This window comes from Enterococcus ratti (assembly GCF_001886195.1).
GTDB lineage: Bacteria > Bacillota > Bacilli > Lactobacillales > Enterococcaceae > Enterococcus_B > Enterococcus_B ratti.
Genome location: NZ_JXLB01000005.1, coordinates 1 through 115,343 on the forward strand (window position 1 = coordinate 1; position 115,343 = coordinate 115,343).

108 protein-coding genes, 2 tRNA genes, 4 pseudogenes and 1 other annotated feature are annotated in these 115,343 nt (G+C 34.8%); of the genes and pseudogenes, 20 read left to right on the forward strand and 94 right to left on the reverse strand.

Translation table 11 applies throughout. The features are described 5' to 3' along the window. The 9 genes and pseudogenes from RV14_RS03105 to rpoN form a co-directional block, all read right to left on the reverse strand. Positions 1–197: pseudogene (locus tag RV14_RS03105) on the reverse strand (IS110 family RNA-guided transposase); the annotation flags it as partial. A 310-nt stretch (positions 198–507) separates the two neighbouring features. Then, positions 508–1,647 carry an ArgE/DapE family deacylase gene (locus RV14_RS03110; protein WP_071854968.1) on the reverse strand — a complete coding sequence of 380 codons (1,140 nt, stop codon included), beginning with the start codon at positions 1,645–1,647 and terminating at the stop codon, positions 508–510. Between the two features lie 96 nt (positions 1,648–1,743). Then, a complete protein-coding gene (locus tag RV14_RS03115; RefSeq protein WP_071854855.1) occupies positions 1,744–2,775 on the reverse strand; it encodes an alpha/beta hydrolase in 1,032 nt (343 codons plus the stop codon). A gap of 264 nt (positions 2,776–3,039) precedes the next feature. Beyond that, the gene (gene eno, locus RV14_RS03120; RefSeq protein ID WP_071854856.1) at positions 3,040–4,338 is read right to left on the reverse strand and encodes a phosphopyruvate hydratase; all 1,299 of its coding nucleotides are present in this window, start codon (positions 4,336–4,338) and stop codon (positions 3,040–3,042) included. 115 nt (positions 4,339–4,453) lie between these two features. Further along, the gene (gene tpiA, locus RV14_RS03125) at positions 4,454–5,209 is read right to left on the reverse strand and encodes a triose-phosphate isomerase (RefSeq protein WP_071854857.1); all 756 of its coding nucleotides are present in this window, start codon (positions 5,207–5,209) and stop codon (positions 4,454–4,456) included. Positions 5,210–5,335: 126 nt separating this feature from the next. Then, on the reverse strand, positions 5,336–6,526 hold the full coding sequence (locus RV14_RS03130) for a phosphoglycerate kinase (RefSeq protein ID WP_071854858.1): 1,191 nt from the start codon (positions 6,524–6,526) through the stop codon (positions 5,336–5,338). A gap of 110 nt (positions 6,527–6,636) precedes the next feature. Beyond that, positions 6,637–7,638, reverse strand: a complete 1,002-nt coding sequence (gene gap / locus RV14_RS03135; RefSeq protein ID WP_071854859.1) for a type I glyceraldehyde-3-phosphate dehydrogenase — start codon at positions 7,636–7,638, stop codon at positions 6,637–6,639. A gap of 41 nt (positions 7,639–7,679) precedes the next feature. Next, the gene (locus RV14_RS03140; RefSeq protein WP_174544627.1) at positions 7,680–8,771 is read right to left on the reverse strand and encodes a sugar-binding transcriptional regulator; all 1,092 of its coding nucleotides are present in this window, start codon (positions 8,769–8,771) and stop codon (positions 7,680–7,682) included. A 155-nt stretch (positions 8,772–8,926) separates the two neighbouring features. Next, positions 8,927–10,255 (reverse strand): RNA polymerase factor sigma-54, encoded by a 1,329-nt coding sequence (rpoN, locus tag RV14_RS03145; RefSeq protein WP_071854969.1) that lies wholly within the window; start codon positions 10,253–10,255, stop codon positions 8,927–8,929. Between the two features lie 59 nt (positions 10,256–10,314). On the opposite strand from rpoN, the gene RV14_RS03150 reads away from it, so the two are divergent. Continuing rightward, positions 10,315–10,386: transfer RNA gene (locus tag RV14_RS03150), tRNA-Arg, on the forward strand. 430 nt (positions 10,387–10,816) lie between these two features. Here the strand turns inward: RV14_RS03150 and RV14_RS03155 are convergent. The 5 genes from RV14_RS03155 to RV14_RS03175 all read right to left on the reverse strand — a co-directional run bounded on the left by RV14_RS03155 (position 10,817) and on the right by RV14_RS03175 (position 15,526). Further along, positions 10,817–11,458: an ATP-binding cassette domain-containing protein gene (locus RV14_RS03155; protein ID WP_071854861.1), complete on the reverse strand. Its 642-nt coding sequence runs from the start codon at positions 11,456–11,458 to the stop codon at positions 10,817–10,819. Between the two features lie 2 nt (positions 11,459–11,460). After that, the gene (locus tag RV14_RS03160; protein WP_071854862.1) at positions 11,461–13,581 is read right to left on the reverse strand and encodes an ABC transporter permease; all 2,121 of its coding nucleotides are present in this window, start codon (positions 13,579–13,581) and stop codon (positions 11,461–11,463) included. Positions 13,582–13,641: 60 nt separating this feature from the next. After that, complete coding sequence (locus RV14_RS03165) at positions 13,642–14,034, reverse strand: lactococcin 972 family bacteriocin (protein ID WP_071854863.1); 393 nt, start codon at positions 14,032–14,034, stop codon at positions 13,642–13,644. 373 nt (positions 14,035–14,407) lie between these two features. Further along, positions 14,408–15,013, reverse strand: coding sequence for a DNA-directed RNA polymerase subunit delta (gene rpoE, locus RV14_RS03170; protein ID WP_071854864.1), 606 nt, complete (start codon positions 15,011–15,013; stop codon positions 14,408–14,410). A 75-nt stretch (positions 15,014–15,088) separates the two neighbouring features. Continuing rightward, positions 15,089–15,526: a YwiB family protein gene (locus RV14_RS03175; protein WP_071854865.1), complete on the reverse strand. Its 438-nt coding sequence runs from the start codon at positions 15,524–15,526 to the stop codon at positions 15,089–15,091. 171 nt (positions 15,527–15,697) lie between these two features. On the opposite strand from RV14_RS03175, the gene RV14_RS03180 reads away from it, so the two are divergent. From RV14_RS03180 to yidA, 3 genes are read left to right on the forward strand one after another with little or no spacing between them, the layout of a single operon-like run. Further along, on the forward strand, positions 15,698–16,528 hold the full coding sequence (locus RV14_RS03180) for a lipoate--protein ligase family protein (RefSeq protein WP_071854866.1): 831 nt from the start codon (positions 15,698–15,700) through the stop codon (positions 16,526–16,528). Beyond that, positions 16,512–17,882: an HD domain-containing protein gene (locus RV14_RS03185; protein ID WP_071854867.1), complete on the forward strand. Its 1,371-nt coding sequence runs from the start codon at positions 16,512–16,514 to the stop codon at positions 17,880–17,882. The genes RV14_RS03180 and RV14_RS03185 overlap by 17 nt, the downstream gene beginning before the upstream one ends. A 19-nt stretch (positions 17,883–17,901) precedes the next feature. Then, positions 17,902–18,711, forward strand: a complete 810-nt coding sequence (yidA, locus tag RV14_RS03190) for a sugar-phosphatase (RefSeq protein ID WP_071854868.1) — start codon at positions 17,902–17,904, stop codon at positions 18,709–18,711. Between the two features lie 158 nt (positions 18,712–18,869). Here the strand turns inward: yidA and RV14_RS03195 are convergent, their stop codons facing one another. The 3 genes from RV14_RS03195 to RV14_RS03205 all read right to left on the reverse strand — a co-directional run bounded on the left by RV14_RS03195 (position 18,870) and on the right by RV14_RS03205 (position 22,664). Further along, positions 18,870–19,871: an alpha/beta hydrolase gene (locus RV14_RS03195; protein ID WP_071854869.1), complete on the reverse strand. Its 1,002-nt coding sequence runs from the start codon at positions 19,869–19,871 to the stop codon at positions 18,870–18,872. Then, positions 19,868–21,850, reverse strand: a complete 1,983-nt coding sequence (locus RV14_RS03200) for an alpha/beta fold hydrolase (protein ID WP_071854870.1) — start codon at positions 21,848–21,850, stop codon at positions 19,868–19,870. Before RV14_RS03200 ends, RV14_RS03195 begins: the two co-directional genes overlap by 4 nt. Before the next feature lie 364 nt (positions 21,851–22,214). Next, positions 22,215–22,664 (reverse strand): NUDIX hydrolase, encoded by a 450-nt coding sequence (locus RV14_RS03205; protein ID WP_071854871.1) that lies wholly within the window; start codon positions 22,662–22,664, stop codon positions 22,215–22,217. 132 nt (positions 22,665–22,796) lie between these two features. Here RV14_RS03205 and gloA point away from each other — a divergent pair, with 132 nt between their 5' ends. Then, positions 22,797–23,168: a lactoylglutathione lyase gene (gene gloA, locus RV14_RS03210; RefSeq protein WP_071854872.1), complete on the forward strand. Its 372-nt coding sequence runs from the start codon at positions 22,797–22,799 to the stop codon at positions 23,166–23,168. Positions 23,169–23,303: 135 nt separating this feature from the next. Here the strand turns inward: gloA and RV14_RS03215 are convergent, their stop codons facing one another. The 18 genes and pseudogenes from RV14_RS03215 to zapA form a co-directional block, all read right to left on the reverse strand. Next, positions 23,304–24,650, reverse strand: a complete 1,347-nt coding sequence (locus tag RV14_RS03215; protein WP_071854873.1) for a TrkH family potassium uptake protein — start codon at positions 24,648–24,650, stop codon at positions 23,304–23,306. Positions 24,651–24,799: 149 nt separating this feature from the next. Then, a complete protein-coding gene (locus tag RV14_RS03220) occupies positions 24,800–25,426 on the reverse strand; it encodes a V-type ATP synthase subunit D (RefSeq protein WP_071854970.1) in 627 nt (208 codons plus the stop codon). Between the two features lie 8 nt (positions 25,427–25,434). Beyond that, positions 25,435–26,811: a V-type ATP synthase subunit B gene (locus tag RV14_RS03225; protein ID WP_071854874.1), complete on the reverse strand. Its 1,377-nt coding sequence runs from the start codon at positions 26,809–26,811 to the stop codon at positions 25,435–25,437. Then, complete coding sequence (locus tag RV14_RS03230; RefSeq protein WP_071854875.1) at positions 26,804–28,585, reverse strand: V-type ATP synthase subunit A; 1,782 nt, start codon at positions 28,583–28,585, stop codon at positions 26,804–26,806. The genes RV14_RS03225 and RV14_RS03230 overlap by 8 nt, the downstream gene beginning before the upstream one ends. 20 nt (positions 28,586–28,605) lie before the next feature. Next, positions 28,606–28,917 (reverse strand): V-type ATP synthase subunit F, encoded by a 312-nt coding sequence (locus RV14_RS03235; RefSeq protein WP_071854876.1) that lies wholly within the window; start codon positions 28,915–28,917, stop codon positions 28,606–28,608. Further along, positions 28,907–29,893: a V-type ATPase subunit gene (locus RV14_RS03240; RefSeq protein ID WP_071854877.1), complete on the reverse strand. Its 987-nt coding sequence runs from the start codon at positions 29,891–29,893 to the stop codon at positions 28,907–28,909. Before RV14_RS03240 ends, RV14_RS03235 begins: the two co-directional genes overlap by 11 nt. A gap of 13 nt (positions 29,894–29,906) precedes the next feature. Beyond that, positions 29,907–30,491: a V-type ATP synthase subunit E gene (locus RV14_RS03245; RefSeq protein ID WP_071854878.1), complete on the reverse strand. Its 585-nt coding sequence runs from the start codon at positions 30,489–30,491 to the stop codon at positions 29,907–29,909. 15 nt (positions 30,492–30,506) lie between these two features. Beyond that, on the reverse strand, positions 30,507–30,977 hold the full coding sequence (locus RV14_RS03250) for a V-type ATP synthase subunit K (protein WP_071854879.1): 471 nt from the start codon (positions 30,975–30,977) through the stop codon (positions 30,507–30,509). A 27-nt stretch (positions 30,978–31,004) separates the two neighbouring features. Next, positions 31,005–32,999 (reverse strand): V-type ATP synthase subunit I, encoded by a 1,995-nt coding sequence (locus tag RV14_RS03255; RefSeq protein WP_071854880.1) that lies wholly within the window; start codon positions 32,997–32,999, stop codon positions 31,005–31,007. Further along, positions 32,986–33,348, reverse strand: coding sequence for an ATPase V (locus RV14_RS03260; RefSeq protein ID WP_071854881.1), 363 nt, complete (start codon positions 33,346–33,348; stop codon positions 32,986–32,988). The genes RV14_RS03255 and RV14_RS03260 overlap by 14 nt, the downstream gene beginning before the upstream one ends. Before the next feature lie 96 nt (positions 33,349–33,444). After that, positions 33,445–33,492, reverse strand: a sequence feature (sodium ion sensor (DUF1646 type); this cis-regulatory element may regulate processes involved in with the transportation of sodium ions). A gap of 610 nt (positions 33,493–34,102) precedes the next feature. Then, positions 34,103–36,003: pseudogene (locus RV14_RS03265) on the reverse strand (fructose-bisphosphatase class III). Between the two features lie 295 nt (positions 36,004–36,298). Continuing rightward, positions 36,299–37,561 carry an ABC transporter permease gene (locus tag RV14_RS03270; RefSeq protein WP_071854882.1) on the reverse strand — a complete coding sequence of 421 codons (1,263 nt, stop codon included), beginning with the start codon at positions 37,559–37,561 and terminating at the stop codon, positions 36,299–36,301. Next, complete coding sequence (locus RV14_RS03275) at positions 37,554–38,453, reverse strand: ABC transporter ATP-binding protein (RefSeq protein WP_071854883.1); 900 nt, start codon at positions 38,451–38,453, stop codon at positions 37,554–37,556. The genes RV14_RS03270 and RV14_RS03275 overlap by 8 nt, the downstream gene beginning before the upstream one ends. 127 nt (positions 38,454–38,580) lie before the next feature. Further along, positions 38,581–40,359: an excinuclease ABC subunit UvrC gene (gene uvrC, locus RV14_RS03280; protein ID WP_071854884.1), complete on the reverse strand. Its 1,779-nt coding sequence runs from the start codon at positions 40,357–40,359 to the stop codon at positions 38,581–38,583. Between the two features lie 275 nt (positions 40,360–40,634). Further along, complete coding sequence (gene trxA / locus RV14_RS03285) at positions 40,635–40,949, reverse strand: thioredoxin (protein WP_071854885.1); 315 nt, start codon at positions 40,947–40,949, stop codon at positions 40,635–40,637. Positions 40,950–41,034: 85 nt separating this feature from the next. Further along, a complete protein-coding gene (locus tag RV14_RS03290; protein ID WP_071854886.1) occupies positions 41,035–43,395 on the reverse strand; it encodes an endonuclease MutS2 in 2,361 nt (786 codons plus the stop codon). 128 nt (positions 43,396–43,523) lie between these two features. Beyond that, complete coding sequence (locus RV14_RS03295) at positions 43,524–44,069, reverse strand: CvpA family protein (RefSeq protein WP_071854887.1); 546 nt, start codon at positions 44,067–44,069, stop codon at positions 43,524–43,526. Positions 44,070–44,090: 21 nt separating this feature from the next. Continuing rightward, positions 44,091–44,528 carry a cell division protein ZapA gene (gene zapA / locus RV14_RS03300; RefSeq protein WP_071854888.1) on the reverse strand — a complete coding sequence of 146 codons (438 nt, stop codon included), beginning with the start codon at positions 44,526–44,528 and terminating at the stop codon, positions 44,091–44,093. 219 nt (positions 44,529–44,747) lie between these two features. Between zapA and rnhC the strand changes: the two genes are divergently transcribed. Then, the gene (gene rnhC / locus RV14_RS03305) at positions 44,748–45,659 is read left to right on the forward strand and encodes a ribonuclease HIII (RefSeq protein WP_071854889.1); all 912 of its coding nucleotides are present in this window, start codon (positions 44,748–44,750) and stop codon (positions 45,657–45,659) included. A 283-nt stretch (positions 45,660–45,942) separates the two neighbouring features. Here rnhC and RV14_RS12845 read toward each other — a convergent pair. From RV14_RS12845 to RV14_RS03355, 12 genes and pseudogenes are all read right to left on the reverse strand, one after another. After that, positions 45,943–48,254, reverse strand: a pseudogene (locus RV14_RS12845) (glycosyl hydrolase family 18 protein). A gap of 816 nt (positions 48,255–49,070) precedes the next feature. Next, positions 49,071–49,745, reverse strand: coding sequence for an ABC transporter ATP-binding protein (locus tag RV14_RS03315; RefSeq protein ID WP_071854890.1), 675 nt, complete (start codon positions 49,743–49,745; stop codon positions 49,071–49,073). An 11-nt stretch (positions 49,746–49,756) separates the two neighbouring features. Then, positions 49,757–50,827, reverse strand: a complete 1,071-nt coding sequence (locus RV14_RS03320) for an ABC transporter permease (protein ID WP_071854891.1) — start codon at positions 50,825–50,827, stop codon at positions 49,757–49,759. A 235-nt stretch (positions 50,828–51,062) separates the two neighbouring features. Further along, positions 51,063–52,169: an alpha-hydroxy-acid oxidizing protein gene (locus RV14_RS03325; protein ID WP_071854892.1), complete on the reverse strand. Its 1,107-nt coding sequence runs from the start codon at positions 52,167–52,169 to the stop codon at positions 51,063–51,065. Positions 52,170–53,381: 1,212 nt separating this feature from the next. Next, positions 53,382–54,629, reverse strand: coding sequence for an ATP-binding cassette domain-containing protein (locus RV14_RS12850; RefSeq protein WP_084650270.1), 1,248 nt, complete (start codon positions 54,627–54,629; stop codon positions 53,382–53,384). A gap of 7 nt (positions 54,630–54,636) precedes the next feature. Further along, the gene (locus tag RV14_RS11845) at positions 54,637–55,527 is read right to left on the reverse strand and encodes a cysteine peptidase family C39 domain-containing protein (RefSeq protein ID WP_084650272.1); all 891 of its coding nucleotides are present in this window, start codon (positions 55,525–55,527) and stop codon (positions 54,637–54,639) included. A gap of 19 nt (positions 55,528–55,546) precedes the next feature. Further along, positions 55,547–56,077, reverse strand: coding sequence for a hypothetical protein (locus RV14_RS03335; RefSeq protein ID WP_071854893.1), 531 nt, complete (start codon positions 56,075–56,077; stop codon positions 55,547–55,549). 109 nt (positions 56,078–56,186) lie between these two features. Beyond that, on the reverse strand, positions 56,187–56,864 hold the full coding sequence (locus RV14_RS03340; protein ID WP_071854894.1) for a cell division ATP-binding protein FtsE: 678 nt from the start codon (positions 56,862–56,864) through the stop codon (positions 56,187–56,189). 12 nt (positions 56,865–56,876) lie between these two features. Continuing rightward, positions 56,877–57,347, reverse strand: coding sequence for a hypothetical protein (locus tag RV14_RS03345; RefSeq protein WP_071854895.1), 471 nt, complete (start codon positions 57,345–57,347; stop codon positions 56,877–56,879). 86 nt (positions 57,348–57,433) lie between these two features. Beyond that, entirely contained in the window at positions 57,434–57,586 is a 153-nt protein-coding gene (locus tag RV14_RS12195; protein ID WP_167359835.1) for a hypothetical protein, read from the reverse strand. Beyond that, positions 57,570–58,046, reverse strand: a complete 477-nt coding sequence (locus RV14_RS12985) for a DUF2812 domain-containing protein (RefSeq protein WP_071854896.1) — start codon at positions 58,044–58,046, stop codon at positions 57,570–57,572. Before RV14_RS12985 ends, RV14_RS12195 begins: the two co-directional genes overlap by 17 nt. Before the next feature lie 56 nt (positions 58,047–58,102). Then, the gene (locus RV14_RS03355) at positions 58,103–58,288 is read right to left on the reverse strand and encodes a helix-turn-helix transcriptional regulator (RefSeq protein WP_071854897.1); all 186 of its coding nucleotides are present in this window, start codon (positions 58,286–58,288) and stop codon (positions 58,103–58,105) included. Between the two features lie 149 nt (positions 58,289–58,437). Between RV14_RS03355 and RV14_RS11990 the strand changes: the two genes are divergently transcribed. Then, on the forward strand, positions 58,438–58,644 hold the full coding sequence (locus tag RV14_RS11990; protein WP_143139729.1) for a hypothetical protein: 207 nt from the start codon (positions 58,438–58,440) through the stop codon (positions 58,642–58,644). 218 nt (positions 58,645–58,862) lie between these two features. On the opposite strand, the gene RV14_RS03360 is transcribed toward RV14_RS11990, so the two are convergent. The 3 genes from RV14_RS03360 to RV14_RS03370 all read right to left on the reverse strand — a co-directional run bounded on the left by RV14_RS03360 (position 58,863) and on the right by RV14_RS03370 (position 60,892). After that, positions 58,863–59,246, reverse strand: a complete 384-nt coding sequence (locus RV14_RS03360) for a hypothetical protein (protein ID WP_071854898.1) — start codon at positions 59,244–59,246, stop codon at positions 58,863–58,865. Next, positions 59,215–60,378 carry a replication initiation factor domain-containing protein gene (locus RV14_RS03365; protein WP_071854899.1) on the reverse strand — a complete coding sequence of 388 codons (1,164 nt, stop codon included), beginning with the start codon at positions 60,376–60,378 and terminating at the stop codon, positions 59,215–59,217. Before RV14_RS03365 ends, RV14_RS03360 begins: the two co-directional genes overlap by 32 nt. A gap of 253 nt (positions 60,379–60,631) precedes the next feature. Next, complete coding sequence (locus RV14_RS03370; RefSeq protein WP_071854900.1) at positions 60,632–60,892, reverse strand: DNA-binding protein; 261 nt, start codon at positions 60,890–60,892, stop codon at positions 60,632–60,634. A 177-nt stretch (positions 60,893–61,069) separates the two neighbouring features. Between RV14_RS03370 and RV14_RS03375 the strand changes: the two genes are divergently transcribed. Next, complete coding sequence (locus RV14_RS03375; protein WP_071854901.1) at positions 61,070–61,681, forward strand: helix-turn-helix domain-containing protein; 612 nt, start codon at positions 61,070–61,072, stop codon at positions 61,679–61,681. A gap of 42 nt (positions 61,682–61,723) precedes the next feature. After that, positions 61,724–62,867, forward strand: a pseudogene (locus RV14_RS12900) (tyrosine-type recombinase/integrase). A gap of 102 nt (positions 62,868–62,969) precedes the next feature. Here the strand turns inward: RV14_RS12900 and RV14_RS03385 are convergent. The 5 genes from RV14_RS03385 to RV14_RS03405 all read right to left on the reverse strand — a co-directional run bounded on the left by RV14_RS03385 (position 62,970) and on the right by RV14_RS03405 (position 65,320). After that, the gene (locus RV14_RS03385) at positions 62,970–63,278 is read right to left on the reverse strand and encodes a DUF1292 domain-containing protein (RefSeq protein ID WP_071854902.1); all 309 of its coding nucleotides are present in this window, start codon (positions 63,276–63,278) and stop codon (positions 62,970–62,972) included. Between the two features lie 23 nt (positions 63,279–63,301). After that, a complete protein-coding gene (ruvX, locus tag RV14_RS03390; RefSeq protein WP_071854903.1) occupies positions 63,302–63,733 on the reverse strand; it encodes a Holliday junction resolvase RuvX in 432 nt (143 codons plus the stop codon). Continuing rightward, positions 63,730–63,996 (reverse strand): IreB family regulatory phosphoprotein, encoded by a 267-nt coding sequence (locus RV14_RS03395; RefSeq protein WP_071854904.1) that lies wholly within the window; start codon positions 63,994–63,996, stop codon positions 63,730–63,732. Before RV14_RS03395 ends, ruvX begins: the two co-directional genes overlap by 4 nt. 264 nt (positions 63,997–64,260) lie before the next feature. Next, positions 64,261–64,977, reverse strand: coding sequence for a DNA/RNA non-specific endonuclease (locus RV14_RS03400; protein WP_071854905.1), 717 nt, complete (start codon positions 64,975–64,977; stop codon positions 64,261–64,263). Between the two features lie 272 nt (positions 64,978–65,249). After that, positions 65,250–65,320 (reverse strand) — tRNA-Gly (locus tag RV14_RS03405). 119 nt (positions 65,321–65,439) lie between these two features. On the opposite strand from RV14_RS03405, the gene RV14_RS03410 reads away from it, so the two are divergent. Together RV14_RS03410 and RV14_RS03415 are read left to right on the forward strand one after the other, a co-directional pair. Further along, complete coding sequence (locus RV14_RS03410) at positions 65,440–66,192, forward strand: threonine/serine exporter family protein (protein ID WP_071854906.1); 753 nt, start codon at positions 65,440–65,442, stop codon at positions 66,190–66,192. 15 nt (positions 66,193–66,207) lie between these two features. Beyond that, positions 66,208–66,684, forward strand: a complete 477-nt coding sequence (locus tag RV14_RS03415) for a threonine/serine exporter family protein (protein ID WP_071854907.1) — start codon at positions 66,208–66,210, stop codon at positions 66,682–66,684. 183 nt (positions 66,685–66,867) lie between these two features. Here RV14_RS03415 and RV14_RS03420 read toward each other — a convergent pair whose 3' ends face one another. Further along, positions 66,868–67,716 carry a TIGR03943 family putative permease subunit gene (locus RV14_RS03420; RefSeq protein ID WP_071854908.1) on the reverse strand — a complete coding sequence of 283 codons (849 nt, stop codon included), beginning with the start codon at positions 67,714–67,716 and terminating at the stop codon, positions 66,868–66,870. A 9-nt stretch (positions 67,717–67,725) separates the two neighbouring features. Continuing rightward, positions 67,726–68,655 (reverse strand): permease, encoded by a 930-nt coding sequence (locus tag RV14_RS03425; RefSeq protein WP_071854909.1) that lies wholly within the window; start codon positions 68,653–68,655, stop codon positions 67,726–67,728. 231 nt (positions 68,656–68,886) lie between these two features. Between RV14_RS03425 and RV14_RS03430 the strand changes: the two genes are divergently transcribed. Next, on the forward strand, positions 68,887–69,207 hold the full coding sequence (locus tag RV14_RS03430; RefSeq protein WP_071854910.1) for a thioredoxin family protein: 321 nt from the start codon (positions 68,887–68,889) through the stop codon (positions 69,205–69,207). A gap of 92 nt (positions 69,208–69,299) precedes the next feature. On the opposite strand, the gene rsmI is transcribed toward RV14_RS03430, so the two are convergent. The 9 genes from rsmI to dnaX form a co-directional block, all read right to left on the reverse strand. Continuing rightward, positions 69,300–70,166, reverse strand: coding sequence for a 16S rRNA (cytidine(1402)-2'-O)-methyltransferase (gene rsmI, locus RV14_RS03435; RefSeq protein ID WP_071854911.1), 867 nt, complete (start codon positions 70,164–70,166; stop codon positions 69,300–69,302). 103 nt (positions 70,167–70,269) lie between these two features. Continuing rightward, entirely contained in the window at positions 70,270–70,617 is a 348-nt protein-coding gene (locus RV14_RS03440; RefSeq protein ID WP_071854912.1) for a DNA replication initiation control protein YabA, read from the reverse strand. Beyond that, entirely contained in the window at positions 70,610–71,434 is an 825-nt protein-coding gene (locus RV14_RS03445) for a PSP1 domain-containing protein (protein WP_071854913.1), read from the reverse strand. Before RV14_RS03445 ends, RV14_RS03440 begins: the two co-directional genes overlap by 8 nt. Positions 71,435–71,457: 23 nt before the next feature. After that, on the reverse strand, positions 71,458–72,411 hold the full coding sequence (gene holB, locus RV14_RS03450) for a DNA polymerase III subunit delta' (RefSeq protein WP_071854914.1): 954 nt from the start codon (positions 72,409–72,411) through the stop codon (positions 71,458–71,460). A gap of 8 nt (positions 72,412–72,419) precedes the next feature. Further along, positions 72,420–72,749: a cyclic-di-AMP receptor gene (locus tag RV14_RS03455; protein WP_071854915.1), complete on the reverse strand. Its 330-nt coding sequence runs from the start codon at positions 72,747–72,749 to the stop codon at positions 72,420–72,422. A 14-nt stretch (positions 72,750–72,763) separates the two neighbouring features. After that, complete coding sequence (gene tmk / locus RV14_RS03460) at positions 72,764–73,408, reverse strand: dTMP kinase (protein ID WP_071854916.1); 645 nt, start codon at positions 73,406–73,408, stop codon at positions 72,764–72,766. 59 nt (positions 73,409–73,467) lie between these two features. Next, positions 73,468–74,064, reverse strand: a complete 597-nt coding sequence (gene recR, locus RV14_RS03465) for a recombination mediator RecR (protein ID WP_071854917.1) — start codon at positions 74,062–74,064, stop codon at positions 73,468–73,470. A 22-nt stretch (positions 74,065–74,086) separates the two neighbouring features. Continuing rightward, the gene (locus tag RV14_RS03470; protein WP_071854918.1) at positions 74,087–74,398 is read right to left on the reverse strand and encodes a YbaB/EbfC family nucleoid-associated protein; all 312 of its coding nucleotides are present in this window, start codon (positions 74,396–74,398) and stop codon (positions 74,087–74,089) included. 22 nt (positions 74,399–74,420) lie between these two features. Next, positions 74,421–76,157, reverse strand: a complete 1,737-nt coding sequence (gene dnaX, locus RV14_RS03475) for a DNA polymerase III subunit gamma/tau (protein WP_071854919.1) — start codon at positions 76,155–76,157, stop codon at positions 74,421–74,423. Between the two features lie 266 nt (positions 76,158–76,423). Here dnaX and RV14_RS03480 point away from each other — a divergent pair, with 266 nt between their 5' ends. From RV14_RS03480 to RV14_RS03490, 3 genes are read left to right on the forward strand one after another with little or no spacing between them, the layout of a single operon-like run. Then, positions 76,424–77,671: an SPFH domain-containing protein gene (locus tag RV14_RS03480; protein ID WP_071854920.1), complete on the forward strand. Its 1,248-nt coding sequence runs from the start codon at positions 76,424–76,426 to the stop codon at positions 77,669–77,671. A 22-nt stretch (positions 77,672–77,693) separates the two neighbouring features. Beyond that, positions 77,694–78,893: a TFIIB-type zinc ribbon-containing protein gene (locus tag RV14_RS03485; protein WP_071854921.1), complete on the forward strand. Its 1,200-nt coding sequence runs from the start codon at positions 77,694–77,696 to the stop codon at positions 78,891–78,893. Then, a complete protein-coding gene (locus RV14_RS03490) occupies positions 78,890–79,684 on the forward strand; it encodes a TPM domain-containing protein (RefSeq protein WP_071854922.1) in 795 nt (264 codons plus the stop codon). The genes RV14_RS03485 and RV14_RS03490 overlap by 4 nt, the downstream gene beginning before the upstream one ends. A 107-nt stretch (positions 79,685–79,791) precedes the next feature. On the opposite strand, the gene RV14_RS03495 is transcribed toward RV14_RS03490, so the two are convergent. Next, entirely contained in the window at positions 79,792–80,448 is a 657-nt protein-coding gene (locus RV14_RS03495; RefSeq protein WP_071854923.1) for a Crp/Fnr family transcriptional regulator, read from the reverse strand. Between the two features lie 191 nt (positions 80,449–80,639). On the opposite strand from RV14_RS03495, the gene RV14_RS03500 reads away from it, so the two are divergent. Both RV14_RS03500 and RV14_RS03505 read left to right on the forward strand, forming a co-directional pair. Further along, positions 80,640–80,918, forward strand: coding sequence for a hypothetical protein (locus RV14_RS03500; RefSeq protein ID WP_071854924.1), 279 nt, complete (start codon positions 80,640–80,642; stop codon positions 80,916–80,918). An 18-nt stretch (positions 80,919–80,936) separates the two neighbouring features. Then, positions 80,937–82,124: an MFS transporter gene (locus tag RV14_RS03505; RefSeq protein ID WP_071854925.1), complete on the forward strand. Its 1,188-nt coding sequence runs from the start codon at positions 80,937–80,939 to the stop codon at positions 82,122–82,124. A gap of 224 nt (positions 82,125–82,348) precedes the next feature. On the opposite strand, the gene RV14_RS03510 is transcribed toward RV14_RS03505, so the two are convergent. The 24 genes from RV14_RS03510 to RV14_RS03620 form a co-directional block, all read right to left on the reverse strand. Further along, on the reverse strand, positions 82,349–83,086 hold the full coding sequence (locus RV14_RS03510; RefSeq protein WP_281245791.1) for a DeoR/GlpR family DNA-binding transcription regulator: 738 nt from the start codon (positions 83,084–83,086) through the stop codon (positions 82,349–82,351). 264 nt (positions 83,087–83,350) lie between these two features. Further along, the gene (locus RV14_RS03515) at positions 83,351–84,211 is read right to left on the reverse strand and encodes a ketose-bisphosphate aldolase (protein WP_071854927.1); all 861 of its coding nucleotides are present in this window, start codon (positions 84,209–84,211) and stop codon (positions 83,351–83,353) included. Positions 84,212–84,223: 12 nt separating this feature from the next. Next, a complete protein-coding gene (locus RV14_RS03520; protein WP_071854928.1) occupies positions 84,224–85,609 on the reverse strand; it encodes a PTS fructose transporter subunit IIC in 1,386 nt (461 codons plus the stop codon). 47 nt (positions 85,610–85,656) lie between these two features. Continuing rightward, the gene (locus RV14_RS03525) at positions 85,657–86,133 is read right to left on the reverse strand and encodes a PTS sugar transporter subunit IIA (RefSeq protein ID WP_071854929.1); all 477 of its coding nucleotides are present in this window, start codon (positions 86,131–86,133) and stop codon (positions 85,657–85,659) included. Between the two features lie 254 nt (positions 86,134–86,387). Further along, entirely contained in the window at positions 86,388–87,026 is a 639-nt protein-coding gene (locus tag RV14_RS03530; protein WP_071854930.1) for an HAD family hydrolase, read from the reverse strand. 13 nt (positions 87,027–87,039) lie between these two features. Further along, positions 87,040–87,324 (reverse strand): PRD domain-containing protein, encoded by a 285-nt coding sequence (locus RV14_RS12990; protein WP_425429250.1) that lies wholly within the window; start codon positions 87,322–87,324, stop codon positions 87,040–87,042. After that, a complete protein-coding gene (locus RV14_RS12995) occupies positions 87,318–88,124 on the reverse strand; it encodes a PTS sugar transporter subunit IIA domain-containing protein (protein ID WP_425429251.1) in 807 nt (268 codons plus the stop codon). Before RV14_RS12995 ends, RV14_RS12990 begins: the two co-directional genes overlap by 7 nt. Positions 88,125–88,126: 2 nt before the next feature. Continuing rightward, positions 88,127–89,668 carry a sigma 54-interacting transcriptional regulator gene (locus RV14_RS13000; protein ID WP_425429252.1) on the reverse strand — a complete coding sequence of 514 codons (1,542 nt, stop codon included), beginning with the start codon at positions 89,666–89,668 and terminating at the stop codon, positions 88,127–88,129. Positions 89,669–89,951: 283 nt separating this feature from the next. Then, positions 89,952–90,917: an SIS domain-containing protein gene (locus RV14_RS03540; protein WP_071854931.1), complete on the reverse strand. Its 966-nt coding sequence runs from the start codon at positions 90,915–90,917 to the stop codon at positions 89,952–89,954. 51 nt (positions 90,918–90,968) lie between these two features. Continuing rightward, positions 90,969–91,781, reverse strand: coding sequence for a PTS system mannose/fructose/sorbose family transporter subunit IID (locus RV14_RS03545; RefSeq protein WP_071854932.1), 813 nt, complete (start codon positions 91,779–91,781; stop codon positions 90,969–90,971). Positions 91,782–91,794: 13 nt separating this feature from the next. Further along, positions 91,795–92,565, reverse strand: coding sequence for a PTS mannose/fructose/sorbose/N-acetylgalactosamine transporter subunit IIC (locus tag RV14_RS03550; RefSeq protein ID WP_071854933.1), 771 nt, complete (start codon positions 92,563–92,565; stop codon positions 91,795–91,797). A gap of 13 nt (positions 92,566–92,578) precedes the next feature. Continuing rightward, positions 92,579–93,049 carry a PTS sugar transporter subunit IIB gene (locus RV14_RS03555; RefSeq protein ID WP_071854934.1) on the reverse strand — a complete coding sequence of 157 codons (471 nt, stop codon included), beginning with the start codon at positions 93,047–93,049 and terminating at the stop codon, positions 92,579–92,581. After that, entirely contained in the window at positions 93,046–93,462 is a 417-nt protein-coding gene (locus tag RV14_RS03560) for a PTS sugar transporter subunit IIA (protein ID WP_071854935.1), read from the reverse strand. Before RV14_RS03560 ends, RV14_RS03555 begins: the two co-directional genes overlap by 4 nt. 939 nt (positions 93,463–94,401) lie before the next feature. Then, the gene (locus tag RV14_RS03570) at positions 94,402–94,665 is read right to left on the reverse strand and encodes a type B 50S ribosomal protein L31 (protein ID WP_002290330.1); all 264 of its coding nucleotides are present in this window, start codon (positions 94,663–94,665) and stop codon (positions 94,402–94,404) included. Between the two features lie 98 nt (positions 94,666–94,763). Beyond that, positions 94,764–96,059 (reverse strand): transcription termination factor Rho, encoded by a 1,296-nt coding sequence (gene rho, locus RV14_RS03575; protein WP_071854937.1) that lies wholly within the window; start codon positions 96,057–96,059, stop codon positions 94,764–94,766. Then, positions 96,056–97,321, reverse strand: coding sequence for a UDP-N-acetylglucosamine 1-carboxyvinyltransferase (locus tag RV14_RS03580; RefSeq protein ID WP_071854938.1), 1,266 nt, complete (start codon positions 97,319–97,321; stop codon positions 96,056–96,058). The genes rho and RV14_RS03580 overlap by 4 nt, the downstream gene beginning before the upstream one ends. Before the next feature lie 227 nt (positions 97,322–97,548). Then, on the reverse strand, positions 97,549–98,418 hold the full coding sequence (locus RV14_RS03585) for a class II fructose-bisphosphate aldolase (protein ID WP_071854939.1): 870 nt from the start codon (positions 98,416–98,418) through the stop codon (positions 97,549–97,551). 244 nt (positions 98,419–98,662) lie between these two features. Then, on the reverse strand, positions 98,663–100,276 hold the full coding sequence (locus RV14_RS03590; protein ID WP_071854940.1) for a CTP synthase: 1,614 nt from the start codon (positions 100,274–100,276) through the stop codon (positions 98,663–98,665). Positions 100,277–100,767: 491 nt separating this feature from the next. Next, positions 100,768–101,673, reverse strand: a complete 906-nt coding sequence (locus RV14_RS03595; protein ID WP_071854941.1) for a hypothetical protein — start codon at positions 101,671–101,673, stop codon at positions 100,768–100,770. A gap of 792 nt (positions 101,674–102,465) precedes the next feature. After that, positions 102,466–103,806 (reverse strand): type I glutamate--ammonia ligase, encoded by a 1,341-nt coding sequence (gene glnA / locus RV14_RS03600; protein WP_071854942.1) that lies wholly within the window; start codon positions 103,804–103,806, stop codon positions 102,466–102,468. A 29-nt stretch (positions 103,807–103,835) separates the two neighbouring features. Beyond that, entirely contained in the window at positions 103,836–104,228 is a 393-nt protein-coding gene (locus RV14_RS03605) for a MerR family transcriptional regulator (RefSeq protein ID WP_071854943.1), read from the reverse strand. A 163-nt stretch (positions 104,229–104,391) separates the two neighbouring features. Next, entirely contained in the window at positions 104,392–105,624 is a 1,233-nt protein-coding gene (gene hflX, locus RV14_RS03610) for a GTPase HflX (protein ID WP_071854944.1), read from the reverse strand. Further along, positions 105,614–106,540, reverse strand: coding sequence for a tRNA (adenosine(37)-N6)-dimethylallyltransferase MiaA (miaA, locus tag RV14_RS03615; RefSeq protein WP_071854945.1), 927 nt, complete (start codon positions 106,538–106,540; stop codon positions 105,614–105,616). The genes hflX and miaA overlap by 11 nt, the downstream gene beginning before the upstream one ends. 414 nt (positions 106,541–106,954) lie before the next feature. Continuing rightward, a complete protein-coding gene (locus RV14_RS03620) occupies positions 106,955–107,482 on the reverse strand; it encodes a hypothetical protein (RefSeq protein WP_071854946.1) in 528 nt (175 codons plus the stop codon). A 178-nt stretch (positions 107,483–107,660) separates the two neighbouring features. On the opposite strand from RV14_RS03620, the gene clpP reads away from it, so the two are divergent. Next, positions 107,661–108,254, forward strand: a complete 594-nt coding sequence (gene clpP / locus RV14_RS03625; RefSeq protein WP_071854947.1) for an ATP-dependent Clp endopeptidase proteolytic subunit ClpP — start codon at positions 107,661–107,663, stop codon at positions 108,252–108,254. A 132-nt stretch (positions 108,255–108,386) separates the two neighbouring features. Here clpP and RV14_RS03630 read toward each other — a convergent pair whose 3' ends face one another. The 3 genes from RV14_RS03630 to efrA form a co-directional block, all read right to left on the reverse strand. Beyond that, positions 108,387–108,863 carry a gamma carbonic anhydrase family protein gene (locus tag RV14_RS03630; RefSeq protein ID WP_071854948.1) on the reverse strand — a complete coding sequence of 159 codons (477 nt, stop codon included), beginning with the start codon at positions 108,861–108,863 and terminating at the stop codon, positions 108,387–108,389. Between the two features lie 617 nt (positions 108,864–109,480). Then, complete coding sequence (gene efrB / locus RV14_RS03635) at positions 109,481–111,247, reverse strand: multidrug efflux ABC transporter subunit EfrB (protein ID WP_071854949.1); 1,767 nt, start codon at positions 111,245–111,247, stop codon at positions 109,481–109,483. Next, positions 111,244–112,974, reverse strand: coding sequence for a multidrug efflux ABC transporter subunit EfrA (efrA, locus tag RV14_RS03640; RefSeq protein ID WP_071854950.1), 1,731 nt, complete (start codon positions 112,972–112,974; stop codon positions 111,244–111,246). The genes efrB and efrA overlap by 4 nt, the downstream gene beginning before the upstream one ends. Before the next feature lie 379 nt (positions 112,975–113,353). On the opposite strand from efrA, the gene RV14_RS03645 reads away from it, so the two are divergent. Together RV14_RS03645 and rnjA are read left to right on the forward strand one after the other, a co-directional pair. Then, entirely contained in the window at positions 113,354–113,566 is a 213-nt protein-coding gene (locus tag RV14_RS03645) for a DNA-directed RNA polymerase subunit epsilon (protein ID WP_071854951.1), read from the forward strand. A 1-nt stretch (position 113,567) separates the two neighbouring features. After that, a complete protein-coding gene (rnjA, locus tag RV14_RS03650; RefSeq protein ID WP_071854952.1) occupies positions 113,568–115,256 on the forward strand; it encodes a ribonuclease J1 in 1,689 nt (562 codons plus the stop codon). Positions 115,257–115,343 lie beyond the last annotated feature (87 nt).

Here is a 115,343-nt window from a genome sequence, read left to right on the forward strand (position 1 = left end):
AACGTTTCGATTACTTTTGAATAAACGCCAGTTGACTCAAACACAATACTTGGCGTTTCAGGCAAAGCCAAAATTTCTTGCAGTAAAGTGCTAAACCCTGATTTTGTATGAAGAATCTCTCCCTCAAAAAGGCAAAGATCATCCAAGCACTTTGTAACTTTTCCCATAGAAACATCTAACACAAGTACATAAGCCATTCTTTTCATCTTCTTTCTTTTTGTCTGAAAGGTTCTTCACTGTTTCATTTCGTCCCTAATTTCCTAAACACGAGCTTAAAGCCCCAACATACTTAAACCAGTTTTTAAAATGACAGTGAAGGAGACCGTTTTTTTGTAGGAACTCAAGATCCATGAGGCCATGGTCGATCTTCCTTTCACTTCCTAACTATAAACCTAAAAACGGAAAATAGAGGGTAAAGTCATCTGTCGATGACTTTACCCTCTAATCTTAGCATGTTTTAAGTGCCGTTTATACTAAAAATAAAATATCTCCATTTGCGCCTACCTTTTAGGCTAGATAAGACAAAATAATCGCTTGATATTTTTCTATCATATCTAAATAATTATCAATTTCTACATACTCGTCTATTTGATGAGGAAGCGTAGCAACACCCGGTCCGAATACAATAAAATCAAATTCATTTGCTGCTTTTACAAATTCAGCTGCATCTGTTGTTCCCGCTGCTCCTACTAAAGGCAGAGGACGCTTAAATTGTTCTTGAATGCAGTCGATTAAAGAAGATGCTGGATTTGCTTTCACAGGAATTTTATTGTAATCGATCGTTAATTCTAAACGGTATTCCGTCTCTTCATTTAACTCATCAATCAATTTTTGTAATAAAGCAATAACCTGATCATTAGGAAATTCTGGAATTGAACGAATATTTCCTTGAAGCTTTGCTTGACTAGGAATACTATTCACCTGATTGCCACCACTAATTACTGTAACATTATGAATTGTTTTTCCTAAAATAGGATTTTTGTACGTTTCAGCAATTTGTGTCATTCGCATATTCGCCTTTGTAATAAATTCATTTAAATGATTGATCGCATTGTATCCCTCTTGCGGCATCGAACTATGTGCTTCTTTTCCTTTTGAAACCACTGTATAATTGATTGAACCCATATGAGTATACATTAAGTTATAGTTGGTGGGTTCACCAATAATTAGCCCGTCTAAATCATTCGCATAGCCTTTTCTTGTTAACTGTTCACTACCAAGTTCACCGATTTCTTCTCCTACAGTAGCTAATAATTTAATTGTTCCATTAAATTTTTTTTCCGCTTCTTTTAATTCGATCATGGCAATAACCATCGCCGCCAATCCACTTTTCATGTCTGTAGTGCCGCGTCCATACAAACGATTTCCTTTTATTTCTGCTGAAAAAGGTTTACAAGACCACATACTTTCATCCCCTGCTGCTACTACATCCATATGACCGGATAAACCTAATACTTTTCCCTCATTTCCCTTTTTATAGCTAGCAACTAAATTATCTCGCCCATTCGCATAAGAAATAAGTTTTCCTTCAATTCCATAGCTTTCTAATAAATTCTTTAAATATACAGCTACTTCTCCTTCGTTGTCATTCACTGATTTAATTCGAACAATATCCTGTAAAATAGCAATTTTTTCTTCTTTTTTCATGACATTATTACTCCGATCCTTTTTTATCTCATCATACGCCACATCCTTTTTAATCACAACAATTTTTCTATTACCTTTCCAGTTTTTACGAATCAATCATCTTTTCATCTGTGAATGATTTTTCATCGCTTCTTTAATAAACGATAAAGTTTGTTCATAACATTTTTTTGATTCTGGCAAGGCATAATCAAATTGGTATTCATGATTGATTTCTTTTTTGCTACTTTTAAAAAATAATCCTTCTACTGGTACATTCAGTTTTTTTAACTTACTTTCTAAGGCAATTCCTTGTTCTTGAAAAGAATATACATTTCCGTCTGTAATATATGTTGGTGGAAAGTCTTTAGTGACATGGTCGACTAAACTTGCCTGAAATAAACGTGCGTCATTTTTCCAATCTTTTTGTCCTAATAAAGACCAAGCTACCGTTTTGACAAAAAATCGCATCAATCGATTATCAGTCTGCTGATTTGCCACTTGTTGCAAATCAACTGGACCACAATAAGAAATCGCCCCTTTAATGTTTTCTTTCTGTAAGAGTCGTTTCATGTTCATCGCTTTTGCATAACTTTTATTGGTTTGAATAGTCACATATTGTAAAGCAATCTGAGCTCCGGCACTATCTCCACCAAAGATAATCGTTGATAAATCCAATGAGTTTCGTTTGTCTTTTTTCAACTGTTGAACAAGTTCATTAACTTGAATCACTTGATCCGGATATTGAGAGCTTGGAGCTGGTTCATAATTCATTGCTACTACCGCTACCTGTGCATCCGCAGATAATTTTGTTGCAAATTCTTGCACGCCAATTTTATCCCCGCTTACATACCCTCCGCCATGAACCCAAATAACTACGGGGACAGCTTGCTCACTCTTTTTTGGATAATAGATATCGTAATTATTCTTCTTATATTTAGATGGATATCCAACATCTGCTATTATATTTGTTGCTTTCTTAGCTTTAAAATAATTTTTATTATCTGTAATGGTTACTGTGTCACTAAACAGATGTCCAATGACATAAGCCCCCGGTCTTGGTGAAACCTGAAATGCTAGCACGATTAATAAAATGATACTAATCATTAAAATACCTAACCATTTTAATCCTTTAAAAATTTTAACTTTCATCCATTTTCCTCATCATCTGTTTTCTTTATTTCTTGATAACATCTTAACAAGAAATAAAATTTTTGTAAAACTGATAAAATAGCAAAAAGATAAAAGCATTCTTCCCTAAATAATTTTTATTGCATAAAAAAATGCCCCTTTGATGTTATTAATTAACATCAAAGAAGCATTCTTTACATTTTTTAGAAACAGACGAGCAAAATATTTTTTCACCACATTTACCATTTTTGATGAATTGATAGCCCTACTTTTACAGTCTCTAAACTATTTATTTTTTAAATTATAGAAAGATTTCAAACCTTTATATTCAGCAACTTCACCCAATTGGTCTTCGATACGTAGTAATTGGTTGTATTTTGCAATACGGTCAGTACGGCTTAATGAACCAGTCTTGATTTGACCAGCATTTGTTGCAACAGCAATATCAGAAATAGTTGAATCTTCCGTTTCTCCAGAACGGTGTGAAACAACTGCTGTGTAACCAGCTTCTTTCGCCATTTCAATCGCTTCAAATGTTTCTGTTAACGTACCAATTTGGTTCACTTTGATAAGGATTGAGTTAGCAATTCCTTTTTCAATCCCTTCAGCTAATTTTTGAGTGTTTGTTACAAACAAATCGTCACCCACCAATTGAACCTTGTCGCCTAATACATCCGTTAATTTCTTGAACCCATCCCAGTCGTTTTCGTCTAAACCATCTTCGATTGAGATAATTGGATATTTAGAAACTAATTCTTCGTAGAATTTGATCATTTCATCAGTTGTTTTTTCGCCTTCGCCTGAATCAGCTAATACGTAAACACCTTTTTCTTTATCATAAAATTCTGAAGAAGCTGCATCCATTGCAAGAACGACATCTTTACCAGGCACATAGCCAGCTTTTTCGATTGCTTCGATGATCACTTCAAAACCTTCTTCATTTGATCCAAGGTTAGGAGCAAAACCACCTTCGTCACCAACAGAAGTAGCTAATCCGCGAGCTTTTAAAATTGAAGCTAATGCGTGGAATACTTCCGCACCCATACGTAGAGCCTCTTTAAATGTTGGAGCGCCAACAGGCATGATCATGAACTCTTGGAAGTCGATCGAGTTGTCTGCGTGTGATCCACCGTTGATGATGTTCATCATTGGAGTTGGTAATACTTTTGTGTTAAATCCGCCTAGGTAGTGGTATAACGGTACTTCTAGGTAGTCAGCAGCCGCACGAGCCACAGCAATAGATACACCTAAAATAGCGTTCGCACCTAATTTACCTTTATTAGGAGTTCCGTCTAAAGCAATCATCGCCTTATCAATAGCCATTTGATCACGTACATCATAGCCAATAATTGCTTCGGCAATAATGTTGTTTACATTGTCAACAGCTTTAGTTACACCTTTACCGCCATAGCGAGCTTTGTCACCGTCACGTAATTCAACTGCTTCATATTCACCAGTTGAAGCACCTGAAGGAACCATTCCGCGGCCAAAAGCTCCGCTTTCTGTATATACTTCTACTTCGATTGTTGGATTGCCACGTGAGTCTAGAATCTCGCGAGCGTAAACATCAGTAATAATTGACATGTCTTGTCTCTCCTTTGAGTATGTTTTTTCCTAAGGGATTTCCCTCATATACGATTTTAGTTAATTTTTTGCATTAGTGCAAACATTTCTTAGATTTTTCGTAAATTTTCACGAATTATTTTACAGCATCTAGTAATGCCAAGAATGAATCAGCTTGCAAGCTTGCGCCACCAACTAATGCTCCATCAACATTTTCTTTCGCCATATATTCCGCTATATTTTCTGGTTTTACAGAACCACCATATTGAATACGTACCGCATCAGAAACTTCTTTGCCATATAGTTTTTCAACCGTTTGACGAACCACGCCACAGATTTCATCGGCAATTTGTGCATCAGCTGATTTACCCGTACCAATCGCCCAAATTGGTTCGTAAGCAATAACCATGTTGCTTACTTGACCTTCTGTTAATCCTTGCAACCCTGCAGTGATCTGTCCTTCAATCCATTCGGCAGTTTTTCCTGCTTCGTATGTTTCTAAAGATTCTCCACAACAAAGAATTGGGATCATGCCATTTGCAAAAATAGCTTTGGCTTTTTTATTGATTTCTTCATCTGTTTCATGGAAGTATTCACGACGTTCTGAATGTCCAATAATCACATAATTCACACCTAAATCTGCTAAAGCAGCTGGTGAAGTCTCTCCAGTGAATGCACCTGAATTTTCCCAATAGCAATTTTGTGCGGCAATTTTTAATTCTGTTCCTTCGGATGAAACCAATAATTCTTGTAAGAATAAAGCAGGTGAACCAATAACAGAATCTACTTTATTCATTGAAGGAATTCTATTTTTCACAGCCTCTGCAAATTCTTTAGCTTCAGAAGCCGTTTTATTCATTTTCCAGTTACCAGCGATAATTGGTTTACGCATAATATGCACTCCTTATTCACAATGAAAGAGGAACACTAATGTTCTTCTTTCTATCCGTTTTATTTATCCATTGATCATTAACTCTGAGTATAGAAACTTCTGCGCTTACTCGTTGCAATGTATCAATTATTTGTCATTAATTGCGGCTAATCCCGGTAATTCTTTTCCTTCTAGTAATTCTAAGCTTGCACCACCGCCTGTTGAAATGTGAGTGAATTTATCTGCAAAGCCTAGTTGTTCGGCTGCTGCTGCCGAGTCACCACCACCAATGATGGTTGTTGCTCCCTCAAGGTTAGCAATTGCTTCACAAACGCCAATCGTTCCTTTAGCAAAGTTACTCATTTCAAAGACACCCATCGGACCATTCCATACAACAGTTTTTGCTCCTTGCAATGTATCGGCAAACAATTTCACTGATGCAGGACCAATGTCTAATGCCATCAAGTTGTCAGGAATATCTCCTTCCACCACTTGTGTTTCAACATCATTTGAAAACTCTGTTGCGCAAACATTATCAATTGGCAATACTAATTTTTCACCAGCTTTTTCGATCAGTTCTTTTGCTAATTCAACTTTATCAGTTTCTACTAAAGACTTACCGATCTTGATGCCTTTTGCTTCGTAGAATGTATAAGTCATTCCGCCGCCAATCAAGATTTTGTCAGCTTTAGGAATTAAGTTTTCAATGACACCGATTTTATCAGAAACTTTAGCACCACCTAAAATTGCGATCATCGGACGTTTTGGTTCTTCCACTGCTTCACCGATAAATTTGATTTCTTTTTCCATTAAAAATCCTGCCACTGTTGGAATCCCCGTGGAAGCAATCCCTACATTAGAAGCATGTGCGCGATGAGCTGTACCAAATGCGTCATTTACAAATACATCTCCCAATGAAGCCCAGTATTTTCCTAAGCCTGCGTCATTTTTACTTTCTTTTTTGCCGTCAACATCTTCAAAACGAGTGTTCTCAAAGACAACCACATCACCATCTTTCATATTGTTGATAGCTTCTTCTAATGCAACACCACGAGTTTCAGGAACAAAAGTAACTTCTTTGCCTAGCAATTCACCTAAGCGTTTTGCCACAGGTGCTAAAGATTTACCGGCTTTATCCTCTTCTGTTTTTACACGTCCTAGATGAGAAAAAAGAATGGCTTTTCCGCCTTGTTCAATCACATAGTTAATCGTTGGTAATGCCGCTTTGATACGTGTATCATCAGTAATCACTCCATCTTTTAAAGGAACGTTAAAGTCAACACGGACAAGAACTTTTTTATCTTTTAAATCAATATCTTTCACTGTTTTCTTAGCCATTTTATTGCCTCCTAAAGAAACTTATTATCAAAAAAAGCGGAAAGAAGCGCGATTGCTTCCCCGCTTTTAAGTTTACAAAGTTAGAAATTACATTTGTACGTTTGTCTATCTTATAAGTTAGCGAAGTATTCTAAAGTACGTACTAATTGTGCAGTGTAAGACATTTCGTTGTCATACCAAGCAACAGTTTTTACCAATTGTTTGTCGCCAACAGTCATTACTTTAGTTTGTGTAGCATCAAATAATGAACCATAAGTCATACCAACAATATCAGAAGACACAATATCATCTGTGTTGTATCCATAAGATTCATTTGATGCTTCTTTCATTGCTGCGTTGACTTCATCAACAGTTACTTCTTTTTCAAGAACTGTAACTAATTCAGTTAATGAGCCTGTTGGTACAGGAACACGTTGAGCCGCTCCATCTAATTTACCGTTTAATTCAGGAATAACTAAACCGATTGCTTTAGCAGCACCTGTTGAGTTAGGAACAATGTTTGCAGCAGCAGCACGCGCACGACGGAAGTCACCTTTAGGATGTGGTCCGTCTAATGTCATTTGATCACCTGTGTAAGCGTGGATAGTCGTCATTAAGCCTTCCACAACACCAAATTTGTCGTTCAATGTTTTAGCCATAGGTGCTAGACAGTTTGTTGTACATGATGCACCTGAAATAACTGTTTCTTTACCAGTTAGCGTTTCATGGTTTGTGTTATAAACGATTGTTGGCACGTCATTTCCGCCAGGAGCTGAAATAACTACACGTTTTGCACCAGCCGTTAAATGTTTTTCAGCAGCTGATTTTGAAGTGAAGAAACCAGTACATTCTAAAACGATATCTACACCTAATTCACCCCAAGGCAATTCTTCAGGATTACGGTTAGCTAAAACTTTCACTTCTTTGCCATTCACGTTGAACGAACCTTCGTGAACTTCAACTGTTCCGTTGAAACGTCCTTGTGTTGTGTCATATTTTAACAAGTGTGCTAACATTTTAGCATCTGTTAAGTCGTTGATTGCTACTACTTCAATTCCATCTACGTCTTGGATACGGCGGAATGCTAGGCGTCCGATACGTCCAAAACCATTAATACCTACTTTAACTGTCATTTAAGATTTCCTCCTTATTGAAAATCAAAAAAATATTTATTTTAAAGGGATACCCCTTTTAAAATCTCTTTTGCTGCGGCTTCATCAGTAATTAGCCACGTTTGTTTTGGTGCATTCTTCATATAAGCGCGAATAGCTTTTGCTTTGACCTTCCCTCCAGCAATTGCAAGAATAATAGGAATATTTGCTAAGCCTTTTAATTCTATGCCAATTCGAGGAACTTTATAAACGACTTCTCCATTTTCATTAAAGAAATAACCAAAAGATTCTGCTACTGCATTCGCCTGTTTCAACATGACTAATTCTTCTTCAGTCATTTTTCTTCGTGCCGCCATGTGAAGTGCACGTCCAATACTATGAATAACACAATTCGCCTGACTAATCAAGTTTAAAACCTCTTGAATCGACGGCTCATTAAGTAAAGAATTGTACGTAGCTAAACTCAATTGCTCTGGAACATACAATGCACGATGTTTTCCATTTGCTTTTGCAGCCATTCTAGCACTAATAGAATTTGCTTGAACAGTCACTGCTTCACCAATTCCTCCGCGAGCAGGTACAAACAAATTATGTCGCTGCTTGTTTTCCAAATTCGTCAACTGTTCAGCAACAACAGCCATTGTCGTCCCCCCCATTACAGCAATAATATTATTACCTTCTGGAAGTAGTAAATCCAATGCTTCAGTCAATGCTTCACCGAAAGCATCCGCTACTTTAGACTGTTCCTCACTATTTCCTGACACTACGATACAACGTTGATTCCCAAAATAATCAGCCAGTTTTTTTTCCGTCTGACGTCTTCCTAAAAACTGATCCATAAGACTTTCCAGATTCTGATAAGCCTCTTTGCCTTTTGGGGTCAAAGTCATGCCACTTTTAGAAGTATTGATTAACTCTAACTGCTTCAATAAATTTGTTTCTGTTCGTAATACGCGTTCTGTGATCCCCATGCTTTCTGACAAACAACGTCGACCGATTGGCTGCATCCAATAAATATTACGTAAAATTTTATAGCGTTTCTGTAAAACATTAATAATATCTGGTGCAACAGTTTCAATCATTTTTAATTCATCTAGCATAGCGATCTCCTTAGTTGGACAATATTTGTCCAATGTAGACTCAAAACGACCCATATACGATAAAAAAAAGAAAAATAATTTTTCCACATCTACAAAACAAATGAAAAGGAAAATTTCAACCTTACGTGTGTTAGTCTAACAGGTTTACTCATTTTTTTCAATAAAAAAGACTGGAAAAAACTTCTCATTTTTCCCAGTGCCATTTTAACTTATTTATCATAGCGTTTTCTTTTCGAGGAACTTGGAATTCCAAGCAAGTCTCGATACTTTGCAACGGTTCTTCTAGAAATAATTATTTCATCTTTTTTTAATAATTCCACTATTTTTTGATCTGAAAGAGGTTTACTTTTATCTTCTTGCTCTACCAATATCTGTATGTTCTTTTGTGCCATATCTGCCGATAATTCTGCTGCTTCTGCTCCATTTTTCTGAATCCTAGAGGTAAAGAATTTTTTAAGTTCAAAAACACCAAAATCCGTTTCTAAATATTTCCCATTGACTGCTCGACTAACTGTTGATTCGTGTACACCAATTTCTTTTGCGACTTCTTTTAAAGTTAAGGGTTTGATCGGTCTGTCTTTATTTGTAAAAAAAGCTTGCTGATGGGAAACAACGACTTGTGTAACACGTAAAATCGTGTCTCCTCGTTGTAAAATAGTTTTTTTCAACCAATCAAATTCTTGTTTTCGTTCTTTTAAGTATGCTTGTGTTTCTTTATCGGCTTTTTTTTGCATCTGATTAAAATAGTTTTCTTGAAAACGAACATCAGGCTGATTTCTTCGTTTGGATATGACACGAACGTTTCTTTCACGATCGACAATCACCTTTACATCTGGAACAATATAGGCTTCATTACTGCGTTCAAAAATGCGGCCGGGACTAGGACTCAACGTCTGGACGTAATCAAATACTCTTTGAACCTCACTTAATTCAATGGAAAAATGTTGAGCAATTTCTTTCCATTTGCGTTCAACTAGCCAATCAAAGCACTCTTCTAAAATAATGTAGGCTAGCTCTGGCGCAAAATCATCTCTTTCTATTTGCAACAATAAACATTCTTGTAAGCTTCTTGCGCCAACACCAGCCGGTTCTAGTTGTTGAATCAATGTTAAAGCATCTAAAATCTCAATCGAAGTCGCTTGTGTATTTTCTTGTGCTTGTTTCAAGTCAATCGTTAAAAATCCATTTAAATCGATATATTCCACTAAATAAAGAACTAATTTACGCAAAAAAGTATCCCGATAGTTCAAGTGAATCTGCTTGATCAAGGATTCAAATAATGAATGACTGGTATCTGGAATTTGATTTAAGTAATTTGTTTCTTCATTTTCATTTGATGTCTTGGTCTTTTGGACATCCGATTGCCACTCAGGTTCTACAACTTCTACCAAGGGATTTTCTAGTGCTTGACTTTCAACAAATGCCAGCAACTCTTCACTATTATATTGTAAAATTTGAATGGACTGTTGCAGATGTTGTGTCATGGCTAATTTTTGTGCTTGCTGTTGTTTTTGTGAAAAATTTTGTTGAAATTTCATTTTTTTGCCCATTCCCCTTGTAATTTTTTTTAAGTTTCGTTACAATTATTTCAGTGTTTGCGTCCTTAGTGTAGTGGATATCACGTAAGATTCCGGTTCTTAAGACGGGGGTTCGATTCCCTCAGGACGCGTTCATCGTTAGTTTAGCATATTTGAGCCTTTTTTGCTTAAAATTTTAGAGAATAAAGACTAGTCCTTTGTGAAAGCACTAGTTTTTTATTTATCTATGCTCTATTTAAAGTTAATCGCCAATGATTTTTCTCTTATCCTTTGACACCAACACAACATTTATACAACTTTTTTATGTTTCTTCTCAACCTTTTCATTTCACATACATTACATTTTAGTTAAATGAAAAAAGTCAATTCTATTCATCATAGGATTGACTTGTAAACTAAAATATCCTGATTTTTATTTCTTATCGTCATGACATCTTTTATGAAGACTTTTGCCAGTCAAAACCAGTCAAAAATAAGAGAGAAAACTTTTTAATGTTCTCCAGCTATTTAAAGCAACTAGCAGTCCTTGTCATTCATTTATTTCTTGTTACGAATGACAAGCTTATCTATTTATAGTGGCTAAATTTAATGTATTTTTTGTAAAGTTTATCAATTTTTTATCATGTGTAACAAAAACAATTGTCACTTGATGTTTAACATTCAATTTTCTTAAAATACTAAAAACCAATTCAGCATTTTTTTCATCAAGGTTTCCTGTAGGCTCATCTGCAAAAATATAAGTTGGTTTTTTTAAAATTAATCTTGCTAAAGCAACACGCTGCTGTTCTCCACCACTTAGTTCATAAACTTTTTTTTCCAAAATATCAACTAATCCTACTTCAGATAAACTATTTAACATGCATCTCTTTTTTTCCTTCTTATTCATCTTTTTTGTTTCCAATGCAATAAGCAAATTACTTGCAACACTTTCATCATTAATTAAACCAAAATTTTGAAAAATATAACCAATCTTCGTCTTTTGCAGTAAATGAACTTCTTTAGACTTAGGATTTTCAATTCCCTCAAAAATGATTTTTCCCCTATCAGGTTTTTCTAATAATCCTAAGAGATTTAATAAAGTCGTTTTTCCACTTCCACTTTCCCCATAAATACATAAAAAATCACCATCTTCAATCGTTAAGGATAATTGACTAAAAATTTCATTTTTACCATAGGAAATACTTACGTTTCTTACCTCTATCATTTCTACTCTCCTTTTTTTTCTATTGTGGTTTTGTGAATAGAAGTACTTAAATAATACATCGTGAACAAAGTGGTAAGTATTTCTAAAATACTCCAGCACGTAATTGCTAAAAGAATTGATTGTTTTTTATAGATAATGAATAATACTGTTACAAGAATGCCATCTAATAAGATATTTGGCATAATAATTGGAGAAAAAAGCTGGAGAAAAGAATAACCAAAAATTCTCTTAATGTGTAAGCTATATTTATATTTTTCTACAATCAATTGATAGGACGAAAAAACATTATAAATTTGAACGACGGTTAAACAAATTAATAGAAGACTTATCATATAAATAAATCGTCTTTTCGAATGTAATTCTTCTGCTCGAAAATTGTATATTGAAACGGTATTTTGTATACTTGGCAAAACATTTGTTTGAATGATCACGGGCAACAAATAATTAAATCCATCTTCTTTTATCGATTGAACAAAACAAGAATTCGTTAGCCAAGCTGCGTAAAAACTAGCATCTAAATTTCCCGTATCAACTATAGAAATTGGATCAATGATCGTAAAATCTTTTTTATCGATATTGGGATTATACGTAAAATAGTTTTGATGATTTTTCACATAGATAATATTTATCTTAGCTTTCTTTATTTTTATAGTTTCTCCTATAGGTTGTTTCAAAAAAGCAAAGTGTTCAAGATATCGCAAAGTAATTTCTTTTTCAAATTTTTTTAAAGAGCTGGGAACTAAAAGATTTAAGCAATCTGGTGAATCGATTAGTTTATCCATAGGAGATTTTCCTTGAACATCAACAATAGGATTATGAATAAAGTAATTTTTATTGATAACGATTGACTTTCCTGCTGGAGAAATCAACTGTTCAACATCACTTTTAGTATTCATTTCATAAAGAGGTTTTCCATTTGATAATTTTTCATAATTGGACGCATCTATTAAAAATAAGCCTTTTTTATCTGTCGCCTCAGTAAAAAAGTTTTTCAAATTTTTCTCGTAAGGACGATATTCCTCTAGATCATTTGTAATGAACCTTACTTGTACAGCATAGACATTTTTTGTATTCTCCCAATAAGCATTTTGATGTTGATATTGAATCAAAGCATACCGTTCGTTTAATAAAAAAGTACCTAAAACAATAATTGTTGTTGCAACAACTAATTTACAAAATAGATTAAAGGCAATTCCCCAATTGCTATAATTTTTCCCTTTTAAGTGTTTCGCATGATTCGACCGATAAATAAGTTTAATCAATAAGTAGATACTAAAAGAATAGATTATAATGAATAAAAGAGCCGTCAACAACAATAAAAAAGCAAAAGAAATGATAAAAGGAATTCCTTTATAAATTAAAAAAAAGTATGTAATTACGCTCAAGCTAGCAATCAATAAGGTAAACAAAAAAAGACGCATTATCGGAGACATAAAAGACTTTAAAATATTCTGAGTACTCCAACCAAATAGTCTTAACAGAGTAATTTTCTTATTTTGCTTAATAAAAAATTGGATCAATATTGCTAAATTAACTACAAATAATAAAAACCATACTAGGAATAATAAGTAACGATCTTGATCAAAAAGTGATTTACGAACATTTAAATCATAATTATTTGTGAAATCCGTTTTTATGGTTCCTAATTTATGAATGTCTTTAAGAAAAGTACGAATACTCTTTTGAGTATTTCCTTGGATATAATAAACACCTGAAATTCCTGTTTCAGGAATAGCTGCAAATTTTTTTAACTCTAAGTTTATTTTTGAATTTGTCCAAATGAAATCTTTTCTAGACTTTAAAGCCTCTGCGTTACTTCTGTTAGGATTTCCTAAAACAGTAAAACCATTTTTCATTGCTTGGTTTGTATATATTTTTAAGTTAGTATCACTAGAAAATATATATTTAAATAACCCAATTTGATTATTTTTTGCTGCTTTAATAAGATAATCAGCTTGTTTTTTCGGTTCTTTAACCACTGCATCAGATTCAACGAGAAGAGTAATTTTTGTTTTATCTTTATAAAGTAATTTATTTAATTCCAACTGATTAATAACTGAAAGAAAAATAAAAATGGTCAGTAGTAACTGTACTATAATCCCTATATAAACATACTTTTTCATAGCGACTCCTTTGATCCTTACTTAAATGGATAGCTTCATACTGTTATTTTTATGCTCTAATTAACGATAGTTGTAATATGCTTTATTTCCGCCCATGAGAGTCCATCCAACACTTGATTTACTCCATTGATTAGGATCTTTCCATCCCCCATCATTAAACGTCCCGTTTCCGTTTTCACACGAAGCATGTCCCTTTTTTGTATAGTGTTGATACTCTGAAATATTACGATTTCCACTCTTTCCTCTGCGCCACCAACCGCCACCTACTGCGCTTGAGTCATACCTTGGTGAAATCTCATCTTTTCTGTCTTGTGTTTCAACGACTGTAGTATAGCCATCTACATTTTCTTGTCCGCCCGAATAAAAAGAAGATTGTGCAGCATTAGCCATAGGAACAACTAATAAAACGGCCATTCCAGAAATTAACAAAGTGGTCATTATTATCTTTTTCATTTTATTTCTCCTTTTAGTATAAAGCTATCGATGTTATTATAACCATATGAAAAACACTTGTCAACAAACGAATAATATACAAAAAACTTATATATCAAAGTGTTCAAGATAATTTTTTTTTTTAGTATTTTGTTATATTAAATATAAATATAGTTATTTATAATTTTTTTATTAAAAAGAAGATGGAAAACTTTCTTTATTGTTTGCAAAAAAATAGCAGTTAATATTGACTATAATCAAAGAAAAAATTTTTTAACAATCCTTTGATAAACCCGATACACGCCTCATTCAAAATTTGAAATTCATATCCAAGTGACTTTAAAAAAACTGCAACTCTCCTTTTTAGGAGGGTTGCAGTCTCAAATAGGAAGACTTATTCTTCCGTAAATGTTTCGTCTTCGTAGTCTTCCTCATCATCGTCTATGATACTTAAATCCTCTTCAATGTTTTCTGGCAACTCTTCTTCATCATCGCTTGCATCATCTGCGCCTATTTCTTGCAAGTCAGAGTTATAAGCTGCGATTTCTTCATCTTCTTCGTCATCATCATCGAAAAGATCTTCTTCATCTTCTTCAGACAAATCAGTATCTTCCGGATCGTCATCATTATAATCAATTGCATCTTCATCATCATTGATAAAGGCATTAACTTTTTTACGTTTGCGGCGACGAGGAGTCTCTTCATCTTCTTCGTCAATCCCATGGTTTACTTCCTCATCAATTGAATCAATCGCATACCATGAACGCAAGCCCCAACGATTGTCGCCTAATGAAATAAAGCTACCATCAATATTTAAATCGGTATAAAATTGCGCGAGTGAATCACGAATTTCACTGTCTGATTTTCCAAGGTAAGTTTGAATTTGATTTGCTAGATCAGAAAAATCCATCACGTCGCCACGTTGTTCTAAGATTGCATGAGCTACTTCAATCATTGATAATTCGCTTTTGTTTGCACCTTCAAATACACTAATTTCCAATCAGGACACGTCCTTTCACAGTCTACTCTTTATCATACAAAATCACGCGTAAAAAATCAAACGTTTCTTTGTAATTTAAGCAGTAAAATCCAAAGTTAAGTAATATTCTCCTAATTTTTCAAGCCCCATAAAAAGCTCATACTCAATGATCACTTTTCCGGCCGTCGGGCGATCTTTCAAACTCACATGCAATGCTTTCGTAAATGTTGCAATTTGAAACATTCCATAAGGTGTTCGATAGGTCGTTTCTAAGCGCTCACGATACCCGAATTTAAGGCGCATTCTCATTTCCCCAGAACGGATTAGTTGAACATGACCATCTGGCATCAATTTGATCGTCACAGGAATTTTTTCTTCTGTATTTTCTTGGATTTCTTGGTATCGTATGTATAAAGTGTCCCCAATTTTAACCATCTGTCCTTTTAAGTCAAAGAAAAAGTCTTGATACTCTCCATTTTGTTGGACTTTTGTACGTAATTTAATTGAAATGGGTGTTCCTTGCGATTGTTCCATTTTACATTCTCCTTTACTTTTTATAGCTACATTGTTCCTAGTTTTCATTTATTTGTCAATTAACTCGTCTAAAAGAAGATTGATTTTTTTCGCAACTTTTTCTTTTTTTAGAGTATAATAAAATTGGTTGAAAAGAACGATAAACTGATTTTATGTAAAGGAGCAAATGCGATGAATCCAACGATCATCTTAGATCAAGAATTATACCAGCCAAATGATTTTACTCCTTTTGCTCTGACGGATATATTAACTGAGTATTCCAAAAAAAACAATCAAATTTTTTTACATTTTTGGCAATATGATCGAAATGCCATTCTTGGTATGAAAGATACTCGGGTCCCTTACTTTGAAGAAGGTATAACGGAGTTAAAAAAATTAGGCTACCAGCCAATCATTAGAAATTCTGGAGGATTAGGAATTATTTCAGATAAAGGAATCTTAAATATATCCCTTATTTTTCCACAAAAAGACTTTGAACCTTTTTCTATTGATGCAGCTTATCAAAAAATGCTAGCATTAACTCAAGCGGCACTTTCAAATACAGCAATCAAAGCTTTTGAAATTAGCCATTCTTATTGTCCCGGTACTTATGACCTTAGTATAAATGGCAAGAAATTTGCTGGGATTGCTCAACGACGAATAAAAAAAGGAATCTCTGTTATGATGTACGTCAGTGTAAATGGAAATCAACATGCAAGAGGAAAAGTAATGCGCGCATTTTACCAAGCAGCACTGCAAGAAACATTTGACACAGATGGCTATCCTGTAGTGATTCCAGATAGCATGGCTACCTTAGAAGAATTGCTTCACGTCTCCTTAACAGTAGAAGAAGTCAAACAAAAATTTAAAAATGCTTTAACTCAACTTCTCGGAGATAATTATTCACTGGATTCTTTTGCTTGGAAAAAAACGCACGTTTCTACTGAACAATGGTCTGCTCAAATCCAAAAGATGAACCAGCGAAATAGGATAAAGGAGTTTAATCATGACTGTACCTTATAAATATCAATTGTTACCTATAGAAAAAGTCTTCCGCGATCCTGTTCATAATTATGTTCATGTTCAGCATCAAGTAATTTTAGATTTAATTAATTCCAAAGAAGTGCAACGCCTTCGTCGCATCAAACAACTAGGTACTGCTTCTTTTACTTTTCATGGTGCAGAACACAGTCGATTTTCCCATTCGTTGGGCGTCTATGAAATTTCTAGGCGAATCTGTGATATCTTTTCCCGCAACTTTTCTCAAGAAAAAATTGGATTTAACGGTTGGAATGACCAAGAACGCTTAGTCACTTTATGTGCAGCATTGCTTCACGACATTGGTCACGGTCCCTATTCTCATACATTCGAGCATATTTTTCATACGAATCATGAAGAAATTACCGTAGCTATTATTACTTCTCCTGAAACAGAAGTTTACCAAATCCTTAATCGCGTAGAAGAAGGATTTCCAGAAAAAGTAGCTAGCGTAATCAAAAAAACATACCCTAATCCACAGGTCGTCCAAATGATTTCCAGCCAGATTGATGCAGATCGAATGGACTATTTATTGCGAGACGCCTACTTCACTGGTACAGAATACGGCACATTTGATTTAACACGTATTTTGCGAGTTATTCGTCCATACGAAGGTGGGATTGCTTTTTCTATGAACGGCATGCACGCAGTAGAAGACTATATTGTTAGTCGTTATCAAATGTACGTCCAAGTCTATTTTCATCCAGTTTCTCGCGGAATGGAAGTTATTTTAGAACATTTATTGCATCGTGCACATGAATTATATCAAGAAGAATCAGCTATTTTTGATGCGCATTCTCAGTTACTGTTGCCATTTCTTGAAGGAAACTTTACACTTGAAAATTATTTAAAACTAGATGATGGCGTTCTAGGAACCTATTTTACTCAATGGACGGAATTTACTGATCCGATTTTAAATGATTTAACCAAACGTTTTTTAAATCGAAAACCACTAAAATCTGCCACTTTTTCTGGTGATCCCTCTTCCTTATTGATCAAAGAAATGATGGCTCTTGTCGAAAAAGTTGGGTATAATCCTGTGTATTATACGGCCATCAATTCTAGTTATGATCTTCCTTATGATTTTTATCGTCCGGAAGAAGGACGTCATCGTACGCAGATTGAACTCTTGCGAAATGATGGATCTTTGGTAGAATTGTCAGAAGTGAGTCAACTTGTTGCGGCACTTGCTGGGCAAGAACAAGGCGATGAACGATTTTTCTTTCCAAAAGAAATGATTGACCCATCTTTACGAAGTCACTATGATCTATTTGACGAAACGTACCAAGAATTTGCAAGTCATATACGCAATGGTTCACTTAGTGAAGGAGCAAACTAAACATCAACTGGAGGAAATTATGTCTATTAAGCTAGTCGCCATCGACATTGATGGTACCTTATTAAATGAAAAAAGAGAAATTACAGCACAAGTCAAAGAAGCAATTGCCCAAGCGGTAGCTAAAAATGTCGCCATTATTTTATGTACCGGGCGACCATTACCGGGCGTGCAAGAACAATTAAATGAACTAGATTTATATCAGGAAAATGATTTCGTCATCACTTACAACGGCGCTTTAGTCCAACAAACAAAATCGGGAAAAATTATTGCCCGTCATGGATTAGCACATGAAGACTATTTAGAAATTGAAGTCATGGCTCGTCGTGTTGGCAGTCATTTACATTCGATTGATGATCAAGCCATTTATACATCCAATCGTGACATCAGCGCTTATACAATTCATGAAGCAAGTTTAGTTAAAATGCCCTTGAAATATCGTACACCTGAAGAGATGACTTCAGACATCCATTTAGTCAAAATGATGATGATTGACGAACCAGAAATTTTAGATGCTGCTATCGCTCGCTTACCACAATCCTTCCGTAAAAAGTATACAACAGTCAAAAGTGCGCCTTATTATTTTGAAATATTAAACAAAGAAGCTAGTAAAGGGGCGGCTGTCGCTAACTTGGCACGACACCTTGACATTCACCAAGAAGAAATCATGGCTATTGGAGATAATGAAAATGATCTCTCGATGATTGAATACGCTGGAATAGGTGTAGCAATGGGAAATGCCATACCTTTAATAAAAAAAGCAGCAAATGTCATTACTGCAACAAACGACGAACATGGCGTAGCAGAAGCGATAAAAAAATATGTACTATAGATAAATACCGCAAAAAATAAACGAAAAAGGAGCCTATCTTTAAAAAGAGAGGTTCCTCTTTCGGATCAATTAAATGTTACTTTTTAAAAAAGTAACTAACCAAGGTTATAGCAAATCCTAGTATGCTATCAAAGACCAAAACAACAAAGGATATTTTCTTATTCCTTCATGAAAGTAACTAATTGTTGGTAGGTGTTTTGTGCTTGCTTATTGCTAAAATCAAATTGATATTCATGATTTAACACTGCTATTTTTTGATCATAACTTACTTTAGTTACTTTTATACCTTTTTGTTCCAATGCCTTTTCTACCTGATTCATTTGCTTTGTAAAAGTATTGGTGTTCCCATCCGTTAAGAATACTTTTTGAGTCCAATTATTTGTGTTTTTTGTAAGCGCTAATTGTTTTACTTCTTCTGATTGTTCAAACTTTTTATTGTCAAAATATGCCCAACCACATTTTGCATAGAGAAAACTGGAAATATTATCACTAACTTGTGTAAAGTTTGCTGGATCCAATAAACCTGATAAGGAAATGAATTTTATTATCTGATCATTTTTTAAACTAGGCTCAACTTGAATTGCTTGTTGAATTTGGCTATTTTGACTAGCTATGATATATTCGCTAGCAATTTGTGCTCCAGCCGAGTCCCCACCAAGAGATACTTTCATCCAATCAACGGATGGTCCATATTTTTCTTTCATCCAACGAACAACTTCATTTAATTGTTTGAGTGGTGTCGGATGTTTTACTTCAGGAGCAAGTTCATAGTTTATATTTATGACTATTTGTTGCGTATCTGCGCATAATAATTTTAAATAATCTTGACAATCACGTTTGTCTCCTGCGACGTAGGCTCCCCCATGAATCCAAAACAAAATAGGTAATGGTGATTCTTGTGTTTTTGGTAAATAGATATCTATGGCATTTTGGTTATAAGCGGAGGGATATTTGTCATTTTCAATTACTTTGATCTTTTCTATTTTATCACTAAAATCGCTAGGTCTAGGATAAACTTGCTCATTTCCACTGGTATCAAATTGCCTTTTTACTAGTAAACTAACTGGTTTAGGAGTCAATTGATTCATCCCCCAGATGATTCCAATAAGTAGTAAAATCGTTAAAGGAAGCCCTATCATTACTCTTTTTAGCCATTTCATTTTAGCATCTTCCCGCCTCTTCTTCTTTGATACAACCAACCCACTAATGAAATGAGTAAGAATGCGCTACCTGCTAGTGAAATTTTTATTCCTTGTTGATCACCAGTTAAAGGAAATGCTTTTTTCTTTTGATTTGTCTTTTCCTTTTTTGAACCCTTAGAAGATGCTGAAGAGTTGTTTGTGGCTTGATTTGAATGGTCTTTATTGGTTACATTATTATTTACATTATTAACATTATTTATATTATTTTCATTCGTATTATCGGCTATAGGTTCTTCCATTATTTTTTTGTAATGATAAATGACCGTAGGCGTTACTTCATTGAAAATCCCTTGCTGTTCACCTTCTATTTTTACAAATTCATACCCCGCAAATTTCTTTTGTTCCGTTTTGTAACGATCCCCATACGCTCCTTGAAGTTGCAGTGCCTCTTGATCATTAAGCAAATTTTGATTATTTTCATCTACATATTTAACAATAACTGAACGATTAAACACCATATCCATAAACGCTGCGATGTGTTGTTGATAAGCCTGTGGATCTACTTTTTGGGCCTCGCCGTGATCAGCACCTTCGACGATTAGTAAGTCTTTGTAACCACTCGACAATTCAAATAATTCTTGTGCATTAGAAACTGTCACTACTGAATCTATGCTACCATGAATAATCAATTTGGGAATAGTCGCATTCATCATTCCTTTTACAGGAAGATTTCCTGTCGTATTTAAATTCATTTCACGATCAAAATAGTATTCTTTCAACAATCCTAAATACAGATCTTCATGTTCTTTATCTGCTACAATATTCAAAATATTCAATAATTGTGACAATAGCGGAGCGACTGTTGAACTATACGTAAAGCGTAATTGTTCATCAATGGATTTAAAACCACAATTTTCAATAATTCCTTTTACATTTGTAGGAATATTTTTAGCTAACACGGACATCATCGTTGCAGCACCCATCGAACCGCCATAAAGTAATATCTTTTGTTGAGGTCTCTCGCTGATCTCACGATTGATCCAATACAATACATCATCTGATTCATATTGACCATATGTTACAAAATCTCCACCACTTGTTCCTGTGGCTCTAGACTCAACAAATATCATATTATAACCAGCTTGATAAAAGTCATTGTATTCATCCATTACGATCCCGTTATTCCAATTCCCGCGAAAACCGCCATGAATAATAACTGTTTTATCAGAGTTCTGGTTTACATAGTAGGCATATAAGTCCATCATCTTACCATCTTGATTGTTTAAAGCAGTTCCTTTGATTTGCTGAGTATTTGGATAAAATCCTGTATTTTCTGCTGGTGTAGTGCCATCATTTTGGCTGTTTGCTAAAGACATGAGTGAACTATCTTTTGCAAATGCAATATCGTAAAGAATATATGTCGTGATTAAGTTTTGAATAGTGTCGACTCCTACGTCAAAACGTTCTTTTACATTTTTTTCCATTATCTGATTAATCACAAGCATCATCAGACCTACAGCTGGAATTGCTGAAGTCGCAAAAACATTTTTAACTTTTTTTCCAAAATAATTTAGATATAATTTACCATTGAAGTTTTCTCCTTTTCCAATCGCATTAATTTCTGCTTCCTCGTCATCTTGCGCTTGTTTCGTTACTTCTGGTGAGTCATCTACAGTGGGTGGTTCATCTTGTTCAGTAGTTTCTTGCGTTTGATTCGTCTCAGACTCATTGTTTTCCGCATTATCTTGCGTTTGATCCGTCTCAGACTCATTATTCTCCATACTATCTTGCGTTTGATCTGTCGTTGCCTCTTCTTGTTCTGCTGTCTGCGAAGAATTAATAGACTCTGTTGATGAGGTTGAAACATTGTTTGTTGCGTCATTCGTGCCTTCAGTTGAAATTTCAAAATTTGTAGAAGAGGAATTTTCTTTACTTTCTTTTGAATGTACTAGCTGTTCCCCACTCACTACTAAAGGTGTACTCGTTCCTGATACCATTAAAAAAATCAATAACCCGTGTACTATTTTTTTTACTTTTTTTTCAAGACTTTCACTCCTTTATTTATCTAAAGGTATTTTATAAAAGCGCTATCATTTTTTATACAAAAAAATAACTGTTTATATCAAAAAATAAAATAACTAGTTTTTTATTAATTAGATTTCAATAAGCCCTTTTTTGATTGTTAAATGAAAAATTAATATTTATCTTGTCTAATAAAAAAAGATGCATGTATTTTTCCTGCATCTCAAGTAAGTAAACTATTATAAAAATCTAGTTTAGTGAATTTAAAACATCTTTTCTTTGATTCAATTATTCATAAGTTGCCTCTTTTGAAGTTTCCTTCATAGTCAGTGTTCGTTGTCAGTGTTCGTTGTTTTTTTGTGCTAACCATTTTTCAATCGCCCAACGATGGCTACCACGTTTTAATTTTTGGATCGCTTCTTCCGGTGCTACCCACCAAATCTTATTTATTTTTTCAGTCGGTTCCGCTACTTTCTTCCAATTTTTAGCAACGTAAAAATAACCGGGATTGTAATAATAAGTTTGTCGATAAGTGGAATAAAAATATTCATCCGCTTCTCCTAAATAATAGTCGATAGTTGCCACAATCCCCATTTCTTCCAGTAACTCACGACTAAGTGCTTCTTTTTTTGATTCAGTTGGTTCAATCTCGCCTCCTGGCAAAAAGAAAGCTTCGTTTGGTGCTTCAATTAATGCTAACGTATCGTTTTTTACTACGATAACATAGGATGCATAGCGCGACGTATATTTAACCATTGGTATTTTTTCTCCGAAAACTGGTTTAACCATGTTTTTTGTCCACCTTAAATTTATTTCCTTTCATTTTACATGAGAGTTTTCTCATAAACAAGCACAACCCTTCTATTTTTTTTTCTTTTTTTGTTATGATAAAAAAAAGAAGAGAAAGGATGTATCTGATTTATGAAAATGGCTCATACTTGCGTTCGCGTGAAAGACCTTGAGGCTTCTTTAACATTTTATCAACAAGCATTTGGTTTTGAAGAAAGCCGCCGACGTGATTTTCCAGAAAATAAATTTACACTGGTTTATTTAACTTTACCAGAAGACGACTACGAACTAGAATTAACCTATAACTACAAACATGAATCCTATGATTTAGGTAACGGATACGGTCACATTGCCATTGCTTCAGATGATTTAGAAGCACTTCATGAAAAGCATCAAGCTGCAGGTTTTAACGTCACAGATTTAAAAGGGCTACCTGGAACTGCTCCTTCTTATTATTTTATAGTTGATCCTGACGGCTACAAAATTGAAGTCATTCGTCGCTAATCGCATAGGGTATTCTTTTTCCTGCATTTGTTACTTTTAAATTTAAGTGCAAAAGAAACAAAAGTCGCAATTAGCCGGTAACTACAAAAATAACCCAAGGAAGTCAGTACATTTGTCTCATTCCTTGGGTTGTTTTTATCCGATCATGATGCTTTCTTCTGGAAGTTTATAATTCGCTTCTTTTTTATTTCCCTTCACTAATAATGAAAAGACAACGGTCATAATTCCTACTCGACCAATATACATCAAAGAAATAATGACTATTTTTCCGATGAAAGTCAAATCAGGCGTGAGCCCCATCGTCAATCCTACCGTCCCAAAAGCAGAAAAGACCTCAAAAGCAATATATTCAATTCCTGAATTTTTAGGGATAGTTTCCGTCACTGACAAAACCATAATGGCTGCTACACATAGCGATAAAGTAACAAAGAAAAGAGTCAATGCGCGTAAAACAGCAGTTTGACGAATCGTTCGGCCAAATACCTCGGCTCGTGTTTTTCCTTTAAACATTGCGTACATCTGTATAACTAATGTTCCTAATGTCGTTGTCTTTAAGCCGCCTGCAGTTGAACCAGACGTTCCGCCAATATACATTAAAAACATGGTCAATATTAATCCAGCATGACTCATTTGTAAATAATCAACAGAACAATACCCTGCAGTTCGTGGGGTAACACTCATGAAAAAAGTATTCACTAGTTTTTCAACAAATGTTCCTTTTACTAAAGTCATTCCGTTTCTTTCCGTAAAGTAAAACAAAATACAACCACCTATCAATAAAATACCCGTGACAGATAAGGCAATCTTTGAATGCAAAGTGATTTTCCTTACACGAGGATAGCTTAAAACATCGCGCCACACAATAAAACCTAAGCCGCCTGCAATGACCAGTACTGAAATCACCAACAGCAAATAAACATTTGTTTGATAATTTAACAAACTATCTCCCAATAAATCAAAACCCGCATTGCAAAAACTAGAAACTGCATGAAAAATACTAAACCAGATTCCTTTTCCTAAACCAAATTTAGGCACAAAAACAACACTTAATGCCAATGCTCCAAGTAATTGAATGATGACGGCAAATTTTAAGATGTAGATCATTAAGTTCATCACGCCGGACATTTTTTCAAGATTTAAGGCTTCTTTTAATACGATGCGCATACTAAAGCTAACTTTTTTCTTGGCGATGGCGAAAAAAATAATCGGCACCATCATAAAACCCAACCCGCCAATTTCAATCAAAAGCATGAGCAAAAACTGACCGGCACTGTTCCAATGCTCGGCCGTATTCAATGTGGTTAAACCCGTGACGCAAACTGCCGATGTAGCTGTAAATAGTGCATCAATAAAAGACGTACTTTCACCACTTCGACTAAAAAAAGGTAATGTCAGTAAGCCGCCTCCTAAAAAAATTAAGCAAAAAAAACCAGCAGAAAGTAACTGAACTGGTGATAATCGTTTTCTTACGTTTTTTTTCATAGCAGTCCTTCCTTTATATTACATGTTTCAAAATAGCAATAGCATTATTTCAAGAAAACAAGCGTAAGAAGAAAAAAGACAAGTTTTTCTTCTTACGCTGATTTCGCTACTTAAAATACATTCAGTTGAAACAACAAATGTTTTCAGATTCATTGAGTCGCTCCCATATTTTTCACTTTAATTAGTCGCGTCACTTCTGCCCGTTCGTTTTCTTCTAACTTCATTTTAATATAATAAATCGTCTCTTCCAACTGCGGAATCGTCATGTATTCTAAGGCATTGACCCTTCTTCTTGTCTTCTCAATTTCTTCTGCCATCAATTGACAAGTTTTTTCTACTTCCGATAATTTCAAAAGCATTGGCAACAATTGCGTAAATCGATCAATTGATCGGTCTAGCTCAGCGTTAGAATGCAAATACCCATATTCTAACGGCTTCTCGCGCCCTTCATAATGAAAACTCATAATCGGAACTTTGACGCTCATAACATTTTTCTCTACAACTGTGAGCGTCACATCTTCTGCCGGCAAAGCAAACAATTCATCAATAAATGACTCTTCAATCACGGACTTAGCCCTTACAAAATCATTCATTGCTTGTTGTATTTCTTTTTCTACTGTTTGACGCAATTCATTGTTTTTTCGAATTAACAAAATAAATTGGCGCATTAACTCATCTTGCTTGTCTTTTAAAAGTTTATGCCCTCTTGCAGCTGTTGTCAACTGTTTTTTTAACCGAGTTAGCTCCATTCGTGTAGGATTCACATTTAATCGCACAAAGAAATTCACTTCCCTTCTGACAGGTACTGATCCAGCATCTCATCTTTAATCCGTTTTAATTCCGTTCTTGGCAACATCGCTAACAATTCCCATCCTAAATCAAGGGTTTCAATAATCGTCCGATTTGTATCAAAGCCTTGGTTAACATATTCATTTTCAAAACGTTCGGCAAATTTCGCATAAATCTTATCAACTTCAGACAAAGCAGATTCACCTAACACCACTGCTAATTCTTTTGCTTGTTTTCCTTGGGCATAAGCTGCAAACAATTGATTCATGGTAGCTGCATGATCTTCTCTTGTTTTTCCCGCTCCTGTTCCTTTGTCTTTCAAGCGAGACAAAGAAGGTAAAACGTCAATCGGCGGTTGAATCCCACTTTTATATAGCTCTCTCGTTAAAATAATCTGCCCTTCTGTAATATAACCCGTCAAGTCAGGAATTGGATGAGTTTTATCATCTTCTGGCATAGTTAGAATAGGAATTTGTGTCACTGACCCTTTTAACCCTCGGATGCGACCAGCTCGTTCAAACAAAGTCGCTAAATTGGTATACAAATAACCGGGATACCCACGCCGTCCGGGAACTTCACGTCGCGCCGCCGAAATTTCTCTAAGAGCTTCTGCATAATTCGTCATGTCCGTCATAATCACTAATACGTGCATGCCTTTTTCGTAAGCCAAATACTCCGCTGCAGTAAGCGCCATTCTTGGCGTAGCAATCCGTTCGATCGCTGGATCATTAGCTAAATTCATAAACATGACTGAACGATCAATCGCTCCCGTTTGTCTAAAATCTTCCATAAAAAATTCAGCTTCTTCAAAAGTGATACCAATCGCTGCAAAAACCACAGCAAAATCTTCAGACGCATCAAGTACCGTTGCTTGTCGGGCTATTTGAGCGGCTAATTCTTTATGCGGTAAACCCGAGCCAGAAAAAACAGGTAGCTTTTGACCACGAACCAACGTATTTAAATGGTCAATCGCAGAAATTCCTGTTTGAATAAATTCATCTGGATAATCTCTCGCAATAGGATTGATGACCTCTCCGTTGATATCTAAATATTTTTCTGGCAAGATTTCTGGGCCATTGTCTTTTGGTCTTCCTAAACCATCAAATACTCGACCAATCATGTCTTCTGAAACACCTAATTGCAATGGATGACCCAAAAAACGAACAGAAGAATTTTTAAGATTGATTCCACTCGTTCCTTCAAAAATTTGTACCATCGCTTTATCTTCTTGAACTTCCAAAACTTGACCGCGACGGATTTCACCATTTTGCATACGGACTTCAATCAATTCCTCATATTTTACACCAGAAACTTTTTCTACTGCCATTAAAGGTCCGACCACCTCTTCGATTGTCCGATATTCTTTAATCATGGGACATCCCTCCTTCGGAAACAATGGATTGGATAGCCTCTTTTATTTCTTGATTGATTTTAATTATTTTGCTTAGTTCATCTTCTGAAATATACTTGCTGCGGCTAATTCGTTCCCTTACAGAAACCGTACCTTCCATAATTTCATTAAAATAAGCGCCTAAAGCTAAGGCCTTTCGTGCTTCTTTTCCAAAAGTCAAAATAATTTTTAACATATTCAATTGTTTTTCTCTTGAAGTAAAAGTATCTACTTCATCAAAAGCGTTTTGCTGTAAATAATCTTCACGAATTGATTTGGCTACTTCAAGGGTCAAGCGGTCATTGTCAGAAAGAGAATCAATTCCTACAAGGCGAACAATTTCATTAAGCTGCTCTTCTTCTTGTAAAATTCGCATCCCTTCAGTCACCATGTCCGACCAATTTTGTTGTAAAACTTGATCCATATATTTTCCGACTTCTGTTGAATATAAAGAATAACTTTGCAGCCAATTAATTGACGGAAAATGCCTTTTTTGAGCTAGGATAGAATCCAGTCCCCAAAAAACTTTCACAACACGTAGTGTATTTTGCGTCACTGGTTCTGAAATATCACCGCCAGATGGTGAAACCGCACTAATTGCTGTAATACTTCCTTGACGATTATCTGAACCTAAAGCAATGACTCGACCCGATCGTTCATAATATTCTGCCAAACGTGAACCCAAATAAGCCGGGTATCCTTCATCTCCTGGCATTTCTTCTAATCGTCCACTCATTTCACGAAGCGCTTCTGCCCATCGTGAAGTCGAGTCAGCCATAATCGCCACATCATAGCCCATATCACGGAAATACTCAGCGATCGTAATGCCCGTATAAATGGAAGCTTCACGAGCAGCTACAGGCATATTGGAAGTATTGGCAATTAAAACCGTACGTTCCATTAAAGACTCCCCAGTGTTTGGATCAATCAATTCAGGAAATTCATTTACCACATCGGTCATTTCATTTCCGCGTTCACCACAACCGACGTAAACAACTATATCCACGTCTGACCACTTCGCAATTTGGTGCTGTACGACTGTTTTACCGGCACCAAAAGGTCCCGGAACTGCTGCGGCTCCTCCTTTTGTTACAGGAAAGAATGTATCAATCACTCGTTGACCGGTCATCATCGGTATATCAGGATTTAATTTTTCTTTGATGGGTCGACCTTTTCGTACCGGCCACTTTTGCAACATCGTCAATTCTTTTTGATCATGTTGCGTCTCAATGACACAAATCGTCTCGTCAATTGAAAAAGAACCGGATGTAATTTTTTGTATTTTTCCTTCAACGCCATAAGGAACCATAATCTTGTGTTTAATAATCTTTGTTTCATCCACATAGCCAATGATGTCTCCAGCAGTGACATATGTACCTTCTTCTATTAATGGCTCAAACCACCATTTTTTCTCATGGTCTAATGCAGGTAATTGAATACCTCTGCCTAAAAAGTTGCTCTTAGTCACTTCCATGAATGTATCCAACGGTCTTTGAATACCGTCAAACATTTGTGAAATAATGCCTGGTCCTAATTCAACAGATAAAGCTTCTCCAGTTGAGCGAACTGGTTCTCCAGGCCCGATTCCTGAAGTTTCCTCGTATACTTGAATGGATGCCACATCTTTACGCATCTCAATAATTTCACCAATCACTCCTAAGTCTCCCACTAAACACATGTCTTGAATACTTGCATCTGACATATTTTCTGCCGTAACGAGAGGTCCAGAGACCTTTATGATTTTTCCGACTTGCAAACGACTATCTCCTTTTCCTATTATAAAATATTTTGTCCAACTGCTTTTTCTACACTTTTTTGTATCTCTTTTAAACCAATTCCAAGTGTTCCTTGATGACTAGGAATCAAAATAATTGTAGGAATTAATTGATTTTTATAACGCGCAATAGTTTCAGGAATCTGGTTGGCACATGGTTCAGTGATGTAAATCACGCCATACTCTTTCTTTGCCATTTCATCAATCGTCTTTCTTAGTTCATCTCTTGCTGTTTTATATTGAACATCAAAGCCGAATAGCCTAAATGGCGAGACAGAATCTTTATCACCTACTACTCCAATTTTATGCGTCATAGACCTGTCTCATCCTTTCTTTTAATTGCTCAATGGAAAATTTATTTCGCTTTCCAATCACCAACAGCCGTAAATTTTTACTTTCCACTTCCTTGGCATTTAAAAAAGCTAATAGCGGCAATGGACCAAAAGCTTGCGTTTGAGCCGCTTGATAAAATGAGCTTAAATAGTCATCTTTTAATTTTTCCAAACTCACTAAATCAATCATCCCCTCATGAATCACTTGTTTTAATAAATCACTATAGACAGTAGTAAGCAAAAATTGCGTATAAGTTTCCATTGTTCCACGAACAAAGGACAATAATAATTCTTTAGGAATACTCCCTGAGCTTGAAATAACAGTAGACATGAACCCAAGGGATCGTCCTTGCAAAATGCCTCTTGCAGTAGTGGTAACATTAGTCAGATCAATAAAAGCAATAATTTCTTCTAATAGTTCAGGATAACCAAGTTGTTCACCTAATCGCCGTTGCTCAGTTAAAAAACAGCGATCGTAGATAACGTCAATCCCTTGTAAAATAGCAGATTCTTCACAGTACGCATGGACTTCTTGGATGCAACACATAATATTTTCTGGTAGTTGAGAAGAAGCTTGAGTGTGAATCGCGTCTTTTAACACATCTAATGGATAAAAACCATCATTAATATAAAACTGGTCTAAGTTTTGACCCGTCATTTCTGCTTTTGTCAACACTTTCAAATTATGAAATGTATAACGCATCGTATAAAGCCAAACAATATCTGGCTCTGGAGAACATTCTTTTAACCATTCAAATAAATTACTTCTTTCTTTTGAAATATTTTTTTCAAAATCTTTTTCAAATCCTTCGTAAATATATGATTGATAACAGGTAGATTTCAAAAGCTCCCCAAATGAATTAACCGAGTCTGCTTGTAGCATTTGCTCAAATGTGTCTTTTGACAACAATTCTAGTTCTCTTTCACGAATCAAGGGATTCAATTCATGATACTTCATCTAACGGTCCCTCCTAGTCAAATAATTTTCTAGCAATTTCAGCACTCATCGTCTCTTGAAGTTCTTTGATCAAATGACTAAATAAAAAATTATATTGGATTCCATGGCTCTCAATAATAAAACCCGCTTGGTCTTTTTCAAAATGTTCTTCAAGCACTAATTCAAAAGGAAGTCCCTTTTGCCATTCTTCCATTAAAGAAGGTGTGAAGTATGCAGCTGTTTTTTCTCCTAGAATCAAGGAAGCTTTTCCGTTTATTGTCAAAGTCTGTAGCATTTTTTTCATTAATTCCAATTGTTCCTCTTTTGGCTTATTTTCTAATTGCGTCACAGCTTCCGTGAATAACCGTTGCAAAATCGCTTGTTTTTCAGTTAATATTTGCTGCTTTACTTGCATTTTTTGTTTGCTTCGTAACTGTCGATATTTTTTTTCGACTTCTGCCAATTGTTTGACTTTTTCTTTTTGAAAGTTCTCTTCCATTTGCAACCGTTTTTCTTCAAATTGCTGATCAATTTCCTTACGCTTCGTTTCTTCAAAACGCTTTCTTTCTTGTTGCGCTTCTTCATTTATTTGAGTGATGATTTTTTCAATCGCATTCACCGTCGTTCCTCCTTATTAAGCATTTAAGACTAGTAAGAAAGAAATAACAAACCCTAAAATGGCATATGTTTCAACCATCGCAGCATAAATGATTCCTTTCGTTGCATGCTCAGGTTTTTTTGCTAAAATTTGAATACCAGCAGCAGCTACTTTTCCTTGTGCCATTCCTGAAAACAACCCAGTAAACGCAATTGGTAAAGAAGCCCCTAAGAAATTTAATCCTTGAACAACTGACATATCATTACCTAGATTAATAAAAATCAAGAATGCAATAACAAATCCATACAGTCCTTGCGTTCCCGGAAGTAATTGCAAAATTAAAGCCTGACCAAATTTTTCAGGCTGACTGGTTGTCAAAGCTGCTGCTGCTTCACCAGTCATTCCTACCCCCTTGGCAGAACCAACTCCCGAAAAAATCGTTGCGACTGCCATCGCTAATACTGCAAATACCATTCCACCATTTTCATTAATCAAATACTCCATCATCGTTCCAAATTCCTCCAATTTTTTGTTCTATTTTCTCTTATGGTTGATATTGACGTATTTTTCCACTGTTTTTAACGGCTTGAAGGTACGTCCTCCTCCAGTGTAAAATTTTCCAAAAAATTCAACATATTGCAGCCTCGCACCATGCACATAGGCACTTAAAAGTGTTAAAAACATATTTAACGCATGAAGCGCGATAATCAACAGGATTCCTAGACTAAAGCGAGCCGCAAATGGCATGAAAGCAACCAGCATATTAAATGCTGCACCAATGCTTCCGCCAGAAATACCTAGTGCCATTAATCGTGTATAACTCACTAAATCACCGATGTATCCCGTTAATCCATATAGCTGATAAGCCCCTTTTGCTAGCCCTTTTACTTTAGACGAAGACTGAAAAATCGGGATAACTAAGATGCACAACGCTGAAATAATTGCCAAAGCACTTCCTAGGTACACAAAAGCATTATTTTTTATGATCATCATTCCCAGTAAAATAAAAAGAATGCCAAGTAATATCCCTTGCCAAGCAAATCCATCACTGACTGCTTCAATATAAGCTTTTCGTTTGAGTTGTTCTTTTGCAGCAATAAATAAGCCAACTAAAATTTGAATCAAACCAAAAATAACGGATAAAATCAATATCGTATTTACATCATCTGTAGTAGACAACAGTGGAAAAGGCAAATGAACGCCAAAAACTGTTTTAGGCAATGCCAATCCAAAAAATGAACTGTAAATAAATCCCCAAATAATAGAAGGAATTGCTAAAATTTCAAAAAATTTAATAAAACGCTGGATTTCTCTTGGCATTATGATAAACTTTTGAAGCATAAAAGCTCCTAAAAACATGAGTAAACCATAACCAATATCAGCCACCATCATTCCAAAAAATACAAGATAAAAAGGGGTCATCCAAGGCGTTGGATCAACTTCTTGATATTTTGGCAAACTATACATTTCCGTTAACATCTCAAAAGGAGCCACAATTGGATGATTTTTTAATTTTGTTGGCACTTCTTCTACGATTTCTTTTTCTGTCGGTTTTTCAAAATTTAAATAAACTTCTTCGGACAACCGAACGCTTTGTAAACTTTGAATTAATTCTTGTTTTTCCTCACTCCCCACCCAGCCTTGAATAAAAATCAAATAAGGCGTGTGAATTAAATGGTCTTTAACTGCTTCACGCTCCATCCGTGCAAGAAAAATTTCTTCTGTCCATTCAAGCTCTTTGATATAACCACTACAAGTACCAATAGACGCAGACAACTGTTTTTGTTGTTTATTTATCTCTTGTAACCGTTGCTTAGTAATATTTAGTTGTTGGCGAGGTATATTCTCATATGAATAATCTTCCTTTACAAATCCATACCGGTTAGCAATTTCTTCCACACGCGAATACTCCGACTGTAAAACGACATACGCAAAATAAACGGTTGTTGGTGAAGCGTTGATTTCTTCTAGGTAAGCTCCTTTTATTTTTGCTATTTCTTTTTTGAACAATTCCGCGTTCTTTGAATTAACCGTACCAATAACTAAAGTTGTCGTTTGACTACAAAATGCTGCTGGAGAGACAGTCAGATTTTGCCAATTATTCAACCATATCTCTTCATTTTCTACCATTTGACGTTGTTCTGTTAGTTTTTCCCACTGCTTTTTTAACCGTAAGACTTCATTAATTTTTTTTGAAAAATCTTCTTCATCATACGTCTGCTCTAGCTCTTGCAACGAAAGCTCAAATCGTTTCAAATGCTTTTTTTTCTGCGTTTTTTCCCCATGATGTTCAATAAATTGAACTGCTGTACGTATATCTGCTAATTGATGAGACAAAGCAGAAACTTCTTTTTTGTTATCAACGATCAATCTTTCAGGAAAATATGTATCTACCCATTGATTGTTTTCAAGTTCTTGAAACAGATCACGAATTTCCACCGCATGAATTCCTTGAACCGCTTGTAAAAGGCGTTCTTGATTCTTTTTATCTGATAGAAGGGTCACTTTTTCCATTTTAGTGACAGCCATTTTTTTCTTTCATCCTTTCAATAATCTCATTTGTTATCTTTTTTTTATTCAATTCTTCTGTTTCTTGCTGTTTTAAATATGTTTTTTCGATTTCAAAAACTTTTTGACGAAATTGATCCAAAATTAGTTCAAGCTTTTGTTGTTCTTCAACGGTTATCTCCTCTTCTGTTTTTCTTTTTTCTTTAATTAGTTTCACTAATCGCTCTTGATAGGCTTTATTTAATAACACTATTTCATCATTTTTTAATTTTTCATATTGTGAAAGTTCTTCCTTTATTTTTTCTTTTTTTTGATGATTACTTTCTTCTGTTTCTTTTATTTTTGTTAAAATCCGTGCCATTTCTGTCATCACCATTCCCCCCTTTCGATTAAAAAAGAGTACACGCTCTCGTTTCATTGAAAGAATGTACCCTTTTACTAAACTGAATTAGGCCTTTCAAAAGTGTTCTTCTCACCCCTTGAAGAACGCAATCCTTGAAGCATAAGCCCAACCATTTTTTATTTGCTATTTGTAACTATTGTATCAAAATAGAAAAAAAATACAAGAAAAATTCGCATTTTGCTTTCGAAAATTTGTTTTTTTTAACATAGTATTCAAGAAAAATAAAATTTCTTCATATTATATATGATAAAAAATAGGTTAAAAGATTTTTTTATTTTTATCTGAATGAATATTCTAAAATAAAAAAACAAATTAGAATGTTGCTTAATAGAATTACAGAAAAACAATCGATCAAACAAACTGCTTTTTGATATTTATCTAGCTATCTACTTATCAATACTTGTTCTTTAGAAAAGACTTACATTCATTCATATTAGATTGTTAAGCGCTATCATAAATTTAGAAAATAACTACGTATACGGCATACTAAGCAAGTCTGTCCTACTAAATAATTAAGTACTGAAAGAACAAGCTCATTATTTAAATAACAGATATTGGATATTTTAATTACAAGAATAAAAAATGAATATTCTTAATAGACTCTAACATTTCATTCATTTGGTTAATCCTTTTAGCCTATTCTCCTTTAATTTTTGTTTCGACAATATTTGTCGACAGCTACCTTATTTTTTTCTTTTTTCCTGTTAAAATTTATGTTATTTTATTGATGACGATAATAAGCTAACCATTGTTTCAACTGTCGAATTTGTTGTTGTAATTTTATTCCTTTAGCTGTATCGCGATTTAAATTTCTCGGCAGCTGTCGGTTAATCACTTTTTTTACTTCTGCCTGATCGCTTTGTTGTTTAAACTGCTGCTCAATTCCTAAAAACGGGTAATGCGTAACAATTTGAAACCCAAAAGAATTATATAATAAAGAATAGCCCACAATTCCAGTTGTTTGCTGATAAGTTTTGGATAAGCCACCATCAATAACAAAAACAGTTCCATTGCTTTGATTGGTGATTCTCCTTTCTTTACCTTCACCGGTGTATGTCCATTGATAACAACTAAACCTTTTTCTTCTACACCAAATGCTTTAAGAACTTTTTTACTGAACCATTCTTCATTTTTTAATCGATAATATGGATTACTTTTTTCAACATGCAACACTTGTTCAGACAAAAAATAACGTTCAAACGTGGTTATCTTATTTTTTCCAAATAAAGGTGAAACAGGAACAATCCAAGCATACCAAATCAAATCCGTTGCCAAATCTTCCTACAAGAATAAATCTTTGACACTCGTTCGAAGCTGTTTTTCAAAAAATGCCATCAATTCTTTACCTGAATAACTTTTATCACCTAACGAAAAGGACAAAAATTCACCATTTTCATCAACTGGTACACAACCATGAAACGATTCATATTGACAATTCGTTAAATACATCGAACCATTTGCTAATAAAAATTCCATATGTTTTTTTATTCTTAATGAATATTGAAAAGAGTACATCAAGCTGTCAATAACTTGTTCTTCTTCGACAGTTAATTCATTAGGTTTTAAGGGATCAATGGTTTGAAAACAAATTCCTTCCAGCATATAAATGTTTCCTTTTAATTTAATTTTTTTCTGTTGATAGTCAATTTTTGCAAGCAAATCACGAGAAGAGAGGTGAAATTCTGGTCGTCTTTGAATTAACTGTGATTCAAGCTTGAACTGAATCATCGTTACTGCTTGATGAATTTTTTCCATTTCCTCTTGTTCTTTACTTGTTAGTCCTTCCTTATTTTGAGGTGTGAATATGGAATTTTTATAATAGATTTTTTGAGCAAAAGAAGCTAACAGACGTAAGTTTAATCCATATTCTTTTTCTAGTTCAAACAAATAATTGTAACGTGCAGCAATTCGTAATAAAGTAAGTAAACAAACCTTGGAACCATAATAAGCACCTAGCCATAAAAGATCGTGATTTCCCCATTGGATATCTAATGAAGGAAATGTCACCAAACGATCCATCACCTTTGCCGCTGTGAGCTTCGATCAAAGATATCTCCAACAATATGTAAATGTTCAATTACTGTTTTTTGAATCGTTTCAGCCAGCTTTTTTAAAAATTTTTGTTCCTCTCCTGGCAGCAACAGTTGCTTAATGATTTTTTTCACATATTCTTTTTTGCCACCTACACGATCATCAATATATAAAAGTTCCTCAATAATATAACTGTATTCTTTTGGTAACCCTTTACGTAATTTGGAACGAGTATACTTTACAGAAGTAAATCGAAGCAATTCAATCAATTGATGAATCAATTGTGACTTAGCTTGTTCTTGATATCAGTTCGTCGTTTGTGCATATTCCGGATAAGCAACAAAAATAGTCAATTACTTTATCTCTGCTTCACTCAAACGACTTTTAAAAAGCTCTTTTATTTTTTCTTTTAAATTTCCTGAACCAATTCGTAGAATATGATCAAAGGCAGGAAACTCTCCATGAATATCGCTTAGAAACAATTCCGGTCCTTTGGGAAGCTGTAAAATTGCTTCTAAATTAATAATTTCTGTCATCACCCTTTTCTGTCGTAGGAAATTTCTCTGATAATAACTCTAAATATGGATCCAATTTAACACCTCCATATTGGTATACTCGAGATTATAAATAATAAAAGTTTTTTTACAACTTAAAATCGAAAAAATACATTATTTTATAAAATTGGTCCATATACCGAGAGGCTGGAAAAGAAATGTTTAACTCCAAGAAATAAGCTGAAATTCACGAAAATTATTTTTCAAATTTTGTGAATTTCAGCTTATTTTCAAAAGAATTGCTTCTGCTTCCGTCATTTATCTACGTTTAGAGCATGGAGTAAAAATATTCTTTACTTTTGACCTACGCTCTTTCATTAATGACGACTCACTTATAATTTTTTACGCTCATTTTTCATAATCGAAATGGATTGTTTTAATGAACTCCATAAACCTCCTTCACTGTAAACAAGGACATTGGATTTGTACATATTTGCAGAAAGAAACATCAAAGCAAATGTCACAACGATTAGTAAAATCAAAGAAATGACTGCTTCGCCCATCCCGACTGTTTCATTGGCCAAACGTACTGGCATAACATATGAAGAAAGAAAAGGAATGTAAGACGTCACACGTATTACAATGTTATTAGGATCTGATGCACCCAAAATTAATCCCAACATGTATCCGCCTAAGGATAAATAAGTCACAGGTAAAATTGCTTTTGCTGTATCTTCTGCCTTGTTGACTAGTGAACCACATAATGCAGCTAGAATAGCATAAATTAAAATACCAAAAAGCATGAATAACAGGGAATACCATAAAAAAGGACCAAAAATTTTGTCTAAAGAAAAGCCATTTAGCATATTTTTTACAATAGGCATTTCTTTAAATTGATTAAATCCTACACCGAGAATAACTCCGTATAAAATGATTTGCGTTAACGCAACTAACAAAACTCCTGCCAATTTTCCATAAAAGTGTTTTTGGGCAGTAGTACTTGATAAAATAACTTCCATGATACGCGTTCCTTTTTCAGACGCAATTTCTTGGGCGATAATTTGTGAATAAGTCAAAATAATAATGAACAAAACAATCGTTACAGCATAACTAATACCATATTGCACGCTCGAATTATCTTCACCGACCGTCATCTTATTTTCACTGTCAAAGCTTACTTTTTGTCTTGATAAACTTGCTGGTTGACTCAGACTTGCTACTTCTTTTGATGAAATTCCTAAATGACTTGCTCGAAACATCGACTGCGTGCTAGTCAATTGTTGCTGTATACGCAATTGGGTACTTTGGCCTAATGATTTTTCACTATATAAAACTCCTTTTAGCTCATCATTTTCAGTAGTCACAACCATGTAAGCATCAATTTTTTCATCCGCTAAATCTTTTTGTGCTTGCTCCTGAGAAGTAAGAAGTTCAAATTTCAAATCATCATTTTTTAATTGTTTTAATTGTTTAGCTACTTGTTTATTTTCTGAAAGTATGCCGACTTTATTAATTTCACTATTTTGTTGAGCAAAATTACCAGCAACATAAATAATTCCCATCATGATAAAAGGAACTAAAATCATGACCACAAAGGAAAGCGATTTAATATTTTTTAGATAAACGTCTTTGGTAATTATCCAAAATTTACGCATTGAACTCGCCTGCTTTCATCTTAAATATTTCTTCTAAAGTAGGCGGCTGCTGGTTAAACATTGGAATATAACCAAACTGCGTCGCTCGCGCAAAAATTTCTTTACCTATCTCTGGGTCTTCCAACGTAATTTCTAGTGTTTTATCTTCTTGAGTCACTACGTTTTCAACACCTTCAATAGCTGCTACTTCTTGCGGCGTTAATTCAGATTCTAAAAATAGTTTAGTACGTCCAAAAGATTCTCTAATTTCATGTACTTTTCCATCTAACACCATTTGCCCATTTCTCAACATAATTAAATGGTCACAAATCTTTTCTACGTTATCCATGTTGTGACTTGAAAAAATAACGCATGAGCCATGTTCTTTCAATTCAATAATGCCATCTTTTAACAATTCTGCATTTACTGGATCTAATCCGCTAAACGGTTCATCTAAAATAATTAATTTGGGTTCATGAATCAATGTAGCAATCAACTGTACTTTTTGTTGATTCCCTTTTGATAAGGATTTCACTTTATCAGACTTCTTTCCTTTTACTTGAAATTTTTCCATCCAAAAATCAATTTTCGGCTCAATTTCTTTTTTAGATTTTCCTCTCAATTCAGCAAAATACAACAATTGATCTTGAATGGACACTTTTGGATATAATCCACGTTCTTCAGGCAAATAGCCAATAATATCATAGTCTTTTTCACCTAATGGCTGTCCATTCCATAGAACTTCCCCTTGATCTTGGGTCAAAAAATCCAAAATCAATCGAAAAGTAGTCGTTTTCCCCGCCCCGTTTTGTCCAATCAGCCCCATGATCTTTCCATTTGGTATTTGAAATGACACGTGATCAACTGCGGTATAATTTCCAAAAGTTTTAACCAAATCCTTTACTTCTAACATCTTTTTCCTCCTTTTCTTTTTCTTAGTATAAAATATTTTTATCCTGTCTCAACAAAAGACAGGATTTTTCCACACTTTATCTACAAAAGATCATAGGACACTTTACATGGTTTGTAAAGCGCCTACTTTAGTTTTCATGTAGTCGTTCCACCACATTTTTCGCTACTTTTTTAGGTAACCCGATTTGTTGAAGTTCTTCAACCGTCGCTGCCTGAATATTTTTCAATGACTTAAATTCTTTTAAGAGTAATTTTTTTCGTTTTGGACCCAATCCTTCAATTTCATCAAGACGAGAAGCAAAACTACTCTTACTTCTGAGCTGTCTATGAAAGGTAATAGCAAAGCGGTGAACCTCATCTTGTACTCGTTGAAGAAGAAAAAATTCGGGCGAGTTTCGCTCTAAAGGAACAACACAAAGCACATTGCCAAAAAGCAATTCATTTGTTTTATGCTTCTCGTTTTTTGCCATTCCAGCTACGGGGATGTCAATTCCCAATTGATTTTCTAAAACATCTTTAACAACATCTACTTGCCCTTTTCCACCATCAATCAAGATCAAATCAGGCAAAGGCAATCCTTCTCGAACAACACGTGAATATCTTCGATAAATGACTTCACGCATTGACGCATAATCATCCGGTCCTTTGACGGTTTTAATTTTGTATTTGCGGTATTCTTTTTTTGCTGGCTTGCCATCAATAAAAACAACCATAGCTGCAACTGGATTTGTTCCCATGATGTTAGAATTATCAAAAGATTCGATTCGTACAGGTGTCGGAATATTCATCGCATTTCCTAATCGTTCTACGGCACCAATCGTTCGTTCTTGTTTTCTTGCAATTAAATCAAAACGTTCATTCAAAGCCACATCTGCATTTTTATTCGCAAGTTCAACCAACTTTTTCTTTTCGCCACGTTTTGGCTGCAAAACTTTTGTAGACAGCAAAGCTTCCACGCTTGGCCGGTCAATTGTATCAGGAATCAAAACTTCTTTGGGAATAAAATGTTCATTTTCTTGATAAAATTGACCAATATAGGTTAAAAAATCTTCCGTTGCTTCATTATAAAAGGGAAACATGGAGACATCTCGTTCGATCAATTTCCCCTGTCGAACAAAAAACACTTGAACACACATCCATCCCTTATCAACTGCGTAACCAAAAACATCACGGTCAATCAAATCAGTATTCGTCATTTTTTGTCGTGTCATAATTGTTTCAATTGCTCGTATTTGATCTCGATATTCTGCTGCTTTTTCAAATTCCATATTGTCGGCAGCTCGAACCATCTTCTTATGAATTTCAGATTCAATTTTTTCATAGCCGCCGTTTAAAAAATTTTTTACTTCATTAACAATTTTTGCATACTCTTCAGGATCAACATCAAAATAATAAGGACATAAGCATTGACCTAAATGATAGTACAAACAGGGTTCTTTTGTTTGACTAGGCTTACACTTACGCAATGGAAAAAGGCGGTCAAGTATTTTTTTTGTTTCATTTGCCGCCCCCACATCTGGATAAGGTCCAAAATAAAAAGCTTTATCTTTTAATACCTTGCGTGTAATAATCAGCCGCGGATACTTTTCATTCGTAATTTTCAAAAAAGGGTATGTTTTATCATCTTTTAACATGATATTATATTTAGGATCATTTTTCTTAATCAAGTTAATTTCTAACAATAAAGCTTCAATATTGGACTCTGTGACGATATATTCAAAATCTTCGATCTCACTCACTAATCGTTCCGTTTTTGTGTTGTGACTCCCCGTAAAGTAAGAACGCACTCTGTTTTTAAGAATCTTTGCTTTCCCAACATAAATGATTGTTCCGTTTTTATCTTTCATTAAGTAACAGCCGGGTTGATCAGGAAGTAAAGCTAATTTATTTTTGATACGTTCGTTCATCGAAAATTCCTTTCAAATTTCATTGAATTAATTATAACATGTTCGCTAAAAAGAAAGAAAATAGACTTCTTTCCACATTCGTTTACAGTTTGATTAAAGAAAAACAAATAAAAATTGCAGCATCTTTTATTTTATTCGTTTAAAATATACACTAATTTCAAAGCATTCTCTGTGAAAAAAGCCAAAATTCACAAAAAATTGATAAACAATTTCCGTAAATTCCGGCTTATTTCTCCTGACTGAATACATTGACTTCTTCAGTTAAGTGCTTTAATTTATAAATGTTGATCAATCATTTGACGCAATTGTTCTTTGGAGTGCACGCCAACAACTTTTTCCACTACTTGACCGTCTTTTTTCAACAATAAAGTTGGAATACTCATAATCCCAAACTGCTGAGGTGTTTTCGGATTTTCATCTACGTCCATTTTGACAATTTTACATTCATCTTCATCGTATTCTTCTGACAATTGATCTAAAATAGGTGCTTGCATCCGGCAAGGCCCACACCATGTAGCCCAAAAGTCAATTAATACTAATCCCTTATCTGTTTCTTCATTAAATGTCGTATCTGTAACTACTTGTGACATATCAAAGCCCTCCATTTTTTAATCTGACCACATTATAACATCTTTTTTGGTAAGAAACGAAAATATTGCTTACATTTAGTAAGCTTTATTTAAATTTAACAATCGTTGCACCATTTCCTCCTTGATTTGCTGGCGCAAACTCAAAACTTTTCACACTGCGATGATTTTTTAAATACTCCGTAATTCCTTGACGTAAAGCCCCCGTTCCTTTACCATGAATGATCGTTACTTGAGGATAGCCAGCAAGAATGGCTGCGTCTAAATATTGATCGACCTCGCTTAAGGCTTCTTCGTAACGTTTTCCACGAAGATCCAATTGATTCGCTACGTGGCTGGATGATTCTGAACGTATAGTATGGACAATTCTTTGATTTGATTCTTTTTGTGGAGCAACTGACGTTAATTCATTTTCAGAAACATTCATTTTTAAAATTCCAATTTCTACTTGCCATTGATTGCCGTTTTTACGTAACAACGTCCCACGCTGTCCGTAAGTCATCACTAGCACTTCGTCTCCTGGTTTAAAGGTCTTTTGTTTTTTTGCTTTTTTCAACACTTTATTTTTCTTTAGCTGTTCTTCTTGATACAAGTTTGTCAATTGTGTTTTTGCATTAATCAGTTGATGTTCCTTTACATTTCCTTGGCCTACTTGTTGTTGCATTTTTCGAATACCTGCAATAATTTTTTCCGCTTCTTCTTCTGCTTTTGAAACTAATTCGTTTGCTTTTTTCTTTGCTTTTTCCATTTCTTTTTCACGTTCTTCAAAGAAATAGCTGTAGGCTTCTTTCAAATTTCCATATAGTTTTTGCGCTTCATCCATATAATGACGCATTTCTAAATACTCTGTTTCAGCCATTTTGCGACGGCTTTCTAAATCAGCAATCATTTCATTTAAATCCTGACTTTCATCATTCATCAACTGTTTTGCTTCATGAATCACTTCTTGATTCAACCCTAATCGGCTTGAAATTTCAAACGCATTGCTTCTTCCCGGCACCCCAATTAACAAGCGATAAGTTGGGCTTAGCGTATCCACATTAAATTCCATGCTAGCATTAATTGTATTTATACGGTTATATCCGTATAATTTTAACTCCGGATAGTGCGTCGTAGCCATTACATAAGCCGACTTTTTCTCTAAATCATCCAAAATCGCAATAGCTAAAGCAGCTCCTTCTTGTGGATCTGTTCCTGCTCCAAGCTCATCGAATAACACCAAACTTTTTTCATTCACTTTTGCTAGAATCTCTACAATATTCGTCATATGAGACGAAAAAGTAGACAAACTTTGTTCAATGGATTGTTCGTCGCCAATATCTGCAAAAATTTCTTCAAAAATACCGATTTGGCTTTTTTCTTCTGCAGGAATAGGTAATCCCGCTTGCCCCATCACTTGTAATAAACCCAACGTTTTTAAAGTAATCGTCTTTCCTCCTGTATTTGGACCAGTAATCACAATAGCTTGGTAATCTTCACCAATACTGATATCATTCGCTACGACTTTTTCCTGAGCAATCAAAGGATGTCTAGCTTGTTTCAAAAAAACATGATTTTCTTCACTAATCATTGGCACATTTGCCCTTAACTCTTTGCCAAAGCGCGCTTTAGCATTCATCACATCCATTTTTCCGATTACATAAGCATTGTGAAGAATTTCCTGACGATGCGGCACAAGTTCTGCAGATAATTCACTTAAAATACGTTGAATTTCATTGCGTTCGGCAATCTGATATTGCCTTAAGCGGTTGTTCAACTCAACCATTTGTTTTGGTTCTACAAATAATGTTTGTCCTGAAGCACTCTGATCATGGACAACTCCGCCAAATACTCCTCGATATTCTTGTTTGACTGGAATAACGTACCGATCATTTCGCATAGTAACAATTGCATCACTTAAATATTTCGCATTTTTTCCGCGAATCATTTCATCTAGTTGTTCTCTAACAGTTTGTTCACTTTTACGGATGTTTTGACGGATGATACGCAAATCAGAAGAAGCATCATCAGTTACTCGACCATCCTCTTCAATTGCTTCTTTTAAACGACGATTTAATTCCGGTACTGTAACCAACTGTTTTTCCCAAAAGTCTAGCCGCGAAAATTTAATTTCGCTATCTGCCAAATCATTTATAAATCGTTTTAATTCACTCGTAGTAGACAAGATACGAGAAACTTGTGCCAATTCAAGTCCATTCAAGTCTGCGCCAATCTCAATTCTTTTCATATGGGGACGAATATTTTCCAGCTTGGGAATTGGAATTCCACCTCGCATACGTTGGACTTTTAAGCCATCTTCGGTTTCTTCCAGCCAATTTGTTAATTCGTCTTTTTGACTAGTCGGCATTAAGTTAGCAAGTTCTTCTTTGCCCTGTGCAGTAACTATAAACTGGCGAACCAGCTGTTTCACTTTTTCAAATTCTAATGTTTCAAGGATTCGATTATTCACTTTATCACCTTAACTTTCACTAAAAAAAGTTGTCACATTTCGCATCGACTGATATGTCTTTGCAATCCTGTTACAACTTCTTTTTCTTTTTTCACCATTTTTTCCTCATTTCCATTCGGTCATTGTCATTAAATTACATTAGTTATCCATAATTTATAAATTTTATCTGTCAAAAAAGGCGTTTTTTCCACAATAAACCGAGCAACACTATTTCCACTAAATTGTTTTTGCACGCTGTCAATTGGTACAAACGTCACTAAACTTAACAATAAAAAAATTGTAATATATGCAATAACAACAGATAACAAGCCACCAGCCAGCCAATCTACTTGTCTCAGTATAGGAATATAGGTTAAACTATGAACAAAAATTCCTATAAACCGAGTAATTAAGCCACCTATAAATAATATTAATAAAAAAGCCACTCCCGCATAAAAAGCTTCATCTAGTTTAAAAGAAAATGCTTGATTAAAAAAGACCATACGAGAATGCGACGTTACAGCTGGATAAGGAATATACAATTCTAGATGTTTAGCTAAATCTTTATAAAAAAACTGTGCGGCAAAAAACGATAAAATATAACCGACTGTGTAAACGACCTGCATCAAAAAACCTCGTCTTGCTCCTGAAAAAAATGCCATCAGCAAGATAAATACAATCAAAAGAGTTAACATACCTTCTTCCTGTCCCTTTCTTTAATTTGATGGTTGTTGCTTGATTTGACCTTTTCTTTTTTCATTTAAAATTTGTTGTGCTTCTACGTGATTTTTGATTTCTCGATCTTCCTGCCCCGTTTCTTTTAATACTTCTCGTGCTTCCTCTTCAATTACTTCAATTCTTTTGATACGATTTTGCATTTCTACAAATTTAATCATCTTTTTTTTCAAACTTGTTACTTCTTCTTCAAGTTCCAAATTTCGTTCTTGTTTTTTTAATTGATCCGAAAGCGCATTAACCGCAATTAATATCGCTGCTTGTTCATTATCAATTTGTGGTGACAATTCTTTCAACTCGATTAACTGTTCATTAATTAAATTTGTCACAATATCCATATGGTGCTTTGTCTCACGTCCAATAATCGTGTAAGTTTGACCGGCAATCACTGCTTTATAGCGTGTTTTTTCATACGCCATTCGAATCATTTCCCCCTATTTGATAAAATATTACCTAGTGTACCACGAAGTTAATGATTTAACAGCCGTACACAAATTTCTTATAATTACTTTATCATTATATGATAAACTTAAAAAAAATGCTATGGCTCATCTTTTACTTGATTACAAGCCTTTTTTGAAGCATTCAATTACATAGGAAAAATACATTTTTTCCTTTATTAAAAATAGGAGGTATTTATGAGTAACGTCATTATACATGCAACAACAACACAAATTGAAAAAATGAAACGAAGCTACCAAAATTTTCTCTTACCTAAAAAAGTTCCTTATACAATTTTTACAGCCAAAAAAAACGGCACAACAATTACTGCATACACATCTGGAAAAGTAATGTTTCAAGGAACAAATGCGAAAAAAGAAGCAAGTCTCTGGGAGGAAACATCATCAACTTCTATTAAGCAGTTTCCTTCAGCTTTGCCTAACAATCTCAAGTCTTTATCCGTCTTAGGAAGCGACGAAGTTGGAAATGGCAGTTATTTTGGTCCTTTAACAGTTTGTGCCGCTTATGTAGACAAAACAATCATCAAACAGCTTAAACAACTAGGCGTTCGCGATTCCAAAGAATTAAACGATCCACAAATCATTCAGTTAGCGAAACAATTAAAAACACTAATTCCTTATCAGCTTTTAGTACTCACACCTAAAAAATATAACGAGATTCAACCAAAATACAATGCTGTTCGCATGAAAGTAGCTCTACACAATCAAGCCATCCAGCTATTGTTAAAAAAAATAGCCCCCGTTAAACCGGAAGTCATTTTGATTGATCAATTTACACCCGAAGCAAATTTTAAAAAATACGTCCAATTTGAAAAACATCAAGTACAAGAAAAAATTTATTTTGTAACCAAAGGAGAACAACATCATATGGCTGTAGCTGCCGCCTCCATTATTAGTCGTGCAAGCTTTTTAGAAGAATTAGAAAAATCCGCTTCAGAAATCGGTCTTTCACTACCTTCTGGAGCTGGCAAGAAATCAGATCAAATTGCAGCAGTAATTTTACGAAAGGGGGGACTTACTTTACTTGCTAATTATGCAAAACTGCATTTTTCAAACACAAAGAAGGCACAACAACTACTTCACCGATAATTTCTACTAAAAGATAAATTTTCCACTCACTGACTACCAACGTTTACTAGTAGTTGAAACTGAAATTTTAGTAAAAAAATTAAATCCGCAACTAAAAACAAACATTTAAAAACAGCTTATACAAAAAATAAACCGAATAATTCCAAAAATAAAAATCATTTTGGATTATCCGGTTTATTTCTCAACATTGAAGCCTTCTATCACATTTGCATTATTTTATACAAGTAATTAATGATAAAGACTTTTCAAAAACAGTTTCAATAAAAGATTTTTTTTAGATCATTTAGCTAATTTTTTCCCATAAAGAAGCGACTTCTGGTGTCCAAAAACTCGTTGCCGGATGAGCCTGCAGGCAACGATAGCGATTTCCTTTATAAGTTACAATATCACCTGGTTGGTAATACGTTCCTGCTGCCCAAGCATTTTCTTGTGAATCTTCTTTTGAAGTCTCTGCTATTACTTGTTGACTTTTTTCAGAAGTTCCAAAGGTATTAACTGCTGTCACTTGATAAGAATAAGTCGTATCAGAAGTTAGACCGGTATCTTCATAAGAAGGTGTATCCGAAGTTCCTACAAGGACACCATTTCGATAAATTTCATAACTTGTTACTTTTTCTTTTGAATCATTGGCTATCCAGCTAAGTGCAACAGTGTTTTGTGTTACGTTTTTAACTACCAACCCACGAGGTACTGAAGGTGCTTTTTTTTCATCTGGATCTGGTGTTGGATCCGGCGTAGGGTCTGGTATCGGTAATCCACTTCCATAAATCGTTTGTTGAATAATTTCTGGCCCACTGGTAAGAATTCTTTGTGCCATACAAATCGAATGGATGTTATCCACTGAGACATTTGTTGCATTGGATTGCAATCTAAAGGTATACGTTTCACCTGGTTTCAATTCTTTTGCATCATAAATCCCACCTAAATCAACGGTGACAATTCCATTTGAAGTAGAGACAACCCCTGCTGTATAATCACCTTTAATGAGTTCTTCATTTGTGTTCATAGCTAAAGTGTACTTCGGTAATTTAACCGTCTTACTAGCAGATTCAACCGCAGATAAAACAGCTGACGTTTCATTTAGTTTCTCATTATTTTTTATAGTTAATTCATAACCATTTTTACCATATTCAGAATAAGTTGAAATGTTTGCCTCTATATTTAAATCAGTTGTAACGATTTTATTTTCTGAAAGTTTTGCAGTCCCAAAGAGCCCCGTCTTAATTGCTTTTGTTAATTCGTCTCTTTTTGTACTTGTTGTTTCTTTATCTTGTGACTGCATCCAAGAAATAACACCACCTAATTCATTTTCTTTGACGTACTGTGTTTTGTAACTAATTGATTTTACATTGTCATACGTAAATAATTGACCTGTTACTTCACTATATAGATACGGTGCTTTAGCAGTATCATCCCAATATTCTTTTAGCCCTGAATCTTTACCCAGCAAATCACCGATGTTACGATACGGCCAAACCCCTCCTACACGACCACCATCGCCAATTTTTACATCATTTTTGTTCGCTGCACCATATGAAAGGCTGCCATCTGCGTCTACATTATTTTTTTTCGCGGTCTGAAACAGCCCGGGTAAATTCGCATTTTCTCCCTTTCTACTTCATTCCATCCACGAGTATAAAAGGCGGCACCAATTACGATTTTTTCTGATGCTGCGCCTTTTGCTTGTAAAAAACGAACCGTTTGATCAACTGATAAGCCACTGTCATAATTTGGATCATCAGGATTTCCATAAAGTGCGGTCTGATGACCACTCGTTTTACTCCAAGCACCGTTCATGTCATAAGTCATGACGTTGGCAAAATCAACAACCTCAAATAAACGTTTGACATCGATTCCTTTATTTAATTTTTCTTGTGATGCAGGTAGCGCCACAGATAATTCATAAGTTTTTCCTAATTCTTCTCCTTGTTTGTCAATAGCTGCTCTAATTTCATTTAAAAGAAGGATGTAATTTTCTTTATCTACCGGTTTTGCGTTCGGCGTCCCTTCATCATTTTTATTATCAACAGAATCTGGCTGACGAACATCTGCCGGATATTCCCAATCAATATCAACAAAATCCATATTGGTATATTTCAAGAACTTTGTAATGTTTTCAACCAATCTTTTTCGTTTTGTAGGATTAGCGGCTACTTCAGAAAAATCACCTGATTTGGACCAACCACCTAGTGAAACACCGATCTTTAAATTTTTATTTTCCGCACGTAGGTTTTGAAGCGCATTCAACAAACCGGAGCGAGCATTGTTCCAACCGACTTCTTCTACTCCAGCTGAAACTTCAGTCGCAGCATCACTATCTGTAAATTGTAAATCACCATTACTATTAAAATCTAAAAAAGCATAATTTAAATGCGTCAACTGATCTGCTGCAATATCTTTAGGAAAAAAATTACCCTCTCCACCCCAAATTGACCAATCACCATAATACATAACATTACGATAAGGAACTTTTTGTGTAATTTCTTGTGATTCTTGTGCATGAACACTGGTTTGCTTATTTAACAAAGGTGTTGATAGTGAGAATACTGATGAAAATAACATTGTTGCCAATCCAACTTTTCTAAACTTTCCCATTTTTTAATCTCCTCCACTTTTTAAAGATATATTTTACTAACTCCTAGTCACAACATGAAAAAAAGTTATTTTTATATCTCCAACCTCCTTTTTAAAACTTAATGATAACCCTTTCTCAACTTGAGTCACTATTATCATATCAAATCATTTAATTCACTAAATATTTTGTATAGTAAATTAACTTTTATATTTTAAATTCCTATTAAACCCCTATTAAAAAAGAACGCCTCTTTTATCAACACAGCTATTTATTTCTTTAAATAATATCTTAAAAAAGCTAAAAACATTTTTCCACAATCGCTTTGATAAATTATTTTTTCATTTGCTTGAACTTACAAACTTAATCTGCACTTTCATCATTTCATTTTTCTATAAAAAAACGGTATACTAACTTTAGCGCTTTAAACATAGTAAATCTTTAAAAACAAGTAAGGCTGTTTTAAAATTTTACTAGTGGTTAAAAAAACTAAGCTTGTATAACCGTTGATCTTATCCAATTTCTTTATACAATAACTATTTAAACAAAGGTCGATCAAATAAACAGTAGTAAATGGAGTTCTTCTAACTGTTCCGTTTTGTGTTAGCAAGAAAATAAATCGGTTGCCATTTTTTCTCTTTACTTAATAACTGTTTTTTTGCAAAAAGCATTTCGAGTGAATCTCGATAATTTTTTCCACAACCAAAATAAATGATCTCCTACTTTTGCTAAAAGATTTAATTTCAAATCTCATAACACCCTAAACAAAGGTGGGAATTCTCTTAAAATTTTTTGCTGCATGTCTTTATTATCCAATGAACCATTGCACATCTTCTTGCCTAATCTGTTTTTTCTTGCAACATACCGTCTTCCATTGTAAATACTTTGTCACACTTGTTAATTAAGCGTGTATCATGGGTAACCATAATAATGGCCTTATTTTTTTCTTTGGCTTCTTTTGCTAAAATAGCAACAAATTCTTTTCCTTTTTCTGAGTCTAAACTGGCTGTTGGCTCGTCTGCTAAAATAATAGAAGGGTCATTATACAATGCTCGAGCAATTGCTACTCGCTGTCTTTCACCCCCTGATAGTTCTTCTGGATATTTATTAACTAGCTTAGCCACGCCTAATTGCTCAAATAATTTTTTGGCCTCTTTTTGGTAATTTTTTTTATGAGTCACTTTATCAACTAATATCAACTGCTTTTTAACAGACAAAAAAGGTACTAAATTAGATGCTTGCAAAATAAAACCAATTTCTCTAAAACGTTTATTCACTCGTTTACTTTCTGGTAACTTACTAAATTCCTGTCCATTAATTAAGACGTATCCTTTACTTGGCGTCTGTAAGCCACCAGCAATTGTTAAAAAAGTACTCTTTCCTGAACCAGAAGGACCAATGATTGCAACAAATTCTCCTTGATTGACACAGACATTCGTTTTTTTTAACGCATGAATCATTTGGTCCCCATCTTTAAAATGTTTTTCTACTTCTTTAAATTCAATTGCTTTCATTCATTCATCTCCTATCCCATCGCCTTTAGTGGATCAATTTTTATAATTGTTCGAACAGAAAACAACGCACCTAAAACCGCTACGATTAACATCAATAGACTAATTATTCCGAAAAACAGCCAATTACTTTGAAAAGGAACCGTATCCGGCAAAAGCCAAGAAGTAATCACTGTTCCTGCTAACCCAAGTCCAACACCAACGACTGAAAGTAGCATTGTTTGTGCTACTACTGAACGGGCTATAAAACCACCAGTTATTCCTTGTGCTTTTAGCACACCAAAAATATTAATTTTTTGCATCGTCAATACATAAATGAAAATGCCAATCACAATCGCTGCAATCACAATTAAAAAACCAATCATAAACCCAAAGGTCAAGACTTGCGCACTGTAGCCAGGTAATTCATTGATAAATGTAGAAATACTAATTTTTTCAAGCTCTCTAGGTAAGTGATGTGGATTTCCTCGAACAACAACAGCGTTGAGCCGGGCATTTTCACTAGTATCTACTTTTTCAAATCGTATTTCTTGATAAGCGTCAAGTGTAGTATATAAAACAGGAGATACATTAAATTTCGCGTTTTCTGTAAACCCTGTTAATTTAAATGTTTGATCGCTACCTGAAAGTTTCACTGTATCGCCAATTTTTAATCCATATTCTTCTTTTAAACTGATATCGCTAATAGCTTCATTCTTTTCAGAAAACACCTTGCCTTCCACAAGATTCGGCATAATAAATTGGTTAGGATCAATGCCGAAAAAACTAACATTTATTTTATCAGTTACTTTATTTTCTTTACTTGTTATAACTCCGGGCGTTTGTGCTAAATAAGCTATCTCTTCTCCTTTTACTTCTTGCGCAATCTTTTTCGTCATCATTGACATATTTAGATTAGTATTGGAATCTTTTGATAAAACAATATAATCTGCCGACCATTTATCTACTGCTGTACGATTGTCTTGCGCTAAACCATATGCCAATCCCGTTAAAAAAAAGACCAAATAAGCAATTAAAAACATCACTCCAGCAACTAGTGCATATCGTAACTTCGAATGTAGGATTTCATTTAATGCTAAAAACATCTAACTCCTCCTTTTAACATTTATTATGTGATACTATCAGTTTATCATTTGATAAATTTTTAGCAGAATGATTCGCTCAACAAAAAAAGAATCGAGCATTAAATAACCTCGATTCTTTCTAACCTTTTATTGACCATAATAAGCAGTAGTCCATGTTTTCTGTAAAAATGTTTATCTAATAAGTATGATCGTTCGTTTTTTTGTTTAGTTTTCTTTCATAAAAATCTCTTTTTATTTAACAAATAAATTGATTTTCTCTTAATACCGTTTTTTTGATTTCTTCAACAGTTGGAGTACCAGCTAACTGCATGACCATCTCAAGTTCATTTTTAAAAAAATCAAATACTTGCTTGATTCCTGTACTTCCTCCTAAAGAAAGTCCATAAATTGCCGGCCTTCCAATTGCTACCAAGTCGGCTCCTGATGCAATTGCCTTAAACACATGTTGTCCTCGTCTAACGCCACTGTCAAATACAATAGGTACTCGTTTATCTACTGCTTCTGCTACATATTGCAATGAATCAAAAGAAGCAGGTCCACCATCTAGCTGTCTACCTCCATGATTAGAAACCCAAATCCCTTGTGCACCTGCATCAAGAGAACGATAAACATCTTCTTGTGATTGTACTCCCTTAACATAAACTGGCAATTCAGAATGAGTGGTGATAAATTCAATATCTTTTGGACTTAATTTTTGTTTTGAGGATCGATAAACAGCATCCATTGTTTGCCCTACTCCAGGTTGATATGCTTGAACAATCGGCATAGGCAATGGAAAAGTAAACCCATTTCTGCGATCCGCTTCACGATTTCTTCCAACCGTTGCATCAGCAGTTAAAACGACTGCTTTTGCACCATTTCGTTTCGCCATTTCTAAAATATCTAAATTAATTCCATCATCTTTACTCATATAAAATTGAAACCACTGCGGTGCCTCTTGCCCTCCCGCTTTTCTAATTTCCTCAAGTGTACAAGAAGCATAAGAACTCGCAGTATAAATCGTTCCAAAATCAGCGACCCCTTTTGCCGAAGCTTTTTCTCCTTGCTCGTGTGCTAAGCCATGAGCAGCAACTGGAGCCATAATAATCGGAGCAGTTAACGTTTCATTAGAAAAATACGTCGTTGTATCAGGAAATTCAACATTTTTTAATACATGAGGAACAATTAATCGATGGTTAAATGCTTTTTGATTTTCACGAAAAGTAAATAAATCTCCTGCGCCACTGCTAATATATCCATATCCTCCACTTGGGATCACTTGCGTAGCCGCTAATTCTAAATCTTCCATATTAATAAAATCAATCGTTCCTTCCTTTGTTCCAGCCTGATAAACTTTTTCCATAATAACTCCAACTCCCTCTTCCTTTGTAATTAAGAATTATAGTTAGATAGATAACGTTTACATTAATAGGGTACCTCTCTTAAAACATCTAAGCAAAAGATTTGTTTGATCTTTATTAAGTACAATTCCGTAACATATTCTTTTTTTACCAAATACGTAAAAAATGCTATTTATTCAAGCTGGATAAAGGTAAAATGTTTTGCTTACCAAACTCCACTACAAAAATTAAGACAAATCAATATGGAAATTAAGCTGATAGATTCATGATTCATTTGATACAAACAGATTAACTTTGAATCACTCATAAAACGATCAGATATAAAAAATGATAGATTTCAACATATCGATAAGCGTTACATAGATTGATCGTATTTTACAAATCCACTCAATAGATCAATTACTATGAAAAGCAGCAAGAGATAGTTAGTGATAGCTAGTTAAAAAGAGCTTAAACAGAAGTGTTGAACTCCGAGAAATAAGAAGAAATTTATGAAAATTGTCTTTCAAGTTTTTATGAATTCCGACTTATTTTCGGAGATGTTACTTCTAATCTCACCATTTATCTGCCTTTAGAGTATGAAAGTGTTCTTTACTTTTGTTCCACGTTCATGTCATTTAGCACTGAAACTTTTTACCATTAAATAGAAAAGTGACACGAAAAATAAAATCATACAATTCTATACCTACTCTCCTATTAAAAAAAGAGAAACCCTGCCATAACAAGGTTTCTCCATACTTTTGAGACTATTCTTCTTCTTCAGCCATAAACATTAGCACAATCGCATTTACTCTCACAGAGTATTGTATCAGCTAAAATATAAAATATGCAAATCAAAGAATATCGATAAATTGAATGATGTATCAACGCAATGGCATTCAATTTGGCATTCAAACATTGGGGCACATAGGTAAGAAAATTAGTATCCAGCTCTATCCAAGACTAGACAAACTTAATGATTGACAACGAGCCTTTGAGGCTATGAAAACATCATATTGACCTCCTTGAAAGTAACATAGGAATGTACAATTGTGTCATAGTCTCACTCATTGTCAATCATCAGTATTTCTCCATCGCCACCAATATAAGAAGACTTACTCAAACCAACTTTTATAAATTATTATTTTTCAAATTCTCCATTAGCACGGGATTCAAGATAATTGAACACTTCTTTTTACCATCATATTTCAACAAAAATCCACGGAAAATTACAATTAGCAAACTCCATTGTAATTAGCTAAATTGAAAACTTGGTCAGTTTTTGAAGTAATTAACTCATCATGAGAAACATATATTCTTACACTCGATTTTAGTTTGTTTTCTATAAATTGCAAAATCTCGATTTTACTTTTTGTATCTAAATTACTAAATGCTTCATCAAGCAATAGTACCTTAGGTTGTTTTAATAGTGCACGTGCAATTGATATACGTTGTTTCTGTCCGGTTGATAAATTTTCTCCATTTTCCAAAACTATACTATCTATTCCATTTGGAAAATCCTTGACCATTTCGTTAATCCCTAATTTCTCCAAAACCTCAGAAAAATAAATTCCATCAACATTAAGGTTCTCAGTTCCTAGGTTTAAATTTTCTCTAATTGTTCCAAACATCAAAAATGGGTTATTTGATGCATAAGATATATACTTTCTATAATTTTTAGCATTCTCTTGTAAAAGCTCATCATTGAGAAGAATTGTTCCTTTATCTGGACGATATAGCGAAGATATTATATGCATGAATGTCGATTTTCCACTACCACTCTCACCTATTAACGCATAAGAGCTTCCTGCTTCAAATCGCAAAGATAAATTTTTTATAATATAGACATCAGACGCATAGGAAAAATAAATATTCTTAAATTCAATTGATTTTAAATCTTTTTCATAATCTACAGAATATTCAGCATCTTTCTCACTCACATCATCCATCACATCACTTAACTTTCTTATCATTACAATAACATTTTGAATTTCTCGTTGAAAATCAATAATATTTCTAACTGGAGAAGTATAATAAGTTATTAAAGATATAAAAGCAATCAATGATCCCAAACTTAATTGTTCAGCAACAACTAACGTGCTACCTTGCCATAAAACTAATATGATACCTAATGATTCTAACAAGATAATTAAACTGACTTGAATATTTTGCAAAATTACACTGTATTTCCCTGTATTGGTAAATGATTTAGCTTGCCTCATAAATTTTTCTTTAAAAATTTTTTCAATTTGAAATAATTTGATTGCTTCAAAACCATTAAAGGTCTCATTCAAAACATTTAATGTTTGAGCATTTTTCTCTATTAATTCATTATTTGTCTTATTTAAAGGCTTAATAAATATCAAACTTATTACTACATACCCTAACAAAATCCCTGTAGTCACAAAGAATAATTTTTTGCTGATGATGAATAAAATCACCCCACCAGTAATTGCTACAAATATCTCTAAGAAAATGGACAAAGTAAGTTTAGTAATATATCTGTTGAACTTGTGTCGTGATGTTATAGCGAGTAATTAACTCACCAGAATCTCTACTTTTTAAATTAACAGCTTTCATATACTGAATTTTATGAAAAAAGTTTTCAAACAAGGTATCATTCATTCTTTTCGATATATTTGCAATAAAAAAAGCACGAACTATACTAAGAATTGCTTGTAGAATATATAACAAGACTACTGCTAAAATAAGATATTGAAAATTGTATAATATTTCATGAAATGCCGCTTCAAAAATTGAGTTATGTGCATGATCTTCATGGAATGTCGCTTCATTATTTAATATAAAGGCATCTATAATGCGTTGATAGACAAAACTACCTAAGAATGAAAAACAAGAAATGAATAAAGAAAATAAAATAATGACAAAAATAAAATGTTTTTCTTTAAAGAAAATAGTGAAATAATAAGGAACAATATTTTTCTTTTCTTCTTTAAATTGCTCTGTTTTTGAGAAAACAACCAGATAACCTGCCCAGATTTTCTTAAATTCAGCAAATGAATAATTTCTCATTCCTCTTGCCGGATCAAATACTTTTATTCGATCTTCAGTCCAATCTTCTATTACGAAGAAATGAGAAAATCCTGTATCAAGAACAACTAAAGAGATAAAAGGAGTTTTGATTTCCTTATTGTCTATTGCTTTATGTAACTCCTCTAAATTCCCCTCTAATCCTTGAGCTGTCAACCCTATTTTATTTCCAGCATCAATTAACCCTTGAAGAGTCGTACCTGTACTATTACTCCTTGTCAAATCTCGAGCTTCTGCTAAAGTCATCCTTCTACCATATAAATTTACTAGAGTAGCGAATGACGCCGCACCACAATCTTTTTGCTCATTTTGCTTAATTCTTTTGACCATTTATTTTCTTCCCACCTTCTTACCAGTTATATTTATAATATCGATTCTTGATTTTAGTATGCATATAAACAACTACTGAGATCAATCTCAATAACACTACACAAAAATAGACCAAATCATAATAATAAAAAATACTCAATGGAGGGATAAGATAGAGGATCATCCACTCTGGTACAATGATATAATAAACCAGCATATATATTAAATTGATCATCCCTATGCTTAAAACAGTAGCCATAAAGGTTGTTATAATCGCCTCGCCAAGAAGTTCCATCGTTAAAACTTTCGGCGACACACCTAAAATCGATTTTATCTTTAAATCTTTCTCCTCTAAAATAGACTCTCTCTTAATTGAGATAATCAAAAAAAGCAAAAAATATCCCGCACTAGCGATCATCAAGGTAAGGCTACTAATTTCTAAAATAGTAAGAAATAAAACTAAATCATCCCCTGTATTAGAGGTTAATATTTTTGTCAGCAAAGGTATCCGTTCATTTTCCTTTTCTTGATATGCTCGAAATAGATAAAAGAAAAGATATAGTCGTAACATTATGCCAAAGAGTAGCACCGAAAAGAAAGTAGATGAAAAAAAACTTGAAAAGATTATTTTTTTTTGACCAATTTCTTTCTTATGATCACTATTGAACTTGATAAACTAGTCATAGTTTTTCTCCTCTTGCTACTTTTTTTAAACTTTGATCTTCAATTTGATAAATATTACATGCTTTATTGGGAGTCAAATCATAGTCATGAGTAACAATTATTATGGTTATTTTTCTGGTTATAGCAATTTCGTTAATAATATTGACAATTTCCTGTGATTTATTTGGATCCAAGTTTCCAGTTGGTTCATCAGCAAGAATTATTGAAGGCTTTTTAATTAATGCTCGAGCAATCGCTACTCGTTGCTGTTCACCCCCAGATAATTGATGACAATAATAATTCAATTTTTCATATATACCTAATTCACAAGCAATTTTTTCCACATTATATCGGATTTGGTTTAAAGAAATATTCTCTATATGTAAAACATAAGCAATATTTTCAAAGACAGTAAGTGACTCAACTAATTGAAAGTCTTGAAAAATAAACCCAATTTTACGTCGATTTGTAAGAATACTATGAATAGTATCATATCTTAATGGTTTACCATCTAATTCTATGTTTCCCGAAACAACTGGCAATTCACCAAGAATCGCTTTAAGTAAAGTTGATTTACCTTCTCCACTTTTACCAATTATATAATTAGCTTTACCATCAGAAAATGTTGCACTTACATTCGTTAGTACTTCTTTCCTCGCTAATGAGTGGATAGTCACATTATGAAATTGGATCATGTATACTTCCTCCTACTCTAAATAAACATCATAATGTTTAGTCATTTGTTGATTATTATTATTATTATAATCAAACGTGAAAAGGACGACATCTGATTCTGAGAGTAAGTGAAATTTATAACTTATTTCCCTTTCCTCATCTAATACAAACGGCTCTACTGACTCAGCCACAAGCATTTTATTGTTTTGTTCTGCACTTATAGAAAAAAGCGACTGATCGATTGTGGTACCGTTATCCAATGATTGATTTTTTACAGTCACTGTTAATGAGATAACAACTTCCCCCTCCTCCTCTGCTTGTTCAATTTCTTTTAGCTGAATATCTAAATCAGCCAATTTAATAATTTCATTATCAGAAAATGTTTCTAGAATTTTTCCATCTCCGGAATTTCTATTATTTTCTACTAAACTTTCCGGATTCATACAAGCACTTAAAAGCATTAATAACATCCCCATAAGTAAACTCGCATATAATTTCCGCATATTTTATTCATCTCCTAAAAAAGAATGCTATAATTTATAGCATTCTTCCATCAATTGATTATTATAGCATGCTAAGCTTACTTAGATTACGCCCAGTATGAAATGAAGATATGCAACGAATTGGTTTGAACATGTCGCAAATAGCTCGATTTTGTACCGCCACCAGCTCCACATACCCAACAATGCCAATGAAATCCGCCTTTAACTGAACGAGCTTCTGTTTCAGTCATTGTCCTCATAGTAAGGTACCTCCTTCTTCATAATTGCCATAATATTCATAATATTACAAAAAATAGTAACACTTCTAAAGCACGAAGTCAATAAAACGCATACAAAAGATGGGAAAATTGTAATACTGGCTAAGGTTAGATAATATTGCTGATAGTATTTATAATAATTGAATTTCAGTTCGCTATCAGTTAGTAGTCTGTTCCCTTTTTCAGAAACATAATAAACTTTAGTTAATGCTTTATATTTAATTTTCTTTGAAAGGAGTACTTCCCACCCATTCAAATCCAATGAACACGATTGTTCATCAATTAAATCAATTTTACAAGTAATGCTTTTTGGGGTTATTTTTTCAAAATTATAAAATAGCCAACCTTTTCTAATTAATCTGAAACCAGATGCATACATGTTTTGAATATAATCTTCTTCATTTTCAAGTATCACATTCTTGAAAGGTATAAGTTTTTTCATCGTTCATTCTGCCCTTCGTTTTCAAAATATTTCTTTGATATAACACAAAATCAATGTTAAACGTTTTTTTCAACTTCAAGTATATCCATACCTAATTTTGTTACCTTATATATTATTTTCTCATTTATTAAATTAACTTCAATTAGTCCATCTTCTACCATCCTAGTCAGAACTCCATATAAATTTCCATTACTCATTGTAACCATACCATTACCATTCTTCATTTGCTTTATATCTTTCATAATGCATAACCACGTTTTGGACCTATCACAATAGATAGTAAGACATAGCAACTTGAATCAGTCATAGGTACGTATTTGCTAAGAATACCCTCATTCATTTTCTCACCTATATCGCATCCCATATGTCGTTCTACGACCTATGGGATGTATTGCACAAAAAAGTAAAACGCTCGCAATCAGCGATCATTATGATACTATCATTTCATCAATTAAGAAAAGAGGTGAAAGAAATGGAAGTACATGAAGATATCAATCTAGAGGCAGTGACAGTTAATGTTGACGCTACGAATAGCGAGGAATTTTATCCTGCTCAAAGCAAAAGTAGTGCCTCAGCAAATTTTGGGTGTGGCCACTAACTTTAGCTATTCGAACAGGTATCGGAATTGTCCCTTACACCACTGGTTAAATGAGTGTTACGTACAATTATCATAAAAATTCTACCTGTATTTATTTTGTCTATATTTAGGAAATAAGATTTCCGCCTGTTTCTAAGACTAATTGTCACTAAAAATTAGATAATGTTTTTTCACCCTAAACTCAGAAACAGTCAGTACGTTGCTACCTGCTTAGAAATTTATTTTTTTGTATCCATCAATTGAATCTTATCCGCTCTATAGTACATTGGATTGCCAATCATAGATGGCTCTAAATTCACAAATTGACATTTCACACTCTCTTGATTCATAATTTCCTGATTGGTAATCGGATTATCTAAACTATTCACTGTGACTTGAGTGGCTTTCTTTCTGTAATTCCCTTCTGTGATTGTCACAGAATACTTGTACCCAACAATTTCATCTGTATTGAATTTTCTTGGTCTCCTGTCCTGTCCTAAAATCGGATTTCCTTGGATATTTGTACGTTCTTCTGTCGCAAACTTTGGCGTTACTTCATCTAATTCAAACGTTGTGCCAATTGCTGTAAAATCAAAATCCCTCATATTTAACATCTTCGCCATGTTCAGTCATTCCTTTCTCTATTTCTACATTGTTTTTTATTTTCTGACTTTTTGTTCTATTTTGAATGACTGGAATTAAATCCAGTCGCTGATGCTGAGTGACAAAGTCAATTAGCTTATCCGATAATTCTGGTGTCCAAGAATACTCCTCTCTCCTACCAACTAACTTAGGAGAAATCGGCACACCTTGTTCCACTAAGAAAAAAATGGCTTGCGTGATCGCAAATCCCCCTTGATAGTGGTACCAATTCAACGTGCGATCAAAGGAAGAAATCTCAAAAGTTCGTTGGATAGTTGGTAAAATACTTGGCTTCAAATAATCTGACCACCACCGACATTGTTTCTTGTATGTCGTATCTGTGTAAAAGGTAATCTCAGTTTGGATAAACCCCCGAATTAAGTTGGTCAATTCTTGTTCCTTCGTCAAATACGCCAACGTTCCAAATAACTGATTCGCCGTTTGATGTCTTGTTTCTGCTTCTAAGCGAATGGCAGGTGCTTGTTTCAAGAGTTCTTCCCTTGCTTCTTCGTTCAACCCTTTCGTGAGTTCTTTTGCTTTTTCATAAAACCGAAATAAACACTCTGACCCACCAGCGCCAATTTGTTGCGTTTTGGCTCGTGTTTTCTTGTCATACTCACTATCAATCAGTTTCGTTGTTCGCCCCTTAGATAGAAATTGCTTGCGTTTAACTTTGCCAATAATCAAATCTAAGGAAAAAAATGGCTGTTCATTATAATCATCTAAGGCTAAATCTAATCGCTTAACATCAAAAACAAACGCAGTCATTAAGGCATATTGATGGAACCGCCAAGCCAATGATTGAAAAACGAGTGCTGTTGAATCAGAAGCCAGCATTGCCCATTCATACATTGTACAGGCTTGTCCACTCATGACAAGGGTTCCTCGTTGATAAGCGTGTTCCTCTTCTTGAAACGTATAGTATTTCATTGACCCACAACTGTACACCACCTCATAGTCTTCATGTTTTAAGTAGGCGGATTGTACAGATACACAATCTAAGCTGATTTGAAGCAATTGTGAAAAAACTTCTTCCCAAGAAATATTTTGGCAAACAATTTGCAGCCAATCGACTTTTCCAATCACATTTTCTACTACTGTTGTTCCTTTCATTTTCTCACCTCCTTGCGAAATAATTGATCGCTCTTGCAATTTTTGGAACGGCGTATAAACGGCATGAATCAGGTATTTTAACGAACGATCGTCCATTCATTTTTGGTTTTTTTGTAAGAATCGAAGGTGCTGTTAGGTGCTGTTAGACAGTCACCTCACAAGATACACGACAACGCCAGCACTTTCCCTTCGGCCGTGCTGCCGCTGTCGTCCTTCGGTTCTTTAAATAGCTGCTAAACCTATGTGCCCCACATTATCGTTGATACTGAAGCAGCCATTCTCGGACAGCACATTTGCTGTAAAGAACCATTCCGCTATCTAAGCGAATCTCAGGGCAACCATGATTGACCCAATCCTTCAAAGTATTGACACTGATATCGAAATACTCGGCACAATACTTTTGCTTGACGATATCATGAGATTCTTTTGCCATTTCTAAGGCTTCTTGCATCATCGCAAACGCATGATTAAAGTTTTCCTTTTGCCAACAGACTAAACTTTCTTCAATACTCATTCGCTTCTCCTTTCTACAACCGAAATTTCTAGTTGACTAACTGGTTGTTTACACTTATACTATAAATAGATATTTTAGTTTTATTAATACAACAGTTAGTGTATTTATTTATAACTAAAACTATTGATAATTGATGTTTTAAAAAAACTAAAAGTATAACAAAAAGGAGGATTGCTTATGTTAGAAAACTTTAGCCGAAACGTCGCAAGATTGAGGAAGTTAAAAAAGCTCTCTCAACAAGAATTGGCGGATATGATTGGTGTAAACAAACAAAGCATTTCAAATATCGAACGTGGCGAGCGTTTTGTAACTGGTGAAAACTTAGACCGCTTGGCAGAAGCTTTAGAGGCAAATGCAGTACAATTATTTGGGACTGAGGAGGAAATCGCTGCCTTAGATGTCCCTAAAGTCTATGAGCAGATTACAACCTATGAAGAAAAACTAGATATGATTCATTCCTTTGCTAGAAATGCCACGATTGGTTCAGAAGTATCGAATATCATCGATCACTATGCGGACCAAGTAAGTAGAATTTACGATTTTATGAGTAGCTATACGAATAACAAAGACTTTGCAAACCAATTAGATCAAGTTGCTGACGATGTTCAAAGGATTACTGAGTTTTTTGAGGGTAAAGTCATTTTGAATGACAAGGGAGTTCCTGTTTATGATGGCAATTATCAACCAAAGCGAACGCCCAGCTTAAACTCACTAATTTCACGAGAAGATTTGGAAAAAATGTCGGATCAAATTTATTTCATTAAGCAGAATAAGGATGTATTAAACTAATTATCTTTCCTATGTGCCCCACACAATAGGAGGAACAATTAAATGGCAAAATTTGAACAATATGAAAAGAAAAACGGACAAAAAGCTTAGCAATTTCAAGCATATCTAGGAACTGACCAGGTGACTGGCAAAACAATAAAAACAACTCGTCGAAATTTCAAAACAAAAAAAGAAGCCCAACAAGCATTAGCTAAACTGCAAGTGGACTTCGAACAAAAAGGTCTTCAAAAGACTGAAAACGAAACATTTCAACAAGTTTATGGCTTATGGATGGAGACCTACGAAACAACTGTAAAAGAAGTAACCTACATGAAAACTGAAATCAAATTCAGAAAGTGGATTCTTCCAAAATACGGGGAATTACGAGTCAATAAAGTAACCGTCCGCATAGCACAGGAAATCACTAATCAATGGGCTAAGGAGACTGATCAATACCGAATTCTACACTCAACTGCCAAACGGGTTTTTGAATATGCAATCAATCTCGGTATTATCACAACAAATCCTCTCTCCACATTATGATGCCGAAACGAGAGAAAACTATCAAAGAAGAAAAAATAAAAGTCTATACCAAGGATGAGGTAAAGAAACTTTCTGATTACCTTCAATCTAAAACTGATACTTACCGAAATGAATACGATAAAACCTTGGTACGCTTTCTCTTTTACACTGGTTGCCGAATTGGAGAAGTTTTAGCCCTAAACTGGTCAGACATTGACTTCGATGAAAAGACCGTTACAATTTGTAAAACCCTCAGTCAGACAAAACACGGCTATAAGATCTCATCCCCTAAAACTGAAACCAGTAACGGAACGATTTCAATTGATGACGTCACTCTTAATTACCTAAAAAAATGGCGAACAAATCAGAAAAAATTTATGTTACACGTTGGTATAACTAATCCTGAAATGGTTTTTTGTGGAATTTATAAGCAAATTGTTACCCATCACGCTACTTACGTTCGCTTACAAACCATTACCGGAAAAGCAGGCGTCCCCTTTCTTGGTAATCATGTCACACGCCACACCCATGCTAGTCTTCTGCTAGTGCAGGAGCTTCCTTGAAAGATGTACAAGACCGTCTAAGACACGCCTCAATACAAATTACAATGGACACTTACGGTCACCTGAGTAAAGAAACAAAAGAGCAGACGATTGAAAAATTTGTCCAACATCTTGAAAAATAAAAACACACAAAATCTAAATAATGGCATTCAATTTGGCATTCAAAAAAATCAAAAAAGAGCAGAATCCTTATCTATCAAGGATTCTGCCCTATAAAAACTCTATTATTCTTCTTCAGCCATGAATGTGTTGAAAACTTCTTCAATCATATCCCATTCTGCATCCGTTTCAATTTGTTCAAGCTCACCTTCTGTACCATCTTCATTTTCGATATAAGCATAAGCTTGCAGCTCTACATCTTCATCTTCTGATACCCCAGCTGGATAAAGTAATACATAGTTGCGACCAAATTCTTCTTGACCATCAACCGTTAGTAAAATCTCGTATAATGTTTCATTTCCCTGATCGTCTACTAACGTGATATGTTCATGCCCTTCATGATCGTGATCATGTGTGTGATTATTTTCTGTCATAAGTTTCCCTCTTTTCATTAAAATTAAAATAAGTGCTTTCCTGAACCATCTAAATAATTTTGTAAAATCATTACAGCAGCTAATTTATCAATTACTTTTTTTCTCTTTGCTCTTGATATATTTGCTTGTTCAACTAACATTCGTTCTGCTTGAACAGTTGTCAAACGTTCATCTTGGTATTCAACTGGCAAAGAGAACAGTTCTTTGATTTTTTCTCCATAAACCATCGAGCTTTCTGCTCTTGATCCAATTGTATTATTCATATTTTTAGGTAAGCCTATGACAAATCGATCGACCTCATATTGTTCCACCAACTCTTTCAACCGATCAAAACCAAACTCTTCAGCTTCTTCATTAATGCGAATAATTTCTACTCCTTGAGCGGTCCAACCAAAAGGATCGCTAACAGCGACACCAACTGTTTTTGAGCCCACGTCTAAGCCCATTACTCTCATATACTTACCCCATGATTCATCAGATAATCTTTTACAATTACCTCCATAATTTCATCGCGTTCGTGACGACGAATCAAATTTCTAGCATCACGATAACGAGGAATGTAGGCCGGGTCTCCAGAAAGCAAGTAGCCCACAATCTGATTAATTGGATTGTAACCTTTTTCTTCCAAAGCCCGATAAACGATCGCTAATGTTTCACTTACTTCTTTTTTACGGCTATCGTCAAAACCAAAACGCACGGTTTCATCTGTAAAACCCATGATTCTACACCTCTTTCCCGCAAGGTAGTTTATTTACCTTTTCTTCTTTCATTTTACTTGAATTAATATAAAACTACAAACAAATCTTAAAAAACTTCCACATAAATTAAAAAACTCTTTTTATTACTTTAACATACCTGCCAGCCATCTTTCATTTATTTAAATACCTTTTGCCTAAATTATACGCTATATTTAAATAAATATAACCTTTTTTATCATTCTTCAAAAAATTAACGTTTTTTTCGTATACGTTTCTTTATCCCACTATTTTTTTGTTGCTTGGCCTGTTTCATAGTTAATTTTATACCCATCTTGCACATTATATATAAAAACATTCAATTTTATTTGCTTGTCTTCCACACTTTCAGCTTCTAATTGAACACCTCTAGCTACTAATTCATTTCCTTTAAAATAAGGGGACACACGATAGCGCACATGATGATTGGTTTTTTTTATATAATTTGCAAGATCATTTTCATGCGTTAACATATACGGTGCATTCAATGAACGAGTACCTGTCATTAAATTTTTAATGTTATTATTCTGTCCAGTCAATTGATAACCAATGAGATGACTGCGATTATACAACCATTGTCCGTCACTTAATTTTTTTTGTTTCCAGCCAGTTGGATCAATATAAAGTGCTTCGCGTTTTTCTTTTGGAAATAACTCTTTTCCTAGCATTGCATTAGCCGTCCCCACCCGATTCAATCGATCAATATTTGAATAGCTTTGCCAGCTTCCTTTAGCTAAACTCAAATCTCTTTCAGAAAAATTCGGCTCATTATGATTGATCACAATTTCTTGATGCTCGCCATCGTATTCTGGTATGTCTGCAACTTTTGAAACTTGAGGAGTTGAATCAAACATCTCCGTTATTTGTTGAACAAGATCAATATTTTTATGTGTTGAAAGTCCCAGTACTCCAGCAATCACTGCAACAACTACGCCAATCATCACCTTCATTGATTTTTTCTGCATCTCTTTACTCCTTTTCTAAACAACTATTCTAAACTTTAACATACGGTCCCCTTTTTTTAAATAATTAAAATTATTTTATTAATATTTTCAAGAAATAAGCCTTCTCTAACTATCATACGTACGAAAATAAAGAAAAAGTCAACAGAGTGAATCATTTTTATTGATTGTAAAAAAGAAAGAACTTAATAGAAAAAGAGACAGTACCAACCAGCAATTTTACATGATTGGTGCCATCTCGTCTTTGAACAATGGATTTTTAAGTTATTGCAACAAGCGGGTGACGGGAATCGAACCCGCGACATCAGCTTGGGAAGCTGGGATTTTACCACTAAACTACACCCGCATCCTATAAAAAAGAGTATACCCCTTTTTCTTTTGCATCTCAAGTTTTTATTTCATTCTCTTTTCCAAGATGATTTGTAGTAAAATAAAAACAAGAAATAAACTATTGGAGAAGATGATATGTCAGAGAAAGATTTGAATTTGTTACTAGACACTTGTTTACTAGCTGGAAAAATTATGATGGAAAGTAACGCCGAAATGTATCGAGTAGAAGATACAATGAGTCGTATCGCGCTTGCTTCTGGTAATTATCGTTTAGTAAGTTACGTCACTCAAACAGGATTATTCATTGGAATCGATCGTACTTCAACGATTCGCATGGAACAAATCACCAATCGTTCCATTAATCTAGAAAAAGTAGTCAATGTTAACAATCTTTCTAGAAAATACGTAGCTGGTAACTTGACCTTAAAGGAACTCTATTCTGCACTACAAGTTATTGAAAAAGACCGCTCTTTTTTCCCCATGTGGCTTCAAATTTTAAGTGCTGCTGTTATTAGCGGAACCATCATGGTTTTATTTGGTGGGGAGGTTCATGACATTCCAACGACTCTCGTAATCGGCGGTATCGGATATACAATTTATCTTTATGGCTTAAAATTTTTCCGCATTAAGTTTTTGTCTGAGTTTCTCTCTTCTTTATTGATTGGTCTAACTGCCATCCTTAGCGTACGTGTTGGACTTGGAATCAACCAAGATTTAATTATCATTGGATGCGTCATGCCACTTGTTCCCGGTGTTCAAATCACAAATGCCATCCGGGATTTACTAGCTGGTCATTATGTTTCAGGTGTTTCTCGTGCCACAGAAGCCACGATGACTTCAGCCATGATTGGTTTTGCCATCGCTTTTATCTTTCAACTATTTTATTAGAAGGGAGCCAGCATTATGGGAAATTTAATTATTCAATTTTCTTTTAGTTTTTTAGCCACAGCTGCTTTTGCAATTATCACAAATGTTCCTAGGCGTTCCTTAGTTTGGTGTGGCTTTTCCGGTGCTTTTGGGTGGATGATCTATTGGATTTGTGTTAAATTTGGAGGCAGTCCAGCATTTGGTTCCTTACTTGGATCATTAGGCGTAGCTTTTATCAGTGATATTTTCTCTAAACGTTTAAAAATGCCTGTAACTATTTTTAACATCCCCGGAATGGTTCCTTTAGTTCCTGGTGGTTTAGCCTATCAAGCAGTTAGAAACCTCGTAATCGGTTCTTATCAAGATGCAGCAAGCTATGCAGTTCAAGTGATCATGATTGCAGGAGCAATTGCTTTAGGTCTTGTTTTATCTGAAGTCTTCAATCATAACATTCGTAATTTCAAAGTTAAAAGAGAAACGATTTTATCAAAAAGAAAAAAAAGAACCAAGTAAATAGAACAACTATCACTTGTAATCTTTTTTACTCTCGTAAAAATATAGGTAAACGATTCTATTTAAAGACTGGAATCTCAATAGATTCCAGTCTGATCAAGTTATACACTAACGTTAACTATTAAATTAAGGCTGTTTGTTTAGGCAACAGCAAAAGCGTTGTGTCCGAATTGCTTTATTGCTTTAAAAAGATCGATAAACATATTGATTTTTCGGTGCCTCTACTTTCATGGCTTGACTGACTTCAACAGAGGGAATTTCCCGTTTAAAGGGTTCATAATAATCAGATTGAATTGTTCCTTCTACTTGATACCATTCATCATTTTTAGCAGCAGTGCCATTAGGAAAATGAGTAAACAAACCGAAAACTCCTGAGTCGGCTACACAGTGAATGATCCCAAATCGAAATAAAAACACTTCCTCTTTTCCCCCATTTGATGCCTGATAAACAAATCCTTTATAAGAAATCTTTTTACCAATAAATTCACTTGGATAATTATAAATCAATTCCATGGCTTCTAAATAATTTTCGTCAGTAACCTTAATCCGTTCTTCGTTTCTGTACTTTTCTTTTAATTGGTTCATCTGATCCAAATAATCAGATTTATTGAAATAAATACTCGTATCCGGTTTTAAATACTGTGTCTGCATCTCTGGATCTCCTACTGATTCTTTACTGACTGGAAAATTAAATCCTTTTGCTTCCACTATTGTTGTATCTAAACTAACCGTTGGAAAAAGAGTCCCAATGATTACTGGCAAAGTCAATAAAAGAGAAGCAATTACACGTTGGAATGGTGTAGATACCCCATGATCATGAAAATGATGCAAATTTGTGTGTTGCTCTTTTCTTTCAGTTGAATCCCTTTTGACCCAAATATATAATTGAATTAGTGCAAATAATGCCGATAAAATCATCGAAAGAATGGCTAAGTAACGATAGTGGACGTTGATATACTGATCCAGTTTACCGGATACTTGCAAGTACATCATTAATTCAAAATAACCCGCTAATATCAAAAAACGTATCATTTTTTCCTCCTAGATGAATAATGTAAAACCCATCACGCTGATCGCAATCAAACCAATGAGAGATAGGATAAAACGACCATGGAAATAGCGTTTCATCATCAAAAGATTTTTGATATCAACCATCGGACCAAATACTAAAAATGCCACGATTGGCGCTGTTCCAAATAAACTAAGTAATGAAGAGCCAATAAAAGCATCTGCTTCAGAACATAAAGACATGGTAAAAGCCAGAAATAGCATAATAACAATCGCTAAAAGCTTCGTTGATCCTAAGGTTAACATCGCTCTTGTTGGTAAGTAAGTTTGCATGCTTGCTGCAATCAGTCCGCCAATAATTAAATATCGGCCAGTATCAAAAAATTCATCAATTGAATGGCTTAAAATATGACCGACTTGATGTCCAAATTTGGTTAATTGGCTTCTCTTTTTATTAGGTTGGCTTTCTTTATGATGTTTCTGATCCAAAACGGTTACGTGTTGATTGATTTTTTCTTTTAGTACAGTTTCTTTTCTAAAATAGGCTAACCAAATACCAATAATTAAAGCCACAATAAAACTTCCTAACATCCGCCAGACCGCCATTTCCCAAGAATTTCCAAAAGCAATAAAAGTAGAAAAAATAACAATAGGGTTAATGATCGGGGCTGTTAACATAAACGCAAAAGCAGTAGCCACAGGCACTTCTTTTTTTACAAACTGATGCACAATGGGAACAATCCCACACTCGCAAGAAGGAAAGAAAAAACCTAAAAGCGATCCTATTAAAATAGAGAAAAGACGATTTTTAGGTAGACATCGTCTGACCCTTTCTGGCGTTAAAAAAACTTGAAGTGCCCCAGAGATGAGACAGCCTAATAAAACAAATGGTAATGCTTCAATGACGATGGATAAAAAAATCGTACACATTTGCAAAACCGAATTTGGTAAAAAAGAAAACATACTTTCTCTCCTTACTTTAAGGTTTGCCAAAATAATATACGCTTTTCAATAAAAAAAACAAGGGGTGTTTCTTTACTTTATATAACTCTTATTGTTTCTCTTATAACTAAAAGCAAATTTATTGACATATTTTTTATTTCTGATTAAATATAATCAGTATTTTTGCCACAGCTCCTTTAAAAAATAATCTCTTTAATGACTAGATTACTATTGCTAGAAAGGAATATTCTTATGAAAAAAACAAGTAATTTATCTGAAGTCCAAGCAGCACTTTCACAAGAAGAAACCGTAGCTGTTTATTTCTCTATGCCCAATTGTCCAGTGTGTCATACTATTCGCCCACGTTTGGAAGAATTGCTCAGTCATTATTCATTTCCTTGTTTTCACTTAAATGCTGTTGAAACTCCTAAAGTTGCCAGCATCTTTCAAGTATTAACTGTACCTGTTATTTTAATTTATCATCACCACAAAGAAATCCAACGACAAGCGTGTTTTATTGATTTTCATCGCTTAAACCATTTATTGAAACAGCTGCATACGGCAGATGCATAATGAATGATAAAGAAAGATTAAAAGTAGATGATGACGAAGAAAATAAAAGAGAAAATCAGACAACTGTTGCTTGATTTTCTCTTTTTTGTTCTTTAATCTAAATCATGAAACTGACGATATACTTCTTGTTTTTTCAAACTATTTTTCACTGCTACTGCTTTGATTGCTTCATTGGTTTTTTGGCCTTTTGCAATGAGTTGCTCTACTTGTTCTTTTAAAGAGTCAGTATTCACGTTTTTTTCTTCCTGAGGACCAGTACGTCCTTCGATTAAAAGACAGCACTCTCCTTTAATCGAATGATTTTCACTATGGGAAAGTAAATCTTTAATCGTACCACGCAAGTATTCTTCATGAATTTTTGTTAATTCTCGGCATAAAACAGCTTGTCGATTACCTAAAATAGTTAACATATTTTTTAATGTCCTACTGATTCGATAAGGTGATTCATAAAAAATTAGCGTAGCTGTTTGCTCTTTTAAATCATTCAATACGGTTTCTTGCTCTTTTTTCTTTCTTCCTAAAAAGCCATAAAACAAAAATGGTTGAGGGGATAAACCAGAAGCAATCAGTGCCGTTATCCCAGCAGTAGCCCCCGGTAAAGAAACAACAGGAATTCTTTCTTTGATACAAGCCATCACCAATTCATGACCGGGATCACTGATGGAAGGCATGCCAGCGTCACTTACTTGAGCAATGGAAAGACCTTTTTTTAATTCTTCAAGTAGTTGAGGAATTCTTTCTTGGTAATTATGTTCATGTAAGCTTCTTTGTGGTGTATGAATCTCAAAATGATTTAATAATTTTTGCGTATTTCGCGTATCTTCACTTGCAATCAACGAGACTTCTTGTAAAATACGAACACTTCGATAAGTCATATCTTCCAAATTTCCTATAGGCGTAGGAACTAAATAAAGCGTACCTGTAATATGAATTTCTTTAAAGCTTTTTTGATTAAACATTTTTCAACTCCTAAATTTTAAAGAGGTTGGGAAAAGCAATAAAACTATCAAAACCACTTGTTTTGTTTTGATAGTTTTTATCTGAATGTTGCCATGCTGCGGATCACCGACTACTTTCTCGGTAGATGACTTCTAAGCAAAAGGCACAGGGCTCATCATTTTCACGTCTTGAACCATAGAGATCATAACAGACATGAAAGCCTTCTTCATAAATTTTTTCTAAGTTCATACGTGACTTTGAAAGCTCCTGTTTGGCATTACCGGCAGGCGTTTGTACGGCTTGATTGAGTTCGCGTAAATGATCTCTTAAACGTTGATTTTCCATCTCTAATGTGGTGTTTTTTTTAACGATCTCATGTAATGCTTGCTTCATTTCTACTAATTCAGTTAATGTATTTCTTAGTTCTGATTCTAATTGGTTTAAGCCGTCATATAATGATCTCTTATCCATTTATCTCACCTACCTGGATGAAATTTTTCAATTCATCCCATTCATATTCGACTGGATTCTCCCGTCCTGTTAATCGAACATTTATTAGTCGATTAAGCAGATTTAATCCTACAACTTTCCCTCTACCATCCGGAGTATCTACCATTGTTCCAAAATCAGGAAGTGTTCGTTTCGCTAACTCGTATTCTTCATTCTCATATTGCAAGCAACACATCAATCGGCCACATAAACCAGATATTTTTGTGGGATTTAATGATAGTCCTTGATTTTTTGCCATTTTAATTGATACTGGAACAAAATCACCTAAAAAAGAAGCACAACACAACGGCCGTCCACATGGACCCATTCCACCAATTAATTTTGTCTCATCACGTACCCCAATTTGTTGAAGTTCGATCCGTGTACGAAATACAGACGCTAAATCCTTAACTAGTTCCCGAAAATCAATGCGTCCATCCGCTGTAAATGTAAAAATTAACTTGCTACGATCTAATGTATATTCCACTTTTATAAGTTTCATCTCAAGTTGATGTTTTGCCACTTTTTCTTTTGCAATTACTAGGGCTTTTTTGGCATCTAATTTATTTTTTCTATTTTTTTCAAGTTCTTCTTCTGTTGCTTTACGTAAAATAAGACTGGCTTGATCAGGTAATTCTTCAAGTGAAAGTTCTGCTTTAGGAATGGCAACAGTTGCAATATGTAAGTTTTTTTGAGATTCAACAATTACCTTATCGTTGTATTCATACGTTGAATTACCAGGCTTAAAATAATAGATATGACCTGCCTCTTTATAACGGACACCTACTACTTCAACCATTTCCATCCCCCTTGTTTCTCATTTTACATACTATTTTGTCCATAGATTGTTTGTAAGACAAATTGTTCCGCTACCGCTTGAAAGCTTACGTTACTTCTTAATTTTTGTTCTGCTAGTAAAATACGTTCAATCGTTTGATTTATGCGATACACTTTGCTAGAGTTTTCAGCTACTAAAGACTTTTGCAAAGCTTCCTGATAATAAAACAATAAAATAGATAAACCAGTCACTTGTTGTGATTTTTCTTTGTAAATCCGTATCAATTTTTTTTGTACGTAGATAAATGCCTGTGTATCATTTTTTTGTAAATACACAAACCACTGGCGAATCGAATCCTTAGCATCATTAAACCATTCATTTTGTGATATTTCAACTGCTTTTACAAAACTGTTCGTTAAGAAAGCTAAAAGTTTCGCTTTTTCTAATGGAATCTGCGCTTGTTGCAATTTGTGAATTAGTACTTCTCTAGGTAGTGCTTGAAAATGGAGAATCTGACATCTTGATTGGATTGTTGGTAAAATACGTCCAATTGAATCCGTTTCAAGAATTGTTAAAAAATCACCTGATGGCTCTTCTAAAAATTTCAAAAGGCTATTTGCAGCACTTCTATTCATTTTTTCTGCTTCTTGAATTAGAAAAACTTTTCTTCGAGATTCATATCCGCTACGACTAAATTCTACTTGTAAACGCCTCATCTGATCTACTTTAATTGTTTGACCTTCCGGCTTGATGGATAAAACATCGGGATGTTCTTGCGCTAAAATGCGTTGACAATTATTACACACACCACAAGGAAGATAATCGTTTTGATTCGTGCAAAAAAGATGTTGAGCTAGCCAGATTCCCATTTCGTGTTTTCCCGTTCCTTTTTCACCTTCAAAAAGATAAGCATGAGCAAGTCGCTCATGCTCAAAACTTCGTTGAAGCTGTTGGTACACGATCGGCTGCATTTGATCTAACATAAGTTCTTGATCCATGGCGCCTCCTAAAATTGATGAAATCCTTCAACAGGTAAAACAAAAACTGTTGCTCCGCCGACTTCCACTTCTACTGGATAAGGCACACCGCCATCCATTGAAATATCCAGCGTCACTGGTGTTGAAACAAATTGCTTTCTAGACTCACACGTTTTTTTAATGATCTCTAATGCTTCATCTACACGTTCGTCTTCAATCCCAACAATAAATGTACTATTGCCTGCTTTTAAGAAGCCGCCCGTTGAAGACAGCTTAGTTGCACGAATGTTTGCATCAATCAATTCATTGGCTAAACGATTGCTGTCTTTGTCTTGAATAATAGCTAAAATGATTTTCATGGATTGTCACCTTCCTAATTTTCAAAAAATTGTGGATATTGTTCAACAATAGCTCTGTAACTCGTCTGAAGCACTTCTTCAAAACTTTTTCTTGCATCAATTTTGTAAATACGTCCAGGATTTTCTTCTGCTAATTTTAAATAAGCGTGACGTACACGTTGATGAAATTCTAATCCTTCTGAATCTAGTCGATCGATTTGTTCCTGCCGATTTTCTGCAATTCGACGCAATCCGGTATCTGAATCTACATCTAGATAGAGGGTAAAATCAGGAGCAGTTCCTTCTGTAGCAAACTCATTTAATTGAGCAATCGCACAAACGCCAATTTTGCGACCGGCTCCTTGATAGGCAAGTGAACTATCCACAAAACGGTCACATAACACAATCTTGCCTTGTGCTAAAGCAGGCAGCACTTTTTCTACTAAATGCTGTCTCCTTGCAGCTGCATACAGCAACGCTTCCGTACGCTCATCCATCCGATCATTTTCAGGGTCAAGAATGAGTGCACGAATTTTCTCGGCAATCGGAATACCACCCGGTTCTCTAGTTTGAATGATTTTTGCCTTTGCTACTTTTTTCAAAAGAGGAAATAGCTCAGTTAGAATGCTGGTTTTTCCAGCTCCATCTGGTCCTTCGATTGTAATAAATAGTCCGTTCACATTTTTGCCTCCATCTCTTCCTTCTTTATTGTAGCTGAAAAGCTCATTTTATAAAAAGCTTATATCTCACGTCTACCTTCTACTGCTTTTAACAAGGTCACTTCATCGGCGTATTCGATATCTGAACCAACAGATAAGCCATGAGCCAAACGAGTGACTTTGATGCCCGCTGGTTTAATCAAACGTGAAAGATACATTGCTGTCGCTTCGCCTTCTGTGGTAGCATTCGTCGCAACAATCACTTCTTTTACTTGCTCATCATGTAGTCGTTCAAGTAAGGAAGAAATATTGATATCTTCAGGTCCAGTTCCTTCCATTGGTGAAAGCACACCACAAAGTACATGATAAAGTCCATGATATTCCCGCATTTTTTCTAATGCCATCACGTCTTTTGGCTCTTCAACAACTAAAATGACTTCTTTATCTCTTGAAGGATCTTTACAAATCTCACAGGGATCTTCTTCAGTGATGTTGCCACAGATACTGCAAAAATGGAGGTCTCTTTTGACGCTTAGTAAAGACTTGGCAAATTCATTGACCGTTTCGTCTTTCATATCAATCGTATAAAAAGCCAACCTTGTTGCTGTTTTTTGACCAATTCCCGGAAGTTTCATATAACTATCAATCAACTTTGCAATCGGTTCTGGATAGTGCATGTTTATCCCCCTTTAGGGAAAATCAAAAAGGCAAGCCTTTAGCATATTTTCCCATTGTTTTTTCAGATTCTGTATCAATTTTTGTTAGTGCATCATTCACAGCCATCATTACTAAATCTTGCAGCATTTCTGTATCTTCAGGATCAACAAGTCCTTCACTGATATGGATGTCTTTCATTCGACGATTGCCAGTAAAAACGACTTTCACTAACTCATTGGTTGCTACACCTGTAAACTCTGCTTTATTTAATTTTTCTTGTGCTTCGACCATTTCTTTTTGCATTTTTTGTACTTGTTTCATCATTCCTTGCATATTACCCATTCCGCGCATCATCGTGTTCATTCTCCTTTTATGTTTAATCGTTCATGATGGTTACGACGTTTGTTCCAAACATTTCTTCTGCTTTTGAGACAATCGTTTCTTCAGTTGGTACTTGTGGGGGAATCAATTCAATCTCTGTTTCTGAATCTTCAGGAGCAAAAGAATCTTCCGTTCCTTCATCTTTTGCTTGCATCAAATAATCTTTACGAATCAACGGCCAGCTTTCTCTTGTAATGTACACAGAATCTGGCGTATAGTCTTTGATCAATCGACTTAAATTATTATGGATGGAAAGTTGCAGCTCCTCATCATTAGTTGCTCGCTGACAAACAATCTCATAGTCAAAAGCAATGACCAATCCAGCTGGACTGGCTGCAACCGGCTCACTAGCTTTTAGCATGGCTCGTTGAGTAACAGACAAACTCATTAGTAGGTCGTCCCAAACTTCTTTCACTTGGTTTAAATGCTTTCTCGTTGCTTTTTTTAACACCTTGTACACTTGTTCAGTTGGCACACGATACGTACTTGCTTGCTTTTTTTGGACCGGTGCTTGACTTTGTTTTGTAGAAGGCAAAGATGAAATGTCATTTTTTTTAATCTCATTGATTTCTTTTTTTAATTCTTTTATCTCTGTTTCTAACTTTGTAATCTGCTGCTGAGCCGTTTCATTGGATTGAACAATGATTGGATGAACTGCTTGAGCCAGTTTGACGGTAGCTACTTCCAAATAGATTGTTGCACTATTTGTAAAACGAATTTCATTTTGTGTGTCGCTTAAAATGCGAATCATTTGAAAAAGTCGATCTGCTGATATCTGTTTTGATAGCTCAACAAAGGGTTCTGTGATAGACGTTAGTTGTTCTGCTGCTAAATTTGGTGCTTGTTGATAGATTAAAAGATCCCTACAATACTGTAACAGATCTTCTAAAAAACGTCGTGATTCTTTTCCTGCTGCTAATATGCCGGCTAAGTTTTCTAATGCTTTAGATACTTCGTTTTTAATGCACGCTTCTAGAAATTCATCCATCATTTCATTAGTTAAGCTGCCGGTTACTTGCATCGCATCCTCTAAAGTAACCTTCCCATTACTAAAAGAGATGGCCTGATCCATAATACTTAACGCATCTCGCATCCCACCTTCTGCTGCACGAGCAATGACTCCTAGGGCCGACTCTTCATGACAGATGGCAGATTGATTTAAAATAAATGCCAAGTGTTCGATAATATCTGCGGTGTTGATTCGCTTAAAATCAAAACGCTGAGTCCTAGAAATAATTGTAGCTGGAATCTTATGCGGCTCAGTTGTTGCTAAAATAAATATCACGTTTTCTTTTGGTTCTTCTAATGTTTTCAATAGGGCATTGAAGGCTCCGGTGGAAAGCATGTGAACTTCATCTATGATATAAATTTTATAAGCTGCTTTCGTGGGCGCATAATTTGCACGATCTCGTATAAAACGGATTTCTTCTACCCCATTATTGCTGGCTGCGTCAATTTCAATGACGTCTTCTTGCGTGCCTGTTGTAATGGACTGACACATTTCACAACGGTTGCAAGGCTCTCCGTCTTGACTATGGAGGCAGTTGATCGCTTTTGCAAATATTTTTGCTGCACTCGTTTTACCAGTTCCTCGCGGTCCTGTAAACAGATAAGCGTGAGAAGTTTTGTGGGAAACGATAGCATTTTTCAACGTCTGCGTAACAGCTTTTTGTCCAACAAGATCGTCAAAGCGCTGAGAACGCCAGACGCGATATAGTGCTTGGTATGCCATGAAGATCCCCCTTTTTTGAAAAATTCACTATTTTTTATTATACGTGATTTTGCTAAAAAAAACTACTATAGTTACTAGAAGTTCTAAGAAAGTGACATGCTGTTTTAACTGTTTTTAGAAACATTTGATTTTCTTTTGCGAATAATTCCCTTTTACACCGGTAACAAAAATCTCCAACTTTCGTCTGAAATCTTTTTGTTTTTCCTGTGGTATAATGAAGATCAATCATTTAAACAACCATTATTAGTATTTAGGGAGGAATTTTTATGGGTCTTATCAAAGCGGCGACAAGTATGATTGGTGGCGGATTAGCAGATCAATGGCTCGAAGTGATCGAACCGGCTGATATGAATGATGTGACAGTCATGACAAAAGGGGTAAAGGTACGAAAAGATGATAGACGCGGAGCAAACCGCAAAGGAACTGAAGACTTCTTAACAGATGGAACGATCGTACATGTCTACCCAAATATGATGATGCTTCTTGTTGATGGCGGTAAAATTATTGACTACACTGCTGAAGAAGGCTATTACACTATCAATAATAATTCTGCTCCTTCTATGTTCAATGGTTCATTGAAAGGAGCTATCGCAGAAACATTTGATCGATTTAAATTTGGTGGAGTGACGCCTCAAAAGCAACAAGTTTTTTATATCAATTTACAAGAAATTAAAGGAATTAAATTTGGAACAAGTTCACCATTAAATTATTTTGATAATTTTTATAATGCCGAATTATTTTTACGTGCACATGGTACTTATTCCATTCATATTACCGATCCAATCTTATTTTATACCAATGCCATTCCTAAAAATAAAACACAAGTGGAAATCACTGATATTAACGAACAATACTTAGCAGAATTTTTAACTGCCTTACAAGCAGCCATTAACCAAATGTCTGCGGATGGTCAACGGATCTCTTATGTTCCATCAAAAAGCTTGGAATTGAGTAAATATATGAGCAACGTATTAGATGATTCATGGAAAGAATTGCGCGGAATGGAGATTGTCTCTGTAGCTGTAGCAAGTATTTCTTATACAGATGATTCCATAAAATTAATCAATATGCGAAATGAAGGAGCAATGCTAGGTGATCCAAGTATTCGTGAAGGATACGTTCAAGGATCAATTGCCAGAGGGATGGAAGCAGCTGGAAAAAATGATGCAGGAGCAATGACGGGTTTTATGGGAATGGGTATGGGCATGAACACAAATGGCTCTTACCTTTCACAAGCTGCTCAAAATAATCAAGAACAAATAAAGCAACAATCAGAAAAACAAAACCAGCAAATGGCTCAAGGAAATAATAACACTTGGACGTGTCCTATCTGTAAAACAGAAAATACTGGAAAATTTTGTTCAAATTGTGGTACGCAAAAACCCGTTGCAAATGCCCAACCAAAATTACAAATGAAATGCAGTGAATGCAACGAAGTGGTTGATCTTTCCAATGGCATACCTAAATTTTGTCCAAATTGTGGAAAACCATTTAAAGGAATTCCACTTGATTAAGCCCTAGAAAGGTGTAAACGAAATGGATGTTCTTACACATAAATGCCCAAACTGCGGCGGTCCTCTCATTTTTGATCCTAAAGATCAAAAATTCCATTGTGAATATTGCTTAAATGTCTATACAGAAGCTGAAGTTAGTCAGTACGAGCAAGCACAAAAAGCAGCTGTTGGGGTAGACAATCAATTACAAGACAAAGGTACCGCTGAACAAGAATTGACTTTTACTGCAAGTGAACAGTTGGAACAAATGGATGAAGCCCAACGAAAATCATTTGAAGAAGCGGGGGGACTTACTGATTCAAGCGATCAAGCCACTTTAACTCAAGACAGCAAAGAAAAAGCTGCAATGGATTTATTTTTGTGTCCTAATTGCGGTGCGCAAATTGTAACCGATGCGACAACTGCTGCTACTTATTGCTATTATTGCCACAATCCAGTTGTCTTATCTGGTCGTTTAAGTGGAAAGTTTTTGCCTAATAAAGTCTTGCCTTTTGCAGTAGAAAAAGAAGAAGCCATAGAAAAATTTCTGGCTTGGACAAAGAAAAAATGGTTTGTACCTAAAACTTTCTTCAATAAAGACCAAATCGATAAACTCACTGGCGTCTATTTTCCTTATTGGTCAACAGAGGCTTCGGTTAACGGTTCTTTACAAGCAACTGGCACCGTGATCCGCATTTGGCGAGTAGGTGATATTGAATATACTGAAACCAAACAGTTTTCCGTTCATCGAGCCGGTACACTTTCTTTTAAAGAATTGGTAAAAAATGCCTTATCTAAAAACACGCAGCAAAAAATGGTCGAAGCTGTTCAACCTTTTCCTCTAAATAAAGCAATTGGTTTTAAAAGTCAATATTTAGCTGGTTTCCAAGCAGAAAAGCGAGACATAGAATACGAAGCCATAACCACACAAATTCAAAAAGAACTGCAAGAGTATTCAGAAAGTCTTTTGCGTGACACGACAAGCAGCTACACCACATTAACAAATGTTCACACTTCTGCGGAAATTGCCAGTGAAAAAAAGGAATATGTTCTTTTACCTGTATGGCTGGTTACTTATCGTAGTGAGGATGCCAGTAAAAAAGTTTATTACTATGCAATGAATGGACAAACAGGAAAAGTCAGTGGCGTCTTACCAATTAGTCATAAAAAACTTGGTGTAACAGCGATCGGATTGTTTACTATACTTACGATCCTCTTTATGATTGGAGGATATTTAATATGAAAAAAAACCTTTTGCTCTTTTTTCTAATGACCATTAGTTTCTTTTGGGGATCTTCAGTAGATGCCGCTACGCCAACAGTTGAGGATGCAGCTGGCTTATTTACTCAAGAGGAGATTCAAGCGTTAGAAAAACAAGCTCAGTCAATCAATGAAAAAATAAAAGGCCAAATATTGATTGTGACAACTACCTCAAATTCAAAAAGCCCGCAAACATTTGCAGACAACTACTTAAGAAATGCAGTAGGAAACAATCAAAATGGTTCTGTTTTATTGTTAGATATGGGACAGCGTGAAATCTATATTTCCACTTCGGGTAATATGATTGATTATCTTAATGATAAACGTATTGATAAAACTTTGGATGCTATCTACGAGCAAATGACTCACTCCGCTTACTTTGCAGCAGCTCAGACTTATTTAACAAAGGCTTCGGAATACATCAAAGCCGGCATTTCAGACGGTCATTATCGCATCGATGAGAAAACTGGGAAAATCACACGTTATAAAGTATTGACCACAACAGAAATTATTGTTTCCGTTGTGCTGGCTTTCATTTTAAGTCTTGTTTTTTATTTCATTACTATCTCTAGGTACCAATTAAAGTCGGGAACGTATAAATACCCATTTAGAGAAAAATCAAATATAAAGTTAACCGATAAAACCGATCATTTGACTAACTCCTTTGTTACAACTCGACGGATCCCAAAAAGTCCACCTCCAGGAAGCGGTGGTGGAAGTACAACCCATTCCAGTGGTGGCGGAACATTTGGCGGAGGCGGTCGAAGTTTTTAACGCTTTATAAACTTCAAAAAAGATGCTTTTTTCATGCACGGTCATTCATTTACGCTGACATAGCTGCATGGAAGAAGCATCTTCTATTTTTATTTGTTTATCAATTATTAGAAGATAATATTATCTTCTAATAATTCCATATTAGTAATAATGATTCGGTGATCTTTTATTTTAATGATGCCATTTTCTTTCAACTGTCTTAATATCCGACTGACACTGCTAGCAGTAGAAATTCCACAAAATTTAGCAATTTCTTCATTTGTAATTACAAAATCAATCACCATTCCAGCTTTTGTTCGGACACCAAATAAGTCATATAATTCATAAAGCTGTGTACATACAGCACCCAATTTACCATTTAAAAGCATTTGCTGCATTTTTTTCATCGAATAAAGTAATCGATAACGGTAATACTCTTTCACATAATGTTGCATTTTCGGATCACTGTTGATATGTTCCCAAAATTTAACCCGATTAATTCGATAAAATTCTGCATATTCAGATTCAACACGGATATTATAAGGAGAATCAATAAATTGAGAATATTCATCTTTTAAAAGAGAAACAATTTCAAGATCTTTGATGTATCTTAAATTAAATTCTCTGCCATCATTGGAGATGACACTTGCTTTTACTGTACCTTCTTTTAAAATATAAGTATAACAATCTTCCACCCCTTCAAAAGTTAAATACTTATGATACCTTTTGCGTACAACCGGAAAATCATTTTTTTCCAAGTATTCCTTTAACACTCTACTATCCAATCATGCTCCCCCATCCAAACATTCATCTAAAAAAATAATACAAAATTTCTAAGCCTTTTAAAGCTCAAAAGTATTTTACTAATGATAGTAACATTTGTTAAGTACTATTTTATACTACGTATGCGATTTTTTTCTTTTTTTTATTTCGCTATACTGCGAATGTAAATTTTTTTAAGAATAGAGGGAAAAAAATGAATTACTGGATGAAAACAATTATTGATCGACTTGAAACGGCTTATCAAACAAGATTTGATATGAAAGCTTCATTAGTTTTCTTAAATGACGCTTATCAAAATTCAATTGAATTGGTGAAAGCAGTTGATGAACAGCCATCAAATGAATTAAAAGAATTTTTGGAATTATTTATGTCTACTCGTGACTTGTTCATTCGTCAGCTGGTGGATCGATACCCATCTAATTATCATGATGTGGAAGTACAAATTCAAAAATTAAAAGCTTATTCAGATTAAGGGGAATATACAAAAAACATGGAAAAAAAATTATTTAATAAACATTTTATCGGTATCACACTTATTAATTTTATTGTCTATTTGATTTACTATTTATTAATGGTTATTATCGCCGTCATTGCTCAAGATACGCTGCATGCTAGCATGAGTCAAGCCGGATTTGCTTCGGGAATTTACATTATCGGTACTTTACTTGCTCGCCTATTTATGGGAAAACAACTGGAATTATTTGGGCGAAAATTTACATTGCGCGGTGGAGCAATCTTTTATTTGCTTTCTACTTTAGCTTATCTTTTTACTCCAACAATCGGAGTATTGTACCTCGTTCGCTTTTTAAACGGTTTTGGTTATGGGACGGTTTCAACAGCTACAAATGCTATTGTTACGGCTTATATTCCTGAATCAAAAAAAGGCGAAGGGATTAACTATTATGGGTTAAGTACTAGTTTAGCTGCTGCAGTTGGTCCTTTTTTAGGAATGATTTTACTTAATTTAACAGACTTCCATTTTATTATTTGGTTTTCAATCGTTTTGGTTTTTCTTGTCACCATTGCATGTCTACTTTTTCCTGTCAAAAATATTGTTTTATCTGATGCACAAAAAAAATCATTACAGTCATGGAACATCAATGGTTTTATTGAGAAAAAAGCATTATTCATTACAGGCATTGCCTTTTTAATGGGACTTTCTTATTCAAGTGTTTTATCTTTTCTATCTTCCTATACTAAAGTGATTCATTTAGTAGCTGCTGGCTCTTTTTTCTTTGTAGTCTATGCTTTAGTTATCACACTTACTCGTCCATTAACTGGTCGTATTTTCGATGCAAAAGGCGAAAAATACGTGATGTATCCAAGCTATTTATTTTTAACTGTTGGATTATTTTTATTAAGTGCCACAACTAATAGTCTTACATTACTTGTTTCAGGTGCATTGGTCGGTTTAGGTTATGGAACATTTATGTCAAATGGTCAAGCAGTTTGTTTGAAAATTGTGAAAGAACATCGTATCAGTATCGCTCTTTCAACCTATTTTATTGGATTGGATTTAGGTCTTGGCGTGGGTCCTTACTTAATGGGAGTATTGAAATCCTACACTTCTTTTAGAGGGCTGTACATTGTCTCCGGGATTATTCCTTTAGTATGTACATTTCTATATTTAGGTTACAATAAAAAAAAGAAGCATGCAGTAAACCTTGAGTTAAACTAAGCGGTGATCAAAATAATCATCCTTAGTTGCTCTTTAAACTAAAAAACTTACGCATCATTATTTTTTGATGAGCAGTAACATTATTTTACTTTTTAGAAAGAGCGTGAAGTAAAGAGTACTTTTACTTCACGCTCTAAACACAGATAAAAGGCAGGAGCCGAAGCAACTTCTTTGGAGCTAAACACTTTTGTCTTAGTATGTTTCATGTTTGTTTAACTTCTTGTTTAGTAAAAACACCGTATGGAATGTTTTCGGACTTTTTTCAATTGTTCATTAGATAGTTTCTTACTGGTCACCAAATAATCGATTTCATGATTAGCAATTGCTTGATAAATAAAATGCTTTTCTAACTTTTCCTGAGTGGCTAATACCATAAGACGATTCGTTTGCTTACGAAAAGCTCGTTTTACTAAAGCTTCTCCTTCATGAGTCTCAGTCACACCTTGATTAAAGTCAAATCCTCGACAACTAATAATCGCTAAATCTGCTGCATACGTCAAAATATCATTGTAGGCTTTTGCTCCATTGATTGTTGCACGTTTTTGAACAATGGTTCCACCAACTATTGAAACTTTCGCGGTAGTAAACTCACTCAACATAGCGGCAGTTATTACACCATTGGTAATAACTTGCAATCCTTCAAATTTTCCTAAACAGCAAACTAAATGCAGACTAGTAGTGCTAGAATCTAAAAACAACACCATATCATCTTTAATCAACGTAGAAGCAACGCCAGCAATATAATGTTTTTCAGTTTCTTCATCTAAATGCGTAATTTTCATTATATAAGGCACATCAATTTTTTGGTTATCCACTAACATGGCGCCTCCGCGCACTCGGCGAATTAAACCACTCTTTTCTAAAGCGATAAGATCTCTTTTAATGGTTGATTCACTATAATTTACCAAGTCAATCAACTCAACCATTTTCGCAAACTGATTGATTTTTAAATGGTTCACTATTTTTTGCTGACGAACCTATACATCACTTAACATCTCTCGTTCTCCCTATGCTTATTTTTCAACCATAGTTAACAAAAATAAAACAAGATAGCGTAAGAAATTGAAACAAACGTTTCTACGAAAAAGCAACTTGAGAAACATCATTGTATGATTGATAAATTAAAACATCCAGTTATTTTAACATCTAAAAAAAGAACTTATTTTTGATTATTTCTTTAACATTTTAATTCATTTAGTAAAAAATTATTTTTTTACTGGATCACATTAATAACATTTTGCTTTGCCAATTGCGTTTAAGATCGCCATTTTGTGTCTCACTACTTCTTGAACTTTTTTATTTGCATGCGAATAAATCATGTTCGGTTCATACACTTTTGAATTTTCAGTTAAAAACTCTCTTAAAGCATCAAAAAAAACACTTTTAAGATCCGAACTAAGGTTTACTTTTGCTACACCGTATTGAACAGCTTCACTAATTTCCTTGTCGGGATTCCCCGAACCGCCATGTAAGACAAAAGGAATCGTTAGTTTTTGATTCAATTCTTTTAATAGTTCAATGTTTAATTTTGGCGTCTTATTTTTTGGGTATAGCCCATGAGCAGTACCGATGGCTATGGCTAAAGTATCAATATTTGTTTCTTCCACAAAGCGTTGAGCTAAATCTGGATCAGTATAAACAATGTTTGCTTCTCCCCCTTCAGCCGAACCATTATTTCCAATCGTTCCAAGTTCTGCTTCAACTGAAACGTTTACTGCATGAGCAAGTGAAACTACTTCTTTTGTTATTTTCAAATTTTCTGAAAATGATTGCAAAGATGCATCAATCATGACAGATGTATACCCATTTTGAATTGCTCTTAATACATCGGCAATTGTTTTCCCATGATCTAAATGAACCACCACTGGAACTTTGCTTGTCTGTGCATAGGCCTTGACAGAGTTAATAAATTCATTATTTAAATACGCGATTTCATCTGGATGTATTTCTAAAATGACCGGCGCTTTTAATCGCTCTGTTTCCTCCATGATGGCTTTCAACATGTCGTAACTGCAAATATTAAATGCAGGAACGGCAAACTGATTGGCCTTTGCAACTTTTAGCAAGGCCTGCATTGTATATAACATGATATTTCCCCCTTATTTATGAGTACTTTTTGATTCTTGTGTTACTGTTTGCTTGAGTAGACCTAAAGAAAATGCGGTCACCACTGTACCAGCTAAAATTGCCAATGAATACATTGGTAAATGTTTGATGACGTTAGGAATGAGCAAAACCCAAATTCCTCCATGCGGAGCAATTGACGTTACTCCTGATGCCATGGAAATTCCTGCTGCGGTGGCTGATCCTAGCATCAAACTTGGAATGACTCTGATCGGATCCGAAACAGCAAAAGGGACGGCGCCTTCTGTAATATAAGAAGCACCTAAAACCCAACATGACTGACCTGATGTTCGCTCTTCCTTTGTAAATTTTTTTTTAAATAAAAGTGTAGCTAAGGCGATGCCTAGCGGTGGCGTCATTCCTGCTGCCATGCATGCTGCAATTGGTGCATTTACGCCAGCTGACATTAAACCAATGGAGAAGGTTGAAATTGATTTATTAATTGGTCCGCCCATATCTGCGGCCATCATCACACCAATAATTAAGCCAAACAGCAATCCAGAAGTATCTCCTAACCCGTTTAGCCAATTCGTTAAAGTATCTAACAGCCACGAAATCGGTTGTTCAAATACAAAAACCATTGTAAGACCAATAATGAGAATGGAAAGAAGGGGTACGGCAATTAACTGATACATTGCCATCATTTCTTTTTTTATTTTTATCTTATTAGTTAGAAAATCAGTCACGTATCCTGCTAAAAGTCCGCCAATCATCCCTCCAAGGAACCCAGAACCACCAGTTGAAGCAAGTAAACCGGCTACAATACCTGGCGCAAAACCAGCTTTACCTGCTATAGAAGTGGCAATACCTGCTCCCAATGCTGGAACCATCATTGCAAATGCTGTTTCTCCCCCAATTCGTGACAGTGTCGCTGCTAAAATATGATAATCTTTTGCTTCAGGATCAGAAGCTGTAATTCCAAAAGCAAAACTTAAGGCAATAATGATTCCTCCTGCAATAACAAATGGCAGCATGTAATTTACACCGCTCATAAAATAGTTATAAAGTGTAGGCTTAGAGACGGATGGACTTTTATGCATAGTTTTTGAAACTTCTACGGTACCAATTTCTTTTAAAGCTTCTTGAATGACACGTTCTGGTTCTTTAATTGCTTGACTTGTAGAAACTTTCTTTATTTTTTTATCCACAAAGCGATCCATGTTGATCTCTTTATCAATTGCTAGAATAATAACAGCTGCCTCAAAGATTTCTTTTTTTGTTAAACAGTTTTCCGTTTTGACTCCTTGTGTTTCAAACTTTGCCTCATGCCCCATTTCTTTAGCTGTTGTTTCTAACTTTTCTGCCGATAAGTAAGTATGTGCAATCCCTGTAGGACATGCAGTTACACCAATTATTTTCATCGTTATTCTCCCCTATTTGTCTATTTAATAATGGTATTCGTTGATACTCAATTCAGTACATAAGGTTCACTTCCTTCTATATTCTTTAAAATGGTCATGATTTTTTTCCTACTCGTTGCTTCTTTTATTTGTTTTCTAAATGACGAGTCTACTAACTGCCTTGAAAGCATGCTGAGAATTTCTAGATGACTGGCTGAAGACTTTGAAGGAACAACTATAGCAAAAACATATTCAATGGGTATGCCATCTACTCCAAGATACTCTGTTATTTTTCCACTATGAATAAAGCAGACCGTTGGCACCAAAACGTACTTGCTTTTAGCATGAGGAATACCAAATCCATCTTCTATTCCAGTGGATACTTCTGCTTCACGTTTAAAAAACGCACGAATTATTTTTTTAGAATCTTTTATTCTACCGGCAGATTCGAGCATGTTTCCTAAACATTCAAATAATGATTTTTTAGATCGAATGGAGTCGTCAAAAAGAATTAAATCTTCTAAAATCAATTGACTAATAGTCATTTTCACTAACCTCTCTCATTATATTGTTATCGCTTTCTTTCGATTGTGGAAAGTATAGCATTGCTTATTAAACCATTCAACGCTTTGAACGAAAAACGAAAAGCAAGATAAAATATTAAAAATTCAGTCAAAAAAAAGAACGCGATCGTTCAAAATATCATAAAAAAACTACTTAAATAAACACCGCATATTTTGTCTTTACTCATCAAAATATACGGTGTTTATTTAGAATTTTTTTATTAAAGGCTAATCTTTCAAGAAAATTGCTGTTCTGAAATCACTTCCATTACTTCATTTAAGTGATTGATTTGTCTATCTGCTTTTGTCTGATCCACGTAAAATGGCTGTTTCAAAGCAACAGTATAAATATTTGCGGCTTTAGCTGCTTCAATCCCGACTGTTGAATCTTCTACAGCAAGAAAAGAAGTGACAGCCAATGCCTGCTTGCACTTTAAATAAATTTCAGGATGAGGCTTACTTTTTTCTAATTCTTCACCACTAATTACAAAATCAAAATAGTGTTGAATTTGACATTGTCTGAGCATTTTATTTATTTCTACTAATGGGGATGAAGAAGCTAAGGCTAGTTTTATTTGTTGCTTTTTCAATTCTCTAAGCAAGCACCTTACTTCTTTTCGCAGCACTTGTTGAAAATCAATCGGATGAGCTTGGCGGTAATCAAGGTAGGCGAAATATAATTGTTTGCGTAAGTTTGAGTTATTTGGTACCAAAGTCTCCCAAATTCCTTTTTCTGTCTTACCAACGTAATCGGCCATTTTAACGGAAGTAGGTGTTACAGCTAGATGGGTAAAAAAATTCATTCTTCGTTCAAAATAAAAACTTTCACTGTCAATCAACACACCGTCCATATCAAAAATAACGCCAGTAGTCATAACCTTCTCACTCCTATCCTTGAATAATATCATTCAATAATCTTAATTCTAAATCAGGTATTTGAATCGTATATTCACATTCTACATCATAAAAGGCTTGATGAATTTTTTCCATGATTTTACCGTTTTCTTTTTTGTACTGTTCAATATCTTCTTGTTCATCTACACTTTCTTTTCGTAAAATGCGTTCAATCATACAGCTGCAATGCAAGTACAGCAAAAAAAGCTGATTGTTAGAAAATTCAATGTTTAATAATTTAGCTAAATCTTTCAGTGCTTTTTGAACAGATACTAACACTTATCAGGATCTAAAATCGTTAAATTTTCTACGATTTTGCTAATAGAAAAACGAAAAATCAATTCTTTTTGTAAATCTTCCGCTTCAATCATGACTTCTTTTTTTAGTTGCTGTACAAATTCTCCAACGGCTTCTCCGTTAATTAAATGATCTAATCCTATGTAAGGAATTTGATTAATTTTCGGATCTTCCGTTCCAACAATCATAATAACATCATACAGTTGAAAAGGTGCTTCATAATTTTTATTTTCCGCTAATTTTTTGTAATCATAAGAAATAATTGCTAACTCGCTAACTGTATCTCCTAAACATTTGAGTAAGATTTCCTGAATTTGAGTGGCGCTGCCAATTCCTGTGTAGCAACAAGTAACAATCGCTTTCTTTTTCTTTTTTTTCGGAAGCAACAATTGCTTTTTCAGCGATAAATTTGTGTCAATTTTTTCTTTAATTTCCGTAATACTTTTATTATTTAAAATATATTGCCCTACTTCTAACAGCATAGGGGTGTTGACATGATCAAATAACAATAACGGTCCATTTAAATGATCTATCAGCATGTTGCCTAATTGATTCAACGATCCCATGTCTACTAATAAAATCAACCCTGAATCCGCCCGATATTCACCAATAAAACGAATGAGTTGAGCTTTTATTTTTTCCAAAGTAATATCTAAAGGCATGTCATAAGCTTGAAATACATTTTTATTTAATAACCGATTAGCTACATTTGCCATACTACTTGCTGTAGAATAACCGTGAGCTAAAACAATACTTTTAATTCCTGTCTTAACATCAGTCATATTTAAGCTGTAAAAATAGATTGCAATAAAAAAATATCTTCTTTATACACTGGTTGATCTAAACGCTCAGCTAATAAATATAAAATTTTTTTTGCATACCAATAAGGAGTCTCTATCATATGACTTAAACGTTCACTTAACTGATCACTTATTTTTCTTTCTTGTCTTTGATCTTCCATTATCGCTTGATGTTCTTTTGCATACAGATAACTAGCAAGCGCAATTACTCGATTTCCATCTTGTTCAAACCCATAACTTTCTCGCATAAAATCAATAATTTGACGAATATGATACGTCAAAATGGTATACAAAGATTGCTCCTTTTCGTAATCCTCTTGAAAAACAAGCGTATCCATTACCTGAGTTACTTTCATTGCCATTTCATTTAAAAATGCTTTCATATTCTTTTTTTGGGCAAGCACATTAGAAAAATCAGCCAATAATTTCTTAAAAAACTGATTTAATAATAAGTTTTCTCGCTTTAATTGCAGTTGGTGTTTGGCTTGCGGATGATAACAACGGACAGATGTTTTTTTTCTTGGGTTATTGAGTCGTTCTTTATACTTATAACTATATTCCAAAGGCATATCCAACAACCTTACTTGAATGTATTCCTGTTCTTTTTGATGAATGAAGGCGTTAGCACAAGCATATTTAATAATATTTTTTATATTACCCACGTTTCCTTCAAAATTACTGTTCATTAAAAAATGGATGAATGAACTAGAAACGGATAGCTCTTTGTTTAAAATTTTACTCTCAGAAATAAAAAATTCGTCTATTAAAGCTAACCGTTCGAAACAAGGGCGCTGCTGAAATTTTGGCAAATTTATCACTACAGGTAGCCTTCTAAGAAATGTTGGCAAAAACGTAGTATATACGTTTTCTGTAGTGGCAAAAACTAATCGAACATTGGCTTTTTTCCGAATACTATTATCCCCCATTGGCGAAAATTCACCTGTATCCATAAAAGTAAATAATTTTTCTTGTCCTTCAGCTGGCAACCGATGAACTTCATCTAAAAATAGGAGCCCTTCGTCGGCTTTTTCTAAAAGTCCCAAATGTTCCTGTGTTGCCCCAGTAAATGCACCTTTTGTATAACCAAACAATGCGGCAGATAACAACTCTGGGTTGTTAAAATATTGTGCACAGTTATACGCAAAAAAAGGAGCCTTTGTTTTAATTACTTTTTCTTCTACTGCATACTCATATATTTTACTTGCTAGGAAGGTTTTCCCTGAACCACTTGCACCAATTAATAGCAAGGGAAGTCCTTGATCGGGGTAAAGTATCGCAGTTTTTATTTGATTAATCGCTTCTTTAAGGCTTCCATTAGACCCAATGATCTGATCTAAAACCGGCTTTTTCATCGGAAAGAATAATTCCTCAAGTGACGCAACTTCTGATTGGTAAGTGAATATTTGCAGTTGTTCCAGCGCCTTTTTATGTAAAAACAAGACAGGATAATTCTTCACCTTTATGAATTTACCTTGACGAAATCCTTCATTTAAATAACTACTGATTGTACTTCGATCAAGTTTCAATACTTGCAGCCGAATATTTTATCGACTCGTTTTTGTTTGATTTCAAAGATAAAGTCAATTGATATAAGTATTCATCTAGACGTTGCATCTTTCCACCTACTTTCACCATCTATTGATTAAAATTATTTTAGCCTATGGAAAAGACAGAAAATGGTCAACCTCAAACAACAAGCCGACATTAACGAATACTCGTAGATGTCAGCTTATTTTAGGCTTAGTCTCACCGTCACTTTTAAGAAAGAAGCAAAAACAACAATTACTTATGATTATGCCTATGAACAGTTTAGTAACTTAGTTTCCACATGTAACGTCGTTTAGTTAGGGGATGCTCACGTAACTTTGCTAGTTCTTCTGCATACACTCTAAATACAGCAGTAATCAAAAACGGATTAAAATAATCCACTACTTCTTTAGCAACATAAGAAGATAAACCATAGTCTAATGCATCAACAACTTGCGTTTTTGCATCAAAGCGCTCAAGGAAAGTTAAAGCTCTAGCATCTAGCTTTCTTGTTCGTCCGTCATTCATCAATAAAATGAATGGTACTTCTTTGTCAACAATTTCAAAAGGTCCGTGGAAAAATTCACCCGAATGGAAAGTACCTGAATGAATCCATTGCATTTCCATCAGCAAACAAATCGCTGTCGAATAAGCTACTTCATGAGTTGCTCCACTACTCATGACATAAATAACTTTTTCGTCTTTAAATCTTTGGGCAAAATTTTTTGCTTCTTTTCGAGCAGATTCTGCACTTTTTTGCGCCAAATCGTAAATAACAGAAAATCCTTTTTGCATCGCTTCATAATGTTTGTAACCTTCTACTTGTTGCAAAAGTTCTACCGCTAATGCTAAACAATAGCCAGTTTTTTCTAATTTTGCGGCATAATTTTCAGCAAATCCATGATAAATCACATAATCAGCCTCTTTTGTCAACGCCGAATCGATACTTCGTGTTAAACTAATGACTGTTGCACCTTTTTCCTTAGCTACAGCATTAGCTTCCACTGTTTCTGGCGTAGCTCCTCCTAATGAAGCAGAAATGACAATTTTCGTATCATCCACTGAAGCCGGTGTAGCATGATTAAATTCATTCGCTGTGTAATGACTAATACGTAACTGCTTTGCATTTTGTTCTAGAAAATATTTTGCAGGGTATAAGTCTGCTTTTGAGGCACCACAACCGACGAATACGACTGATTTTATTTCTTTTTTTGACACAATTTCTTGGATGATTTCTTTTGAATTCATTTATTGAATTCCTCCTTATTATATTATTCAACCAAATAATTGGTTAATCCCTTATTGTAAAATTCCTAATAAGCTAAAAACAATTCCGCCAATTAAACAAGTAGCTAACATCCAGCCTGTTTTCACTTTTCTTTGCAATAACCAATACATGAAAAAAGTTAAGCCTAATGGCAAAAGTTGTGGCATAATATTGTCTAATACTTCTTGCAAGACAAACGCTTTACCCATTTGGATTGGCGTAGTAATACCAATCATGCTTGCAATCATCGAGCCAATAACCATTAATCCAACAATCGAACACACATACATTACTTTATCCATTAAGCCTTCTTGGTAAAGTTTAGCTAAATATTTGTTTCCCATCGTGTAACCAATTTTTCCACCATAGTAAGTAATTAGCAGCGAAGGCACAAAGGAAATAAGCATGGCCAATATTGGACCTAAAATGCTCCCTTGTTGTGCCAAATTAATTCCCAAACCAAAAGCCAACACCCGAATCGTTCCTTGAAAAAAAGAATCGCCAATCCCTGATAGCGGACCCATTAATGAAGTTTTGATAGCACTGATTGATTCTGGATTGAAATTTTCTTTGTCTTTATAATATTGTTCTTCCATGGAAGCAGTCAGTCCCAACACAAAAGCACTCGTTTGAGGAGTACAATTATAATACATCATGTGCCGTTCATAGGCTGCTTTTTTCAAAGATGCATCGTTTGATTCTTTGTATAACTCATCTAAAATCGGCGCAATCCCATACATAAATCCCATGTTCATTTGACGTTCATAATTCCAAGAAGCTTGTATAGCCCACGAACGCCATAAAAATTGCCGATACTTCCATACGTTCGGATCTTTTTTCTTCATCTTATTTCCTTCCTTATAATTCATCTAATGCATCCGGCTCTTGTACACCCTCTGAATTTTTTCCATAAATCTGCACCATCACAAACGCCACAATACAAGCAAAAGCTGCAATTCCAGTAACACCTAAACCGGAATAAGCAGTAATCAAAAAACCCAGTAATAAGAATGGAAGCATTTTTTTAGTCAACATCGTTTGCAATAAAAGAGCAAACCCATAAGCCGGTAAAATTTTACTTGCCACCGTTAGCCCATCAGTTAACCATTCTGGAATTGCTTCAACAATCCGAGAAACTAAGTTCGTACCAAAATAAATTGCAAGAAAAATCGGAACAAAGTACATGAGACTATAGAGCAGCGTACCATATAAAATATGTATTCTTCGCGCTTTATGAAATTTTCCTTGTTCAATAAATGTATCAGCTGTATGCGTTAAATTAGATAAAATAGTTCGCATCAAAATTCCTAACATTTGTCCTAAAACAGAAATGGGAATCGCAATCGTCAATGCCGTCTCGGCATTTGCATTGGATAAAATGGCAAATGCTGTAGCAATAATCGATGCCATATTCATGTCTGGCGGTGCAGCAGCACCAATATTCACTAATCCTAACGACATCAGTTCTAAGGAAGCACCTACTATTAACCCTTTTTCTAAATCTCCTAAAGCAAAGCCTACAAGGGTACTAACAATCAGCGGGCGTTCAAAATTCATTCTTCCTAATACTCTTGAATCTAAAATGCAAAAAACACCAATGATTCCTAAAACAATTGATTGAACCAGCATCTTTATTCCTCCTTTATATCATTGTATTTAAATTCTCTTTTTTAGAAGTCGGCACCTGTTGAATGAATTGCAAAACTCCTAACTCTTTCATTTTCTTCGCATCAGTAATTTCTTCTTCATTTAAAAAAATCGCATTGCTAAATTGCTTAGCACCTTCTTTCTTGATGATTCCGCCGTAATTAATTTCCTTTACCTTAGGATAAGATTCACAAAATTGACGAGCTTCCCCTGTATTACCAAATATGATCATGATATTCTCGTTCAACGTTTCAATTTTAGACATTTTTTCCACTAGTTGTGCTACAGAAAAAATAGTCAGCTTAATCCCAGTCGGTTTCGATAAATTTAACGTCATCTTCTTAAATTCATCTTTGGCTGCTTCGCCATTTGCCACAATAATTCGATGAATGTTCAATGACTTACTCCAAGAAAAAACAACTTGCCCATGTAATAAACGATGGTCGATACGTATTAGCTTAATCATAATTCGTCTCCTTCGACAATTGATCCTACCAACAATTTTTTACAATCAATTAATGCGTTTTGGCTTTCTTGAATAATTTTTGCCAAATCCTCTTCATTCATTTTTCCCGAATGCGTGGCTAGTGAAATCACCAGCGGCAAATTCATTCCTGTAATCAAATGAATCTGTGGGTAGTTTTTTACAACCGTTAACATTTCATTATTGACACTTCCACCTAAAATATCTGTCAAAATATAAGTTGTGGTTTGATCCAACCGAGTAAGTATTTTTTTTATTTGTTCTAAGACAGGTTCATCTTCATCCCTAAAAGCCGATACCGCATAAATAGATACGCTGTCTCCGATAATCATTGTGGCCGTTTGCTTTAATCCTTGAGCAAGTTCACCATGACTTACAAGTATGATGGTTACCATCTTAATTCCTCCTATCTTTTCATTTTTCTATAAGCAAATATCATGCCAACATCAAAAACAATTGATAGCGTTTACTTTAAACTAGATATTTCAACACTTTATATTTCTTTACACATAGTGTTGAAAGAGTGTGTCATTCAAAGATGTGTACTTTGTCAAACAAAAAGACTGTTTATTTATTCAATCAATTTTTAAATAAATTCCCTTTTTTCCCATCTTATTTTCTTGCTAAACGACTCGTAAATGTTTTATTAAAAGTAGATAAAAAAAGAAACTTTTATTATCTCAAATATAAAACAGCACATAGGTTCAAACAAAAACAGCATGGGACAAAAGTAAAGAATACTTTTACTTCACGCTTTAAATACAGTAAATGGTGATTTCCGAAGAAGTTGCTTCTGTCCCAGCCTCCAACCATTGGACAAACAATATTGCTCCGAAGTGTTTTCGCTTTGTAACCGTATTAAACTGACGATACACACTAAAAAATTGATTAAATTGAGCGAGTAAAAACGACTAAAAAAGTTAAATCCCATTAAGAATGACAAAAATACTCGCCAATATATTTTACTATTGTGTCTAGTCAAAATATTCCCATTTCATAACGCCTGAACAAAATAGACTTTATCATTTAAGATTTTATTATTTTTCAAAATTAAAAGAATTCTCTACTATATTTTCCTAATTATAATAATAAATTTTTTTCTGTACCTTTTTAGCCAATTTTTTAGAATAAGTTCAAATTCCGACATTAAGAGTAACTATCTCTTCTTACGTAGATTATTATTTACTAGGTAGTTTCCATCAAAAAGATGGGAGAACACATCAATTGCTAATAACAGACCTGAATTTTTTACGTTAAAAACTTACAGAAGGTCAAAAAAAAGCAGACTACCCCTATCAGATAGTCTGCCAAACATTGATTGAACAATGGTTTGATTATTCCGCAGCGTTTGCGTCTTTGAGACCGTATTTTTTGTTGAAACGGTCCACGCGTCCATCTGCTTGTGTAAATTTTTGACGTCCAGTATAGAATGGATGTGAATCAGAAGTAACTTCGACACGGATGACTGGATATGTATTACCGTCTTCCCATTCAACTGTTTCTTGTGAAGTTTTTGTTGAACCTGACAAGAATTTAAAACCAGTTGTTGAATCCATAAACACTACTGGATGATAATCTGGATGGATATTTTCTTTCATGCTTTTTTCGCTCCTTTGCCCTGACCCATTTGCTGAATCAGAGTTGATTTTTCAATATACAACAGTAATATCTTAACATGTTTTCCGTACCGTTGCAATTATCTTTTTAAATTTCTTGCTTGATTTTTTTTATTGAATGAAACATCTTGAAATTCTTTAAAAAATTGTCGGTTATTTTTAGTTTTTCTTAAAAAGCGTATCAACTGTTCGGTATAATCTAAAGAATCGCCCATCATATGTTTTCGAAGTTTCCAAATTTCTTCTAATTGATCAGTAGTCATCAATAATTCTTCTTTTCGAGTACCAGATTTTTTAATATCAATTGCAGGAAAAATACGACGCTCCGCTAGTTCACGAGATAATTGTAGTTCAAGATTTCCCGTTCCTTTGAACTCTTCGTAAATCACATCATCCATTCGACTTCCTGTATCCACTAAAGCAGTCGCTAAAATTGTTAGACTACCACCTTCTTCAATATTTCTAGCAGCACCAAAAAATTTTTTAGGCTTATACAACGCAGCTGGATCAATTCCGCCGCTCAATGTACGACCGCTTGGCGGTACAACCAAGTTATAAGCTCTGGCTAATCGAGTAATACTATCCATCAAAATAACTACATCACGTTTATCTTCAACTAAACGCATTGCTCGTTCTAGAACTAATTCAGAAACTCGCGTATGGTTTTGCGGCTGCAAATCAAAAGTTGACGAAACCACATCGCCTTTAACACTACGCTCTAAATCAGTCACTTCTTCTGGACGCTCGTCAATTAAAAGTACAATTAGTTCAACTTCTGGATGATTTTCAGTAATTCCATTTGCTATTTCCTTCAATACAGATGTTTTTCCGGCTTTTGGAGGTGCCACGATTAATCCCCGCTGGCCAAAACCGACTGGAGAAAAAATATCGATCATTCTTGTTGATAATCTTTGAGATGCTGTTTCTAATCGAAGTTGTTCTTGTGGATAAAGAGGTGTCAACGCTGGAAAATGCGGACGTTCTTTTGCTTCTTCCGGATCCTTGCCATTCACACTTTCAACATGCATCAGCCCATAGTAACGTTCTGATTCTTTTGGAGGACGTGCTTTTCCTGCAACTTTGTCGCCATTTCTCAAACTAAATCGCCTAATTTGTGAAGCAGAGATATAGATATCTTCTACGCTAGGGCCATAGTTGATCGGACGTAAAAAACCGTAGCCATCTTGTCCGACAATGTCTAAAATTCCTTCCATGTAATAAAACCCTTGCTTTTCTGCTTGAGCACGAATCACCGCTAAAGACAATTCTTTTTTGTTCATTTTACTGTAATAAGGAATTTTAAATTCTTTAGCGTAGCTGTAAATTTCTTTTAACGTTTTATTTTCCAACTCTGCCATCGTTAAATAATCACTCATTCACTTTCCTCCACTATTTTAATTTCAGCACCTAATGCCGACAGTTTTTCAACAATATGATCATACCCACGTAAAATGTACTCCACGTTGTAAATCGTTGTCGTTCCTCTTGCAAGCAGTCCAGCAATCACTAAACATGCACCAGCTCTAAGATCAGAAGCCACAACTTCTGTTCCATGAAGTTCATTCGGTCCATTCATAATAATCAAATTTCCTTCAACCGAGATATCTGCCCCCATACGCACAAGTTCTGGTACATGCTTAATACGTTTTGCATAAATCGTATCAATAAGCTCAACAGTTCCTTGCGTCATTAGGAGCAACGGTGTCAGCGGCTGCTGCAAGTCTGTTGCAAATCCGGGATATGGATAAGTCATGACATTTACCGCTTTTAAATTGGTTGAAGGAAATACTTCAATTTCATCTTCTCTAATTGTCATATTCACGCCCATTTCTTGAAGCTTTGCAATAAAACTTTCTAAATGTTCGTAAATAACATTTTTAATTTTGATACCCTTTCCAATAGCTGCGGCAAGCGCAAGATAAGTTCCGGCTTCAATACGATCGGGGATGATAAAATGACGGCAACCATGAAGTTTTTCCACCCCTTCAATTCGAATAATGTCCGTCCCTGCACCACGGACTTTTGCTCCCATATTATTTAATAAAGTAGCTACATCAATAATTTCTGGTTCTCGTGCAGCATTTTCAATCACCGTCTGACCTTTTGCTTTTACCGCTGCCAGCATAATATTAATCGTTGCACCAACTGAAACGACATCCATAAAAATACGAGTTCCCTGTAATTTTTGAGCTTTTGTACGTAAATACATAGCCCCATGCTCATTCGTTACCGAAGCACCTAATGCTTCAAATCCTTTCACATGCAAATCAATCGGTCGCGGTCCTAAGTAACATCCACCGGGAAGCCCAACAACCGCCTCACCAAATTTTCCAAGCAAAGTTCCCATAAAATAATAAGAAGCTCGTAAACTATTGATTTTTCCACTCGGCATTGGAACTGAGACGATTCCCCGTGGATCAATTTCTAAGATATTTTGTGAAAAATGGACCTTCGCTCCCATAATTTTTAAAATTTCAATTAGTGAATGAACATCTTGTATATCAGGGACACCTTCTAAAATAACTGGAGAGTCTGCTAAAATAGCTGCTGGTATTAAAGCCACCGCACTATTTTTTGCTCCACTAATCGTCACCTCACCAGTCAATAGACGATCTCCTTCAATTACGATTTTTTTCATCGATTTCCACCTTGTTATCGTTCAAATTTATTGCATATGTTTGTATTTTATCATAGATGAAATAAAGAAACGAGTCTCCTTTTCTGTTTATTTATTATAAATATAAAGTAAAACTAGAACAATCTACAAACACTACAAAAAATAATTCCACTAACGAACAACTTTTAAAATATAAAAAAACCGCAAAACAGAATAAACTGTTTTGCGGAAGTCCTTGATCGGCAAAATTAAGCTTTATTTGCCGAACCAAACCAATCAATGTGTTCTTGTGCATCTTTAACAATTGCCGCTTTCCCCGGAGCTAACAATTTACGTGGGTCAAATCCTTTTCCTTCTTTATCCTTACCAGCTTCAATGTATTCACGCGTTGCTTTAGCAAACGATAATTGGAATTCAGTATTTACGTTTACTTTAGAAACACCCATTGAAATTGCTTTTTGAATTTGTTCTTGAGGAATACCTGATCCGCCATGTAAAACTAACGGCACATCTGAACCTACAGCTTCAGCAATTGCTTGTAAATGATCAAACGCCAAGCCTTTCCAGTTTTCTGGATATTGCCCATGAATGTTACCAATACCGCAAGCTAAGTAGTCAATTCCCGTAGCAACCATTTGCTTACATTCTTCAATATCTGCTAATTCTCCGTTACCGATGACTCCATCTTCTTCTCCACCGATTGAACCCACTTCACATTCAACAGAGATACCTTTAGCATGAGCTTTTTCTACCACTTCTTTTGCTAATTTCAAGTTTTCTTCAAATGGTAAGTGAGAACCATCAAACATCACGGAAGTGTAACCTACTTCAATACATTCCATTGCAGCATCATAGTCACCATGATCCAAATGAATAGCCACAGGAACAGTAATGTTCATTGATTCTACTAAATCACAAATAATATCTTTTGCAACTTTGTAGCCGCCCATATATTTAGCAGCACCCATTGACGTTTGAATAAGTACTGGCGCTTTTTTTGCTTCAGCTGCTTCAAGAATTGCTTGCGTCCATTCTAAATTATTTGTATTAAATCCACCGACCGCATACCCGCCTTTACGAGCAGCTTTTAAAAATTCAGCTCCTGATACTACTGGCATAATAAATTCCTCCTAAGTTTTGTCAAACTAAATTTGTTAAGACGATTCTTAACCAACGACCCTATTTTACCAAACATCTTCACAGTTTTCTACTAAAATCACTGAAAATGAAAATTTTCAAAATTTTTTTGTAAAAAATGAATTTAGCAAACACTAAATATATCCTTGCATCGCCATTTTTCTATAAATTAATAACCAACTTAATTCTAACTATTACTGGCACTTGCGTTTTTCCCTCAACGTTTTAGTCTTTTATTTTTCTTTCAGTCAAAGCAGCCCGAATAAACCCTTTAATTAATTGTTGAGGACGATTAGGTCTGGAAATCAATTCTGGATGGAATTGACAACCGACAAAAAATTTCTTTTCGGTTAATTCTACGATTTCTACTAAACGATTATCTGGAGATACTCCTGAAAACACTAGACCTTTTTCTTCAAACAATTGCCGATATTTATTGTTGAATTCATAGCGATGACGATGGCGTTCTTGAACCACATCTGCTCCATCATATGCTTCGGCTGTTTTGGTTCCTTTTTTGACTTTGCATGGATAAAGACCTAAACGCAACGTCCCTCCCAAGTTTTCAATGTTTTCTTGATCAGCCATCAAATCAATGATGTTATCGTCCGCATCTGGAATTGTTTCTGTCGATGCAGCATTTTTTAAACCAACAACATTTCGGGCAAATTCAACACAAGCCATTTGCATACCTAAGCAAATTCCTAAGAAAGGAACATCGTTTTCACGAGCATAGCGAATAGCTTCAATTTTCCCTTCAACTCCACGATCACCAAATCCACCGGGGACTAAAATCCCATCTGCCTCTTTTAAGCGTTCTTTCACATTTTCTTTTGTTAATTCATGGGCTTTAACCCAATCAAGTTCAATGTCTGCATCAAAAGCAAATCCAGAATGTTTTAATGCTTCCACCACGGAAATATAAGCATCTGGCAATTCAACATATTTTCCAACTAAAGCAATACGAACTTTTTTCTTTAAATTCAATACTTTTTCTTCTAGTTTTCGCCATTCTTCCATATTCGCTTCCTTTGTCTCTAACTTTAAATGTTCACAAACGATTCGATCCATTCCTTGTTTTTGTAGAAGCAACGGTATGGAATAAAGCGTATCAACATCCGGCGACTCAATCACAGCTTCTGGTTCTACATCACAAAATTGGGCTAATTTATTTTTCACATTTTGTGAAACTGGTTTTTCAGTACGCACAACTAAAATATTAGGTTGGATGCCTAACCCTCGCAATTCTTTCACACTGTGTTGAGTTGGCTTAGTTTTCATTTCTCCAGCTGCCTTTAAATAAGGAATAAGGGTCGTGTGAACATACATCACATTATCTGCCCCCACGTCTGCTTTCATCTGACGTAATGCTTCTAAGAACGGTAACGATTCGATATCGCCAACTGTTCCTCCTACTTCGGTAATAATAACATCTGAATCCGTCATTTTTGCCGCTCGCATGATTTTTTCTTTAATTTCATTGGTAATGTGAGGAATCACTTGAACCGTCGCGCCTAAATATTCGCCCTTACGTTCTTTTTTCAAAACTTCCGAATAAATTTTTCCTGTGGTTACATTGGAGTATTTGTTCAAATTAATGTCAATAAATCGTTCATAATGACCTAAATCTAAATCTGTTTCGGCACCATCATCCGTTACAAAAACTTCTCCATGCTGATAGGGACTCATTGTTCCAGGGTCTACGTTAATGTAGGGATCAAATTTTTGGATGGTTACTTTTAAGCCACGATTTTTCAATAAGCGACCTAAAGAAGCTGCAACAATTCCTTTTCCAATCGATGAAACAACGCCGCCAGTTACAAAAATATATTTTGTCATAAATTCAAAAACTCCTTCTTCATTTATCTGCAGGAAAAGCCTCAGAAAATAAACAAAGCTCCCTATTCGAATTCGAATAGGGAGCCAAAATTTCTGTAAACTTCTGACCCTTTAAAAGGGTGCCCAATAAGTATAGTACAAGCTAATTTAAAGAAAGTCAAGTGCTTAATTAAACACGATATCTTCTTTCACAGGAAAAAAGGTACAAAAAAATATCTTCTCTCAACACACTTACTTTAAATTTTTTTGATACTTTTTATTAAGCTACATGGAAAAACAAACCTTTCTTTATTTGAATAAAACATGCCGCATTTACTAATTACAAATGACATGAACGTTTGAGAAATTTTAGAACACACACCTTGACGTAAAACCAGAAACTAATATTTACGGTTCTCACTTTTGATAACCACTTTGTTTTTAATCCAAGCTCCTCTTTTTATGAAAAAACCGCAACTTTCAATGAAAACACACTTGAATTATTCTTTCTATTACCTTCGATAATCGCTAGAAAGACTATCTTTTTCTGCCTTTCTAGGGACATGTACAAATTTATTTTTTCTAATTTCATTGAACTTTAATGTAGTATCCTTTAATTCTCGAAGCTGTTTTTCATCTATTTCTGTTTGTTTAATTTGTCTTTGCTTCTTAAATTTATTCAATTTGTCATACAGCTGCTCCTTTTGTTGTGGCAATAAATCTGAAAATGCAAGCGGACGAGATAAAGGTTTCTCTGTTTCAAATTTCTGTATACTATCAGAAAGTAGCCTATGAAAAACGCCCTTACGTGAAGTTAAAGTACAAATCTCATCATCCATGCTAGGAGCAGTATCTATGGAAGAATACCGTAACAAATAGCTTTCAGCATAGTTAATCAATTCATACAATCTTTCTCGTATCACCTCAGGATGGTTAACCCTAACTTGAACAATCATTCTATCCTCACGCTCTTCAGGTGATAACGAATCAAAAGGAACTTCTGAAGTACGATCAGCATATGAACAAAAAACAAATGAATCCGAATCTGACACAAAACCCAAAGAATTTTCTGTAGCACGATCAACATTTGACAGTAAATCAAGTGAATTTTCTGTAGTACGATCAATATTTGGCAGTAAATCAAGTGAATTTTCTGTAGCATGTGCTTCAAACAGGCTTTCCTTAAAAATGAATGAATTGATTTTTTCTTCAAATTCCGCATCAGGTAAGGTAACAAGACCAAAAACAATTTTCCTTTGATTCTCATCAATAGAAAAGTTCTTAAGTTCTTCTTTTATTTCCTCATCAGATTTTTCAATAATGCTGCTTCCTGAAAACATATTATCTTGATCTCTTACTACTTTGCGGAACCATTTTATCAGTTCTAAACTCAGATCCACCTCAATTTTTTCATTCATTTCTCTCATCTCCTTATTCTTTTAATACACTTGTGCAAGTCATATACTTTTAAATATTTACGACCCGTTTCATCTAAATCAAGTTGTTTTACTATGTAATTGATTTCTTCTGAAAAAACATTAGCAAAAAACAAAATCTTTAAAACTGTTAGATAATCCTTGATTTCTTGATAAAAAAACTAGACCCTCTCATCTTACATAAAGTTTTTTCATTTTCTTTCCTTGATTATGCATAATACAATATTTGCCAACCAAGTATGCACCTCTTTTTCCTCAAAAAATAAATAATCGAAATTTTTATCAATGCATGTAACTTCCGTTATTTTTTTAAAGAAACAATATAATCTAAAGTTCATTACATATTTTTAAAAAAAAAAATTATATATTAAAATTTTTAGAAAAATATTAGTCCTAAAACTATTGTATAATTTTTTTAGAGAGTGATTTTATTACACAATCCAACCAGTTATTTGTGATTCAGAATAACTTAACATCATCCGTTTCTCATTCTCTTACTCCTGAAGTTCATCCTTCGGGAGTTTTTTACTTTTTTTATTTTACGCTACCCTTTATTTATTACTAAAAAAAACAACAAGCCAAAATTTTACGAAAAAACGAGTTTTTTTATTGAGAAACAGTTGAGAGAACATGAGTACTCATCCGTCTCTTTTTCCTCATTTTTTGAAAATTTTGGCTTATTATACTCTACTTCAACAGCAAATTTTGTATATACGCATATTTAAATCTTTTCTTATTTACCGATAAAGCTATTACAATACTAATATTACGCAATTAGTACAATTCCAAGTATTGTTCCCTTTCCCATTCAGAAACAGTTTGTCTAAAAGCCGCCCACTCCAAACGTTTTGCTTCGACAAAATTAGAAAAGATGTGTTGGCCTAACGCATCAATCATTACTTTGTCTTTTCTTAATTCTTTGATCGCATTATGAATGGTTGAGGGCAAATCTTGAATATGCGCTTCTTCTCGTTCTTCTTCATTCATCACATAAATATTACGATCAACAGCAGCCGGTGGAACCACTTCGTTACGAATACCATCTAATCCCGCTTGCAATAAGACCGCCATCGCTAAATAGGGGTTAGCAGACGGGTCAACTGAACGTAACTCTAAACGAGTAGACAATCCTCGCGATTCCGGAACACGCACTAACGGTGAACGGTTCCGCCCACTCCAAGCAACATATACAGGCGCTTCATACCCCGGAACCAATCGCTTATATGAATTGACTGTCGGATTACAAACAGCAGTATACGCGCGAGCATGTTTGAGTAATCCACCCAAGAAGTAGTAGGCAGTCTGACTAAGTTCTAACTCGCCCTCTTTATCGTAAAAAACATTTCCTTCTTTATTGAATAAAGACATATTGCAATGCATTCCTGAACCATTGATTCCAAATAACGGTTTAGGCATAAAAGTTGCGTGCAGCCCATGCTTGCGAGCAATGGTTTTCACAACCAGTTTAAAAGTTTGAATATTATCACAAGCATCCACCACATCTGCATATTTAAAATCGATTTCATGTTGCCCCGGTGCCACTTCATGATGAGAAGCCTCTACTTCAAATCCTAAACTTTCCAATTCTAGTACAATATCGCGTCGACAATTCTCTCCTAAATCAGTAGGCGCAAAATCAAAATAACCGCCTTTATCATTTAAGTTGGTAGTAATACCCCCATCTTCATCTAATTTAAATAAGAAAAATTCTGGTTCCGGGCCTAAATTGAAAGAAGTAAAACCAAGGCTGCGCATATCTTTTAACGCACGTTTTAAGTTTCCACGAGGATCACCAGCAAATGGTGTGCCATCTGGATTATAAATATCACAAATCAAACGTGCAACTTTTCCATGATCACTTTCCCATGGAAAGATCATCCACGTCGAAAGGTCGGGATATAAATACATATCACTTTCTTCAATACGTACAAATCCTTCGATTGAAGAACCATCAAACATCATTTTATTTTCAAGTACTTTATCAATTTGACTAACAGGCACTTCTACATTTTTAATGGTTCCTAAGATATCTGTAAACATCAATCTTAAAAAGCGTACGTTTTCTTCTTCAATGATTTGTTTGATCTCTTCACCTGTCATCTTTTTCTTCACCATGGTATCCCTCTTTCTTTTTTATCATTCAGTCAGTCAAAAAATTGCCTTTGCATTCCTTGAGACTGATAATGCCCTATTTTATTTAAACCACCTTGTGCTAAAATTTCATCCCGAAAAATTTGTCGAACGTCTTGATCCGTTAGCGGTTTTTTGCTTTTTTCTTCCTGTTTTTTTGCTTGAGCCATTTCATAAACCTTTTTGATACCAGCCATATTTAACCCATCCGAAAGATAATCTTTGATTTCTAATAATAAATCAATGTCGTTTAATGAATACATTCGCCGATTGCCTTCACTTCTTTCAGGATGAACAAAATCTTGCTCTTCATAGTAACGAATCTGTCGAGCCGATAAATCGGTTAGTTTCATCACTGTACCAATTGGAAATACAGACATCGAACGGCGTAATTCTTTTTCTCCCATCAAACGTCTCCTTTCGATTAATAAGTTGGGTAAAGTATACCAATCAACAAAATCCTTGTCAACTGTATATGTTAGGTTTTGTAACATAGATTTTTTTATAAAAAAATCTTGAACATTTCTCACCTGAATGTTCAAGAAAAACTTGTTTTCTCTTTAAAAAGAATTATTTTTTTATCCATCTCGATTTTTTTTTAGCAAATCCCTTTACTTCATAACTATTTTTTTCTTCCACAAAATGTTTCTCTAAAACAAGTGTTTGTCTGCACAACGCACTTAATCTTTGTCCATCATCGCTTGCAATTAAAAGGGTATATGGTTCCATCAATTCCATCAATTGCCGTTTAATCGCTTCCACTAACTTTTCTTTTCCCTCTTTGTTTTTTGCAGAAATTAGCACATGAGGAAACAGTGAGGGAATAAATAGTGCCGGATCAATTTGATCGGCTTTATTATACACAGTCAGTATAGGCTTGTCACTCATTTTTAATTCTTTCATTAACTGCAAAACAGTATGTTCCTGTAAAATGCGATCGGGTGAGCTCACATCCACTACATGTAACAGCAAATCCATGACTTGACTTTCTTCTAATGTCGAATGAAATGCGTCGATTAATTGCGTCGGCAGTTCTTGAATGAATCCCACTGTATCTGTTACTGTGATTTCAAACCCTTCTGCCAGACACCATTTTTTTGTTAAAGGATCAAGGGTAGCAAATAACTGATTTTTTGCGTACATATCTGCTTGAGTCAATAAATTAAGAATCGTTGATTTACCAGCATTTGTATAGCCGATTAAGCCAATTTGAAAAATCTCACTTGTCTGTCTTTTTTGTCGGTTCCTTACTCGATGAGCTGCTACAGCCTTTAACTCTCGCTTTACGCCTACAATTTTATCATGGATATGCCTGCGGTCCGTTTCCAGTTTTGTTTCTCCGGGTCCTCTTGTTCCAATCCCCCCACCTAATCTTGACAATGATTTTCCTTGACCAGCTAAACGCGGTAAAAGATATTCTAACTGTGCTAGTTCTACTTGTAATTTTCCTTCTTTCGAGCGCGCGCTCATAGCAAAAATATCTAAAATCAATTGTACTCGATCAATGGTAGGAATCCCCACCGCTTCTGATACAAGTTGACTTTGTCTAGGCGTCATTTCATGATTAAAGATAATTAAATCGGCTTCGTAGGCCTCTGCTTGCAGGACTAGCTCTTGCAGTTTTCCTTTTCCAATAATTGTTTGACGATCCATTTGTGGTCTTTTTTGTGTCAATGTATAGACGATTTCACCAGAAGCTGTACTTGCTAATTTTCTTAGTTCTATCATTGATTCTTTGAAATATCGTTGATTTTTTTCCGTTTCTACACCAACAAGAATTACTTTTTCTTTTTTATTTGTCATTTTCCTCCTCCAACCATCGCTTGATCATTCGATCAATTTGTACTATGTTGCTAGAATCATTCAATAAATCCACCCATTGCGCCTCAAAACGGTTACTAAACCACGTCAGCTGTCGCTTTGCATAGCGTCTTGAGTTTAATTTAAGCTTTTTTATAGCTGTTTCTAAAGATTCTTCTTCTTTAAAATATGGAAAAAATTCTTTATAGCCGATTCCTTGACTTGCTTGTACCCCATCAAGCCCATAAACAAAATGTGCTTCTTCAAGCAATCCTTCTTCAAGCATCTTATCTACTCTTTGATTGATACGTTGATACAATATCGCTCGGTCTGTATTAAGTCCAATCATGCAATAATCATAAAGCCGTGATGGTATTTCTTTTGGGGAAACAATACTATAACCGGTTGCTTCAATGACCTCTAATGCACGAATTACTTTCCGCTGGTTGTTCCAATGAATTTTTTCAGCAGCAAGTGGGTCTTTATCTTTTAAATACACCCAAAGCTGTTTTTTACTAACTTTTTCAGCCAATTCTTCATATTTTTTACGAATATTCGTATTTGCCTCTTCTTTTTTCCCTAATTGATAATCGTAAAGCAAGGTTTGAATATAAAGACCCGTTCCTCCCACAACAATTGGTAGACGTCCCCGTTTTCTGATCTCAGTAATCAATTTTCTACCAGCTTTTTGAAAATCTGCTGCCGAATAGTTTTGGTCAGGATCGATGATGTCAATCAAATGATGCGGCACCCCTCTCATTTCAGATGGTTTTATCTTAGCTGTCCCTATATCCAATTTTTTATAAACTTGTAATGAATCACCACTTATTATTTCTCCGTGGAGTTTACTGGCCAATTCCACACTAAGAGCAGTTTTTCCTACTGCAGTGGGGCCAACAATCACTAGTACTTTTTCCATTGCTCTCCTACTTTTTTATTGTTTATTTTAGCCGCTTATTTTTTTAAATAAATCATTTTATACGATTGACCGTCATTTTTTACTTAAAATATGAAGCATTGCAGTTTGTCCTAAACCGACTAATCTTTGAACCGCTTTTTCATTCATCCGCATGTCAGTTCTTTCAATTGTAACATAAAAAAAGATGGTACTATTACGTGTTAATTCCAGTGTAAATCAATTTCTCTTAATTTTAATAGCGAAAGTTTCCAAAAATCTTTTGATGAAACATTCAAAAAACAGTGTATGCTAAATGCCCCAGCCTGTCTTTATTCAGAAATTTGGTATCGCTCATATAAAAAACTTTGTAAATTCAGTGAAATGTTTACAGAGCTTTTTATTTTAACTTTTATAAGCTTTTGTCTATTCAAAAAATCATCTCCAAACATCATCTTTTGAAAAAAAGCCAATAGGTTGTTGTGCAGCATTTTTTAATTGAGCTTTTTTTTCATTGATCATTTCTGTCAGATGATCCGCAAAGTTTTCTAAAATCACTCGGCCGCCTTTATACGCATAGCCGCCTATTTTCATCGTTTCATCGGGAGAAAGCACGATTTTTCGATGAGCGATATTTTTAAACAGCTCTTCTAAAATATAATTAGGAAGATAAAAATTATTTTGAGCCGAAAAAGATTGCAAATAAGCAAAATCATCAATTGTGATATAGCAATCATCAAATGCATCAAAACTCACATATTCTTCTAGTAACGTGGCTCTTTTTTGTAAGATTTCATTGATTTTTTTATTCAGTTGATTTAAGGTTTCAATCTCTTTGACTTTTAACTCTAACTCTCGTCTTCGCTGTTCTTTATTTTCAAGATAGCGCATTTGAACAGCCATCCCCACATACACTAAGATAGCACCCAATAAAACGCCAATAAAGCCTACAATGCCAACTATCAATTAGCTTTCCTCCTTACGATTTTTTTCTATTTCATCATAACATAAAGAAGCCTAAACAGACTATTTTATAAAAGTTTTTTATTTGACCTTTATTGACCAATAATGTATACTACTTTTTAGGCAGAAGAAATGAATTTATGTTACACTATTTCTAAAGAAATGAAGGAGGAACTTTATTATGAATTTAATTCCTACAGTTATTGAACAATCCTCTCGTGGTGAAAGAGCTTACGATATTTATTCACGCTTATTAAAAGACCGTATCATTATGCTAAGCGGACAAGTAACGGACGATCTTGCTAATTCTATTATCGCTCAATTGCTTTTCTTAGATGCACAAGATTCTGAAAAAGATATTTATCTTTATATTAATTCTCCCGGTGGTTCTGTCACAGCCGGTATGGCTATCTATGACACCATGAACTTTGTTAAAGCAGATGTTCAAACGATCGTCATGGGGATGGCTGCTTCTATGGGTAGCTTCTTACTAACAGCTGGAACAAAAGGAAAACGATTTGCTTTACCTAATGCTGAAATCATGATCCATCAACCTCTTGGTGGTGCGCAAGGTCAAGCTACAGAAATCGAAATTGCCGCACGTCACATCTTACAAACACGTGAACGACTAAATAAAATATTAGCCGAACGTACGGGACAACCACTGGAAGTGATTGAAAAAGATACAGATCGTGACAACTATATGACGGCTGAACAAGCAAAAGCATATGGATTGATTGATGAGGTAATGGAAAACAGCACCTCTTTAAACTAGCCGAACAAAACAAGACAATGAATCTCTTTAATAAGCGGTTCATTGTCTTATTTGTTTTCAAGAAAGCCTTTTTTACTAATGGTTCCTACCTAGCTTCATCTACTTCAATTATTTTTTATTGTCATTCACCAACTAAAATTTTTCTTCAATGTACTGCTGTCCAAGCTCTACATAATGTTGAACATTTTGATGATTTTTCTCAATTTCTGTTTTGGTTAAAGGTCGAATAACTTTTACCGGTCTACCAAAAGCCAAGACGTTCGGTGGAATAATCTTTCCTTCGGTTACAAGTGAACCTGCGCCAATCAAACTATTTTCTCCAATAACTGCATGATTTAAAATCGTTGAACCCATGCCAATCAACGCACCTTTTTCAATTTTACATCCATGAAGCAGACATTGATGCCCTACTGTTACATTTTCAGCAATTTCTACCGGTGCATCATGATCAACATGAACAATCGTCCCATCTTGGATATTTGTTCTTGCACCAATTTTAATAGAATTACTATCTCCACGAATAACGGCTTGATACCAAATTGTCACTTCTTCTGCCAATTCGACATCTCCAATGACCGTTGCATTAGGCGCAATAAATTTTTGACTCATTCGATGTCCCTCCTTTATTTCTTTTGAATCTTATTATAGCAGACTATCATTTTATTCTTCAAAAAAGTCAAAAGAAAACACTGGAACGTTTTATGTATGTGCGTTCTCCTCATGCAAGCAACAAGGAGAGGATCAACAAGTTAAATTTATTTTCTTCATCTAAAACTTAACCGCTTACTTTAAAAATATTAATTGAACCAATATATCGCTTTACAGTTTCCCAAATTGATTAAAAAGGCTCAAGTCGCCTTAAATAGCAACCAAAGATGAATAAAATCATTACTTTCCAGATCGATTCGGTCACTTTTTTAAAAGGTCTGCTTCTATGATTTACTTATTTAAAAATGCCCATAACAGCTAAAAAGTCTCCTTAAGTTAGACGAAAAATTCTAGCTTAAGGAGACTCAAGGCAATGAGATATAGTGTTATCTTTATAGTACTATTATTTTCTAATGCACCCCGCCTTCTATTTTTACATCGCTTAACATCATATCCTTCTTCTCGTTTCTCTAATGTTTGTTCGAGAAAATGAATGACTAGCTCACTCAACTGGAGAAATCATTAATCAGTTAAACAAATGAAATTGAACTGCTTCATTTGAAAACTACAAGAACCAATTACTCCTCGATAGTTTCCTCCGCAAACTGACTGTTGTAGAGTTTTTCATAGAAACCACCTTGGGCTAATAACTCTTCGTGTGTTCCCTTTTCGATAATTTGTCCTTGATCCATCACTAAAATAAGGTCTGCTTCACGGATTGTTGACAAACGATGCGCAATAACAAAACTAGTCCGACCTTCCATCACTCGATCCATTGCTTTTTGGATCAGGGCTTCTAAGCGAGTATCCACTGAACTAGTGGCTTCGTCAAGTATCAAGATTTTAGGATCAGAAACAACCGCTCGGGCAATCGTAAGCAATTGCTTTTGTCCCAGTGATATATTGTCCCCTTCCGAATTGATTGCCATTTCGTAACCGTCGGGCATCGTTCGAATAAAGTGATCAACATTGGCTGTTTTAGCTGCATCTACGACTTCATAATCCGTCGCATTCAATTTACCGAAACGAATATTATCAGCAATTGTTCCTTCATACAACCAAGCATCTTGCAATACCATGCCAAACAATGAACGAACATCGCTACGACTTAATGTTTTAGTATCAATACCATCAATTTTTATGGCACCGTGACTTACATCATAAAAGCGCATCAATAAATTGATGAGCGTCGTTTTTCCTGCCCCAGTAGGACCGACTACTGCTACAGTTTGCCCAGCTTTCACTTCAAAATTCAAATCTTGAATCAAAGGCTTTTTAGGATCATAAGCAAAATCAACATGCTCGAAAGAAACGTTTCCTGAAATTGATTTTGGCAAAACAGCGTCTACCTTGTTTTCTTTTTCTTCTGGTTCATCCAAAATTTCAAATACTCGTCTTGTAGCAGCAGAAGCGCTTTGCAATACAGAAGACAATTGTGTGATGTTTCCCATTGGTTGGCTAATTTGCCAGATATATTGGATAAATGCTTGCAACTGGCCGACAACGATTACACCTGAAATGACATAAAAACTTCCTAAAACGGCCATACCAATATAAGTAGCATAAGCAGTCAATTGAACCAATGGCATCATCAAACCTGAAATAAAGGCAGCTCTAAAACCAAAATATTTCAAACGATGATTCACTTTTTTAAAACCTTCAAGTGTTTGCTGTTCACGACCGTAAACCTTTAAAACGCTAAATCCAGTCATGTTTTCTTGAACATAGCCATTTAAATCACCCAATGAATTTTGCATTTCTTGGAAATGTTTTTGTGAAGCATTAACTATGCATTTGGAAATCCAGATAGAAGCAGGAATCATAATCATTGAAATGAGTGCCATCATCGGTTGAATGTAAAACATCATTGCAGCTGCCATCGTAATTCCTAAAATAGCATTGACTACACCGATAAAGGCTTGCTGCAACGCCCCGCTAACAGCATCCACATCATTAGTTACCCGAGATAAAATATTTCCTTGTTGATTTTTATCAAAGTAAGAGACCGGTAAACGATTGATTTTTTCTTCAATGTCTCTTCTCAAATCCTGCATGGCACTTTGAACAACGTTTGTCATTAATACACCTGAAAGTAATTGTGAAGCACAATAACCGATTCCAATAACGGTAATCCAAATCAAACAATTAAAAATATACGTGAAATTAATCGCTTCATGGTTTGCAATATTCCGAGTAATTTCTGTTGTAGGCAAGCCTACCACATAAGGTAAAGCGGCGTTGAATACAACTGTCAAAACAGTAAACAACATAACCAATAAAAAGGTTAATTGATAAGGTTTGATGTAGCGTGCAACTCTTTTTAAAGAAGAAAAGGTTTGTTTCATGCTAATTCCTCCTTCGATAATTGAGAAGCTGCGATATCATAATAAATGGAACAGTTTTCTAGTAATTCTCGATGGGTACCAATTCCCACTACTTTTCCTTCATTTAAAACAATAATTTTATCTGCATGCATAATAGTTCCTACGCGTTGTGCAACGATAAGTACAGTTGACTCTTTGGTTTCTTTCTTTAACCGTGCACGAAGCTTCGCATCTGTTTGATAATCAAGAGCTGAGAAACTATCATCAAAAATATAAATTTCTGGTCGGCGAATAACTGCACGAGCAATTGCTAAACGTTGTTTTTGTCCACCTGAAAAATTTGTACCGCCTTCTGAAAGAAGCTCGTTATAGCCGTCTGTTTTTTTTGAGATAAAATCTGCAGCTTGAGCAATTTCTGCTGCACGTTCCATTTCCTCTTGTGTAGCATCTTCTTTACCGTATCTTAAATTATCTGCAATCGTTCCAGTAAATAACAAAGCTTTTTGAGGAATAAAGCCAATTTTATCTCTTAATTTGCTTAAACGATACTTACGTACGTCCACACCATCAATTAAAATTTCTCCTTCACTTACATCGTAAAATCGCGGAATTAATTGAATCAACGTGGACTTTCCACTACCAGTACTTCCAATAAATGCAACCGTTTCGCCCGGCGAAGCAGTAAAACTGACATTACGAATGACTGGTTCTTGAGAATGACCTGGATAAGCAAATGTTACATTTTTAAATTCAATATAACCTTTTGTTTTTGTTTCAGACACCCCATTTGGATCTTCTTTGATGCTTGGCAAAGCATCTAATGCTTCTTGAATGCGTCCAGCTGAAACAGCTGCGCGTGGATACATCATGAAAACACTCGCAAACAACATAAATGAAAATAAAGCATGAAAAATATATTCAATAAAAGCAATCAAATCCCCAACTTGTAAAGAGCCTGCACTAATTTGGAGCGCTCCGCTCCATATGATTAATACCATGACGATATTAAATAAAAAATAAAACCCCGGTTGAGCTACAGCCATCAAGCGAAATAAGCTTTTTGAGCTTTTTGCATAGCTATCATTTACTTTTGCAAACCGTTTTTCCTCAAACCTTTCATTTACAAAAGCTCTGATTACACGCAGCCCAGAAAGATTTTCTCGTAAAATACTATTAATTTTATCCAAATTTTTCTGTTGTTTTTTTGATAAAGGTTCAGAAAATCTTGCAATTGCCACAACTGCTAGTAATAAAAATGGTAAGGCTCCAATGACGTACCAACTTAATAAAACACTGGTTCTCATTACCATATAAAGGCTAACGATAAACATCATAGGTGCCATAAAACCGATTCTCAAAATATTTTGTAAAAACAGCATAATTTGATAAGCGTCATTGGTGGTGCGAGTAATCAAAGAAGCTACGCCTAATGTTTCATATTCTTGGTGAGAATAGCTCTGAATTTTTTTAAATAAATCATCACGAATATCGGCAACAATATTCGTCGTGATCCTAGCCCCAAAATACCCTAATAGTATATTCATAATGATTCCAATTACTGTGATTGCAATCATCAACATTCCTTGTTGCTTCACATAATTAGCATCCTCGTTACGAATCCCCACATCAATCATTTGAGCTAAAATGGTGGGCAAGCCCAACTCAATTAAAATAAAACCAAATACGCAGATAAAATTTAAAATCAAATACTTTTTGTAGCGCATGGTATAGTGCCACATTAACTTCACTTTCTCATCTCCTTTTAATTAAAATGAATTCAACTATTACTAAAAATAATAGCATACTCCTATATGATATAGAATACTTCTCTCATCAAAATTTTTTTGTTCTCTTTAAATGTTAAAACATTTTTTTCCGTCTAGTTGATTTCTATACTTATACATTTTTTTATGCTAAAATAGCAATTAACGATTGTATGAATCCATACAGAAGGTACGGTTGAAGAATTTTCCGAACAGATAAGCAAAGCGAGGCTTGTCTCTTTGATTAAAATGACTATTTTAATCAAAGCATAGAAAAAAGTAGGTGGCTGGGCCCCTCGTTTTGTGTTGTCTAAAAAATCAACTAGTTAAACTACTGCTACAAGCAGATAAAGGAGACATAAATATGATTTATAAAGTGTATTACCAAGAAACAAAAATTCGTAATCCAAAACGAGAAGAAACAAAGTCGCTTTATATTGAAGCAAACAGTGATGTGCAAGCACGTCAACAAGTAGAAGAAAATACCCCATACAATATTGAATTCATTCAACTTCTAGAAGGCAAACATCTAGAATATGAAAAAGAAAATGCTGAATTCACGCTAGTGGAGTTTTAAAATGAAACTTTCCATCAAAAATAATGAGACGGGCGTCTTTGCGATTGGTGGATTAGGTGAAATCGGGAAAAACACGTATGGGGTACAATTTCAAGATGAAATCATCCTTATTGATGCTGGAATCAAATTTCCAGAAGATGATCTTCTCGGAATTGACTACGTCATTCCTGACTACAACTACATCGTTCAAAATTTACACAAGGTGAAAGCATTAGTGATCACTCACGGACACGAAGACCACATCGGCGGAATTCCTTATCTACTGAAACAAGTCAATATTCCTATTTATGCAGGTCCATTAGCTCTTGCATTAATTACCAATAAGCTAGATGAACACGGGCTGCTTAGAGAAGTCCATTTGCACGAAATTAATGAGGATACCGTAATTCGTTTTAGAAAAACATCCGTAAGCTTTTTTAGAACGACTCATAGTATCCCTGATGCGTTAGGCGTTGTGGTAAAGACACCTTCTGGTAACATCGTTGCAACAGGTGACTTCAAATTTGATTTCACTCCTGTCGGAGAACCTGCTAATTTGCATAAAATGGCTCGCATCGGTGAAGAAGGCGTACTTTGCTTGTTATCAGATAGTACAAATGCGGAGATTCCTACTTTTACCAAGTCAGAAAAAACAATTGGACTTTCCATTCTAAAGATTTTTGAAAAAATCGAAGGACGAATTATTTTTGCCAGTTTTGCTTCTAACATCTTCCGATTGCAACAAGCTGCAGATGCAGCAGTTGCTACAGGAAGAAAAATTGCGGTTTTTGGTCGCAGCATGGAAAATGCAATTGTCAATGGGCAACATTTAGGCTATATTAAAGCACCCGAAGGAACATTTGTTGATGTGCATGAAATCAACCAGCTGCCTGCCAATGAAACAATGATCTTATGTACCGGTTCTCAAGGAGAACCCATGGCGGCTCTAAGCCGTATTGCAAATGGTACACATCGGCAAATACAAATTCAACCGGATGATACAGTTATTTTTTCAAGTTCACCTATTCCTGGAAACACAACAAGCGTGAATCATTTAATCAATTTACTATCTGAAGCTGGCGCAAAAGTCATTCATGGTAAGATCAATAATATCCATACATCAGGACATGGTGGACAAGAAGAACAAAAATTAATGCTTCGTTTAATGAAACCAAAATACTTCGTTCCGGTTCATGGAGAATTTAGGATGTTGAAAATCCATTCCTCACTTGCGCAAGACACAGGCGTTCCCCCTGAAAATTGTTTTATTATGGAAAATGGGGATGTCTTAGCTTTAACGAGTGATACAGCACGTCTTGCTGGTCATTTTGTGGCAGGTGATGTCTATATTGATGGTAGCGGAATCGGGGATATCGGTAACATCGTTTTGAGAGACCGCCGTCTATTATCTGAAGAAGGTTTAGTGCTAGCCGTGACTACTGTCGATATCCAAAAAAAAGAAGTTTTAGCTGGTCCAGATATTTTATCACGCGGATTTGTTTATATGCGTGAATCTGGTGAAATGATTAATGAGGCTCAACGTATTCTTTTTTATGCGTTACGAGAAACATTGAATGCTCCGGACTGTTCCGAACATAAATTGAAAGAAGCTATGGTCGGAGCTTTACAACCTTTCTTATTTGAATGCACAGAAAGACACCCAATGATTCTTCCTATGGTCATGACGCCTGACACAAAAAAAACTATTTAAATATCTCACTTATTACAAAAATCACGGAAAGTGAGAAGCACTAAAAAACAAGACGAATTTTGACTCAATAAATCAAAATCAGTCTTG

Bases quoted from the DNA above. Each gene is read 5' to 3' on its own strand.
- miaA (WP_071854945.1), bottom strand. From the start codon at position 106,540: ATGGAAAAAGTACTAGTGATTGTTGGCCCCACTGCAGTAGGAAAAACT.
- RV14_RS03340 (WP_071854894.1), bottom strand. From the start codon at position 56,864: ATGATCCAATTTCATAATGTGACTATCCACTCATTAGCGAGGAAAGAA.
- RV14_RS12985 (WP_071854896.1), bottom strand. From the start codon at position 58,046: ATGAAAAAACTTATACCTTTCAAGAATGTGATACTTGAAAATGAAGAA.
- RV14_RS03165 (WP_071854863.1), bottom strand. From the start codon at position 14,034: ATGAAAAAGATAATAATGACCACTTTGTTAATTTCTGGAATGGCCGTT.
- RV14_RS03270 (WP_071854882.1), bottom strand. From the start codon at position 37,561: ATGCGTAAATTTTGGATAATTACCAAAGACGTTTATCTAAAAAATATT.
- RV14_RS03505 (WP_071854925.1), top strand. From the start codon at position 80,937: ATGGAAAAAAAATTATTTAATAAACATTTTATCGGTATCACACTTATT.
- RV14_RS03440 (WP_071854912.1), bottom strand. From the start codon at position 70,617: ATGGATAAGAGATCATTATATGACGGCTTAAACCAATTAGAATCAGAA.
- eno (WP_071854856.1), bottom strand. From the start codon at position 4,338: ATGTCAATTATTACTGATGTTTACGCTCGCGAGATTCTAGACTCACGT.
- RV14_RS03590 (WP_071854940.1), bottom strand. From the start codon at position 100,276: ATGACAAAATATATTTTTGTAACTGGCGGCGTTGTTTCATCGATTGGA.
- glnA (WP_071854942.1), bottom strand. From the start codon at position 103,806: ATGGTGAAGAAAAAGATGACAGGTGAAGAGATCAAACAAATCATTGAA.
- RV14_RS03260 (WP_071854881.1), bottom strand. From the start codon at position 33,348: ATGACAGAAATGGCACGGATTTTAACAAAAATAAAAGAAACAGAAGAA.
- recR (WP_071854917.1), bottom strand. From the start codon at position 74,064: ATGCACTATCCAGAACCGATTGCAAAGTTGATTGATAGTTATATGAAA.
- RV14_RS03455 (WP_071854915.1), bottom strand. From the start codon at position 72,749: ATGAAAATCATTTTAGCTATTATTCAAGACAAAGACAGCAATCGTTTA.
- RV14_RS03175 (WP_071854865.1), bottom strand. From the start codon at position 15,526: ATGGAACAATCGCAAGGAACACCCATTTCAATTAAATTACGTACAAAA.
- RV14_RS03500 (WP_071854924.1), top strand. From the start codon at position 80,640: ATGAATTACTGGATGAAAACAATTATTGATCGACTTGAAACGGCTTAT.
- RV14_RS03420 (WP_071854908.1), bottom strand. From the start codon at position 67,716: ATGATACGTTTTTTGATATTAGCGGGTTATTTTGAATTAATGATGTAC.
- RV14_RS12195 (WP_167359835.1), bottom strand. From the start codon at position 57,586: ATGAGGACAATGACTGAAACAGAAGCTCGTTCAGTTAAAGGCGGATTT.
- RV14_RS03320 (WP_071854891.1), bottom strand. From the start codon at position 50,827: ATGTTTTTAGCATTAAATGAAATCCTACATTCGAAGTTACGATATGCA.
- RV14_RS03645 (WP_071854951.1), top strand. From the start codon at position 113,354: ATGATTTATAAAGTGTATTACCAAGAAACAAAAATTCGTAATCCAAAA.
- rsmI (WP_071854911.1), bottom strand. From the start codon at position 70,166: ATGTTTAATCAAAAAAGCTTTAAAGAAATTCATATTACAGGTACGCTT.
- RV14_RS03360 (WP_071854898.1), bottom strand. From the start codon at position 59,246: ATGGCGAAGATGTTAAATATGAGGGATTTTGATTTTACAGCAATTGGC.
- RV14_RS03630 (WP_071854948.1), bottom strand. From the start codon at position 108,863: ATGAGTCAAAAATTTATTGCGCCTAATGCAACGGTCATTGGAGATGTC.
- RV14_RS03375 (WP_071854901.1), top strand. From the start codon at position 61,070: ATGTTAGAAAACTTTAGCCGAAACGTCGCAAGATTGAGGAAGTTAAAA.
- RV14_RS03570 (WP_002290330.1), bottom strand. From the start codon at position 94,665: ATGAAAGAAAATATCCATCCAGATTATCATCCAGTAGTGTTTATGGAT.
- RV14_RS03395 (WP_071854904.1), bottom strand. From the start codon at position 63,996: ATGGGTTTTACAGATGAAACCGTGCGTTTTGGTTTTGACGATAGCCGT.
- RV14_RS03365 (WP_071854899.1), bottom strand. From the start codon at position 60,378: ATGAAAGGAACAACAGTAGTAGAAAATGTGATTGGAAAAGTCGATTGG.
- RV14_RS03155 (WP_071854861.1), bottom strand. From the start codon at position 11,458: ATGATAGAGGTAAGAAACGTAAGTATTTCCTATGGTAAAAATGAAATT.
- RV14_RS03385 (WP_071854902.1), bottom strand. From the start codon at position 63,278: ATGACAGAAAATAATCACACACATGATCACGATCATGAAGGGCATGAA.
- RV14_RS03400 (WP_071854905.1), bottom strand. From the start codon at position 64,977: ATGCAGAAAAAATCAATGAAGGTGATGATTGGCGTAGTTGTTGCAGTG.
- RV14_RS03605 (WP_071854943.1), bottom strand. From the start codon at position 104,228: ATGGGAGAAAAAGAATTACGCCGTTCGATGTCTGTATTTCCAATTGGT.
- tpiA (WP_071854857.1), bottom strand. From the start codon at position 5,209: ATGCGTAAACCAATTATCGCTGGTAACTGGAAAATGAATAAAACGGCT.
- RV14_RS03445 (WP_071854913.1), bottom strand. From the start codon at position 71,434: ATGGTTGAAGTAGTAGGTGTCCGTTATAAAGAGGCAGGTCATATCTAT.
- RV14_RS03470 (WP_071854918.1), bottom strand. From the start codon at position 74,398: ATGATGCGCGGAATGGGTAATATGCAAGGAATGATGAAACAAGTACAA.
- RV14_RS03480 (WP_071854920.1), top strand. From the start codon at position 76,424: ATGGGTCTTATCAAAGCGGCGACAAGTATGATTGGTGGCGGATTAGCA.
- RV14_RS03545 (WP_071854932.1), bottom strand. From the start codon at position 91,781: ATGAAGAAAAAAGATCCGAACGTATGGAAGTATCGGCAATTTTTATGG.
- RV14_RS03585 (WP_071854939.1), bottom strand. From the start codon at position 98,418: ATGCCAGTAGTATCAGGAGCTGAATTTTTAAAAGCTGCTCGTAAAGGC.
- yidA (WP_071854868.1), top strand. From the start codon at position 17,902: ATGTCTATTAAGCTAGTCGCCATCGACATTGATGGTACCTTATTAAAT.
- efrB (WP_071854949.1), bottom strand. From the start codon at position 111,247: ATGAAACAAACCTTTTCTTCTTTAAAAAGAGTTGCACGCTACATCAAA.
- RV14_RS03180 (WP_071854866.1), top strand. From the start codon at position 15,698: ATGAATCCAACGATCATCTTAGATCAAGAATTATACCAGCCAAATGAT.
- RV14_RS03250 (WP_071854879.1), bottom strand. From the start codon at position 30,977: ATGATGGAGTATTTGATTAATGAAAATGGTGGAATGGTATTTGCAGTA.
- RV14_RS03490 (WP_071854922.1), top strand. From the start codon at position 78,890: ATGAAAAAAAACCTTTTGCTCTTTTTTCTAATGACCATTAGTTTCTTT.
- rpoN (WP_071854969.1), bottom strand. From the start codon at position 10,255: ATGAAATTTCAACAAAATTTTTCACAAAAACAACAGCAAGCACAAAAA.
- RV14_RS03205 (WP_071854871.1), bottom strand. From the start codon at position 22,664: ATGGTTAAACCAGTTTTCGGAGAAAAAATACCAATGGTTAAATATACG.
- holB (WP_071854914.1), bottom strand. From the start codon at position 72,411: ATGGATCAAGAACTTATGTTAGATCAAATGCAGCCGATCGTGTACCAA.
- RV14_RS03335 (WP_071854893.1), bottom strand. From the start codon at position 56,077: ATGTTACGACTATATCTTTTCTTTTATCTATTTCGAGCATATCAAGAA.
- RV14_RS03430 (WP_071854910.1), top strand. From the start codon at position 68,887: ATGAAAAAAACAAGTAATTTATCTGAAGTCCAAGCAGCACTTTCACAA.
- gloA (WP_071854872.1), top strand. From the start codon at position 22,797: ATGAAAATGGCTCATACTTGCGTTCGCGTGAAAGACCTTGAGGCTTCT.
- RV14_RS03200 (WP_071854870.1), bottom strand. From the start codon at position 21,850: ATGGTATCAGGAACGAGTACACCTTTAGTAGTGAGTGGGGAACAGCTA.
- RV14_RS03315 (WP_071854890.1), bottom strand. From the start codon at position 49,745: ATGAAAGCAATTGAATTTAAAGAAGTAGAAAAACATTTTAAAGATGGG.
- RV14_RS03275 (WP_071854883.1), bottom strand. From the start codon at position 38,453: ATGTTAGAAGTAAAGGATTTGGTTAAAACTTTTGGAAATTATACCGCA.
- RV14_RS03355 (WP_071854897.1), bottom strand. From the start codon at position 58,288: ATGAAAGATATAAAGCAAATGAAGAATGGTAATGGTATGGTTACAATG.
- rnhC (WP_071854889.1), top strand. From the start codon at position 44,748: ATGAGTAACGTCATTATACATGCAACAACAACACAAATTGAAAAAATG.
- RV14_RS03485 (WP_071854921.1), top strand. From the start codon at position 77,694: ATGGATGTTCTTACACATAAATGCCCAAACTGCGGCGGTCCTCTCATT.
- RV14_RS03325 (WP_071854892.1), bottom strand. From the start codon at position 52,169: ATGGAAAAAGTTTATCAGGCTGGAACAAAGGAAGGAACGATTGATTTT.
- RV14_RS03370 (WP_071854900.1), bottom strand. From the start codon at position 60,892: ATGAGTATTGAAGAAAGTTTAGTCTGTTGGCAAAAGGAAAACTTTAAT.
- RV14_RS03540 (WP_071854931.1), bottom strand. From the start codon at position 90,917: ATGAATTCAAAAGAAATCATCCAAGAAATTGTGTCAAAAAAAGAAATA.
- RV14_RS03595 (WP_071854941.1), bottom strand. From the start codon at position 101,673: ATGAATGAAAAAATTGAGGTGGATCTGAGTTTAGAACTGATAAAATGG.
- rnjA (WP_071854952.1), top strand. From the start codon at position 113,568: ATGAAACTTTCCATCAAAAATAATGAGACGGGCGTCTTTGCGATTGGT.
- RV14_RS03560 (WP_071854935.1), bottom strand. From the start codon at position 93,462: ATGGTAACCATCATACTTGTAAGTCATGGTGAACTTGCTCAAGGATTA.
- RV14_RS03525 (WP_071854929.1), bottom strand. From the start codon at position 86,133: ATGACTATTAGTCAATTGATTTTAGAAGATTTAATTCTTTTTGACGAC.
- RV14_RS03580 (WP_071854938.1), bottom strand. From the start codon at position 97,321: ATGAAAAAAATCGTAATTGAAGGAGATCGTCTATTGACTGGTGAGGTG.
- RV14_RS03515 (WP_071854927.1), bottom strand. From the start codon at position 84,211: ATGTTATATACAATGCAGGCCTTGCTAAAAGTTGCAAAGGCCAATCAG.
- RV14_RS03185 (WP_071854867.1), top strand. From the start codon at position 16,512: ATGACTGTACCTTATAAATATCAATTGTTACCTATAGAAAAAGTCTTC.
- zapA (WP_071854888.1), bottom strand. From the start codon at position 44,528: ATGGCGTATGAAAAAACACGCTATAAAGCAGTGATTGCCGGTCAAACT.
- hflX (WP_071854944.1), bottom strand. From the start codon at position 105,624: ATGACAAATAAAAAAGAAAAAGTAATTCTTGTTGGTGTAGAAACGGAA.
- RV14_RS03215 (WP_071854873.1), bottom strand. From the start codon at position 24,650: ATGAAAAAAAACGTAAGAAAACGATTATCACCAGTTCAGTTACTTTCT.
- RV14_RS03410 (WP_071854906.1), top strand. From the start codon at position 65,440: ATGTCAGAGAAAGATTTGAATTTGTTACTAGACACTTGTTTACTAGCT.
- RV14_RS03520 (WP_071854928.1), bottom strand. From the start codon at position 85,609: ATGAAAATAATTGGTGTAACTGCATGTCCTACAGGGATTGCACATACT.
- gap (WP_071854859.1), bottom strand. From the start codon at position 7,638: ATGACAGTTAAAGTAGGTATTAATGGTTTTGGACGTATCGGACGCCTA.
- RV14_RS03240 (WP_071854877.1), bottom strand. From the start codon at position 29,893: ATGAAGTATCATGAATTGAATCCCTTGATTCGTGAAAGAGAACTAGAA.
- trxA (WP_071854885.1), bottom strand. From the start codon at position 40,949: ATGTCACAAGTAGTTACAGATACGACATTTAATGAAGAAACAGATAAG.
- RV14_RS03235 (WP_071854876.1), bottom strand. From the start codon at position 28,917: ATGACGCATAAAATTGGAGTAGTAGGTGATAAAGATTCTGTCTCGCCA.
- RV14_RS03550 (WP_071854933.1), bottom strand. From the start codon at position 92,565: ATGCTGGTTCAATCAATTGTTTTAGGAATCATTGGTGTTTTTTGCATT.
- RV14_RS03130 (WP_071854858.1), bottom strand. From the start codon at position 6,526: ATGGCTAAGAAAACAGTGAAAGATATTGATTTAAAAGATAAAAAAGTT.
- clpP (WP_071854947.1), top strand. From the start codon at position 107,661: ATGAATTTAATTCCTACAGTTATTGAACAATCCTCTCGTGGTGAAAGA.
- uvrC (WP_071854884.1), bottom strand. From the start codon at position 40,359: ATGAACGAACGTATCAAAAATAAATTAGCTTTACTTCCTGATCAACCC.
- RV14_RS03530 (WP_071854930.1), bottom strand. From the start codon at position 87,026: ATGACTACTGGCGTTATTTTTGATATGGACGGTGTGTTGATTGACAGT.
- RV14_RS03425 (WP_071854909.1), bottom strand. From the start codon at position 68,655: ATGTTTTCTTTTTTACCAAATTCGGTTTTGCAAATGTGTACGATTTTT.
- RV14_RS12995 (WP_425429251.1), bottom strand. From the start codon at position 88,124: ATGACTGATGTTAAGACAGGAATTAAAAGTATTGTTTTAGCTCACGGT.
- RV14_RS03255 (WP_071854880.1), bottom strand. From the start codon at position 32,999: ATGGCTGTCACTAAAATGGAAAAAGTGACCCTTCTATCAGATAAAAAG.
- ruvX (WP_071854903.1), bottom strand. From the start codon at position 63,733: ATGAGAGTAATGGGCTTAGACGTGGGCTCAAAAACAGTTGGTGTCGCT.
- RV14_RS11845 (WP_084650272.1), bottom strand. From the start codon at position 55,527: ATGGTCAAAAGAATTAAGCAAAATGAGCAAAAAGATTGTGGTGCGGCG.
- RV14_RS03345 (WP_071854895.1), bottom strand. From the start codon at position 57,347: ATGCGGAAATTATATGCGAGTTTACTTATGGGGATGTTATTAATGCTT.
- RV14_RS03110 (WP_071854968.1), bottom strand. From the start codon at position 1,647: ATGAAAAAAGAAGAAAAAATTGCTATTTTACAGGATATTGTTCGAATT.
- RV14_RS03555 (WP_071854934.1), bottom strand. From the start codon at position 93,049: ATGATTAAGCTAATACGTATCGACCATCGTTTATTACATGGGCAAGTT.
- RV14_RS03160 (WP_071854862.1), bottom strand. From the start codon at position 13,581: ATGAAAAAGTATGTTTATATAGGGATTATAGTACAGTTACTACTGACC.
- dnaX (WP_071854919.1), bottom strand. From the start codon at position 76,157: ATGGCATACCAAGCACTATATCGCGTCTGGCGTTCTCAGCGCTTTGAC.
- RV14_RS03225 (WP_071854874.1), bottom strand. From the start codon at position 26,811: ATGATTAAAGAATATCGGACAATCGAAGAGGTGGTCGGACCTTTAATG.
- RV14_RS03195 (WP_071854869.1), bottom strand. From the start codon at position 19,871: ATGAAATGGCTAAAAAGAGTAATGATAGGGCTTCCTTTAACGATTTTA.
- RV14_RS03115 (WP_071854855.1), bottom strand. From the start codon at position 2,775: ATGAAAGTTAAAATTTTTAAAGGATTAAAATGGTTAGGTATTTTAATG.
- RV14_RS03415 (WP_071854907.1), top strand. From the start codon at position 66,208: ATGGGAAATTTAATTATTCAATTTTCTTTTAGTTTTTTAGCCACAGCT.
- rho (WP_071854937.1), bottom strand. From the start codon at position 96,059: ATGAGTGATTATTTAACGATGGCAGAGTTGGAAAATAAAACGTTAAAA.
- RV14_RS03140 (WP_174544627.1), bottom strand. From the start codon at position 8,771: ATGGGTCGTTTTGAGTCTACATTGGACAAATATTGTCCAACTAAGGAG.
- RV14_RS03295 (WP_071854887.1), bottom strand. From the start codon at position 44,069: ATGTTAACTCTTTTGATTGTATTTATCTTGCTGATGGCATTTTTTTCA.